The organism is Algiphilus aromaticivorans DG1253 (genome assembly GCF_000733765.1).
GTDB classification, from domain to species: domain Bacteria; phylum Pseudomonadota; class Gammaproteobacteria; order Nevskiales; family Nevskiaceae; genus Algiphilus; species Algiphilus aromaticivorans.
Map to the genome: position 1 here is coordinate 1,362,607 of NZ_JPOG01000001.1, position 111,709 is coordinate 1,474,315.

The window sequence follows — 111,709 nt, forward strand, 5'->3', positions numbered from 1 at the left end:
GCGGGAAGCGGCAGCCCAGGCGCTGGCGGAAGGCCTGCGCGAAAAGGGATTTCAGGGCGCGCGTGTCTTTCGTGAAACGGGGCCTTGAGGCGATGAGCGGCAGGGTTGCGCGTGACGGCGGTGTTACAATCGCGCCGTCATCAGCCGGCGGTCCTAATGAACTGGGTTGACTACTGCGTTCTCGGCATCCTCGCGGTGTCGATGCTCGTCGGCGTTCTTCGCGGCTTCATCCGCGAGGCGCTGAATCTTTCAAGCTGGATCCTCGCCGTGATTGCCGCGCTCGTGCTGGCGCCGCCACTGGAGCGCTGGCTTGCGGGGCTGATCGCGCTGGATCCCGCGCGGCTCATCATCGCCTATCTGTCGGTCTTCATCCTGGCGCTGATCGTCGGTTCCGTGGTCACGCATTTCGTGGCCAATGCCATCCGGCGGACTCCCTTTTCCGGCGTCGACCGGGTTCTGGGCGGAGGTTTCGGCACCGCCCGCGGCGTGCTGGTAATCGTGCTACTGATGGCGGCTGCCGGCCTCACCGTTCTGGATCGCGAACCCTGGTGGCAGGAAGCGCGTCTTCTGCCCTGGTTCGAGCCCATGGCCGAGTGGGTGCAAGAGCAGTTGCCGGAAGGCTGGATCGAGGACATCAAACCCCAGAGCGAGCCGGAAGCGGCTCGAGTCGTGGAGTAGGCCCATGTGCGGCATTGCAGGCATTGTCTCGGCCAACGGGCCGGTCAACCAGGATCTCTTCGACGCGCTGACGGTGCTGCAGCACCGCGGACAGGACGCCGCCGGGATCCTGACCAACGACGGCAGCAAGCTCTATCTGCACAAGGATCTCGGCCTGGTGCGCGACGTCTTCCAGCGCGACGAGCAGATGGCCGCGCTGCCCGGCCGCATGGGCATCGCGCACGTGCGCTACCCGACGGCCGGCGCGGCAAGCCCTGCCGAGGCGCAGCCGTTGTACACCAACATGCCCTACGGCATCGCCTTTGGGCACAACGGCAATCTCACCAATACGCATGCCCTAAAGGATGAGCTCTTCGCCGAGGATCGCCGGCACATCAACACCGAGTCCGATTCGGAAATCCTGCTCAACGTCTTCGCGCACGAGCTGATGGAGCAGGCCAAGGGCCCGCTGCGTGCCGAGCACGTCTTCGCCGCCGTGGCGCGCCTGCATCTGCGCGCCCGCGGTGCCTACGCCTGTGTGGCGATGATCACCGGCTTCGGCATGGTGGCTTTCCGCGATCCCTTCGGTATTCGTCCGGCCATTCTCGGCAAGCGCGAGGGGCCCGACGGCACCGACTACATGGTCGCCTCGGAGTCGGTGGCGCTGGATGCGCTGCAGTTCGAAATCATCGGAGACATTGCGCCGGGCGAGGCGGTGGTCGTCACGGCCGATGGTCGCCTGCTGCGCCATCAGTGCGCGCTGCGGCCGCAGCTTTCGCCCTGCCTCTTCGAGTACGTCTACCTGGCGCGTCCCGACTCGGTGCTTGACGGTGTCTACGTCTACAAGGCGCGGCTGCGCATGGGCGAGAAGCTGGGAGACAAGCTGTTGCGCGAGTGGCCCGATCACGACATCGACGTAGTGATTCCCGTACCCGAATCCTCACGTACGGCCGCAGCCGAGATGGCCGGTCGGCTGGGCGTGAAGTATCGCGAAGGCTTCATCAAGAACCGTTACATCGGGCGCACCTTCATCATGCCGGGGCAGGCCAAACGCAAGAAGAGCGTGCGCCAGAAGCTGAACCCCATCGACCTCGAGTTCTACGACAAGAACGTGCTGCTGGTCGACGACTCCATCGTTCGCGGTACGACTTCGCGCGAGATCATCCAGATGGCCCGCGACGCCGGGGCGAAGAAGGTTTATTTCGCCTCTGCCGCGCCGCCGGTGCGCTTCCCGAACGTTTACGGCATCGACATGCCGACGGCCTCAGAGCTGGTGGCCAACGGCCTCAGCGAGGCGGAGATAGAAGAGGCGCTGGGTGCCGATCGTCTCGTCTTCCAGGATCTGCAGGATCTGATGGATTCGGTGCGCGAGGGCAATGCCAAGCTGGAGCATTTCGACTGCTCTGTCTTCAACGGCGAGTACGTCACCAAGGACGTCTCGCGCGACTATCTCGACCAGCTGGAACTCTTCCGTTCCGATGCGGCCAAAAACGGCCATTCGGAGAAGCCCGGCATGCCGATCGAGCTGCACAACTCTGCCCATGGTGCCGCCCATGGCTGACGACCCCGACCAGCCTCGCGCTTACGGCGCGGGCACGCTCGGCGTGCGCGCGGAGACGCTGCGCACACCCTGGCGCGAGCACTCGCCGGCGATCTTCGCAACCTCCAGCTTCGTCTTTGATTCGGCCGCGCAGGCCGCCGAAATCTTCGCTGAGCGTGAGGCCGGCTACATCTATTCGCGCTTCACGAACCCGACGGTCGACGCCTTCGAGAAGCGGCTGGCAGCCATGGAAGGCGCCGAGGCGGGCATCGGCACGGCCTCCGGCATGAGCGCGATCATGACGCTGTGTCTGGCGCTGTTGTCGGAAGGCGATCACGTCGTCGCTTCGCGCACGCTCTTCGGCTCTACGATCTCGCTCTTCGACAACATCCTGTCGCGCTTCGGCCTGCATTTCAGCTACGTCGATCCCTGCGATCTCGACGCTTGGCGCGATGCCTGCACGCCGGCTACACGCATGCTCTTCGTCGAGACGCCGACCAACCCGCTCTGCGAGATCGTCGACATCGCCGGATTGGCGGCGATCGCGCGCGAGAAGCAGGCGCGGCTGGTGGTGGACAACTGCTTCCTGACGCCGGCGCTGCAGAAGCCACTGGCGCTGGGCGCGGATCTGGTCATGCATTCAGCCACCAAGTATCTGGACGGGCAGGGGCGCTGCGTGGGCGGCGCCATCGTCGGCGACGCCGAGACCGTTGCCGGCACGCTCTTCCGCTTCATGCGCACGGCCGGGCCCTGCATGAGCCCCTTTAATGCCTGGACCTTTCTGAAGGGCCTGGAGACGCTGAAGGTGCGCATGGAGGCGCACGAAACTCGGGCCCAAGCGGTAGCCGAGGCGCTGCTGGCGCAGAACGCGGTGCAGCACGTCTACTATCCGGGGCTTCCGGAGCATCCGCAGCACGCGCTGGCCGCACGCCAGCAACGCGGCTTCGGCGGCATCGTCAGCTTCGATCTCTCCGATCAGGGCGCGGCCTGGCGCTTCATCGACCGCCTGCAGCTCGCCTCCATCACGGCCAATCTCGGTGATACGAGGACTACCGTGACGCATCCGGCGTCGACCACGCATATGCGCATCGGCCCGGAAGCACGCGCGCGCGCCGGCATCGGTGACGGCCTGGTGCGCATCGCGGTGGGTCTGGAGGATGCCGAGGACCTGGTCGCAGATATTCGCGGCGCGCTGGCCTGAGATGTCAGCCGCGGCCGCGCGCCCGCAGTACGAGGCCGCGTGCACCGCGCTGCTGAGCGCCGACCCCGCCGACAAGTGCGCGCGCGTCGCAGCCCTCGATGCCGAGGCCGTGCCAGTACTCTCCGACGATCCGGCCTCGGCCCTGGCTGAAGCGCCCGGACGGCCCGAGCGCCCGGTTCTGCTGCACCCGCGCGAGGTTCCTCAGCGCGGACTGGGCAGCGAGGTGGGACGCATCGCGCTGCTGCACGCCGTGGCACACATCGAATTCAACGCCATCAATCTGGCACTGGATGCGACGCTGCGCTTTCCCGACATGCCCGACGACTACTACCGCGACTGGCTGTCCGTGGCAGTCGATGAGGCTCGGCATTTCTGCATGCTGCGCGAGCGCTTGCGCGAGCATGGTGTCGACTACGGCGATCTCCCGGCGCACAACGGTCTGTGGGAAATGGCCGAGAAAACGGCCCACGACGTCCTGCACCGAATGGCGCTGGTGCCGCGCGTACTGGAAGCGCGCGGCCTCGACGTCACGCCCGGCATGATCGCGCGCCTGAAGCAGGCCGGCGACACACGCAGCGCCGGCATCCTGGAAGTGATCCTCGAAGAAGAGGTCCGGCACGTGGCCATTGGAACGCGCTGGTTCCGCTTCAGCTGCGATCTTCGCGGTCTCGAGGCCGGTCCCACTTTCGAGGCACTTCTGCTGCGTTACGACACTGGCGTGCGCGCCCCACTCAATCTCGAGGCACGTCAGCGCGCAGGTTTTTCCGCGGATGAACTCAGGCGGCTCGACCCCGAAGGCGCCAACCGCATCGGGTTTGCCTAGTTGTCCTGCTGCTCGGGTACGCGTGTATCCACAAGGCGCGGATGCCCGATGCTGACTGTATCCATGGTGACCTCTGCCGTTCCGGTCTGAACACCCAGCGCCAACAACAGCGGGTCGATCAGCGTGGCGACCAGCCCGTTGACGACGTCGAGCAGGCCATCGATGAGATTCGTAACAGCGGTGGTCAGGGCTGCTAATAGATCACCAACCAGACCTACAAGGCCGCTGCCGTCGACTTTCTCGACATCTACGCCCATGGCGATGTTTATGTTGGTGGCCGCGCCGACCTGCTGCGGATTGTCCGGGCTGGGGGGCGCATCGGGCGCACCCTCGGCACGCCATACGGGCGGATGCCAATCCGGAATGGGGTTCCCAGCGTCGTCGGTCTCTACGCGCTGGAAGTCGCGGATTTCGTTCAGCGCAATCGGGTTCACGGCACCGCCGACACTGATGGTGGTCAGGTCCAGTGCGATATCAATGGTCGCGGAGCCTGCGCTGACGCCCGGAAGACAGAGCAGCCCTAACAAGGCTGGGCAGCTACCATCAATTTCAACTTGCGCCAACTGGATGCGTTTCTCGCTGCCGCTGTCGTCCAGCGGCGCGCCGTCGAAGGCGCCACCCGTAAAGCTGCCCACGCGCACTTCAGCCGTGCTCGGCTCTGCGCTCAGCGCTGCCACTGGCAAACCATCGTTGATGCCTTGCCGCGGGCAATCGAGCCGGTCCAGCCAGGCGCGCGCCTTGCCAGCTTCGACATCGATACCGATATTTAGAGGCGGAGACAAGGTATCGATGTCAATTGTGATGCCGGTCAGGACACCGATCAGTCCGAATATGATGTCGTTGAGAATGTCGTCGAGAACGCCGCTCAGTCCGGTGAGCAGCGCACCACCGGCGATGCGCACACCCAGTGTTAGCTGAGCCGTTTCGGCCATGGCCTGACCGGGTCTGCCCATGCCACTGAATTGCGGGCCTTCTAGTACCTTCAGGAAAACGCCAATGTCGGCTATTCCGGGGACGCTTAGGTTGATTGGCAGCTGTATCGGTGTGGTGCCGCTGGCGTCCGCCTTGGCGCTTTGGCCAAGTGCAAGGAGCAGATCAAAGAGATTGATCAGTGGAGCATTTGGCGTGTCCGCGCTGATGTCGTCGAAGAGCTCACCCATGGGCACGGCGCTGCCTTCCGCGGCGCCAGCAAGACTATCCAGCAGAGCCACAACCGTTCCGCTGGCGGTAGCACTCAGCGCGCCCGAAAGATCTGAGAGCACGTCGGGCAGCAACGGGTTCATGAGCGATAGGGCCACCGGATCGGAGAGATCTGCCACTCGCACGCCCAGCGCAGTGGCAAGTTGAGCGACCGTGACGCTGGTTTCCAGCAGACCTGAGGAAGCGCTGGCGACATCCAGAGCGATCACTGAGTTCTGGCAGGCGGTGTCGCCGGTCGGGCAGATCAGGCCTCCGATCACTGCATTGAGCAGGCCGTCGTCCACGGAGGCAAGGGTCGATCCCAAATAGAAGCTGCCTGCCGCAGGTTGCATGGCCGTTGCGGAAGCTCGCATCCGCTGCGAGCCAGCGGATGCGCCCCGCGGAAAAAGTGAGGCCGGCAGGTCCCGCGCCACCGTCACGCGTACGGCTGAAGCGGTCTCCATAGGCTCTGCTATCAGCTCACGGAAGCTGCTTTCTTCATCGCTGATGATGCGCCCGGCCGTGACCGTCAGATTCTCGGCGTCGATGTCTTCCAGCCCGTTGCGGGCGAGGCTCTGGCTAGCCGCGGCTTCAAGCTCGCCCTGTGTCGGCACCTCCGTCGCCGAGCAAGACGACACACGTCGGACGCTGTCGAGGGCCGCGATATCGGCCTGCTTCTGCAACTGCTGTTGGGCCAGATAGAGCCGGCCGATATCAATGACCAGCGTGGTGGCGGCCAGCATGGCGACCAAGGCGATGCCGGCGAATACAGCGGCCGCACCACGTTGCTGCGAACGCTTCTGGAGCGAGCCGATGGCTTCCCTGCGCATGACCGCCTCCGCTAATGAGAATCTGCGCCCAGAGTCGCATTGCATGAGTCAGGCATCGCCTTCCTGGCGACGGGCGGTTCAGTTCAGCTGATATTCGGCCAGACCGCCCCTGGTGGCCAGCAGATAGCGGTGCTCACCCGGGCGCCAGTCCGGCAGGACGATGCGCTCGCCGCCCGCGTGGCGGTGTCTCGCCGGACGATGGGTGTGGCCGTGAATGATGCGGGTGGCGCCATGGACGCGAAAGGCCTGTTCTACGGCATCTGTCTGCACATCGAGCAGGTCTTCGGGCATCCGGCGCTGACCCTGGCTGCTGCGCGTGCGCAGGCGTCGCGCGATCCGCCGACGCAGCGCCGCAGGCAGGTGCAGGAAGCCCTTCTGTGCAATCGGGTTGTGCGCGAAGCGCCGCCAACGCTGGTAGGCCGCGTCCTGCGTGCACCACTGGTCGCCGTGTGACAGCAGCGCCGGGCCATCGGGAAGCTGCACGGTAACCGGATCGGGCAAGGCGATGACGCCGTGTCGTGCCTGCGTGGTGGGGTCGAGCAGCAGATCGCGATTGCCGGCGATGAAGTAGATACGCGTGCCGGCGGCGGCGCGAGCGGCCAGCGCCGCCAGCACGGGGCGATGATCGGGGCCCGATACATCCTCGCCCAGCCAGTACTCGAAGATGTCGCCGAGCAGATAGATCGCGTCCACCGCGCGGCCGGGGCCTTCGAGCATCGCCAGGAATGCGTTGCGGTACTCGGAGGCGCCGGCCGGCAGATGAATATCGGAGACCAACAGCGCTGTGTTGTGGCGAGTAGCCGTCATTCCTTCCCGGCCAGGATCTCCACGCGCTCGATGACGACGGCTTCCAGGGGAACATCAGCGTGGCCGCTGCGGCGACCCGTGGGTACGGCAGCAATGCGGTCGACGACATCCATGCCATCGGTGACGCGGCCGAAGACGGCGTAGCCGTGCGGATCAACGCCGCCTGGATTGAGGAAGTCGTTGTCCTTGAGATTGATGAAGAACTGGCTCGTCGCCGAGTTCGGCGCACTGGTACGTGCCATGGCGAGGCTGCCGCGCTCGTTGTCGAGCTTGTTGCCAGCCTCGTTGGCGATGGGCGAGCGCGTCGGTCGTTGCTGCATGTCGGGGTCCATGCCACCACCCTGGATCATGAAGTCCGGGATGACGCGGTGAAAGACGGTGCCGTCGTAATGGCCGTCGCGGGCGTACTGCAGGAAGTTCTCGACGCTGGCGGGCGCCTCGTCGGGCGCCAGGGCGACGGTGATGGCGCCTTCGCTGGTATGCAGCACGACAGAGGGTGCGGCCCCGGCACCGGCTGCGGCGGTGCCCATGGAAGCGGCGGCGAGGATGTGACGGATCTTCATGCGGGGAGGGTCTCGGTGATGGGCGCCGATGGCGCGGAAAGGGGGTGTGGCACATCGCGCATGAGCGCAATGGCCTCGTCGATGAGGGCTGTGCCGTCGTCGCGACGGGTGGCTTCGCCGAGCAGGCGCCGAAAGGCGCGGCCGCGTGGCTGCCCGCGGTAAAGCCCGAGCATGTGGCGGGTTATGGCATGCACGCGCGTGCCGGCGGCCTGCTCGCGGGCGATATAGTCGCGCATGCGCAGCAGCACGGCCTCGCGGGTGGCTGTGGGCGGTGTGCTGGCGTAGAGGCATTCGTCGACGTCGTGCAGCAGCCAGGGGTCGTCGATGGCGGTGCGGCCGAGCATGACGCCGTCGAGCGCCCCCAGCTGTGTGCAGGCGGTATCCAGCGTATCGAGCCCGCCGTTGATGACCACGCGCAGGTCCGGCCGCGCCGCGGCGAGCGCGTGTACGCGCTCGTAGACCAGGGGTGGAATCTCGCGATTCTGCTTCGGTGACAGACCCTTCAGCCAGGCCTTGCGCGCGTGCACGATGAGCAGCTCGCAGCCGGCGGCAGCGACGGCATCCGCGAAGTCAGTGAGGAAGGCGGGTTCGTCCTGTTCGTCGACGCCGATGCGGCATTTCACGGTGACGGGCAGGCGCGTCGCGGCGCGCATGGCGGCCACGCAATCGGCGACCAGCGCGGGTTCGCGCATCAGGCAGGCGCCGAAGCCGCCACCTTGAACCCGGTCGGAGGGGCAGCCACAGTTGAGATTGACCTCGTCGTAGCCCCAGTCCTCGGCCATCGCGGCGCAGTGCGCCAGCGCGGCCGGGTCGCTGCCGCCGAGCTGCAGCGCCACCGGGTGCTCGGCCGCGTCGAAAGCGAGATGTCGATGCGCGTCGCCGTGCAACAACGCGCCGGTGGTGACCATTTCGGTATACAGCCGCGCGCGCGCGCTGATCTGCCGCAGGAAGTAGCGGCAGTGGCGATCCGTGTGCTCCATCATGGGTGCGACACAGAATCGATGAGAGAGGGCGCTGGCGCTCATGTCGCTATTGTAGCGGGCGGTGGCGCCGGGGCCTTCAATCTCCCGGTATCGACCAACCTCATAGGAGCAGATCATGGGCAGGCTCGTTGACGGCGTTTGGTACGACGAGTGGTACGACACCGAGAGCACCGGCGGTGCCTTCCGACGCGAGGATGCGGGCTTCCGCCATTGGGTGACCGCCGATGGCAGCCCGGGACCGAGCGGCGAGGGCGGCTTCGCCGCCGAATCCGGTCGCTATCACCTCTATGTCTCGATGGCCTGCCCGTGGGCGCACCGCACGCTGATCTTCCGCAAGATCAAGGCGCTGGAGCCGCACATCGGTGTCACGGTGGTGCATCCGCACATGCTGAGCAACGGCTGGGAGTATCGGCCGGAGCCCGAGCCGCTGCACGGCTATCACTTTCATTACCAGCTCTATACACACGTCAAGCCGGACTACAGCGGACGCGTGACCGTGCCGGTGCTGTGGGACAAGCAGCGCGACACCATCGTCTCGAACGAGTCGGCCGAGATCATCCGGATGTTTAACAGCGCCTTCGACGACATCACCGGTAATCGCGACGACTATTATCCCGAGGCGCTGCGCGGCGACATCGATTCGATCAATGGCCTCGTCTACGACAGCGTCAACAATGGCGTTTATCGCTGCGGCTTCGCGACAACCCAGGAAGCCTACGAGAAGCCCTTCCACGAACTCTTCGGCGCGCTCGACGAGCTGGAGGCGCGGCTGCAGGCGCAGCGCTGGCTATGCGGCGAGCATCTGACCGAGGCGGACTGGCGGCTGTTCACCACGCTGATGCGCTTCGACGCCGTCTACTATGGCCACTTCAAGTGCAACAAGCGGCGCATCCGTGACTACCCGGCGCTGTATCGCTATCTGCACGCGCTGCTGGCTGTGCCGGGTGTCTCCGAAACGGTGGATCTGGAGCAGTGCAAACAGCATTACTACTACAGCCACGCGACGATCAATCCAACGCGCGTGGTGCCGCTGGGCCCGGATCCTCTCGTCTAAGACTCTCAGAAGATGCGTGAGATCATCCGGCCGGTGCGCTCATCGCGGTAGCGCACGGTGGTTTTCTTGAAATTGAGGTCGACGAAGAGCAGGGCCTTCGCGTCGCCGTTCTTCCACTGCATGCTGACGCTGGTGTCATTCGAATAGACCAACTCGAACGTGCCGCGAAAGGCCGGATGCGAGCAGCGGAATTCCAGAAGCTGGATCAGTCGACGCACTACCGGCTTCTCGGTGGCCTCGGCCACCGCTTCCAGGTCGAAATAGGTGCGATTGATGTCGCGCAGCTCGCCGGTGTGCTCCATCAATTCCTCGTCATTGGTGCCCGCGAGCAGACCGACGTAGTAGATCTGCGGAATGCCTGGCGCGAAGAGCTGGATGGCGCGCGCGGCAATATAGGCGTCGTCGTTCTGCTTGAGGGCGTCGTAGAAGGTGCAGGTAAGCTGATAGATCGCCCCCACGCTGTGCACATTTGCCGCTGATCGCCGCAGGATCGGATCGGCGCTGCGCTGCGAGACATTGTCGATGACGGCCTGGATCTTGTCGGCAGGCAGGATGCCCTCGACGTCCGGAATGCAGATGCCGTCGTGGGTGTCCAGCACCGTGATCTGGTTGCGCGGGCAGACGCGCAGCCAGTTCTTCAGATGCACGCTGTTGGCATCGAGCAGGGAGTAGAGCAACAGCGGCGGCAGCGCAAAGCCGTAGGGCCGCATCCCGCGCATGCCGATGGCGAACTGGTAGCTGGAATGGTCGTGCACCTCGGGCAGCACTTCGGCGCCCATGCGGTTGGCGGTGCGGTGAAACCAACCCAGGATGTCGTAGACATCGGGCTCGACCAGGAAGCAGCTCGTGCCGATCTTCTTGGTGGTGTAGCCGAAGGCATCGAGCCGGAACAGCTTGACGCCATGACCGGTCATGACGCGGAGGTTTTCCTCCATGAAATCGTAGGTCGCCTCGGCGTCGTAATTCAGGTCGACCTGCTTCTCGGTGAAGGTGCACCAGACGCGCTTCTTCTCGCCATTGGCCAGGGTAACCTCGCGGAAGGGCTCCTTCTCCTTGCGAATGTGGATCTTCGCGAGGTCGTCGGATGTGATCTCGCCGAGGGCGTCAACGTCGACGAAGAGCTCGGCGTAGCGGCTGTCGCGGCCGTTGGCCAGGAAATCCTTGAACTCTGGCGATTCGTCGGCGATGTGATTCAGCACCAGATCCAGGCAGAGGTCGTACTCGGCAGCCAGTGCCTCGACTTCCTCCCAGCTGCCGTAGCGCGGGTCGATCTCGCGATGCGTCAATGGCGAAAACCCACCGTCGGCATTGGAGGGAAAGGGCGGCAGCAGGTGCACGCCGCCGAAGCAGCGCGGGAAATGCTCGCGCATCACCTTGTGCAGGTCGCTGATGCTGCTGCCCATCCGGTCCGGATAGGCGATGAGGTGAGGCAGGTTGCGCAGGATCATGGGCGAGGAATGTGGGATGGAATGGGGGTCAGCTCAGGTAGCCGCCGTCGACGGTCAAGGAGGTGCCGGTAACATAGCTGGATGCGTCCGAGGCCAGGTAGAGCACGGCCGGCGCGATCTCTTCGGGTTGGGCCGTGCGCTTCATCGGGATGTATCGCAGGAATCGTTCCAGTTGCTCCTCGTCACGGGTCAGCGCGCTGGCGAACTTCGTCTCGGTCAGCCCTGGCAACACGCAGTTGCAACGAATGCCCCAGTCGGCGCACTCCTTGGCGAAGGCCTGCGTCATATTGATGACGGCAGCCTTGGTGATGGAGTAGATGCCTTGATCGACCGCCGGGCGCACACCGTTGATGCTGGCGATATTCACGATGGCGCCACCGCCGTGCTCGCGCATTCGGTGCGCGACGCGGGACGACAGGTCGAAATAGCCGCGGATGTTCACCTGCAGCGTCTTGTCGACCATATTGAGGTCGGTATCCGCGATGTGCCCGAAGTAGGGGTTGGTCGCCGCGTTGTTGACGAGGATGCGGATCGGCCCGGCCTCGCTTTCAGCGCGCGCGACAAGGTCCTCCAGCGCCTCTGGGGTGCCTTGGTGCGCGGCGATGGCCGTCGCCTTGCCACCGGCGGAACGGATCGATTCGGCGACGGCGTCACAGGCTTCCTGCTTGCGGCTGGAGATGATGACGTGAGCGCCGTGCTCGGCGAGCAGGCGGGCGGTGGCTTCGCCGATGCCTCTGGAGGCGCCGGTGACGAGGGCAACCCGGTCGCTGAGGTCGAAAAGTTTATGCATGGCGTCTCCCTGGGCGTTGGCCCCGGTTGTTTGAGGTGGAAGCGGTCAGGTCGCGACGGGTAGAGGTGGCAGGCGCCGACGGCCGATCACGATCAGGACGGTACCAAAGCCGAACATCAGCACTCCGTAGACCGCCGACGGCACCGACATCGCCGGTGATTCCAGCAGCGTCAGAGTGATGAGCAGGCCCAGGGTGCCGTTCTTGATGCCCAGCTCCATGGCGCAGGTCAGCGCATCGCGCGGGCTGAGTCCGACGAAGGCGCCGCCGAACAGCCCCATAACGATTCCCGCGATATTGAGCAGCGCCACGGCAATGCCGGCGTCGCGGAACATTGGTATGGCGTCGGCGCCGAGCTGGGCAACGATCAGCACGATGAGCACGGCCAGTACGATGAGACCGAAGGCACCGACGACGCGCTCGGCACGTGCCGCCAACGCCGGCTTCCAGCCGCGCAGCGCCATACCAATGGCTACAGGCAGGATGACGATAGCGCCGAGGGTGCCGACGGTGCGCAGGAAGGGCAGGCGCAGCTCGGCCGCAGCCTCGGCGAGATCGGGCCGCAGCGGGAAGAGCTGAAGCGCCAGGTTGATGATCAGCGGCAGGCTCAGCACCGTGATCAGGCTGGCGGTGACGGTCAGCGTGATGGATAGCGCCACATTGCCGCGCGCGAAGAAGGTGAAGATGTTGGAGGTCGTCCCGCCCGGGCAAGCGGCGATGACGACCAGGCCCACCGCCAGCGCCGGGTCCATGGGTAGCACCCACGCCAGCGCCAGCGCGATGAGTGGCATGAGCACTACCTGCGCCGCCGTCCCGAAGCTCGTCGCGCGCGGGTAGACCACGATTTCACGGAAATCACGCGGGCGCAGCGTCAGCCCGATGCCGGTCATGATGACGAAGAGCGCCAGCGGTAGGCCGATATCGATCAGCAGCGAGCTTTCCAAGCGAGGCTCCGGAAGAGGGGCGGGAGAGTTGGGGTCTAGATGCCGGCGACGTGCGCGGCGCGCTTGACCAGCAGATGCACCATCGGGCCGAAGTCGCGATAGCGGGGGTTGCTCGTCTGGCCGGCCGCGTAGCGGTAGTAGATCTGCTGCGCGATCACGCCCAGGCGAAACAGGCCGAAGGCGATGAGAAAGGCGGGATCTTCCACCTTCTGCCCGGTCTGCTTCTCATAGAAGGCGATCACCTCGTCGCGCGTCATCATTCCCGGCAGATGCGAGGGCTGCATGCGCAACGCGGCGAGCTCATCGTCATCCCCGGCTTCGATCCAGTAGGCCAGCGCGCAGCCGAGATCGAGCTGCGGATCGCCCACTGTGCACATCTCCCAGTCCAGCACACCGATGATGCGCAGCTGCTCGTCGGGTGAAAGCACGACGTTGTCGAAGCGGTAATCGTTGTGGATCAGGCTGGCGCGGCCGTTCTCTGGTCGCTGATTCTCGTCGAGCCAGCGCATGATGGCGCTCGCTTCCGGGGCATCCTCGGTGGTCGCCCGCTCGTAGCGCTCGTTCCAGCCGCGCACCTGGCGCCCGACATAGCCTTCCGGCCGGCCGAGGTCGGTGAGGCCTACCTGCGCCGGATCCAACTGGTGCAGATCAATGAGCGTCTGCCAGAAGGCCTGGCACAGGCGGCTGGCGGCCGGTGCGTCCAGCGTCATGCCCTCGGGCAGGTCGCGCCGGAGGATGATTCCCTCCAGCTTTTCCATGACGTAGAAAGGGGCGCCGATGACGGATTCATCCTCGCACTCAGCCAGCGGCTCGGGTACCGGGAAATGGCCGTGCAGCCCGGACATGACGCGGTACTCGCGCCCCATGTCGTGACCGGACTTGGGCCGCGTGCCGAAGGGCGGGCGGCGCAGAATCAGTGTGCGTCTGCCGAAGTCCAGGGCGTAGGTGATGTTGCTGGCCCCGCCGGGGTATTGCGCGGTTTCCGGCTCGCCTTCGGGAAGGTCGGGGATGTGCTCGTGCAACCAGGGGAGAAGGCGCTCCAGATCAAGAGCATCCTCGCTGCGGACGGCTTCGGGGCGGTCGACGAAGCGGTTGCTCACGTGGCGCTCCTATTGAACGAAGACGGGGCCATGCATGTTCGCGCCCAGAGCGCGGCCGCGAACATCGGCGAGCTGGCCATCAACGATCAGCGTGTAGCGACCACTCTCCGGCACTGGCAGGGTTGCGATGCGGCTGTTGTTCTCCGGTACCTGCCACTGCGCATCCAGGGTATTGCCGGTGGCGTCGCGGACCGTGACGTGATCGGCGAGGTCGTCGGCGTGCACCGCACCGTGGAAAAGAATGGCAATCGCCTGCTCGCCACTCAGCGGACCGACGTGACGAATGCCGAAGCCGCTCTGCGCGGGTTCGGCTGGCCACCAGCGGCGCACGGCGGTGGCGGGGGGATGCTCGCCCGCAGCGACCGCCAGTAGCGAGCCGTGTGCCGGCCCGGTCTGCGCGATACCCACAGGATTGCGGTAGGGGTCGGAAAGTGCGGCGTCCTCCGAGGCCTCTGCCGATTCACCGGGCGGTACGCCCGCTTCCTCGAAAATGCGATCCAGCTGCTCCGCGCGCGTCGGGCCGGTCCGCGTTGAGCCCTCGTCGGCGAAGACGGTCTGCAGCCCCGTGAATACAACAAATGCGACGGCGGCAATGCAGGCTAGAACTAAGAATGAACGGACGATCGTATTCGCCATGGGTCTCCCTCCTGTTGTGTTGCGAAGCCGAACGAGTACGCCGATTGCCAGCACGCACCCGAGCACGCAGCGATAATAACGCGCATTGCCGCGCGCGCTTGGCGCGCGAGCCAGAAAACGGAGACCCTCTTGAGCGAGCACAAGGCTGGAGAATCACCGGCGCCGCCCCCGCGCCAGGCGCAAGCGCGCTCCCGGCTGCCCACCCCCTTCGCCACCTTCGATCTTTCGGTCTACGCCGATGACGAGGGCAAGGAACACCTTGCCATCACGCTGGGTGATATCCACGGCAGCGGCGAAGAGGCCCCCCTGCTGCGCATTCATTCCGAATGCTTGACCGGCGACGCGCTCTTCTCGCTGCGCTGCGACTGTGGTTTCCAGCTGGAGCACGCGCTGCAGCGGATCGCCGTGGAAGGCCGTGGTGTGCTGCTCTATTTGCGCCAGGAAGGGCGAGGCATCGGCCTGGCCAACAAGATTCGGGCCTACGCGCTGCAGGACCAGGGACATGACACCGTGGAAGCCAACGTGCGGCTGGGCTTTCCGCCCGACGCCCGCGACTACGGCATCGCGCTGGAGATCCTCGCCGACCTGGGTGTACGCGCGGCGCGGCTTATGACCAACAACCCGCGCAAGATCGCGGCGCTGGAGGAAGCCGGCATTGAGATCGTCCAGCGCGTCCCGATCGAGTGTGGGCGCAATCCGCACAATGAGAACTATCTGACGACCAAGGCCGGCCGCCTCGGGCACCTGATGCAGAGCGAGTGAAACTGCCGTGACGCGCGAAGTCCAGAAAGCTCGGCGCGGCGTGCTCGGTGAGCTGGGCGCGCTGACGGTGCAGACCTACCGTCTGTCGCGCGCCTTCTCGCCGCTGCTTCACTTGCTCGCGCACGAGCACGATGTCACGCGGGACGAGCTGTCGCAGGCGGTGGATACCGTCTTTGAGGGGCTCTACGCGCATCCGGCCACGCGCTCGCTGGAGCGCATCACTGACCACCTGCGTACGCGGCGCCTGATCCCGGACGAGCAGTCCACCGAGGACCTGATCCGCTTCGTCGTCGATCAGCTGCTGCAACGCAGCCCCGTCCCCGTACCGCAGGCACTGATCGACGAGTTCTGGCTTTTCTTCGAGGAGCTGTTCTCCAGCGAAGAGATCAAGGGCCTCGGCGAAATGTCGCTGGACATGGTGCGGCTGGTGATCAGCACCTATGAGCCGCTGCTGACAGAGGTCGTGAACATCCTCAAGGCGGGGCGCCGCTTCAATCAGTGGCAGTTGCAGGAGTTGCTGCGCCGCGCCGCGACCGTGCGCGAGGACATCGTCATTGTCCGGCGCCAGCTGCGCGCCCTGCGCTGGGTGCGTCCCTTCTTCCAGGCCGACCCCAAGGACTTCCAGGCTCAGGCGCAGATCGTCGCCAGCATGGTGCGTGAATTCGGGCCCTTCTTCATCAAGATGGCGCAGGTTGCTGCCGCCAATAGCGATTTCCTTCCTGAGGAGATCGCGCGCGAGCTGGCAGTCTTCCACGAGGATGTCGCGCCGATGAGCCCGGAGGAGGTCGAGCAGGCCTTCCAGGAGAGCTTCGGCAAGTCGCCGCACGATCTCTATATGGGCTTCGACGCCGAGAAGCCGCTGCGCTCGGGTTCCATCGGCTCGGTCTATCTGGCCAAGAAGCCTTTCGTCGAGAACGGCATGGAGGTGCTGCGGCCCATCGTCGTCAAGGTCGGGCGGCACCATATCGACCGCGAGTTCGCCATCGGTAAACTGGTGATCGGCCTGGCCATTCTGTCCAGTCAGTACTGGGCGCCTCATTCCAAGCTCGCCCCCTTCCTGCGCGCGCTGCAGGAGCAGGTCGACGAGTTCGTTGCCGGCTTCCTGCAGGAGCTCGATTTCGAGGACGAAGCGGCCAATCAGGTGCGTTTCCACGCCCGTGCCCAGAACACCGGTGTATGGCGCGTGCCGGCGCTATACGGCAGCTCGCGGCGCATCCTGGAGATGGAGTTCCTCGCGGACGGCGAGAGCCTGGTGCGCGCGCTGCGCCGGCAGACGCCCGCAGCACGCAAGCGCTTTCGTGCGCAGGTTGCCGAACGCCTGCTGTACACGATCCTGCATCACGCGCTGGTGTATCGCGAGATGCATGGCGACCTGCATCCCGGCAACATCATGATCGGTTCGGATAACGCGCTCTATCTCATCGACTGGGGCAACACCGTGCCGCTGGACGGCAAGTGGGACGCAGTCTGGGATTACGTCTCGGGCGCCTGCCTGGCCGACGTCGACCTGCTCACCGATGCACTGATCCGCATGAGCACTTCGCCGCAGGCCAACGCCGGGCGCCGCGCCGAGATCCGCGCCCTGCTCGCCGAAACGCTGGCCAAGCGCGATATCCGGCCGCTGAAGGCGCGCAACCTGCTGCAGGAGCTGCATCGTGGCGGTGTCGAGGGCTTGCGCCAGCGCGGGCAGGCGATTCTTCACCTCATCTCGAACACACAGCATCTCGGCCTGGTGGTGAAGGGGGACTACACGCACCTGTCGCGCGCGTTGATGGCGGCTGCCGGCAGCTTTGGGGCGCTCTACGAGGGTGAGCCGCGTCGGCGGTTACTGCGCGATCTCATTGGTGGCGTGCTGCGCCTGCCGTTTCTGTACTCGCGCGACCGCGTGCGAATGGAGCTGCGTGCGCTGCGCGGCCGGCTGGCACTGCAGCCCGCCGCACGACCGGCGGCGTTGCCGGCACCGAGTCAGCCGGGACCACCCACCGAAGGACGCTATCGCCATGGCTGATGCCTTCTTCACCGCACTGCGTCCGCTCGTCTTCCGGCTGGATGCCGAGCGGGCGCACTGGCTGACGGTGCGCGCGCTCGCTGCCGCTCCGGCCGCGGCTGGCTGGATAGGAGAGCCGGTCGTGGACCCTGTCGAGTGCTTGGGCCTGCGCTTTCGCAACCGCGTCGGACTCGCCGCTGGCATGGACAAGGATGCACGCGCAGTTCGCGCCTTCGCGCGGCTGGGCTTCGGCTTCGTCGAAGTCGGAACGCTGACGCCACGTCCGCAGCCCGGCAATCCGAAACCGCGGTTGTTCCGCGACGTCGCCGCAAGGGCGGTGATCAATCGGCTGGGCTTCAACAACGCCGGTATCGACGCGGCCGTTCGCCGGCTGGAAAGCGAGCCGCGGGAATGCGTGGTGGGTGTCAATATCGGCAAGAACCGCGATACGCCGGTCGAGCGCGCCGCCGAGGACTACGTCTACTGCCTTCGGCGCGCCCACGCCACAGCGGATTACATCACCGTCAATGTCTCCTCGCCGAACACGCCAGGGCTGCGCGATCTGCAGGACGAGCAGGCGCTGATCGTGCTGCTCGACACTATTGCGCAGGAGCGCGAACGGCTGGCCGACGCCCAGGGCGCACGCACGCCGGTGCTGCTCAAGGTTGCGCCGGATCTGGCCGATGCCGCTCAGCACCGTATCGCGCTGGCCGCCCGCGAGCGTGGAATGGATGGGCTGATCGCCACCAATACCACCATCGAGCGCCCTCCGGGGCTGTCAGCGAAAGTGGCGAAGGAGGCGGGCGGCTTATCCGGGGTGCCGCTGGCTCCGCTGGCAGCGACGGCACTGAAGAGCTTGCGGGCGGCCTGCGGCGCGGACTTCCCGATCATCGGTGTTGGTGGCATCGACAGCCCGGCGGCCGCGCACCAGCGCATCGCCGACGGCGCCGACCTGATCCAGCTCTACACGGGCATCGTCTACGAAGGGCCCGGGCTGCCGGCACGGCTGGCGCGAGCGCTTCGCGACAAGGTCTCGTAACGCTGGCAATGCCTGCTCACAGCCGGCACAATGATTTGATAACGACAGGGAGAAACCTTCATGCAACTCAACAAAGTTCTTGCTGCAGCCGTGCTGGTCGCGGCTACCGGGACGGCACAAGCTGTCAACACGCCCGATAACGAGATTCCTTACGCCGCCGGCTTCGGCAGCTATACCATCGTCGACAGCGAGCGCAACTGGGACGACGATTTCGGCTACCAGCTGACCTTCGGCCTGCCGCTGGCATGGGAGGACACGGCGTTGGAACTGTCCTTCTTCAACGGTGGTTTCGAGCGCGATATCGACGGCGAGGATGACTACCACGCCGGCATTACGGTGGATTTGGTACGTGATTTCGGCGGCATCAGCTTCCTGTCGCGCAACGACGTGACGCCCTATGCCCTGGCAGGTATTGGCGCTGTTCGCGACGATGTGCAGGGTGATACAGAAATTCGGCCGATGGCGAATGTCGGCGGTGGCGCGCTCATGGGGCTTCCGCTATGGGGCATGGGCCTGCGCACCGAGTTCCGCCTCGTTGGCCAGCACCAGTCGCTGTCCGCACCGGGCTCGAATCTCCTGCTCGACTATCGCTTCCTGGTCGGCCTGCAGGTTCCGCTGACGCCCTTCTTCGGTGAGAGCGAGCCGGACGAGCCGCTCCCCGAGGAAGAGGAATGCGAAGTCGCCGTGGTCGATCCCGTCACTGGCCGTACCGATTGCCGCAGCGATTCGGACGATGACGGTGTCGACGATACGCGCGACCAGTGCCCCGGCACGCAGGCAGGCGTCGAGGTCGACGACAGCGGCTGCCCGGTTCAGCAGGCGCAGAGCGATGCCGATGGTGACGGCGTGGCCGATGTCGATGACGCCTGCCCGGATACCTACGAAGGTGTGACGGTCAACACGGCTGGTTGTGCCGAGCCGCAGCCGCTGGTTATTCCGCGCCTGACCTTCGATCTGGACACCGCCCGCCTGACCCCGGATGCGCGAGAAGTCCTCGGCGACGTGGCGGCGATGCTGGAAGGGCAGCAGGATCTCACCGTCGAGATCATCGGCCACACCGATAGTCAGGGCGCCGATGACTACAACCAGACGCTCTCCGATCAGCGCGCGGCCTCCGTCAAGACGTATCTGACCTCGATGGGGGTCGACGGTAGCCGTATGGATACGACCGGTCGCGGCGAGAGCCAACCGGTTGCGAGCAATGAAACCGAAGAGGGACGGCAGGAGAATCGCCGTGTGACCTTCTGGCTCTATCTCGACTGAGCCCCATCGCAAGGATGGACGACGGGGCGGCCTCAGGGCCGCCCTTTCTATTGCAAGCCCCGGAGATTCCGCCGATGTCGCGACAATCCACCGCAAGTACGCCAGTCAGCTCGCCGTGCACGGGCGTGTGCACGCTCGATGCGGCCGGCCAACTGTGCGTTGGTTGTCTGCGCAGCGGTACCGAGATCGCCGAATGGCCGCATGCCGACGAAGGGCGCCGGCGGGAGATTCTTGCGTCGGTACGCGCTCGGCGCGGGCACGCGCCGCTTGCAGCCAATCAGACGGAGCAGGGCGATGAATAAGTTACAACAGCCACCGCACCGCGTCAGCGTGCCCGTGCGCTGGGGCGATATGGATTGCCTCGGGCACGTCAACAATGCCCGCTTCTTCACCTATGACGAGGATGTGCGCTTGGGCTTCTTCAACCAGCTGATGGCCGACGATCCGCGCTTTTGGAAGGACTACGGCCTGATCCTGGCGCACATCGGCTGCGATTTCCTCGCCCAGCTGCATGCCCCCAACGATCTGGACGTGCACTACGGCATCAGCCGCATCGGCGGCAAGAGCTTCGAGACGCAGGCCCTGATGCACGCGGGCGGAGAGCCGGTGGCGCGCACCCGCGCCATCGTCGTCTGGTTCGATTATCGCGAGCAGGCCACGCTGCCGATCCCCGACGGCGTCCGCGCCAAGCTTCAGACCTATCTGCTGCCGGATGCCGCGAAGTAGCGGGTAGCTGTAAGGGCCAACTCTTCGCCAACCGGATCACGTTGGCATCCTTGTAGGCCGGACTGAAGCCCGACCTACCAGGCTCGGGACGACCCGGCCCTTCGTATCTGCGAGATCCGACGCTTTCGCGCTCAGATATCCCGCGCCTGGTCCGCGGCGTTGCCGAGGTAGGTGTCGGGTGTCAGCGCCAGCAGGCGCTCGCGGTCGGCCTCGGGAATATCCAGCTCGCGGATGAAGTCGCGCAGCGCGTCGCGCTCGATGCGGCGGCCTCGCGTCAGGCGCTTGAGCTGCTCGTAGGGTTCGGGCAGACCGTAACGACGCATGACGGTCTGCACGGCTTCGCCGAGAACCTCCCAGTTGTCGTTGAGATCGCGCCCGAGCCGCCAGGCGTCCGCTTCCAGCTTGCCGGCGCCCTTGGCGATGGATTCATAGGCCAGCACGCCGTGCGCGATGCCGACACCCAGATTGCGCAGCGTGGTGGAATCGGTCAGGTCGCGTTGCCAGCGCGAGATGGGGAGTTTGCTCGCCAGATGGTTGAGGATGGCGTTGGCGATGCCGAGATTGCCCTCCGCGTTTTCGAAGTCGATGGGGTTGACCTTGTGCGGCATGGTCGAGCTGCCGACCTCGCCATCGACCATGCGCTGGCGGAAGTATCCCAGCGAAATGTAGCCCCAGAGATCGCGACAGAAATCGATGAGAACCGTGTTGGCGCGCGCCAGCGCGTCGAAGTACTCGGCGATGAAGTCGTGCGGCTCGATCTGCGTCGTTGCCGGGGTCTGGGAGAGGCCGAGGCCGTCAATGAAGGTGGCCGAGAAGGCTGGCCAGTCGACTTCCGGATAGGCCGCGATATGGGCGTTCCAGTTGCCTGTTGCGCCATTGATCTTGCCCATGATCTGGACATCGGCGAGCTGTTGGCGCTGGCGGGCGAGGCGATGCACGAAGACTGCCAGTTCCTTGCCCAGCGTCGTGGGTGAGGCCGGTTGGCCGTGCGTGCGCGAGAGCATGGGCTGCTCGGCGTACATGCGCGCGAGTTCGGCGAGCTTCGCCGTCATCTTCTCCAGCGCCGGCAGCAGCACGCGCTCGCGGCACTCGCGCAGCATCAACGCGTAGGCGAGGTTATTGATGTCCTCGGAGGTACAGGCGAAGTGGATGAATTCCTTGACCTTCGACAACTCCTCGTGTTGCCCGATTCGCTCCTTAAGGTAGTACTCGACGGCCTTGACGTCGTGATTCGTCGTCTGCTCGATCTGCTTGACGCGCTGGGCTTCGTCGACGTCGAAGTTGGCCGCGATCTGCTCCAGACGCTCCTGCGCGGATTCGGACAGCGGCACGACCTCCGGAATCTCGGGGCTGGCGGCGAGCGCCTCCAGCCAGCGGATCTCCACTAGCACGCGGAAGCGGATCAGGCCGTATTCGGAGCAAATCTCGCGCAGCTCCCAGGTCTTGTCGGCGTAGCGCCCGTCAATGGGGGAGAGGGCAGTCAGGGAAGTCAGTTGCATCGCGGCATCCGGAAGAGGGCGGTCCGGACAACACCGGGTGGCGCTGTCAGGGGCGGGCATTTTAAGGCAGGCTGGCTTTTCTGCCGACGCCGCTGGCGCATGACCAAGACAAGGATCACCGGATGACACAGCAAGCGACTCGCATCGAGAAGGACTCCATGGGTGATGTCGCCGTGCCACGCGATGCCTTATGGGGTGCACAGACACAGCGCGCGCTCGACAACTTCGCCATCTCGGGGCATCGCTTTCCGCGCGCCTTCCTGCGCGCCCTGGGTCTGGTCAAGGCCGCAGCCGCCGAGGCCAACCGCGAGCACGGCGTGCTTGAGGCCGCGACGGCCGAGGCCGTCGCGGCAGCAGCGCAGCGGGTAGCCGACGGAGCGGTGGACGACGCCTTCCCGCTGGATGTCTTCCAGACCGGCTCCGGCACTTCCACGAACATGAATGCCAACGAAGTGATCGCGCGCATAGCCTCGCGCAACAGCGGCGCGACGATCCACCCCAACGACCACGTCAACGCCAGCCAGTCCTCCAACGACGTCATTCCGACCACCATCCACGTCGCCGCAACGCTCGCTCTTGAGGAGGATCTGTTGCCCGCCCTAGACGGGCTCGCGGCCGGCATTCGCGAGCGAGCCACCACGCTGGCCGGCTTCGTCAAGACAGGCCGCACCCACCTGATGGATGCCATGCCGGTGCGCCTCGATCAGGAGGCGGGTGCCTGGGCGACGCAGATGGAGCTGGCGGCCGAACGGCTGCGCGCCAGCCTGCCCCGGTTGCGCGAGCTGGCGCAGGGCGGCACCGCGGTGGGCACCGGGGTCAATGCGCCGGACGGCTTCGCGCAGACCTTCTGCCGGGTCTTGTCGGCGCGCACAGGCTGGACGTTCCAGCCTGCGCGCGACCCTCTCTGCGCGCTGGCCAGTCAGGACACCGCCGTCGAGGTGTCCGGACAGCTCAAGGCGCTGGCCACCGCGCAGATGAAGCTCGCCAACGATCTGCGCTGGATGAACTCGGGGCCGCTGGCCGGGCTAGGCGAGATCTCGCTGCCAGCGCTGCAGCCGGGTTCCTCGATCATGCCCGGCAAGGTGAATCCGGTGATTCCCGAGGCCGTCGCCATGGCCGCCGCCCAGGTCATGGGCAACGACGTCACGGTTGGCATTGCGGGCCAGTCGGGCAACTTCCAGCTCAACGTCATGCTGCCGGTGATCGCACACAATCTGCTGGAGTCGATCCGCTTGATGGCCACGAGCTGCCGTGCGCTGGTCCCGGTGATCCGCGACTTCGAGGTGCGCGCCGAGACGCTGACGCGCGCACTGGAGCGCAATCCGATTCTGGTTACCGCGCTGAATCGCGAGATCGGCTATGACCGCGGCGCGGCCATCGCCAAGCGCGCCTACGCCGAGGGGCGTAGTGTCATGGAGGTGGCACTGGAAGACAGTGGCCTGGACGAGGCACGGCTGCGCGAGTTGCTGGATCCGCGCCGCTTGACCGGCTGAGGCTCGACGCCCGTGATCGGCTAGCATGTCGCACTGCTACCGACCCCTTTTCAGCGAGCAGCGAGCCCGTTCCGCATGACTACGATCCGCCAGGACGACTTCGTCACCTCCATCGCCGACGCCTTCCAGTACATCAGCTACTACCACCCGCAGGACTACATCCAGGCGCTGGGTGCGGCCTATGAGCGCGAGGAATCGCCAGCAGCGCGCGACGCCATCGCGCAGATCCTGACCAACTCGCGCATGTGCGCCGAGGGCCGTCGCCCGATCTGCCAGGACACCGGCATCGCGCTGGTCTTCCTGAAGGTCGGCATGAATGTGCAGTGGGATTCGACCCTGTCGGTACAGGAAATGGTCGACGAGGGCGTGCGCCGCGCCTACGGCAATCCGGACAACGTCCTGCGTGCCTCGGTGCTGCGCGACCCGGCCGGCGCGCGCCAGAACACGCGTGACAACACGCCGGCAGTGGTGCACTACGAGATCGTGCCGGGCGATGACGTTGAGGTCATCTGCGCGGCCAAGGGTGGCGGCTCGGAGGCCAAGAGCAAGCTGGCCATGCTCAATCCTTCCGATTCCATCGTCGACTGGGTGCTCAAGACCGTGCCGACGATGGGCGCCGGTTGGTGCCCACCGGGCATTCTCGGCATCGGCATCGGCGGCACGCCCGAGAAGGCGGCGCTGCTGGCCAAGGAATCGATCATGGCGCCGGTGGACATCCAGGATCTGATCGCGCGCGGCCCCAGCAACCGCGTCGAGGAACTGCGCCTGGAACTCTACGAGAAGGTCAACGCGCTGGGCATCGGTGCGCAGGGTCTGGGCGGACTGACCACTGTGCTCGACGTCAAGATTCTCGACTACCCGACCCACGCCGCCAATCTGCCGGTGGCGATGATCCCGAACTGCGCCGCCACGCGGCACGTCCACTTCCATCTGGACGGCAGCGGGCCGGCCGCGCTGGCGCCGCCGAAGCTGGAGGACTGGCCCGACGTCACCTGGCAGGCGAACACCGAGGTCGCCACCCGCGTCGATCTCGATACGCTGACGCCGGAACAGGTCGCCAGCTGGAAGCCGGGCCAGACCCTGCTGCTCAACGGCAAGATGCTCACCGGCCGCGATGCCGCGCACAAGCGCATCGCCGACATGCTCGCCCGTGGCGAGGAACTGCCGGTGGATTTCACCAATCGCGTGATCTACTACGTCGGCCCGGTGGATCCGGTGCGCGACGAGGCCGTCGGCCCAGCGGGTCCGACCACGGCCACGCGCATGGACAAGTTCACCGAAACCATGCTGTCGCAGACCGGCCTCATCGCCATGGTGGGCAAGGCGGAGCGCGGGCCCGAGGCCATCGCGGCTATCCGCGCTCACGGCTCGGCCTATCTCATGGCTGTCGGTGGCGCGGCTTACCTGGTTTCCAAGGCCATCCGCTCGGCGAAGGTGGTTGGTTTCGAAGACCTCGGCATGGAGGCGATCTACGAGTTCGAGGTCGCGGATATGCCCGTGACCGTGGCCGTGGACGCCCAGGGCGAGTCAGTGCATCAGACAGGCCCGCGCGAGTGGCAGGCGCGCATCGGCAAGATTCCGGTCGTCACCGCCTGAATCATTCAACCGCAGATTTCGCAGATCGGCGCAGATCCTTCTAGAGATTAATCCCTTGAATCTCCGCATTCTGGAGTTATTCGCTGAACCACCTCTCGGGGTCACATGAACTTTCGCTTATTCAGTTTGCTGGGATTCTTGGCTACCGTCGGCGCGATGGGTTTCGCGCTGTGGCTGGAGCATGTGCAGGGCCTGGAGCCGTGTCCGCTCTGCATCTTCCAGCGCGTGGCGATGATCGCCACCGGCCTGGTCTTTCTGCTCGCGGCGTTGCACGGGCCGAGGGGCACCGGTCGCTGGGTCTACGCGCTGCTGGTCTGGTTGAGCGCCGGGGCCGGGATGGCGATCGCGGGCCGCCACGTCTGGCTGCAGAGCCTGCCCGAGGATCAGGTACCGGCTTGCGGCCCGACCCTCGACTTTCTGACGGACAGCCTGCCGCTCTGGGATGTCGTCGCCACGGTACTGCGCGGCGACGGCAACTGCGCGGTCATCGATGCGGCCTGGCTTGGCATATCTCTGCCGGCGTGGACGCTGATCGGTTTCGTCGGGCTCGTGCTCTGGGCCGGTGTCGCGCTGCTGGCCACACGCCCCGACAATCGCTGAGCCCCTTTCACCCCATTACCACGCATATCCGGGAGTCCCCGCAATGTCCTACGCCACGACTGATCTATCCGACGCCCATCCCGAAGCCGCCGTTCTGGAGCCCATGTTCGGGGACTTCGGCGGCAACATCGATTTCCACGGGCCGGCGCATACCCTCAAGATTCACGAGGACAACTCGCTGGTGCGCGCCGCGCTGGAGCAACCGGGCGAGGGCAAGGTGCTGGTGGTCGACGGCGGCGGCAGCATGCGCTGCGCGCTACTGGGCGACCAGCTCGCCGAATTGGGCGTGAAGAACGGCTGGGCCGGCGTCGTTGTGTACGGCTGCATCCGCGATTCGGCGGTCATCGAGGGTATGGCCATCGGCGTCAAGGCGCTGGACACACACCCGCGCAAGTCCGAGAAGCGCGGTGCCGGCATCGAGAACAAGGCGGTGCACTTCGCCGGTGCCACGATTCGTCCCGGCGACTACGTCTATTGCGATGCCGACGGCATCCTCGTATCGCCGGAGGCGCTGCCGGAAGCATGAGTCGTGATGCCGGGCAGGCGGCGGTAGATCGGCCCGCGCCCGCACGCTACCGGATGGCCGAGCTGGAGCGCCTCTCCGGCGTCGGTCGCGAGGCCATCCGCTTCTACATCCGCAAAGGGCTGTTGCCCGAACCGGAGCGCCCGTCGCGCACCATGGCCTGGTACTCGGAGGAACACCTCCGCCTGCTGCGCACCATTCGGCGACTTCGCGAGGAAGAACTGCTGCCGCTGGCGGCAATTCGCGCAGTCCTGCATGACGTTGCCTCACATCCCTTCAGTCAACGGCAGCAGCGCATGCTGCGCCGCATGCGGCAGCGCGTGCATCGCGAAGGTGGGGTGGCCCGCTCCAGCCGTGGGCGCGCGGAGCTCGCCGAGGCACTTGGTCTGGATCGCGAGGCGCTTCGTCAGGCCGAGGAAGCGGGGCTGATCCGCGAAGGTGCTGATGATCTCAGCGGAGAAGAAGAGGAGCTGCTAGCCCTGTGGGCGGAAGTTCGCGATGCCGGCCTCAGTCGCGAGCGCGGGCTGGGCCCGCGCGATATGGCGATGGTGGCGCAAGCGGTGGATAAAGTCTTCGGCGCGGAGCTGGATATCTTCAGCGAGCGGCTCGGCGATCTTTCCGACGCCGAGACCGATGCCTTGCTGGAGGTCGTAATCCCGAATATCAACCGGATGTTCGCGCTGCTCCACGGTCGGCGCGTGCGCAGCTTCGTGGAATCGGCCAATGCAGCCGGCGACACGCCGGCCGACGACGATTAGGCGGCGTCGCTACCCAGCCGCTCGAAGTCCGGCTTCTCTCGCACCGCGCAGTCCGGACAGGCCCAGTTTTCCGGAACCTGATCCCAGGATGTTCCCGGAGGAAAACCTTCCTCCGGGCAGCCGGCAGCTTCGTCGTAGATGAAGCCGCAGCCGGGGCAGCGATAGCGCTCTGCGCTCATTGCGCCACTTCCTCTGCCGGGCGGTGCAGGCGGGCGAAGATCTCGTCACGCCGCTCCGGGAGCACATTGGCCAGCCGCATATCGTGTCCGTACAGCTCGGCGACCCGCTCGTCCATGATGCGCCGCCACAGCGGCGGGACCAGCGCGGCCATGAACATGCCCGGATAGCCGCTGGGCAACTGCGGGAGTCCCTCGAAGTTGCGCAGAGCCTGATAGCGACGGGTCGGATTCGCGTGATGGTCCGAGTGCCGCTGCAGCTGGAAGAGCACCAGATTCGACACCAGATGGTTGGTATTCCAGGAATGCTCGGGCCGAGGGCGTTCGTAGCGCCCGTCCTTGCCGCGCTGGCGGCAGAGCCCGTAGTGCTCAATGTAGTTGGCCTGGCTCAGCAGCATATAGCCCAGGAATGCCTGCATGAACAGGAAGGGGAGGGCCAGCCAGCCGAAGAACACGGTAACGCCGATGTAGAGCACCACGGTCATCAGGCCGGCCTGAACTATTTCGTTCTCCAGGCTCAGCGTGGGCTTGCCAATGCGACTAAGTCGCTCGCGCTCGATGTTCCAGGCGCGGCGCATGGTCAGCGGAATCTCGCGCGTGAAGGCGAAGCGATAGAAATTCTCACCCAACCGCGAACTGGCGGGATCCTCCGGCGTGGCGACATCACGGTGATGCCCCTTGTTGTGCTCGATAAAGAAGTGGCCGTAGCCAGGCATGGCAAGCACGATCTTGGCCATCCAGCGCTCAAGCTTGGTTTTCTTGTGGCCAAGCTCATGGCCGGTGTTGATGGCCAGACCGCTGATGATGCCCACCGTCCATACCAGGCCCACGAGTGACCAGATCGGGAAGGCGCCACTGGTGAATGCCCAGGCACCGAGTAGCAGCGTCACGAAGTGCCCCGGCACCGCCACGAAAACGACCCAGCGGTAGTAGGGGTCCTCGTGCATGGCCTCGACGACGTCCTCGGGCGGATTGCTGAGATCCTCACCGAAGAGATGATCGAGCAGAAAGATGCCGACGTAGAAGAGCACCGGAGTTGCCCAGAACAGCCACGGCCAGTTGCCAACGATGCCGAGCACGATCAGCAGTGCCGGAGCCAGGGGATACGCCGAACTGAGGAGCCAGAGCGCCCGCTTGCGGTCGCGATAGTGCACGCCGCTAGCAGCATCCGAAAAAGTCTTGCTAAGAAGCATCTCCTCTCCTTTACGTAGTAGTAGTACGCAACACTATTGCGCCTCTACACGGCTACTGTCAATAGACCCATAGCCGAACGGTAGCTTGCGCAGGAACGGCCGGTGCTTCGCTGCGGGCCGAAGGCCCACCAAGCTGCAATACCAGCGCTTTTCAGGCCCTCCCGGCGCTTTCGCCCGCTGCAGCTGCCGGCATTCAGGTGGGCGCGCCTTGCGGTGGACGATCGGGCCCGGCATGCCTGCACGGGGGCTTGCAAGCCGGAATCCCTGCCTTCTGCGCCGAAATTGCTGCAGTGCGATTGCAGCAATTGGGGACGTCGGGTATATTCGCGCCCCTTTTTGAAGGAGCCTCGGCGGCGCTGGTCGCGGTGGGGGCCCCTTCGAGAAGAGGCGGATCGGGGGCAAGCCCTGTAGGGCACGCAGGTGCCTTCTCTGCGAGTTCGCAGGATTGCCGCTCGCTACCGTCCACGCCTACCTCAACTGAAGGACGACTAAACCCTATGAGCATGTCCCGCGAAGAGCAGATCAAGCAACTCGAGAACGATTGGGCGACCAATCCCCGGTGGAAGGGTGTGAAGCGCCCCTACAGCGCCACTGACGTCGTACGTCTGCGCGGCTCGGTGCAGCCCGAGTACACCCTCGCCCGTCAGGGCGCCGAGAAGCTCTGGAATCTCGTCAACGGCGGTGCCAAGAAGGGTTACGTCAACAGCTTCGGCGCCATCTCCGCGGGGCAGGCCATGCAGCAGGCCAAGGCCGGTCTCGAAGCCGTCTACCTGTCGGGCTGGCAGGTCGCTGCCGACGGCAACACTTCCGAGACCATGTACCCCGACCAGTCGCTCTACGCCTACGACTCGGTGCCGGCGATGGTCCGTCGCATCAACAACACCTTCCAGCGCGCCGACGAGATCCAGTGGAAGAAGCTCTGCGACGGCGAGATGAGCGAGAAGGATGCCATCGACTACTTCCTGCCCATCGTCGCGGACGCCGAGGCCGGTTTCGGTGGCGTGCTGAACGGCTTCGAGCTGATGAAGAACATGATCCGCAATGGTGCCGCTGGTGCGCACTACGAGGATCAGCTGGCGGCCGTCAAGAAGTGCGGCCACATGGGCGGCAAGGTGCTCGTGCCGACCAAGGAAGCCATCGAGAAGCTGGTCGCCGCACGGCTGGCCGCGGACGTTCTGAACGTTCCGACGCTGGTCTTCGCCCGCACCGACGCCGAGGCGGCGAACCTGATCACTTCCGATCACGACGCCAACGACGCGCCCTTCCTCACCGGTGATCGCACCGCCGAGGGCTTCTACCGCGTCAAGAACGGCCTTGAGCAGGCTATCTCGCGCGGCGTTGCTTACGCGCCCTTCGCCGATATGGTGTGGTGCGAGACCGGCACGCCGGACCTCGGCTTCGCCAAGGAGTTCGCCGACGCCGTTCGCAAGGAGAACCCGGGGCAGCTGCTGGCCTACAACTGCTCGCCTTCCTTCAACTGGAAGAAGAACCTGGACGACAAGACCATCGCCAAGTTCCAGGAAGAACTCTCCAGCTACGGATACAAGTACCAGTTCATCACGCTGGCCGGTATCCACATCAACTGGTACAACACCTTCGAATTCGCGCACAAGTACGCGCAGGGCGAGGGCATGAAGCACTACACCGAGATGGTCCAGCAGCCGGAGTTCGAGGCGCGCGAGAAGGGCTACACCTTCGTGTCGCACCAGCAGGAGGTCGGCGCCGGCTACTTCGACGACGTCACCACCGTCATCCAGGGCGGCGCCTCCTCGGTGACCGCGCTGACCGGCTCGACCGAGGAAGAGCAGTTCCAGTAAGGACTGTCTGCCTCTGAAGGCTGATCCTGAAAGGCCCGGTCATCGACCGGGCCTTTCTTGTTTTGGGGCGTAAAAGCCTTGTGCGGGATACCATGAGACAGGCAAAGGAGAGCCAATCATGATCACCATCATTCTCGTCGACGATCATCGTCTCGTAAGGGCGGGGCTGCGCCGGGTCGTTTCCGAACAGCCGGACATGGAAGTGCTGGCCGAGGCCGCGTCGGGCGAGGAAGCCATCGAGCTCGTACGCGTGCAGGAGCCGGACATCATGCTGCTCGACGTCAATATGCCCGGTCTGGGAGGGCTGGAGGCCACGCGCCGTATCCATCAGCGCTTTGCCGACGTCAAGATCATCGGCGTCTCCATGCATATCGACGAACCCTATCCGTCGCGGCTGCTTGCCGCCGGCGCGGTGGGCTACATCGGCAAGGACTCTGCGGCCGACGAAGTCGTGACGGCCATCCGGCGCGTGCACGCGGGCGGTCATTACGTCGCCTCGGCGGTGGCCGGCAATCTGGCTGCGCATCTGTCGCGTGGCAGCAACGCTTCACCCTTCGATGCGCTATCGCAACGCGAGCTGCAGGTCATGTACATGCTGACCCAGGGTCTGGGCACGCAGGCCATCTCCGACCGGCTCTGCCTGAGCCCGAAGACCGTGAGCACCTACCGCTATCGCCTGTTCGAGAAGCTCGGGGTGCACAACGATGTCGAGCTGACGCGACTGGCCATGCGCTACGACATGCTGGATGACGCCAAGGGGCAGAACAACGCGTCATGAGCGCGGACTTCGATAGCCGCTCCTATCTCGCTCAGCTCACGACTTCTCCCGGCGTCTACCGCATGTACGACGCCAAGGAGGCGCTGCTTTACGTGGGCAAGGCGCGCAATCTGCGCAAGCGGGTAGGGAGCTACTTCCTGCGCGCCTCGGGCAATCCCCGCATCGAGGCCATGGTCGACCAGATCGCGCGCATCGAGGTTACCGTCACGCACAGCGAGGACGAGGCGCTGCTGCTCGAGGCCACGCTCATCAAGGAGCAGCGGCCGCGTTACAACATCCTCTACCGCGACGACAAGAGCTACCCCTATGTGCGCATCAGCGCCGATCGCTATCCGCGCATCAGCTTCTATCGGGGGCGAAAGAACCGGCAGGACCACTTCATCGGGCCTTTTCCCTCGGCGGCCTCGGTGAAGGAGACGCTGGACTCGCTACAGCGTCTCTTCCAGCTCCGACCCTGCCGCGACAGCTATTTCAACAATCGCACGCGGCCCTGCCTTCAGCATCAGATCAAGCGTTGCTCGGCGCCCTGCGTCGGCCGCATCAGCGAGGCGGACTATGCCCGCGATGTGCAGCGCGCCATGCAGCTGCTCAACGGTCGTGCCGACGCGCTGATGCGTGAGCTGGAGAAGGAGATGGAGCGCGCCGCCGAGGAACTGGCCTTCGAGCGCGCGGCGCGATTGCGCGACCAGATTGCGGCCCTCAAGCGCATCCAGCAGCACCGCGGTGTCTCGGGTGGCACGCGCAATACCGATGTCGTCGCGCTCGCCCCGCACGCGGGTAGCAGCACGGTTGTCGTGATGTCGGTGCGCGACGGGCTCAACCTGGGGCATCGCAGCTTCTATCCGCAGCACCCGGGGGATACCGAGCCGGAGGAACTGATGGAGGCCTTCCTGTCACAGCATTACGCCGAGCATCCGCCGCCGGCCGAGATCCTGATCAGTCATCCGCTGACCGCCGACACCGGGCTCACCCAGGCGCTGAGCGCGCGTGCCGGTCGCGAGGTGCACGTACGCATGCCACAGCGCGGTTTCAAGAAGAAGCTGCTGGAGATGGCTGCCAATACCGCCAACCAGGCCTTGTCGAGCCATCTGACCGAAGCCGCAAGCATGCAGGAGCGCTTGATGGCCATCGCCGAGCACCTGGAGCTGCCGGCGGCGCCACAGCGCATCGAATGCTTCGACATTTCGCACACGGGCGGCGAGGGCACCGTGGCGTCCTGTGTCGTCTTCAACGAGGAGGGCGCTGCGCGCAGCGCCTATCGCCGTTACAACATCAGCGACATCACGCCGGGCGACGACTACGCGGCGCTGGCACAGGCGGTGCGCCGCCGCTTCCGGACCGGCAAGAGCGAGGGGGCCGTGCTGCCGGATCTCTTGCTCATCGACGGCGGCCGCGGGCAGGTACAGATCGTGGCCGGGGTGCTCGCCGAGCTCGGGCTGGAGGAAATGCCGCTCTACGGCATTGCCAAGGGGGTGACGCGCAAGCCGGGTCTGGAGGTCTTCATTCGGCCAGACAGCCGTCAGGAGCTGCGTCTGCCAGCAGATTCGCCGGCGCTTCACCTGCTGCAACAGGTGCGCGACGAGGCGCATCGCTTCGCCATCGGTGGGCATCGTGCGCGCCGCGGCAAGGCGCGCACGCAGTCCCAGCTGGAGGGCATCGACGGCTTGGGGCCGACGCGGCGGCGCGCGCTGCTACAGCACTTCGGGGGCATCACGCAGGTGCGAGCCGCCAGCATCGATGCGCTAACCGCGGTGCCCGGCATCAGCCGCCGAATGGCCGAGCGGATTCACACGCAGCTACGTTGAGCATGTTGTCGGCGCGATACGCCCACAGCGCATAAACTTGCGCTCCCTGTGACTCGCGGGCGCATCTCCTTGCAATTGACGCTGCCACTGCTGCTCACCATCGGCCGGGTCGGTGCGATTCCGGTGGTCATGCTGCTCTTCTACCTGCCGGTGCCCTACGCGCGCCAGGCGGCGATGATTCTCTTCGTGCTCGCCAGCGTTACCGATTGGCTGGACGGTTGGCTGGCGCGTCGCTGGCAGCAGGAGAGCCGTTTCGGCGCCTTCCTGGATCCGGTGGCCGACAAGCTCTTGGTGGTCGCGGCGCTGATTCTGCTGCTCTACGATCGCCCCGGTATCGTGCTTGCGCTGTTGGCGACGGTGATCATCGGCCGCGAGATCGCAATATCCGCCCTTCGCGAGTGGATGGCGGAGCTGGGCGCGCGCAAGAGTGTTGCGGTGAGCTGGCTCGGCAAGCTCAAGACCGGCTTCCAGATGACGGCAATTGCCTTGATGCTGTGGGAGCAGCCCCTCGGCGAATTGCCGGTCTATCAAGTGGGATACGCGTTATTGATCGTGTCGGCGGTGCTGACGCTGCAGTCGATGTTCGCCTACCTCCGGGCTGCCTGGCCGCAGATGCAGGGCGACAGCGATGCCGATCACTCTTGACTTCACGCGGCAGGCCTCTAGAATACGCCTCCGTTGCGCGGGAATAGCTCAGTTGGTAGAGCGCAACCTTGCCAAGGTTGAGGTCGCCGGTTCGAGCCCGGTTTCCCGCTCCAGATCGGCAAACCCCGGCGCAGCCGGGGTTTTTGCTTTTGGCCCTGCGAATCGGCTCGGTGGCAGAGTGGTGATGCAGCGGACTGCAAATCCGCGTACGTCGGTTCAATTCCGGCCCGAGCCTCCAGTTTCCCGCTACATGCGCAAGACGCCATACTGGGCCATCGCCCGCCCGAGTGGCGAAATTGGTAGACGCACGGGACTTAAAATCCTGTGGCCGCAAGGCCGTGCCGGTTCGACTCCGGCCTCGGGCACCAACGTCTCCGCGCCATAGTGAACGCCCCGTCAATCTCGCCCGAACCGGTCCCCGCGACCACGGAGCTGCTGCGTCTTGAAGCCCTGACGATTGGCCGCGGCCTACGTGTGCTGCAGCGCGATCTCGCACTGAGCCTGTCGCCCGGCGAGGTCGTTCACCTGGCCGGCCCCAACGGTTGCGGCAAGACAACGCTGCTGGAAACCATCGCCGGTCTGCATCTCGCCGAGAGCGGCAGCGTGCAGGCGCCGGACACTGCGGACAGTCTCTGGATCGGTCATCGTCACGGCTTCGCTCTGGAGCTGGACGGTCGTCGCAATCTCGCGCTGTGGTGCCAGCTGCAGGAGGGCGAGGCCGGGCGCATCGACGAGGCGCTGGACTACTGGCGCATCCGTCGCGCAGCGCGTCGCGCGGTAGGCGTGCTCAGCGCCGGGCAGCAACAGCGCCTGGCGCTGGCCACGCTGCGCCTGAAGCCGGGCGTGCAACTCTGGCTGCTCGATGAGCCGCTGGCTGCGCTCGACCGTCAGGCCGTGCCGCTGCTCGCCGAGGAGATCAGCCGCTTCACGGCCAGCGGCGGTGCGGTACTGATGACCACGCACCAGCCACTGCCGGGCGTAACGGCTCGCGAATACGAGCTCTCGGCATGACCGGCGCAGCACTGGCAATCCTGCAGCGAGAGTGGCTGCTCACGCGGCAACGCGGGGCGGCGTGGATGCAGCCACTGGTCTTCTTCGCGGTGGTGATTACCGCCTTCGTGCTCGGCACCGAGCCGGGCGCGCCCTGGCTGAGTGCGGCCGCACCGGCGCTGATCTGGGTAGCGCTGTTGCTGGCGCTCATCATCGGCAGCGAGCGTGCCTTCCGGGACGACGCGCGCAGCGGCTTCCTGCAGCAGATGATGCGCAGCCCGGCGCCGCTGCCGCTGCTCATGCTCGCCAAGCTCGCGGCGCAGTGGCTGCTGGTTGCCGTTCCATTGCTGTTGGCAGCGCCGCTCGGCATGGCCGCGCTGGATATGTCGGCGCGCGCGATGCTGAGTTGCTGGCTGGCGCTGCTGCTCGGCTCGCCGGCACTGTCGGCCATCGCCGGGCTCGGTGCGGCACTCACCGCGAGCCTTCCACGCGCAGGCATCCTGCTTCCGCTCTGCGTTCTGCCGCTGTGCCTGCCCGTCATCATCTTCGGCAGTGGCGTTGCGCGCACCGCAGATGCCGGCCTGGACAGCGCCGGCGCCTTATACTTCGTCGCGAGCATTTCATTGCTCTGCCTCTGCGGGCTTCCATTCGCCTGCAGCGCTGCCGCCAAACTGCAAGGACCATGAACTGGAGCTGGTTCCACAAGCTGGGCTCGCCGCCGTATTTCGACCAGCGAGCGCGCACCTGGGCGCCCTGGCTGGAGCTGATCGCGCTGGCGCTTGTGGCTTATGGGCTCCTGGGTGGCCTGTGGCTGGCGCCGCCCGATTACCAGCAGGGCGAGGTCTACCGCATCATCTATGTTCACGTGCCGGCCGCATGGCTGTCGCTGGCGCTGTACACCGCGATGGCCGTCGCTAGTGTGGTCGTGGTGGTCTGGCGCATGAAGCTCGCCGAGAGCGCTCTGGTCTGCCTGGCACCTGTTGGCGCGAGCTTTACCGCGCTCGCGCTTGCCACCGGCATGATCTGGGGCAAGCCGACCTGGGGCGCATATTGGGTCTGGGACGCGCGGCTGACCTCGGAGCTGGTACTGCTCTTCCTTTATCTGGGTGTCATCGCGCTCAACAACGCCATGCCCGATGCCCGGCGTGGTGCACGCGCGGCGGCGCTGCTCGCCATCGTCGGCTGGGTGAATGTGCCCATCGTTCACTACTCCGTGGAGTGGTGGAACAGCCTGCACCAGACGGCGAGCATCATGCGTATGGGCAGGCCGGCTCTGGATGCGAGCATGCTCTGGCCACTGTTGGCAATGGCCCTGGGCTTGAGCTTCTTCAGCGCTGGCAATGTGCTGCGCCGCATGCGTGCAGAGAACCTGCGTCGCAATGCGCGACAGCGCTGGACGCGTGAACAAGTGGAGGGCGCCGGTGTCTGAATGGCTGGCAATGGGGGGGCATGCGGCCTACGTGTGGTCGAGCTTTGCCTTGACGGCAAGCGTGGTTGCGTGGAATGTGCTCGCCGCGCGGCTGCAGCTGAGCCGCGCCCGGCAGGAAGTCATGGAGATCTTGGATGAAGATGACGGCGCGTAGACAGCGGCTGGCATGGGTTGGCGTGCTGCTGATCGCGGTGGCGGTGGCGGTGGCGCTGGGCTCTATGGCTTTTCGCGAGAACCTTATGTATTTCCACACGCCCAGCGATATCGCTGCCGGCGAAGTGCCCAGCAGCAGCAGCTTCCGGCTGGGCGGTCTGGTCGCCAGGGACAGCGTCGAGCGTGACTCGGATTCGCTGAAGGTGGCGTTCCGGATCGCGGACTGCAACAACGAGGTTCAGGTCGAGTACTCGGGCATCCTCCCCGACCTTTTCCGAGAGGGGCAAGGCATCGTGACGACGGGCTATCTGGACGATCAGCAGCGCTTCATCGCATCGCAGGTTCTTGCCAAGCACGACGAGAATTACATGCCTCCGGCACTGGCCGAAGCGCTGGATGACGGAACCGGCCACAGCTGCGATCCCTTCAAGCCCGTACGCGCGGCGAACGCCTCCTGATGCTGGCAGCAACCGGAGAAATCGCGCTGGCGGCAGCGGTCTGCATCTGCGTGCTGCAGATGCTCTTTGCTGCACGAGTCGCCACCAGCGGCCAGCCCGAACGCGATCTGCCGCTGGTGCGCGGCATGATCAGCGCACAGCTGCTGCTGCTGATCGTGGCCTATGTAGTGATGTCGGCGCTCTTCGTGCGCGATGACTTTGCCGTGGCCTTTGTTGCCGGTAACAGCCACGCGAATCTGCCGGTGATTTACAAGCTCACCGCGGTCTGGGGCGGCCACGAAGGCAGCCTGCTGCTCTGGATGTTGATGCTCGCCGGCTGGAGCTGGATGGTGAGCCTGCGCAGCAGCAGCCTGCCGCCGGTGACCGCCGGCGTCGTCATGGGCGTGCTGGGTTTCGTGTCGCTGGGCTTTCTCAGCTTCACGCTGTGGACCTCGAACCCCTTCGATCTGCAGTTCCCGGTACCGAGCGAGGGCAGGGATCTGAATCCACTGTTGCAGGACCCCGGCATGATCATCCATCCGCCGCTGCTCTACATGGGCTACGTCGGATTCGCGGTGGCCTTCGCTTTCGCAGTGGCAGCACTCATAGAAGGACGGCTCGACAGCCAGTGGGCGCGCTGGACACGGCCCTGGACAACCTCGGCCTGGGCCTTCCTCACCGCCGGCATCGCGCTGGGCTCCTGGTGGGCCTACCACGAGCTTGGCTGGGGCGGCTGGTGGTTCTGGGATCCGGTGGAGAACGCCTCCTTCATGCCCTGGCTGATCGGTACCGCGCTGATCCATTCGCTGGCCGTCACGGACAAGCGCGGCGTGCTCAAATCCTGGACCGTGCTGCTGGCCATCATCGCCTTCGCTCTGTCGCTGCTCGGAACCTTCCTGGTGCGCTCGGGCGTGCTGGTGTCGGTGCATTCCTTCGCCAGCGATCCGGAACGCGGCCTCTTCATCCTGGCCTTCCTGGCCATTGTCGTCGGCGGCGCGCTCGGACTCTATGCCTGGCGGGCCAGCCAGCTGCAAGCCGAAGCACAAGTGGTGGCTGTGTCGCGCGAAGGTCTGATGTTGCTGAACAATGTCTTCCTGACGGTTCTGGCCGGTGTCGTTTTCATCGGCACGCTCTATCCGCTGCTGATCGATAGCCTCGGTCTGGGCAGCATCTCGGTTGGCCCGCCTTTCTTCGAGGCACTGTTCGCGCCGCTCGGCTTGCCGCTGGTTCTGCTGGTCGGCTTCGCTGGTGTGATCGGCTGGAAGCGCGCGCGCGCCGGTGAGGCTCTACGCGCAATGGCACTGCCCGCGGCGATCGCCGTCGTCGCCGGAGTCGCGCTCTGGCTGGGCGTCTATCACGCCGCCAGCGGCATGGCGCTGGCAGGCATCATTCTGGGCTTCTGGGCGATCGTTGCCTCACTGCGCGACCTCTGGCTGCGCGCGCGCGGCGGTCGTGGTATCGGCAGCATTCCGAGTTCGCTATGGGGCATGAGCCTGGCGCACATCGGTCTCGGCATCTTCGTGCTGGGCGTGACGGTAGTCTCCAGCTTCGATGTAGAGCGCGACGTGCGGCTGGGCCCAGGAGATTCCGCCGAAGTTGCAGGCTACGATTTCCAGTTCCAGGGCACGCGTGTTGTGGATGGCCCCAACTGGCGGGCAGATCGCGCCAGTGTGCTCGTGCGCCGCGGCGATCACGTGATCCGCGAGCTGCAGCCCGAGAAGCGCCACTATCCGGTACGCGGCGACGTCATGACGCAGTCGGCGGTGACCTATACGCCGATGCGAGACATCTATGTCTCGCTGGGTGAGCCGCTCGGCAGCGGCAACTGGTCGCTGCGCGTGCAGTACAAGCCGATGATGCGCATGGTCTGGATCGGCGCGGCGCTCATGATGCTCGGCGGCTTCATTGCCGCCACCGACCCGCGCTACCGTCGGCGCGAGGCACGTCCGGCCGATGGCGCCGTGGCATCGGAGACCGCATGATGCGCCGCGTGCTGCTCTACGGCATCCCGCTGGTCACGCTTGTCGGCCTTGTCGCTTTGCTCTTCGCCGGCATGCAGGATCGCGACCACAGTCTGCCGTCGCCGCTGATCGGCAAGCAGCCGCCGGCGCTTCCGGAACCGCCGGTCGGCGGCGCGGAAGCACTCGCCAGCGCGCGCGAGCAGCTGCATCTGGTCAACTTCTGGGCCAGCTGGTGCCAGCCCTGCCTGGTGGAACACCCGCGACTGATGGCGCTGTCGCGCGAAGGCGTATCCATCATCGGGGTCAACTACAAGGATCGCCCCCGGGCCGCCGAGCGCTGGCTGCAGCAGCACGGTGATCCTTTCAGCATCGTGCTGCGCGACGAGGCCGGTGGTCACGCCATCGACTGGGGGGTTTACGGCGTGCCGGAGACCTATGTCATCGGCGCAGACGGGCGAGTGCTGCGCAAGCACGTCGGCGAGATCGACGCCGAGTTCGAGCGCGAGGTCCTGCAGGCGATACGCGACCAACAGGAGACTTCCTGATGCGTCGCGGGCTGCAGTGGCTGCTGGTGGTATTCGTCGTGATCGGCAGCTTCGGCGCGCCGCTGCAGGCGCAGGAGCATGAGAGAATCCCGCTGACGGCCGAGCAGGAGCAGCGCTTTCACCGCCTCGCCAACGAATTGCGCTGTCTGGTCTGTCAGAACCAGAGCATTGCCGAGTCGAACGCGCCGCTGGCGCAGGATCTCAAGGAGCGCGTGCGCCGGCAGATCAGCGAGGGACGCAGCGACGAAGAGATCAAGAACTACATGCGTGATCGTTACGGCGATTTCGTTCTCTACAAGCCGCCTTTCAATGCGGTCACCGCGGTGCTCTGGATCAGCCCACTGATTCTGCTCGGCGTGGGCGCGATCTGGCTGGCTCTGCGCATGCGGCGCGCGCGCGCCGACGATCTTCCCGACGACGAGCCGGAGCACCTCGAGCGATGACGACTACGCTGCTCTTGCCGGTGCTGATCATCGCCGGCGCTGTCGCCCTCGGGCTGATCCCCATCCTGTTGCGTCGCCGGGCAGCGCCGGCACGGGTGGCAGGCGTATCCGCCGCGATTGCGTTGATTGCCGCGGGCTTTGGCGGACTGGCCTATCTGGCAAGCGACAACCGCGATACCGCCAAGCGCGTCGCGCTCTACGAGTCGAACCCGCACGCCGCCATGCGCAGTTTCGCCGGCGACCTGCGCGAACGCATTCGCAGTCAGGGCGAATCTGCGCAGGCGGAACTCCATTTTCGCCTTGGCCGCGCGCTGTCGGCAGCCGGCGACCGCCAGGACGCCATCGCGGCGTACGCTGAGGCCAACCGTCGCTCGAAGGACGACGACCCCGGCTTCCTGGTGGCGGAGGCGGAGGCGCGACTCAACGACTCGCAGCGCAGCGTGGATTCGCACCGCATCGCCGAACGTCGTATCGAACAGGCGCTGACTGTCGCGCCTCGCCATCCGGCGGCGAATTTCTATGCTGGAGCACTAGCTCTCGGAGAAGGAAATGAGGTCGAGGCCCTGCCGCATCTGCGTATCGTGCTGGACTCCGGTCTGCTGGAAGGCGGCGCGCGCGAACGGCTGGCGCAGCGCATTGAATCCATCGCCGCGAGCCGGGACGAGAGCGCGAGCGACACCGACGAGGACGCGCCCAGTCTGCGCGTGACAGTCCACCCGCCCGAGGACGGTGCGCCACCCGAGGGTGGGACGCTTTTCGTGTTCCTGCGACGGCCTGACGGCCCGCCTATGCCGCTGGCGGCCCGGCGTCTGAATGCGCCGCAGTGGCCGGTGACCGTGCAGCTGCGCGACAGCGATCGCCTGTCCGGCGGGCCATCCTTGTTCAGCTACGAGGCCCTCGTGGTGGCTGCGCGCTGGTCGGCAAGTGGCGACGCATTGAGTGGACGCGACGGTCCGCAGGCGCAGCAGAATATCGATCCGGGAAGCGATCGTGCGCTCGAACTACGGCTAGGCGGAAGGGCGCCGGACTAGGTCTTTCAGCCCCCGGCAATCGGGCGCGTTACACTCGGCAACAACATCGAAGAAGACATCAAGGTTCGAGTCATGCGCATCCGCAAAGCCGTTTTCCCCGTCGCCGGCCTCGGCACGCGATTCCTGCCGGCTACCAAGGCCAGCGCCAAGGAAATGTTGCCGGTCGTGGATAAGCCGCTGATCCAGTACGCCGTGGCCGAAGCCGTCAGTGCCGGCGCCGAAGAGCTTGTCTTCATCACCGGCCGCTCGAAGAACTCCATCATGGACCACTTCGACAAGGCCTATGAGCTGGAGAACGAGCTGCAAGAGCGTGGCAAGACCAAGCTTCTGGAGGTCGTTCAGGAGATCCTTCCGCCCGGCATCACCTGCATTTTCATCCGTCAGGCGGAAGCCCTCGGCCTAGGCCACGCTGTGCTCTGCGCCTGGCCGGCGGTGGGCGACGAGGATTTCTACGTGATCCTCGCCGACGACCTCATCGACGGCCAGCTACGCCCTTGCCTGGCACAGATGCACCGCGTGTATCAGGAATATGGCACCAGCGTGCTTGCCTGCGAACAGGTCCCGCACGATGAGATCGGCAGCTATGGCGTGGTTGACGTCAAGCCGGTCGGACCGGGCCTCGGCGAAATCAAGAAGATCGTCGAGAAGCCGAAGCCGGACGAAGCGCCATCGAATCTCGCAGTCGTCGGGCGCTACATCCTGACGCCACGCATCTTCAAGATCCTGCAGCGCACACAGGCCGGCTCCGGCGGCGAGATCCAGCTGACCGATGCCATCAGTCAGATGATGCAGGAACAGACCGTGCTCGCGTACGAATTCGACGGCAAGCGCTACGACTGCGGCTCCAAGCTCGGCTACCTGAAGGCGAATGTCGAGTACGCCCTGAAGCACCCGGAAGTCGGCGAAGACTTCCGCAATTACCTGCATGAGCTGTCCATCGAAGAGCACTTCGAGGAAGGCAAGAAGGACCACGCTGCGGGCTGACCCCACCCAAGCTAACGCCATGACCAGCAAGTACGAGAACCTCCGCCAGACGACCTCCATCCACGGCGCGAATGCGGCGTGGCTCGAGTCCTACTACGAGCAATACCTCGAGGATCCCGAGTCGGTTGACGCCAATTGGCGCGCCTTCTTCCGCGGCGTGCAGGGCGGAGAGATCGTCACCGAAGTGCCGCACAGCCCCATCGTCGCGCGCTTTGAGCGGCTCGGGCGCGAGCGTCGCGCGAGCGCCCCCGCTGGCGCCGAGGCGCAGCTGCAGCAGGCCGAGAAGCAGGAAGCGGTGCTGCGCCTGATCAACTACCACCGCGTGCGCGGCCATCAGGTTGCCAACCTCGATCCGCTCGGCTTGTCTCCGCGCATGCAGGTTCCGGATCTGGACCCGGGCTTCCACGGCCTCTCCGACGCCGATATGGATACCGAGTTCTCGACCGGCACGCTGGCCGTCGATGACCGCATGACGCTGCGCGACATCCTGCGCGTGTTGCGCTCGGTCTATACGGAGACCATCGGTGCCGAGTACATGTACCTCACGGAGACGGCCGAGAAGCGCTGGATCCAGCAGCGTCTCGAAGGGGACGCCTTCGCGCCCAAGATCAGCGTCGATCGCAAGAAGGAGGTCTTCCAGCAGCTGGTTGCAGCCGAAGGCCTGGAGCGTTATCTGCACAACAAGTACGTCGGCCAGAAACGCTTCTCGCTGGAAGGCGGCGATGCGCTGATTCCGCTGATGGACGAAGTAATGCGCGGCTGCACCGAGTCCGGCGTCGAGGAACTCGTTATTGGCATGGCGCACCGGGGACGCCTCAATGTGCTGGTCAACATTCTCGGCAAGTCTCCGGCCGATCTCTTCGCCGAGTTCGAAGGCAAGTTCCGCGAGGAGGACCTGCAGCGCGCCGGCGACGTGAAGTACCACATGGGCTTTTCCACCGATGTCGAGATCGGCGGGCGCCGCCTGCATCTGGTACTGGCCTTCAACCCCTCGCATCTGGAGATCGTCAATCCCGTCGTCGAAGGCTCGGTACGCGCGCGACAGACGCGGCGCAACGACGAGAAGGGCACGCAGATCGTGCCGGTACTGATGCATGGCGACGCCGCCTTCGCCGGCCAGGGTGTGGTGATGGAGACGCTGCAGCTGTCGCAGGCCAAGGGCTATGCGACCGGCGGCACGGTGCACATCCTCATCAATAACCAGATCGGCTTCACGATGCCGAACCCGATCTCGGCCGAGCCGGGCACCGAGACGCGCACCTCGCGCTACGCCACCGATATCGCCAAGATGCTCGACGCGCCGGTCTTTCACGTCAACGGGGACGACCCCGAGGCCGTGGTCTTCGTCACGCGGCTGGCAGTGGACTATCGCAACCGCTTCCACAAGGACGTCATCATCGATCTGTGCTGCTACCGCCGGCTCGGGCACAACGAGGCCGACGAGCCCTCGGTGACCTCGCCGCAGATGTACCGCACGATCAAGGAGCACCCGACGCCGATGCGCGTCTATAGCCAGCGGTTGCAGGAAGAGGGCACGCTGAGCTCTGACGAAGCCGATGGCTACCAGAAGGCCTACCGTGAAGGGCTCGACAAAGGCGAGAACGTGGCCCGTACCGCGCTCGGCATGGTCGGCAACAAGTACACCATCAATTGGTCGAAGTACGCCGAGGGCCGCTGGGATTCCTCGGCAGAGACGCCCGTCGCGCTCAAGACCCTGCAGAACCTCTGGTCGCGCCTGGAAAAGCTGCCCGAGGGCTTCGAGCTGAATCCGCGCGTGTCGCGTGTCTGGGAGGATCGAGCCAAGATGGCTGCCGGCGAGATGCCGATCGACTGGGGCTTCGCGGAGACGATGGCCTACGCCACGCTTGTCTCCGAGGGATTCTCGGTGCGCTTGACCGGCCAGGACTCTCGGCGTGGCACCTTCTTCCACCGCCATGCCTCTCTCTACGACGCCAGTACCGGCGAGCGTTTCACGCCGCTGCGGCATCTAAGCCAGGAACGCAACGCCTTCCTGGCCAGTGACACTTTGCTGTCAGAGGTGGGCGTTCTCGGCTTCGAGTACGGCTACAGCACGACCGACCCGGACTGCATGGTGATCTGGGAGGCGCAGTTCGGTGACTTCGCCAACGGCGCACAGGTACTCATCGACCAGTTCATCAGCTCGGGCTACGCCAAATGGGGACGGCTCTGTGGTCTGGCGATGTTCCTGCCGCACGGTTACGAAGGGCAGGGACCCGAGCACAGCTCGGCGCGGCTGGAGCGCTACCTCCAACTCTGCGCTAACGAGAACATGCAGGTCTGCGTACCGTCGACGCCGTCCCAGTTCTTCCACATGATCCGTCGCCAGATGAAGCGCTCGCTGCGTCTGCCGTTGATCGTCATGACCCCCAAGAGCCTGCTGCGGCACAAGCTTTCGGTATCGAGTCTGGAAGACCTCTCGGATCGCGGCTTCCTGCCCTTGATAGGCGAGACCGGCGACATCGACGCCAAGAAGGTCAAGCGCGTCGTCTTCTGCAGCGGCAAGGTCTATTACGACCTGGTTCAGAAGCGCGACGAGGACGGCATCAAGGATGTCGCCATCGTGCGCCTTGAGCAACTCTACCCCTTCCCCGCGGACGCCTACGCCGAAACCATCGCCGGCTATCCCGCGGCCAAGGAGATCGTCTGGTGCCAGGAGGAACCCGAGAACCAGGGGGCCTGGTACCAGATCAAGCATCGTCTCGAGCAGCCGCTGGGTCAATCGCACAAGCTGCTCTACGCTACCCGTCCCGGCTCCGCCACGACCGCGTCCGGCTTTCCACAGGTCCACAAGCGCGAGCAGGCTGCTGTGGTCGAGGCTGGTCTGCGCGGCGGCGCTTCGCAGCGCAACGGCGACTGAACCGGGCAACCGGTCGGCACATCATTCAACGTTCACAGGTTAGATCATGAGTATCGAAGTCAAGGTTCCCGCGCTGCCCGAATCCGTATCCGAAGCCACCGTGGCAACTTGGCACAAGGCAGCCGGGGACGCTGTGAAGCGGGACGAGACCCTCGTCGAGTTGGAAACCGACAAGGTGATGCTGGAAGTGCCGGCACCGGCCGACGGCACCCTCGGCGAGATCAAGCATGCCGAAGGCGCCTCGGTGACCGCTGACACAGTTCTGGCGCTGATCGAGGAGGGTGGGGCCGCTGCCGCGCCCGAGCCCGCGCCGGCCGCCGGCAAGAAGGAAGCCGCCAAGGAAGCCGCGCCCGCCGCCGAGCCCGAACCAGCCGAAGCGGACGCACCGCAGAGCCCTGCCGTGCGCAAGCTGCTGTCCGAGCACAACCTCAACGCAGCCGATATCAAGGGCAGCGGCAAGGGCGGCCGGCTTACCAAGGCCGACGTCGAGGCGCATCTCGAAGGCGGCGGCGAGCCAGCAGCCGCGCCCGAGCCGGCACCGGCGGCGAAGACCGAAGCTGCGCCGCAGGCTGCTGCCGGCGCACGCGAAGAGCAGCGCGTGCCGATGACGCGCATCCGGACCCGCATTGCCGAGCGGCTTGTGGAGGCACAGAGCACGGCGGCCATGCTGACGACCTTCAACGAGGTCGACCTGCAGGCCGTGGGCGATTTACGCAAGCGCTACAAGGAAACCTTCGAGAAGGAGCACGGCGTCAAGCTCGGCTATATGAGCTTCTTCGTGAAGGCAGCTTGTGAGGCGCTGAAGCGCTTCCCGGTCGTCAATGCCTCCATCGACGGCAACGATATTGTCTACCACGCCTACTACGACGTCGGCATCGCCGTCTCGGCACCGCGCGGGCTGGTGGTCCCGATCCTGCGTGATGCCGACACCCTCGGCTTCGGCGAAGTCGAGAAGCGCATCGGCGAATTCGGTCAGCGCGCGCGCGACAACAAGCTGACCATGGATGAGCTGACCGGGGGGACATTCTCGATCACCAATGGCGGTGTCTTCGGGTCGCTGGTGTCCACACCGATTCTGAATCCTCCGCAGAGCGCGATTCTCGGCATGCACGGCATCAACGAGCGGCCGGTGGTTGTCGATGGCGAGATCACCATCCGTCCCATGATGTGGCTGGCGCTGACCTACGACCACCGCATCATCGACGGCCGCGACGCAGTGCTCTTCCTGCGTGCCATCAAGGACTTCCTCGAAGACCCTGCGAAGCTGCTCTTGGACATCTAAAGACCCTGTCACATATGGCGCGCTAATATCCCGTCCGCGAGCCAGCTTGGCTCGCGTTACACACAACTATTAGGCACGGGAGAAGTAAATGAAGCGAAGCATCGCAGCCAGCTGTGCGCTGGGTCTGCTGTCGGCGCCTGCCGCAGCGTTAGAGACCTCCGTCGACCTCGACGGGCACGTCGGCTTTTCAGGGAGCTATTTCGATAGCGACGCCGGTGACAACACCAATCTGCATAACAACGCCTCGCGCATCGGTCTGACCGCCAAGGTCGCCGAAGGGGGCGTTACCGGTTTCGCGCGCTACGAGCGCGGCATGGACATCTACAACCCGGATTCCGATTTCACGGGCGGCCTCAACGGCTCCGGCTCGCTGGGCGAGGATTTCGTGCGTGAGTTCTACGCCGGCATCGAATCCGACTATGGTCGCATCACGCTGGGTCGTTTCCGTGCCGCGTATGCACGCGCCGGTCAGCGTGTCGATCCCTTCTACGACACCTCCGTCGCCGGCTTCTCCGGCACGGCTGCCACCGTGGCTGGCCAGGGCGCCAACTACGGTCTGTCGAATCTGAGCAACGGCTTCTCCGACCGCGTCGTCGAGCTGCAATCGGGCAACTACGATGGCTTCAAGGTCAACGCCAACCTCTACCCGGACGGCAGCACGGAGAATGACCACGACTATGGTGCGGGCGTGAGCTATGCCAGCGAGCTGGCGCGCGATATGCCCTTCGAGGTCAGCCTGCAGTACCTCGAGATCCGCAACGAGGCCATCTCCGGCGTGCCCTTCAACAGCGACGCCTCCGTGGGTGGTTCGCCGGGCGAGAGCACCAACTTCCGCGCCTCCGGCATCATCGATCTGGACGGGATCTCGATCGGCGCCAACTACGAGTACGTCGACGTCGACGCTGAATCGCGCGAGCGCCACTACTCCACGGTGACCGCCACCATGCCGCTCGATGCGCGCCTCAGCCTGGCGGCTGCCGTCAGCTACCTCGACTTTGCGGATGACGCGCCGGCACCGGCCATCAGCGGTCTCGGCGGCTCGATCGGCGCCTTCTACGAGGTGCTGCCCGGTCTCAACACCTACGCCGCGCTGCGCTATATCGACTTCGACGACGATCGCAATCCCAGCGACGATTCGCTGGCCGTCGCCATCGGCGCGGGCTACAGCTTCGATATGTCGCTGCGCTGATCGACAGCCTGCTTCCGAAGCACGAGAAAGGCCGGTTCCGACCGGCCTTTTTCTTTGTGGGGCCTATAATGCGTGCGCGCTGACAAATACGTTTTCCGGAGGTTGGGCGAGATGAGCGATTCCTACGATGTCGTGGTCATTGGCGGCGGGCCCGCGGGCTACCCCTGCGCGATCCGCGCGGCCCAGCTCGGCCTGTCGGTGGCATGCATCGACAACTGGCTGAACCGGGACGGCGGCCATGCCTTCGGCGGCACCTGTCTCAACGCCGGCTGCATCCCCTCCAAGGCCTTGCTGGAGTCCAGTGAGCTCTATCACCGGGCCCAGCACGAGTTCGCCACCCACGGCATCAACATCAGCAAGGCGAGCCTCGACCTGGCCGCCATGCAGAAGCGCAAGAACGATATCTCGGGCCAGCTCACCGGCGGCATCCGCACGCTCTTCAAGGCCAATGGCGTGGAAGGACTGCCCGGCACCGGCAGCCTCGCCGGCAAGGGCAAGGTGCGTTACGAGCCCATGGAAGGCGAGGCGCGCGAGCTTTCTGCCAAGCACATCGTCATCGCCACCGGATCGAAGCCCGTCGAGCTGAAGAAGATCGCGCCCTTCGACGGCGACCGCGTCGTAGATTCCTGGGGTGCGCTGGATTTCGAGTCCGTCCCCAAGCGCCTGGGCGTCATCGGTGCCGGCGTCATCGGCGTCGAGCTGGGCAGTGTCTGGAGCCGTTTGGGCGCCGAAGTGACCATTCTGGAGGCCATGCCCGATTTCCTGCCGATGGTGGATCAGGCCGTATCCAAGGATTCACTCCGCCAGTTCGGCAAGCAGGGCATGGACATCAAACTCGGCGCCAAGGTGACCGGCGCCAAGGTCATGAAGTCCAAGGTCAGTCTCAGCTACGAGCTGAAAGGCGAGGAGCAGTCACTGGATGTCGACAAGCTCATCGTCGCCGTCGGCCGTGCCCCCAACACCGATAATCTCGGTGCCGAGGAAGCAGGCGTCGAGCGCGACGATCGCGGCTTCGTAGTCGTCGACGAGAACTATCGCTCCAGTGCCGAAGGTGTCTACGCGGTCGGCGACGTCATCGGCGGTCAGATGCTGGCGCACAAGGCCATCGAAGAGGGCGTGGTGCTCGCCGAGCAGCTCGCCGGCCACAAGGGTGTGGCCGTCAATTACAACGCCGTGCCCTGCGTCATCTACACCAGTCCCGAGATCGCCTGGGTGGGCATGTCCGAAAAGCAGGCCACCGAGGCCGGCTTCGAGGTCAAGACCGGCCAGGCGCCCTTCGCCGCCAACGGCCGCGCCAAGGCGCTGGAAATGACCGCCGGCATGGTGCGCGTGATATCCGACGTCAAGACCGACCGCATTCTTGGCGTGCACATGAGCGGGCCCTACGTCTCGGAGCTACTCGCCGAGGCCGTGCTCGCGCTGGAGTATGGCGCCACCACCGAGGACGTCGCGCTGACCATGCACAGTCACCCGACGCTGTCGGAAACCTTGCACGAAGCCGTGTTGTCTGTGGATGGGCTTGCCATCCACGCGGTCAACAAGAAGCGCGGCAAGTAACCGTCATTCATTCCTGCTCTAAGGAGTAGTCCTTGCTGAAGAAAGCTCTTTCCGCGGCAGCGCTCCTGCTGCTATCCACCACCGCCGGCGCCGAGACGCTCGATCTGAATGTCTCCAGTGATGCGGTTCGTGCGGCGCTGTCCGGGCCGCTGTCCTTTGGCCAGCGCGACAACGCGCGCTACGACCTCGGTTACCTCTACAGCGATAAGCGCGATGCGCGTCTCAACATCGGCCACGCGGCGCTGATGGTTAGCGGTGACGCCGGCGCGCGTAACGCCGACGTCCAGGTGGGTCTCGGACTGCGTGCAGCCGGCATCGACCAGCGCGGTGGCTCCGGTGGCGCGGTCGCCGTCGGCGGCGACTTCGACCTGCGGCTCCCGGATTTCAACCGTATCGGCCTCGTCGGCTACGCCTTCTACGCACCGAGCGTGCTCTCCTTTGGGGACATCGAGCGCTACATCGACGCCGCCATCACGCTGGACTACGAGATCATCCGCGATGCCTCTGTCTACGCCGGCGTGCGCCAAGTGCGCGTGGAAGTCGAGGATATTCCCGGCAGCGATCTGCGCGACAACAGCGCGATCGTAGGGTTGCGCCTGAACTTCTAGATCGGGGCTGCCCATGGCCGGACATTCCAAGTGGTCCAACATCCAGCATCGCAAGAACGCGCAGGACAAGAAGCGTGGCGCGATCTTCACGAAGCTGGTGCGCGAAATCACCGTTGCCGCCCGCATGGGCGGTGCCGATATCGAGGGCAACCCGCGGCTGCGCCTGGCCGTCGACAAGGCTTTGGCCGTGTCCATGCCCAAGGAGAATATCGAGCGGGCCGTGCGGCGCGGTTCCGGCGAAGCGGGTGGTGATCAGGTCGAGGAGGTCCGCTACGAGGGCTACGCGCCGGGCGGTATCGCGGTAATGGTCGACTGCATGACCGACAACCGCACGCGCACCGTGGCCGATGTCCGTCACGCCTTCTCCAAGCACGGCGGCAATCTCGGCGAGGATGGCTCGGTGGGCTATCTCTTCTCGCGTCAGGGCGTCATCCAGGTGACGCTGCACGAGTCCGGCGCGCTGGACGGCCTTCTGGAAGCCGCGCTCGAAGCCGGCGCCGAGGACCTGGCCGAGGACGAGGAAGGCGTCAGCGCCGAAGTGCTGACAACACCCGAGAATTTCCAGCAGGTGCGCGACACCCTTGCCGAGGCAGGTTTCAGCATCGAGGAAGCGGACGTCACCGAGCGGCCGGCCGTGACCGTGGAGGTCGACACGGACAACGTCGAACGTGTCCTCAAGCTGCTGGAACGCCTCGACGAGCTGGACGATGTGCAGAACGTCTACAGCAACGCCAGCTTCCCGGCCAACGCCTTTTCCGAAGCCTGAGGCAGCCGGACCATGCGCATTCTTGGGGTGGATCCGGGATCGCGCGTGGCCGGCTACGGCATCATCGACGGCGGTTTGCGTGACAGCACCTGTATCGCGGCAGGTGTGCTTCGTGCCGATGGCGCCGACATTGCCGCGCGCCTGGGCAGCATCCAGACGGAACTCGCCGCGCTCATCCGCCAGCATCAACCCGAAGTGCTATCCATCGAGAAGGTCTTCGTCGGCCGCAACATCGCCAGCGCCCTCATGCTGGGCCAGTCGCGTGGCGCACTGCTCGCGTGCAGCGGCCAGGCTGGCCTGGGCCTCGCCGAATACAGCGCCTCGCAGATCAAGAAGGCCGTCGTCGGCAGCGGGCGGGCCAGCAAGGAGCAGGTACGGCACATGGTCGGCATACTGCTGAAGATGGACGCCAGCCAACAGGAGCTCGACTGCACGGATGCGCTCGCGGTGGCGCTGTGCCACGCGCACAGCGCGCCGCTCGCCGCACGCACCGGCATGCCCGCTGGCGCGCGCTGGACGCGGCGCTCGCAGCGTTCGAAGCGATGATCGGCCGTATCCGGGGCACGCTTGCCGCCAAGCAGCCGCCGTGGCTGCTGGTTGACGTCGCGGGCGTCGGCTACGAAATCGAGGCGCCGCTGTCGACGATCTTCCAGCTCGGCGAAACCGGCAGCGAAGTGACGCTGCTCACGCATATGGTCGTCCGCGAGGACGCGCAGTTGCTCTACGGCTTCGCCAGCGAGGCTGAGCGCCGGCTGTTCCGGAATCTCATCCGCACCACCGGCGTCGGTCCCAAGCTGGCGCTGACCATTCTCTCCGGCATGGGCGCGGAAGCCTTCTGGCAGGCCGTGCGCGATGACGACACCGCGCTGCTCGTCAAGCTGCCCGGCGTCGGGCGCAAGACGGCCGAGCGGCTGCTCGTGGAAATGCGCGACCGCGCTGAGGCCGAGGGCACGCCGGTAACGCCGGCGACTGTCGGCGCGGTCGGCGACGCCGCTGATCCGCGTGACGAGGCGCGCGCCGCACTGCTGTCTCTCGGCTACAAGCCCGCCGAGGCCGAACGCATGATCGGCAAGGTCTGGGAGGACGGCATGGGCGCCGACAATCTGCTGCGCGCGGCACTGCGGAGCGCGGTGCGATGAACGGTGGCGACGACGAGCGACTGGTCGGCCCGGCGGCGGGCGAGGAGGAGCGTCGCATCGACGCGCGCATCCGCCCGCGTTGCTTCGCCGATTACGTTGGCCAACCGGTCGTGCGCGAACAGATGAGTCTCTTCGTCGAAGCTGCGCGCGCCCGCGGTGAGGCGCTGGATCACGTACTGATCTTCGGCCCGCCCGGCCTGGGCAAGACCACGCTGGCGCACATCCTCGCCGAGGAGATGGGCGTGCAACTACGCCAGACATCCGGCCCGGTGCTTGAGCGGCCCGGCGATCTGGCGGCCCTGCTGACCAATCTCGAAGCCAACGACGTGCTCTTCGTCGACGAGATCCATCGCCTCAGCCCCATCGTCGAAGAGGTTCTGTATCCGGCGATGGAGGATTGCCAACTCGACATCATGATCGGCGAGGGGCCCGCCGCGCGCTCCATCCGCCTGGATCTGCCCGCCTTCACGCTGGTCGGCGCCACAACGCGCGCCGGCAGCCTGACCAGCCCACTGCGCGACCGATTCGGTATCGTCCAGCGTCTGGAGTTCTACACCGCCGAAGAGCTGGCCGGTATCGTTACCCGCGCCGCCGGCATTCTCGACGCCGCCATCACCGCGGAAGGTGCGGCCGAGATCGCCATGCGCTCGCGCGGTACGCCGCGCATCGCCAACCGCCTGCTGCGCCGCGTGCGCGACTATGCGCAGGTGCGGGCAGCTGGGAAAATCGACGCCGAGACCGCACGCGCCGCGCTGGATATGCTGGATGTCGACGCCAGCGGCCTGGATCTGCTCGATCGCCGCCTGCTGCGCACGCTGATCGAGCGCTACGAAGGCGGCCCCGCCGGCATCGACGCACTGGCCGCGGCCATCGGCGAGTCGCGCGACACGCTGGAGGACGTCATCGAGCCTTTCCTGGTGCAGCAGGGTTACCTGCTGCGCACGCCGCGCGGCCGCGTCGCCGGTGCGCCGGCCTGGCGCCAGCTCGGGCTGGAGCCACCGCCGACACCGCGCGGCGCCTCGCTCTTCGATCAGAATGACTGACATGGCTCTCACCGATCCCGAAGCCGCGCTGAGCGTACGTGTCTACTACGAAGACACCGATGCCAGCGGCGTCGCGTACCACACCAGCTACCTGCGCTGGATGGAACGCGCGCGCACCGAATGGATGCGCGCCCGCGGCGGCGATCACCGCGCATTCATGAGCGCGCAAGGCGTCGCCTTTACCCTTAGCCGCGTCGACGTAAACTTTGTCGCGCCGGCCCGCCTGGACGATCTGGTGGAAGTGCACACGCAAGTCACGCGCTTGCGGCGCGCGAGCATCGATTTCACGCAGACCGTCCAGATCGGCACCCGGACGCTGGCTTCCGCTAACGTGCGGGTAGCCTGCGTCGACGCCGCCAGTTTCCGTCCTGCAGCGCTTCCTTCACCCATCGCCCCGCAAAGGAACTCCCGCGCATGAGCGACAACATGTCCATTGCCAGCCTCGTCGGCCAGGCCAGCCTTCTCGTCCAGATCGTGATGGCGATCCTGCTCATCGCCTCCGTGATCTCCTGGGCACTGATCCTCGCCAAGCGGAATCACATCCGCAACAGCACCCAGGCCTCCGATCGCTTCGAGGACCGCTTCTGGTCCGGCGGCAAGCTCTCGGAGCTGCACGAGCAGATCGGGCGCGACAAGCAGCCGCAGGGTCTGGCCGCACTCTTCCAGCACGGTTACGAGGCGTTCCAGCGCGCCCGCGACACACCGGATGCGGACGTCGAGGATGTCGTCAACGCCACGCATCGCGGGCTGCGCGTCAGTCACGCACGCGAGTCGGAGCGACTGGATTCCGGCCTCGCCATGCTTGCCACCATCGGCTCGGTGAGCCCCTATATCGGCCTCTTCGGCACGGTCTGGGGAATCATGAACGCCTTCATTGCCATCGGGCAGGTGAAGCAGGCCACGGTGGCAATGGTCGCCCCCGGTATCGCCGAGGCGCTGATCGCTACCGCCATGGGCCTGTTCGCGGCGATCCCCGCGGTCATCGCCTACAACCTCTTCACCAGCCGCATCGGCCAGCTTGACGCGCGCTATCGCACTTTCGCGGATGAGTTTGCCGGCATCCTGGAGCGGGGGCTCCGTCACGGAGGCGAACGATGAGCGCGGCCCCCATTCCAGCACCCTCGGCGCGGCGCAAGCTCGCGCACGAGATGAACGTCGTGCCCTACATCGACGTCATGCTCGTGCTGCTGGTCATCTTCATGGTGACGGCGCCGCTGATGCAGCCCGGTATCGAGGTCAACCTTCCCGAAGTCGGCGGCGAGACCATGTCCGGTGAGGACAACGAGCCGGTCACGCTCTATGTCGACGCCGAGGGCCGCTATTTCCTCGACATCGGGGAAAACCAGGATCAGGCCCTAAGCCCCGACGAGATCGAGGGCCGCCTGGGGGCGGTGCTGCGCAACCAGCCGGAGCGCATGATTCTCGTGCGCGCCGATGCCTCCGTGGCCTATGAAGCCGTGGCTCGCGGTGGCGTGCTGCTGCAATCCGCCGGTGCCAAGCGCATCGGCTTCGTCACCGACCCGGATTCGCGTCGCTGATGCCGGAGCGGCGCTACGTTATTGCGGCCGTGCTGCTGCATCTGGCCGTGGCGCTGGGGGTGTTGCTGTCCAACGCCCTCGCGCCGCGACATGTGCAGAAGCCGCCGGTGATCGAGGCCGTCATGCTCGATCCCACCTTCAAGCAGCAACAGCAGCAGGCTGCCGAGGTCGAGCGGCAGCGCGAGGCCGAAGCCCAGCAGCAGGAGCGCGAGGCCGAGCAGCGCCGCCAGAAAGAGGCCGAGGCTGAAGCCCGCCGTCGCGCCGAAGCCGACCGCCGCCAACGCGAAGAGGAACAGCGGCAGCGCGAGCAGGAAAAGCAGGAGCGCCAGGAAGAGCAGCGCCGACAGGAGCAGGCCGAACGCGAGCGCCGCCAAGCCGAAGAGCGCGAGCGTCAGGCCGAGGCCGAACGGAAGCGCAAGGCGGAGGAACAGCGCAAAGCCGAGGAAGAACGCGAGCGCAAAGCTGCGGAACAGCGTCGCAAGGAAGAAGAAGCGCGCAAGCAGCGCGAGGCCGAGGAACGCCGTAAGGCCGAAGAGGAGCGCAAACGCAAGGAAGCCGAAGAACGTCGCAAGGCCGAGGAAGAGCGCAAGCGCAAGGAGGCCGAGGAGCGTCGCAAGCGCGAGGAAGCCGAGCGCAAGCGTCAAGAGGAGGAAGAGCGGCGCCGGCAGGAAGCGGCCGAGCGCCGACGCGCCATGGAAGAGCAGATGCGCGCAGAAGAGCGGCAGCGTACGCTGAACCGTTGGGGTTCCGGGCTGCCGTCGCACATCGAGCGCTACTGGCGGCGCCCGCCGGGCCTCTCCAGCGACGGCTCGCTGGAAGCCAAATTGCGGCTGATCGTGCTGCCCAACGGGGAGGTGGCATCGGTGCAAGTCATCGAGAGTTCAGGCAATGCGTTGTTTGATCGTTCGGCGGAACGCGCCGTCGATGCCGCTTCGCCGCTACCGTTGCCGGAAGGCGAAACGCCCCCACGCGAAATGTCGATTTATTTCCAGGAACCGCGATGACCGCTGTAGACCGCATGACCGACCGGCTTTCCTTCCGCGAGTGGCGCCTTGCCGGCCCGCTGCTGCTGGGCCTTCTCCTGCTTCTTGCCACTGCCAGCGCGCGCGCCGAGTTCGAGATCACCGTGCGCGGCGGCGAGGAGCGAGCCATCCCCATCGCCATCGTGCCATTCGCCGGTAACCAGGGCGGCCAGGTCGATATCGCCCGCGTCATTGCCGACAACTTCAATCGCAGCGGCCTCTTCGAGGCGCTGCCGCGCGGCGACATGCTGGAAAAGCCCAGCAAGCCCGACGATGTCAGCCTGCGCAACTGGCGCACGCTGGGTGTGGAGTACGTGGTCATCGGCGAGCTGCGCGCCAACAACGTCACGCGCTTTCATCTCATCGACGTCTTCAAGGGCGAGCGCATCATGGCCTACGACATGCCTGCGCCGCGTCAGGAAGAGCGCCTGCGCTATACCGCGCACGACATCTCCGATCTTGTCTTCGAGGGCATCACGGGCAATGCCGGCGTCTTCAACACCCGCATCGCCTACATCACCTCAATCGGGGCAGGCGACGACCAGCGCTTCAGTCTCATGGTCTCGGACGCCGACGGCTACAACCCGCGCACCCTCGTGAAATCCGACGAGCCGATCATGTCCCCGGCCTGGTCGCCGGATGCGCGCAAGCTGGCCTATGTGGCCTATCGCGCCGGACGCTCCTCGGTGCGCACGATCGACGTCGCTAGCGGAAACGAGCGCGAGGTCGCGCGCGAAAAGGGCATCAACGGCTCGCCGGCCTGGTCGCCGGACGGCAAGAAACTGGCCGTGACACTGTCCTACGAGGACAATCCGGATATCTACGTCATCGACCTGAACTCCGGCAACAAGAACCGGCTGACCACGCACTGGGGCATCGACACCGAGGCCTCCTGGTCGCCCGACGGCAAGCAGATCGTCTTCACCTCGGATCGCGGTGGCTCACCACATATCTACCGCATGCGGTCAGACGGCCAGGGCGACCCCGAACGCCTGACTTTCGAAGGGCGCCAGAACCTGGCAGCCAGATACTCGCCCAAGGGCGAAGAACTGGTATTGGTACACGCGCCCGAAAATGGCGGCTATCAGATTGCGCTCTTCGACCTGAAGCGCGAATCGCTGCTGCCGCTGACCAATGGGCGCCTGGATGAAAGCCCCTCCTTCGCTCCCAATGGCCAGATGGTGATCTACGCCACGCGCGGTGCGGGCGGCGCCGAGCTGGCCACGGTGACAACCGACGCGCGCGTCCGGCAGAATCTTAGACAGACGGCGAACGTGCGCGAACCGGCCTGGTCACCTTTTCTCGACCCGCGCTAGACATTTGCCGGGTCCCAACCGCCTAGCCGCCGTACCCATACCTTCTCAACAACACACAGGGAACCGTCATGAAAATCCGTTATTTGATGCTTTCGGCTTGCGCCGCCCTCCTGCTTTCGGCTTGCGCCAGCACCGGTGAGCGTTCGACCAGCGACGCCAGCAGCGCCGATACCTCCCAGACCAGCGAGCGCGATACCAGCGGCATGGGCGACGAGCGCCGTGGTTCGGCCGAGCCGCTGCCGATGTCCGAAGAAGAGAAGATGGCGCAGAAGAAGGCCGAGCTGGAACGCGAGAACACCGTCTACTTCGAGTTCGACAGCTCCGACCTCTCGCGTGAAGGGCGCAGCACCGTCGAGAAGCACGCCGATTTCCTGACCCGTAACCCGGATGTCCGCGTGCGCCTGGAAGGCCACACCGACGAGCGCGGAACGCGCGAGTACAACATCGGCCTCGGCGAGCGTCGTGCGCAGGCGGTTGCCCGCGTGCTGACCGCCCGCGGTGTGTCGAGCGATCAGTTCAGCGTGGTTAGCTATGGCGAAGAGCGCCCGGCGGTTTCCGGTTCCAATGAGGAAGCCTGGGCCAAGAACCGCCGCGTGGAGATCGTCTACCGATGAGTCTCCGCCGCGATATCGCAGCCCTGCGACATCGGACGTGGGCGCCCGCTGCCGCAACGGCACTGGCGCTCGCGCTTTCCGGTTGCGCCGGCTTTGGCGGCCCGATCAATGAAGGCGATGAGATCAGCCCCGAGGAACGCCGGCTGCGCGACATCGAGTCGCAGCTGGAGCAGAACACGCGTCGCATCGACAACATCGGCGACGCGCAGCTCTCCGGCGGTCCGATGGCGCTGGCCGACGAGATGCGTGCCCTGCGCGGCGAAGTCGAGCGGTTGAGCAATACCGTCGAGCGCCTGCGTCAACGCAGTACGAGCCGGCTGGATGACATGGAGCGCCGTATTGCCGGGCTGGAAGGCGGCGAACGGCCGTCCGCCCGCAGCGGGGGTGATACACCTGATGTCACCACCGGCTCGCTGGGTGGCGGCAGCAGCCAGCCCGCCGAGCGCGACCCCAAGGAGGAGCAGGCCTACCTGAAAGCCTTCGATCTGCTCAAGCAGGGCAACTACTCCGACGCCATCCTCGGCTTCGAGAACGTTGTCAGCAACTGGCCCGACGGCCGTTATGCGGACACCGCACTCTATTGGGCCGGTGAGTCGCACTACGTGCAGCGCAACTACGAGAAGGCGCTCGACAAGTTCGATCGTCTGCTTGAGGATCATCCGGGTTCTTCCCGTAAGCCGGATGCACTGCTGAAGGCGGGCTTTGCCCTGGAAGAGCTCGAACGCCCCGAGGATGCACGGAAGCGCTTCCAGGCGATCGTCGACAATCACGGCGACTCCAGCGCGGCGAACCTCGCGAAGCAGCGACTGCAACGCCTGTCCCAACGTTGAGTGGCCTGCCGGACACCGAGGCGCTCGGTGCTGTGGGCGCGGCACCTGCCCGCAGTGGGCAGGCGCTTCTTCGCATCACGGAGATCTTCCGCTCGCTGCAGGGGGAAGGCCGACACACCGGCCTTCCCACCTGTTTCGTTCGCCTGACCGGCTGCCCGCTGCGTTGCAGCTACTGCGATACCGAGTACGCCTTCCACGGCGGTGAGCGCATGGCCATGGACGACGTGCTGCAGCACGTTGCCGACACCGGCGTTCGTCATGTCTGCGTTACCGGCGGCGAGCCGCTGGCGCAGAAGGAATGCAAGAAGCTGCTCGCGGCGCTGTGCGACGCCGGCTACCAGGTCTCCATCGAGACCAGCGGGGCCATCGATTTCCGTGACCTGGACCCGCGCGTGCTGCGCGTGGTGGATATCAAGACGCCGGCTTCCGGCGAGTCCGAGCGTCAGCTCTGGGAGGCTTTGGGCGAGCTGCGCGCCGAGGAGCAGGTGAAGTTCGTCATTGCCTCGCGCGCCGATTACGACTGGGCACTGCAGGTGCTGCGCGAGCGGCTGGATGACTGTGCGGCCGAGGTTCTCTTCTCGCCGGCCGTGCCCGCGCTGAACCCGGCGCAGCTGGCGGACTGGGTGGTGGCCGACGCCCCGCCGGTGCGCTTCCAGGTACAGCTGCACAAGGTCCTGTGGGGCGATGTCGCAGGCCGCTGACGACCGGCCGCGCGCAGTCGTTCTGCTTTCCGGCGGACTGGATTCGGCCACCGTGCTGGCCATGGCCCGCGCCGACGGTTTCGACTGCCACTGCCTCGCCGTGCACTACGGCCAACGCCACAACGCCGAGCTGCGCGCCTCGCGCCAGCTGGCAGAAACGCATGGCGCGGCCAGCCACCGGGAAATCGACGTCTCCGATGTTGGCCGCTTCGGTGGTTCGGCACTCACCGATGCCGCCATCGACGTGCCCGAGGACGGCGGGCAAGGCATCCCGGTCACCTACGTGCCGGCGCGCAACACGCTGTTCCTTTCCATAGCACTGGGCTGGGCCGAGGTGCTGGAAGCCGAGGCCATCTACATCGGCGTCAACGCCGTCGACTTCTCCGGCTACCCGGACTGCCGGCCGGACTTCATCGAAGCCTTCCGCGCGCTCGCCAGGGTGGCAACCAAGGCCGGCGTCGAGGGCCGTCCGACCGATATCCGCGCCCCGCTTATCGACCTGCCCAAGGCCGAAATCATCCGCCGTGGCAGCGCGCTTGGTGTGGATTACAGCCAGACCGTCTCCTGCTACCAGGCCGACGACGACGGCCGCGCCTGTGGCGCCTGCGACGCCTGCCGCCTGCGCCGCGAAGGCTTCGAGGTTGCCGGTGTGCCGGACCCGACGCGCTATCAAGGCCATCCCCAGGCGCACGCCTGAGAGCGCAGTTTCCTCTCCTCAGTCCTCGGAGGAGAAAGGCGTTCAGACCCGCTCTTTGCAATTCATGGATTGAGGGCTTGTCGCGAGAAACCCGGCGTTTCGGCACAGGCTTTGCTACCTGATGTGCTGTCACTGATGCCATCGGCATAATGCAGGGACACAAAGGGAGACACGCATGCAGATCCGCAAGCTGCTGGTAGCCAACCGTTCCGAGATCGCGATCCGCGTCATGCGTGCCGCGGCGGAGCTGGGCATCCGTACCGTCGCCATTTATGCGCGCGAGGACCGCTTCTCGCTGCACCGCTTCAAGGCGGACGAAAGCTACGTGGTGGGCGAGGGCGACAAGCCCATCGCCGCGTACCAGAACATCGACGACATCCTGCGCATCGCGCGCCAATGCGGCGCCGATGCCATCCATCCGGGCTACGGCTTCCTCTCCGAGAGCCCCGAATTCGCCGATGCCTGCGCCGAAGCCGGCATTGCCTTCATCGGCCCCAGCGCCAACGTCATGCGCACGCTGGGCAACAAGATCGCCGCGCGCAACGCCGCAGAGGCAGCCGGTGTACCGGTGATGCCGGCCAGCGCCGCGCTGCCCGATGACATGGCGCAGGTGCGCGAGATCGCCGAGGGCATCGGCTACCCGCTGATGCTCAAGGCCAGCTGGGGCGGCGGCGGCCGCGGCATGCGCATCGTCGAAAGCAGCGACGATCTGGAATCCACCGTGCCGGTGGCCAAGCGCGAGGCGCAATCCGCCTTCGGTAACGGCGAGGTCTACTTCGAGAAGCTCGTCCAGCGCGCGCGCCACATCGAGGTGCAGCTGCTCGGCGACCAGTACGGCAATCTGGTGCATCTCTACGAGCGTGACTGCTCCGTGCAGCGACGCAACCAGAAGGTGGTCGAGCGCGCGCCGGCAGCCTTCCTGACCGAGGACCAGCGCGAGCAGCTTTGCGCGGCCGCGCTCAAGCTGGGCAGGGCGGTGGGCTACACCCATGCCGGCACCGTCGAATTCCTGATGGATGCCGACACCGACGCCTTCTACTTCATCGAGGTCAATCCGCGCGTCCAGGTCGAGCACACCGTGACCGAGGAAATCACGGGCATTGACATCGTCAAGGCGCAGATCCGCATCACCGAGGGCCAGCGCATCGGCGACGGAATCTGTGGCGTGCCGGAACAGGCGCAGATCACTCACGACGGCTTCGCGCTGCAGTGCCGCGTCACCACCGAGGATCCGGAGAACGATTTCCGCCCGGACTACGGGCGGCTGGCCGTCTACCGCAGCGCCTCCGGTTTCGGCGTGCGCTTGGACGGCGGCACGGCCTATTCCGGCGCGGTCATCACGCCCTTCTACGACTCGCTGCTGGTCAAGGTCACCACCTGGGCGCCGACCAACGAAGAGACGGTGCAGCGCATGGACCGCGCGCTGCGCGAGTTCCGCATCCGCGGGCTGGCCTGCAATCTCCAGTTCCTGGAGAACGTCATCAACCACCCGACTTTCCAGAGCGGCGAAGCCACCACACGTTTCATCGATCAGACGCCGGAGCTGTTCCAGTTCACCAAGCGCCGCGATCGCGCCACCAAGCTGCTCGACTTCATCGGTGAGGTCACCGTCAACGGCAACCCGGAGATGAAGGGCAGAGCGCCGCTGGGCGAACGCCCGCCAGCGCCGATCCTGCCGCGCACGGATCTGTCCGTGCCGCCGACGCCCGGTACGCGCGAGCGCCTGCAGCAGCTAGGCCCGGAGGGCTTCGCGAAATGGATGCTGGAGCAGCCACAGGTGCTGCTCACCGACACCACGATGCGCGACGCCCACCAGTCGCTCTTCGCCACGCGCATGCGCAGCCAGGACATGCGCGTCATCGCGCCCTACTACGCGCGCATGTTGCCGCAGATGTTTTCCATGGAGTGCTGGGGCGGGGCGACCTTCGACGTCGCCATGCGCTTCCTGCGCGAAGATCCTTGGCAGCGCCTGCGCGAACTGCGCTGGGCCATGCCGAACGTGCTGCTGCAGATGCTGCTGCGCGCTTCCAACGCGGTCGGCTACACCAACTACCCGGACAACGTGGTCAAGCACTTCGTGCAGCAAGCCGCGGACAATGGCATCGACTTGTTCCGCGTCTTCGACGCGCTCAACAGCGTCGACAACATGCGCGTCGCCATCGACGCCGTGCGCGAGACCGGCATGCTCTGCGAAGCGGCCATCTGCTACACGGGCGATATCTTTGATTCGTCGCGGCCCAAGTACAACCTCGACTACTACCTGCGCCTGGCCAGGGAAATGGGAGCCGCCGGTGCGCACGTGCTGGGCATCAAGGACATGGCCGGCGTCTGCAAGCCCGAGGCCGCGCGCACGCTGGTCAAGGCGCTGAAGGACACCGTCGGTCTGCCCATCCATTTCCACACGCACGACACCAGCGGCATCAGCGCCGCCAGCGTGCTGGCAGCCGTCGAGGCCGGCGCCGACGCCGTCGACGGCGCCATGGACGCCATGAGCGGGCTCACCTCGCAGCCCAACCTCGGCGCCATCGCCGCGGCCCTGCGCGGCGGCCCGCGCGACCCGGGCGTCGACCCCGAGGCCATGCGTGCGATCTCACAGTACTGGGAAGGCGCGCGCCGCTACTACGGCGCCTTCGAGCCGGACATCCGTTCCGGCACCGCCGACGTCTACCGCCACGAGATGCCCGGCGGGCAGTACACCAATCTGCGCGAGCAGGCGCGCGGCCTCGGCCTGGAATCGCGCTGGCCGGAAGTCGCGCAGGCCTATGCCGACGTCAACCAGCTCTTCGGCGACATCGTCAAGGTCACACCCACCTCCAAGGTAGTCGGCGACATGGCGCTGTTCATGATCGCCAACAACCTCACGCCCGAGGACGTGCTGGACCCGGAGCGCGACATCGCCTTCCCGGAATCGGTGGTCTCGCTGATGCGTGGCGAGCTGGGCTTCCCCGCGGACGGCTTCCCGGAAGCCATCCAGAAGAAGGTGCTGGGCGACGAGAAGCCGCTCACCGAACGTCCGGGCGCGGTGCTGCCGCCCACCGACCTCGACGCCGAGCGCAAGAAGCTGGCCGAGCAGCTGGAGCAGGAGGAAGTCGACGAAACCGACCTGGCCTCGCATCTGATGTACCCCAAGGTCTTCGCCGACTACGCCGCCCAGCGCAAGACGTACGGTGACGTCTCCGTGCTGCCCACCACGGTCTTCTTCGAAGGCATGCAGGAGAACGAGGAAACCGCCGTCGACCTGGAGCCCGGCAAGACCCTGGTCATTCGGCTATTGGGCCGGGCCGAGGCGGCCGAGCAGGGCGTGGTCAAGCTCTTCTTCGAGCTCAACGGCCAGCCCCGCACCGCGCGCATCAAGATGGAAGGCGCCGAAGCCGCCGACGAAGCCCGCGTCGCCGAGCCCGGCAACCCGGCGCACGTCGGTGCTCCCATGCCCGGCATGATTGCCTCGGTCAGCGTCGAAGTACGCAAGAAGGTACGCAAGGGCGATTCGCTGCTCTCCATCGAGGCGATGAAGATGGAAACCCAGATCCGTGCCGAACGCGAAGGCACCATCAAGGAAGTCATCGCCCAGTCCGGCCGCACCGTCAACGCCCAGGACCTGCTTCTGGTCTACGAAGACTGAGTCAGCATCGTTTCCCCTGCACCCCACACCCCACTTCCCCTCTCCCGCTAGCGGGAGAGGGGTTAGGGGAGAGGGCCCAGGAGAAGGGAAACCGCCGGGGCAAAAGCACCCGCAGCAGATCCGCACGGCCCCCACGGCCGTACTCACTATGATGTAATACATAGTAGTCGCGCTTCAGGAGCCCAGCCGATGGCAGTAACAACCGTCCGTTTGCGGCCGGAAATCGAAAAAAGCCTGGCGGATACCGCTGTCCAGCTCAAACGAAGCAAGGGCTGGATCATCAACCAAGCGCTCTCCGAGTATCTGGCGCAACATCAGCAGGAGCAGCAGCGCTGGCAAGAGACGCTCGCTGCCGTTGAATCCGCGGCCAATGGCAAGGTGATTGCCGGAGAGAAGGTGCACGACTGGCTGCAAAGCTGGGGCCGCGATGACGAGCTGCCGCCACCAGAAAGCGGGAAGTGAAGCTCAGTTACAGCGCAGAAGCGGTCGCCGATCTTCGTCGGCTTCGCGAGTTCATCGCCGAGCACGACCCTCACGCAGCGGCTCGCGTCGGTGCCGAGCTGTTGGCACGCCTGGAACACATCCGCGACTTTCCGAGAATGGGGCGCCCCGTTTCGCTCGCCCCCGAACCGCGATCCATTCGCGACGTCGTATTCGGCAATTACGTCGTGCGTTATCTGGTGCACAACGATGCAGTCGTGGTTCTTCGCATATGGCACCACTTCGAGGACCGTGGGCTGCCCACGGATTAATGTGGCGCGAAGCGACCCTCACTTGGCCGATACTTGAACGCCACGATCGAGCTTCCGCCCCGCACAGCCAAAGCAACGCTCCCGGCCAATCCATAATTTAGAAATGCGAATAGCTCGCATCAGCATTGACAACTGCCCTGCATTCGTATCAAATGCGAATCATTATTATTCGATGCAGAGCAGATGCCGATGGGGGTCCGATGTGCAGCAGGCGATGGCCGAGCCGGTCAGGCGACCGGCGTCGTGCTATGCGCCGCGCTGCTGGCCAGCGCTACGCCGGCCGCGCTTGCCGCGACCGAGCTTGATGACGTCGTCGTCACCGGCACGCGCGATGAGCGGCCGGTGGTCGAGACCCCCGTGCGCACCGAGCTGGTCCGCCGCGAGGAACTGGAGCGCACCCACGCCCGCACGCTGAAGGAAGGCCTGGAGAACGTCCCCGGCCTGCAGCTGCGCGAGATTCACGGCAAGGCCGGGCACGAGGTTTCGCTGCAGGGATTGTCCGGCGAGCAGGTGCTGGTGCTGGTCGATGGCCTGCCGCTGACCGCGACCACCGGCTCCACCGTCGACGTCAGCCAGCTCGCGCTGATGGACATCGAGCGCATCGAGATCGTCAAGGGCGCGTTGTCGGCGCAGTACGGCAGCGAGGCCATGGGTGGGGTCATCAACGTCATCACGCGCCGCATCGCGCCGGGCCTGTCCGGCGAGCTGCGCGGCGATCTCGGCAGCTTCGGCGACCAGAACCCCTCCGGCGAAGCCGCCGACGCCGGCGACCGCCACGCCGCGCTGCGCCTGGAAGGCGGCAGCGAGCGCTGGCGCCTGCGTCTGACCGGCGACCGCCGCGAGCGCGACGGCATCGACCCGCAGCCGGAGAGCTGGCCGCAGCCGGGCGACGCCGTCGACCGCCAGCAGCTCGACCTGCGCGGCGAATGGCATCCGTCACCGGCCGGCGCCTTCCGCCTGCAGGCCGGCCGCTTCACCGAAGACGCCGAAAGCCGCTACGAGCTAGCGTTGCCTGGCCGCAACGCGCCGCAATCCAAGTACGAGGACGTCACTCGCGACCGCATCCAAGGCGGCGGGCGCTGGCAGTGGTACAACGGCATCGGCGTGGAGGGGCGCTTCCTCGAGGAGCGCCTGGCCATCGACAGCATCAAGCGCGCCGAGGCCCAGCGCTTCGACGACCGCGACGCCGACATCGGCCTCGGCCAGTACAGCCTGCAGACCAACTTGCCGCTGCCGGCCGGCCAGCGCCTGCAGCTGGGCGCCGACCTGCGCCGCGAAAGCCTGCAACAGACCAAGGACGGCGCCACCGAGCTGGACGGTGCACGCGTGCGCCGCGACAGCCGCGAGCTGTGGACGCAGCTGACGCTGACGCCGCCACCGGGGTGGGGCGACCAGCTTCTCGGCGGCGACGCCGTGGAGCTGCTGCTCGGCGTGCGAGCGCAGGAGGATTCCGACTTCGGCGGCCACACGGTCGGCAGCGCCAATCTGCGCCTGCGCCTGTGGCAGGGCGACGCCTCCACCGGCAGCCTGCGTCTCGGCTGGGGGCAGGGCTACCGCGTGCCCAATCTGAAGGAGCGCCACTACCGCTTCGACCACAGCCAGCTCGGTTACGTCGTCATCGGCAACCCGGATCTTCAGCCGGAGGAATCCAACAGCTTCCAGATCGGCTGGACGCAGAGCTGGGGACGCGCCTTCTGGCTGGAGCTGGGCGCCTTCGACAACCAGCTGCGCAATCTCATCCAGGTCGACGCCGACAACGCCGAGGTCGAGGACGGAATTCAGCAGTTCCGCTACGACAACGTCGAGCGCGCCCGCACGCGCGGCATTGAGCTCGGCGCCCAGGCTCGGCTGGCCAGCTGGCTACGCCTGAGCGGCGGCTATACCTATATGCAGACCCGCGACCGCACCAGCGGCGACGAGCTGACGCGCCGACCGCGCCATCAGGGGCGCCTCGGCCTGGACTGGACGCTGTTGAGAGCCACCGAGATCGGCCTGCGCGGCCGTTACCAGAGCGACGAGCTGGTCGACAGCGCCACCGGCGCGCGTTCGCCGGCCTGGACTGTGCTCGATCTGCGCCTGAATCACGACCTCACTTCCGCCGTCGCCGTCTACGGCGGCATCGACAACCTCTTCGATCGCCAGCGCGACTTCGCCGACCCGGATGACTTCGGGCCGGTGAGCGGGCGTTTCGTCTACCTCGGCGCCCGTTACCGCTTCGGCAGCCGATGACCCTTTCCACGATGGAGCCAAGCAACATGAATGACGCAACGATTTTCCGATTCTCCCGCCTGGGCCTGACGGCGCTGACGCTGCTGACCGTCGCCGCCTGCAGCAGTGGCGGCGGCGGTGACGGTGGCGACAACGGCGGCAGCGACGATCCGCCCGATCCCGACCTGCCGGAAGGCGTCGAGCAGCGCCGCGTCGACGCCAGCGACAGCGAGGCCTGGGTCTACATCGACCTCGCCACCGGCGACGTCCTGGACATGGACGCCGCCGACGCGGCCGAATCCACGGCCTGGCATGTCGCCCTGCGCCGTTTCAACATCGCCGTCAACGGCGGGACTTCCGGCCCCGGCAGCGCCGCCGGCGGCCTCATCGCGCCGCAGGAGGACTTCTACGACGACGAAGGCGAGCCCAACGCCAGCGTCTTTCTCAACGCCACGGCCGAGGACTACCTCGATATGCTGATGAACGACGACTTCGAGGAGCCGGAGTTCGTCACCGACAGCATCACCACCGTCTTCGGCGAAGACTGGTACCGCTACAACTTCGCCACCGGCAACATCACGGCCGAACCCGACAACGGCTGGCTGCTGCGCAGCGGCGAGGGCGACAGCTACGCCCGCATGCGCGTCACCGAGATCGACTTCCCGACGCGCGCCGGCCAGGGCGTGCAGGGTTTCGAGATCGCCTTCGACGTGCAGCCGGCGGGTGTTGATCAGTTCACGGGCTCGGCAAGCTTCAGCGGCTCGATCCCCTCGGAAGGTGGCTCGCGCTGCTTCGATTTCGACACAGACGCCACGGTCGCCTGCGAAGGTACGGCCTGGGACCTGCAGATCGGCTTCGAGGGCCGCGACTTCTTCCTGCGCAGCAACGGCGGCCCGAGCGGCGCCGGCGACGCAGCCGGCTTCGGGCCCTTCGCGTGGGAGGAGCTGGCGGACTACGCCTCGGCCACCACCGATCCGTCCGGGGAAAACATTGCCGGCCTCTACCAGCCCGATACCAGCACTGGCATCTTCGCCAGCGAATCCTGGTACGCCTACAACCTGCAGGGCCAGCACCGCCTGTGGCCGAACTACCGCGTCTACCTGGTCGACAGCGATCCGGAGGACGACAGCGCCGCCCGCTTCGCCGTGCAGGTCATCGACTACTACGACGGCACCGGCGCCAGCGGCCAGCCGACCATTCGCTGGCGTCAGCTGGAGGCGGAGTGATCATGGGCGCCCCGATGCAGGAAAGCACCCCGCTGAGCGAGCGCTGGCAGCAGCTGCGCGAAGCGGACCCGAAGCTGCGCATCCGCAACGCCGCCGAGCAGCTCGGCGTCAGCGAGCTGGCGCTGCTGCGTACCGATCCGGAGCGCGTGCGCGCGCTGCGGCCGGATTTCCCGGCCATCTTCGAGGCCCTGCGCGGCGTCGGCCCGGTCATGACGCTGGCGCGCAACAACGAGGTGGTGCACGAAACCACCGGCGAGCTGGAGAACTTCCACCACAACCCGCGTACCGGCATGGCGCTGTCCACCGGCGCGCTGGACCTGCGGCTGTTCTTCAATCGCTGGCGCCATGCCTGCGCGGTGGAGGAGGGCGAGCGCGCCAGCCTGCAGTGCTTCGACGCCGCCGGCAACGCGCTGCACAAGATCTACCGCACCGAAGCCACCAACGACGACGCCTGGCACCGCCTGATCGCCTGTCTCGCCGACCCGATCTCGGCTGACGTGCCGCTGGAAGCCGTGGAGCCGCCCGAACCGCGCCGGCTGTGCACGGACCCGGTAGCGCTACGCCACGACTGGTCGCGCTTGAGGGATCTGCACCACTTCCACAGCCTGCTGCGCCGGCACGAAACCGACCGCCTCAGCGCGCTGGAGGCCGTCGGCGAGGACTGGGCGCGGCCGTTGCCGGTGGATGCCCTGGAGCGCCTGCTGCAGGCAGTCGCCGACGACACGCCGATCATGGCCTTCGTCTACAACCCCGGCACGGTGCAGATCTTCAGCGGCGAAGTGCACAAGCTGGCGCGTACCGGCCCCTGGTACAACGTGCTGGACCCGGCCTTCAACCTGCACGTGCGCACCGAGGCGCTGGCGCAGTGCTGGCGCGTGCGCCGGCCGTCGGCGGACGGCGACGTCAACGCGCTGGACTGCTTCAACCACGAGGGCCGGCTGGTGCTCAGCCTCTTCGGCGCGCGCAAGCCCGGCAAGCCGGAGCTGACCGCCTGGCGCGCGCATCTCGACGCGCTGGAGGCCGCATGCGCCGCCTGATCGCCCGTGCCGCAAGCGGCCTGCTGGCGCTGGGTGCGCTGGCCGCCGCGCCGACGGCCAGCGCCGAAGAGCGCCTGGCGGTCGCCGGCGGCTGCGCCACCGAGATCGTCTTCGCCCTCGGCGCCGGCGACCGCATCGTCGGCGTCGACACCACCAGCAACTGGCCGCCCGAGGCGCGCGAGCTGCCGCGCTTCGGCTATCTGCGCACGCTGCCCGTCGAGGGCATCCTGGCGCTGAAGCCGGATCGCCTGCTGACCACGGCCGAGGCCGGCCCGCCGAGCAGCATCGAGCGCCTGAGCAAGGCGATGCCGGTGGACGTGCTTCCCGCCATGCGCAACCCGCGCGAGCTGCCCGAGCAGGTGCGCCGTGTAGCCCGACAGCTGAGCCTGGAAGAGCGCGGCGAAACCCTGGCCGCCGAGCTGGAAGGCCGCCTCGCCAGCATCCCGACCGAGTTTTCCGACGAGCCGGCACCGGAGGTGCTCCTGCTGCTGGCGCCGGGCGGCGAGCGGCTGATGGCCGGCGGGGCGGACAGCTCAGCGGATGCGCTGCTGCAGTCCCTCGGCCTGCGCAACGCCGCGCGCGGAATGGACAGCTTCAAGCCCCTGAGCCGCGAGGCCCTGCTGCAGAGCGAGGCGGACCTCATCGTCGTCGCCGAAACCGCGCCCGGCGCCTTCCGCGCCGAGGACTGGCCGGCGCTGGCGCGCACACCGGCCGGCCGCGCCGGCCGCGTGCTGGTGCGCGACAGCATGTATCTGCTGGGCTTCGGCCCGCGCGTGGTCGACGCCATGGCCGAGCTCCGCGCCGCAGCAACGAACCCCGAGTTCGCGGCATGGAAGCGGGACTGAGGCGCCTGCCCGCCGGCGCCGGGCTGGGCGCCCTCGGCCTGGCGCTGGTGGTCGTCGCGGCAGCGGGGCTCGCCATCGGCCCCGTCGCCGTCGGCCTGAGCGAGCTGCTGCCGGCGCTATTCGGCAGCGGCGAGGGCCAGGCCGGCTTCGTCGTGCAGGAGCTGCGCCTGCCGCGCATCGCCCTGGGCGCGCTCGTGGGCGCGGCGCTGGCCGTATCCGGTGCCATCCTGCAGGGCCTGTTCCGCAATCCGCTGGCCGACCCGGCGCTGATCGGCATCTCGGCCGGCGCGGCGCTGGGTGCGGTCACCGTCATCGTGCTCGGCGAGCGCGTCATGGCCAGCTTCGGCCTGGGCGTGTCGCCGTTGCTGATGCCGGCCGCGGCCTTCATCGGCGCGCTGGTGGCCACGCTGGCCGTCTGGCGCATCGCCACGCGCGGCGGCAACACCTCCGTGGCGAAGCTGCTGCTGGCCGGCATCGCCATCAACGCCATCGCCAGCGCCGGCACCGGCATTCTCACCTTCCTGGCTGATGACACCCAGCTGCGCACGCTCACCTTCTGGACCATGGGCAGCCTGGCGCATGCGGGCTGGGCGGAAATCCGCCTGCTGGCGCCCTGGATGCTGGCGCTGGCCTGCGCTGCGCCCTGGCTGGCGCGGCCGCTCAACGCCATGCTGCTGGGCGAGGCCGTAGCCGGGCATCTGGGCTACCCCGCGCACCGCATGAAGCAGGCCGCCGTGCTGGTCTGCGCGCTGGCGGTGGGGGCCTCGGTGGCCATGACCGGGCTGATCGGCTTCGTGGGCCTGGTCGCCCCGCACATCGTGCGCCTGATGGGCGGCGTCGATCACCGCTGGCTACTGCCGGCCTCGGCGCTGCTGGGCGCAACGCTGCTCATCGCTGCCGACGCCCTGGCGCGCGTCATCGTCGCCCCGGCTGAGCTGCCCATCGGCCTCGTCACCTCACTGATCGGCGGGCCCTTCTTCCTGATGCTGCTGATGCGTCAGCAATTCGCCGAATGATGGACGGCCTGCCACAAGTCCAGGTTCTGCCACCGCAGGTGGCCAGCGACACCCCCGTGCTGGAAGCCCGCAACCTGCGCGTGGCCGCCGGCGGCGCGACGCTGCTAGACGGCGTCTCCCTGCGCCTGCAGGCCGGCGAGTGCCTGATGCTGCTCGGCCCCAACGGCGCCGGCAAATCCACCCTGCTGCGCGTGCTGGCCGGCGAGCTGAAGCCGGGGCAGGGCAGTGTCGCAGTGCTGGGCCACCCGCTGGACGCCTGGGACGGCCGCGAGCTGGCCCGCGTGCGCGGCGTGCTGCCGCAGCAATGCGCCGTGCAGTTTCCCGTCACCGCCGCCGAAGTCGTCGACCTCGGCCTGCTCACCACGCTGCGCGGCGACGCCAGAGCCCGCGTCCGGGCTGAGCTGCTGGACTGGCTGGAAGTCGCCCATCTGGCCCGCCGCATCTATCCCAGCCTGTCCGGTGGCGAGCAGCAGCGCGTGCAGATCGCACGCGTGCTGGGCCAAGTCTGGAAGACGCCGGGCCCGCGCCTGCTGCTGCTGGACGAATGCACCTCCGCGCTGGACCCCGCGCAGCAGCACGCCGTCATGGCCATGCTGAAAAGCCTGAGCCGCGCCGCCGGCATCGGCGTCATCGTCACCAGCCACGACCTGGGCCTGGCCGCCACCTACGCCGACCGCGTAGCCCTGATGCGCGACGGCCGCATCATCACCGACGCCACCCCGCGCGAGGCCCTGACCACCCACAAACTAGCCGCCGTCTACGACCTGCAAGCCCGCGTCCGCTGGGAGCCACACCCCAGCGTAGAAATCCAGGGCGCCCTCAACACCCGCAACCCAACCCCACCACCCACCCTCGAAACCACCAACACCCCATAAACAAACAATTCCCCTCGCCCCCGAAGGGGGAGAGGGGCCAGGGGAGAGGGGGAGCCGAGCAGCCACAACCTCTCACCCTCGCAAAACGCAGCAATTTCACTACGTGACCGCAGCATTCCCCACAGGTAAGCTGCGACCAATGGACTCGGGGGACTCCACGCTAAAAGCCGCCATCGCGGATCTACGCGAGGCCAAACGCGTGCTGGTCATCACCGGCGCCGGCATCTCCGCAGACTCCGGCCTGCCCACCTACCGCGGTGTCGGCGGCCTCTACGACCGCGACCTCACCGAAGAAGGCATCCCCATCGAGGAAGCCCTGTCCGGCGGCATGTTCCAACGGCGCCCGGACATCACCTGGAAGTACATCCACCAGATCGAATCCACCGCCCGCGGCGCCGGCTACAACGCAGGCCACAAGGCACTGGCGGAAATGGAGCGCCACTTCGAGCGCTTCACCATCCTCACCCAGAACGTCGACGGCTTCCACCGCGACGCCGGCAGCACCGACGTTATCGAAATCCACGGCAACGTCCACGAGCTGTACTGCACCAGCTGCGGCGAAAAGGAATGGGTGGATGACTTCTCCCAGCTCAACGGCATCCCGCCCAGCTGCCCGGCTTGCGGCAGCCTCGTCCGTCCCCGCGTCGTGCTATTCGACGAGTTGCTGCCACAGGACGCCGTCGCCCGCCTGGAAGAGGCTGTGGACAGCGAGCCCGACGTCGTCATCAGCATCGGTACCACCGCCGGCTTCCCGTACATCGCCGCGCCGGTACTGCACGCCGCCCGACGCGCAACGCCAACAATCGAGATCAACCCGGGGAACAGCGAGATATCGGCCTTCGTGCAGCACCGCTTTCAGGCTAGGGGCATTGAGCTGCTGCCCTACATGGCAGGCCAGTTGGGGGAAGGGGAGTAATCCCTCGTGCCGTGCGACCCGCAACGAACTCGTGTAAATGTCGGCTTCCAGCCCATTGCGGGCATGTAGAAATCGTAGCCCGTCCATTTTTTGCTCGCAGTACCACTACTTTTCAACGTCAAAAATCATAGGGGGAGGTATGTTTAATAACTTTGAAACCACTAAGCAGCAGCTTTCTGAACTCGCGGAGGTGGTAAACAAGTTCAAGTCTGAAGCGGTTCAACTGAAGCTTCTGGAGCTATTATTCGATGCGAGCCCCAATAACGATGACGACCAGGGAGCCGCTCAATCTGCGCCCAAGCCCAAGAAAAGAGCCAGAAAGAAGCCTGCGTCCACTAAGAGCGCTGCGAAGCCAGATAAGGGCGCTAAGAGGTCATCCTCATACGGTCCAGCCACAATCCTGACAAAACTCTATAATGAGGGGTTCTTTTCAAAACCTAAGACAATCACTGAAATTTGTGAACACTCAGGAACGAAGCTAGCGAGAAATATTAAACCAAATGAAATATCCGGGAAGCTTGGCCGGATGGTGCGTAGCGGGGAGTTGTCGAGAGAAAAGAACTCCGACAACCAGTATGAATACACGAAACCATGAGTGATCTACTTATTTCCGCCCTGAGCGGTATAGATCAAAACGTCCGCAAGAAGATTGTAGGTTCTTACATCGATCTAAAGCGTAACTTGGCGGAATCGCGGCTCGATGCAGCGGGGCTCAACGCCGGGAAACTTTGCGAGGCGGTCATCCGACACCTGCAAATTACGGCTTTCGGTTCAAACACGCCATTTGGTAGGAAAATCCCGAATTTCGCAGACGAGTGCCGTAAGATAATATGCGCGCCAAGTGGCGCAAACATTACTGAATCCGAAAAGGCAATATTGCCCCGTGCCTTGGTTTTTCTCTACACTATGCGTAACAAACGAGGTATCGGTCATATTGGCGGTGATGTAGATCCAAATGCAATTGATGGGGCGCTGATTGGGCGAGTGTCAGATTGGATCGTTTGCGAACTTATTCGCGTTAATCACAACCTTTCGCTTGAAGAAGCTCAGGACCTAGTTGACGGATTGGCAATCAGACAGTTGCCCGATGTCTGGGAGGTGGCCGGGAAGAAAAGGGTGCTTCGCGATGGCATGTCAGCCAAGGACCAGCTGCTGTTGCTTCTCTATTCTTGTCAGGATCAAACCGTGTTGGTCGAAGACTTGGTGAGCTGGGTGGAATATTCGAATCCGGCTGTTCTGCGTTCTCGAATTATCGGTAATCTTCATAAGGGTCGTTTTGTCGAGTGGGACCGCGACTCCGAATTCATAGTGCTATCGCCCAAGGGGGCGAAGTACGTGGAAGAAAATTTGTTGGGTGCTGAACAAGTCGCTTCACGGGGCGTTTGATCCGCCAAGGGCGGTAGAGCAGTAAAAGGCTCAGAGCCCGATTTCCCTCGAGTTACCCCTATGCGGCAATGGCGAATAAGTGTTCTGCAGGTTATTGATAATAGGTCTCTGGTTATAGCGCCGTTTACAGTAATGACCAATGTTGTTTACCGTGCATCGTTGACGATAATATGCTATTAATTGACGAAGGCCAGCGTGATTGAATTGTGTCGCATGGCGCGGAGTCGCTAATAAGGTTCGTAAAGACAGCCAACGTGAAAGGAGAAATCTGATGGGCGTAAAATTTGGGGAAATTGACTCTAGCCAAATACTTGATAATGAGTTCCGCATATTAGTTCTCGAGCGGGTTGTTGATCACTTACTCACATCTAACCCTACTGGCGCATTAGGGTTGGACATTCAAAATATAAGAAAAGATGTGCTGGAGGTTATGAAGAAGAAATACCCCAACTCGGGAATTGAGTTGAAGGGGTGAAGTCATGTCAGGCTGGTCTCAAGAATCAAGTGCAACGTTATCGTGAAAGTTAGCCATTTCCTGGGCCATGACTTCCTCCGGCGTTTGCCAGTCCAGGGTTTTGCGTGGTCGCCCGTTGAGCAGGCGCGCGACGTCGTTGAGCTGGGTCTGGCTGACCGTCGACAGGTCCGTGCCCTTAGGCAGGAATTGGCGCAGCAACCCGTTGGTGTTCTCGTTGCTGCCGCGCTGCCACGGGGCATACGGGTCGGCGAACCAGATATCGAGCTTCAAGCGCTGGGCGAGCTCCTCATGACGCGCCATCTCGCTGCCCCGGTCGTAAGTGAAGCTCTCGCGCATGAAGGCAGGCACCTTCTTCATCTGGCGCGTGAAGCTTTCGAGCGCCGCGTCGGCGCTGCAGTCCGCCATCTTGCAGAGAATGACGAAGCGCGTTTTGCGCTCAACGACGGTGCCCACGGCCGAGCGGTTGTAGGCGCCCTTTATAAAGTCGCCTTCCCAGTGACCCGGCAGCTTGCGCTGCGTCACATCTTCGGGACGATGAATGATCCTCAGATCCTCGGGCACCACCATGCCACCCTTGCCGGCGGCGGTACGCCGTTTCTGGCCGCGCTGCGGCTTGTGCTGGCGCAGGGCTTCCACCATGGCTTTCTTCAGCGCTCCCTTGGGGTGCGCGTAGATCGCCGCGTAGATGGTCTCGTGGCTGATCTTCCAATCCGGATCGTCGGGAAACATGCGTTCCAGTCTGCAGGCGATCTGCTCTGGCGACCAGGCAAAGTAGATCAGGCGGTCGTGCACGTATTGCCAGAGCATCGAGCCGGACTGAAGCTTGCAACGCCGTCCGCACCGTTGTCGTCGCTGCCGGTAGGCCGCACTCGCTGCCGTAGCGTTGTAGACCTTGCCAGCCATCGCATTACGCCGACGTTCCCGCGAGATCGTCGACGGCGAGCGCCCAAGTCGTCGGCTGATGTCCCTGGTCGTCACGCCTTCATCAGCCAACAACATGATCGCCGCGCGTTCCTCCGCCGAGAGATGGCGGTAGCTTCTTGTCGTCATCGCAACACCGTATCTGCATCAGAATGGGGTGTTGCACTTGGTTCTTGAGTCTAAGGAATGTCTGATCAAAGTCGGATGAGTGACCGCGAAGACATTGCAGGCTGCACACCGGGTGAAATGAAGGCTGTTTCGGGGGCTTCAGCCTCTGCAGAAGCCCGATTTCGTTGTCATTGGACGCACCTATCCTGCCGCCAGCAGCTGTCTTCGGGCCGCCACGAGGTTGGCCATGGCAAACAGGCTGTGCAGGTGCGCGGTGTTCTTGGTCAGGCCGCGATAGCGGACCTTGGTGTAGCCGAACTGGCATTTGACAATCCGAAACGGATGCTCGACCCGGGCTCTCAGAGACGCCAGACGTCGGTTGGCGGCGCGCTGCCATTCCAGCAGCGCCTTGCCGGCACTGCGCACGTAAGGCGTGACGATGCGCGGTCCACTATCGGGCGCCGGGGCATCCAGGCTGCGGCCCGTGCGTCGATAGCCGGCATCGCCCAGCACGATGCGTTCTTCGCCGTGCAGCAGGGCTTCGGTCTGGGTGATGTCGGCGACTTTGGCCGTTGTGCCGATAACGGTGTGCACGAGGCCACTGTGGGCATCGGCGCCGATATGCGCCTTGCAGCCGAAGTACCACTGGTTGCCCTTGCGCGTCTGACTCATGTCGGGATCCCGCGTACCGCTCTGGTTCTTCGTCGAGCTGGGCGCGTGGATCAGCGTGGCGTCCACCAGCGTGCCTTCGCGCAGCATCAGGCCCCGCTCGCGCAGGTGGGCATTGACCTCGGCAAAGATCTGCTCGGCCAGCCCGTGCCGCTCCAACAGCCGCCGGAACTGCAGGATCGTGCTCTCGTCAGGCACCGCCTCATCCGTCAGCGTGATGCCGGCAAAGCGGCGCATGGCATCGGAGTCGTAAAGCGCCTCTTCGGCGCCTGGATCCGACAGCCCGTAGAACTGCTGCAGGCAGTAGATGCGCAGCTTGGTGGCCAGCGACAGCGGCCGGCGCCCCGGCTTGCCCGCCTTGGGCTTCGGGTAGTGCGGCGCAATCAACGCCTCCAGGCGCGACCACGGAATAACCGCATCCATCTCCGCCAGAAACTTCTCGCGGCGCGTCACCTTCTTCTTGTGCGCCTGCTCAAGATCCGCGAACGTCCGCTGCTTCATCGACTGGCTCACCATCGTCTCCGTGCCCCGGCATCATCCCAGATCGGGGCGATTGATCAGAGTTTCCCTAAGCAGGACCGCTTAGCTCAGCCAGAGATTTCATTACAACAAGCGTAGTTCCAAAGACACAGGTATATCACTTGGTCACGGAGGAAACATTAAGCGCCATTAAAGAAAAAAGTTTGGTGGCAGACTTCTTTATGCTCTTGGCGAGCCTGCTATTCGGCGCATTCTTTTCAGCTTTAATATCGCTTCGGGCGTCGACAGGTCTGCCTCAACAGACGATTGCCGCTCTTGAAATTTACAAGTGGGTATTCTTAGGTTTTGGCGTGATTTTCCTTGTTCTCACGCTCATCGCCATCGGAAAGGGGAATGGGATTATAAAGAAAATACAACGATCAGAGGCGATGTTCAGTGAAAGTTCGAGCGAGGGTTAGTAGGTTGTTTTCATCGTGCCTCTGAAAATATCAGTGATCCTGGTACTGAATGACCGCTTCTGGCACATAGCGAAGCCAATACGGTGGTTTGTGCGCTACTATAGAAAGAGGTGCGCTGCGTAAACTTGGGTAATGGGCTTAGGGAGGGTCGAGAGAATAAATGCTGAGGTCACATACTCGTTCCGCGTGTTGCGCGATTTTAGGCTTCTCACTTACTGTAGTTGAACTAGTGTCGAGAGGTGAATGTGGCCAACGTTATTGGTTTTATGTTTGAGCAAGTGGTGTCGAGTCTAGGTGCTTCCGCGATACCGCTTGCGATATACTACGCGTTCGTTAGGCGGAAGAGGTCAATATGGCGGAGCGCTTGGGTGAGGTATGGGGGCGCGGCGTCAATAATTTTCATAGGTAGTATATATTCCTATTCAAGTCACTCAAGCCCCCATTCTGTGGCATACGTTTTATTGTTCGCTGGCTCATGCATACTCACGTCAATAATATATGTGTTATCCACAGCATATTATAAAGTATTACGCAAAGACAGATACAAAATAGCTGGTCCCCCAGTGAATAAAAGCTGATCGTAGCGGTAGTGAGTAATAAGAGGGGGCAAATTACGATTTGATGAGATGACGGCTTCTGGCACGTATCCGCCGCCTAGCGTGCAGGCCGAGCGTCTAACGGCGCTCCATCACGGGGCTGTGCTGGCTGGGTGTTGACCGCGCGGTAAGGCATAATCGCGCCCCTCCCAAGGTCAAGCGAGAACCCACCATGCCTGCCTACAAAGCTCCCTTGAGCGACATGCGCTTTCTGCTGGACGAGGTCTTCGACTTCCCGGCGCACTACGCCGAGCTGTCCAACGGGGGGGACGCCGATCCGGAGACCGTCTCGGCGATTCTCGACGAGTGCGCGCGCTACTGCGAGGAGGTGCTGTCGCCCTTGTACGCCAGCGGTGACGCGGAAGGCTGCACCTACGACAACGGCGAGGTGCGCACGCCGAAGGGGTACAAGGAGGCGTACCAGCAGTTCATTGATGCGGGCTGGCAGGGGCTTTCCTATTCGGAGGAGTACGGCGGCCAGGGCCTGCCGATGAGCCTGGGGCTGCTGAAGTCCGAGATGATGGCGACGGCGAACTGGCCCTTCCTGATGTATCCGGGGCTGTCGATGGGCGCGATGAACACCATCATGCAGTACGGCAACGAGGAGCAGGTCGGCCTCTACATGCCGCCGATGACGGAAGGCCGCTGGACCGGGACGATGTGCCTCACCGAGCCGCAGTGCGGCACGGACCTCGGCCAGATCAAGACGCGCGCGGAGGACAACGGCGACGGCACCTACGCGCTGCACGGCAGCAAGATCTTCATTTCCTCTGGTGAGCACGATCTCGCCGAGAACATCATCCACGTCGTGCTTGCCCGCCTGCCGGATGCGCCGCAGGGAACGCGCGGCATTTCGCTGTTCATCGTGCCCAAGGTGATTCCGAATGCGGACGGCAGCCTGGGCGAGCGCAACGGCGTCACCTGTCCCAGCATCGAGCACAAGATGGGCATCAACGCCTCCGCGACCTGCGTGCTCAACTTCGACGGCGCGAAGGCCTGGCTCATCGGCGAGCCGCACAAGGGGCTGGAGGCGATGTTCACCTTCATGAACACGGCGCGCATCGGTACCGCGATTCAGGGCATCGCCCACGCCGAGCTTTCCTTCCAGGGTGCGCTGGCCTACGCCAAGGAGCGCCGTTCCATGCGCGCCCTGTCCGGCAAGAAGGAGCCGGAGAAGGTGGCGGACAGCCTGATGTACCACGCCGATGTGCGGCGCATGCTGTTCAGCCAGAAGGCTGTGGCCGAAGGCGGACGCGCGATGATCTACTTCGCCGCGCAGTACGCCGACCACATGGTCAACGGCGTCACCGAGAAGGATGACGAGAAATACAAGAAGTACGACGACAAGCTCGGCTTCTTCACGCCCATCCTGAAGGGCTTCCTCACCGAGCTGGGTCTGGAGGCAGCCAATCACGGCATGCAGGTGCTGGGTGGTCACGGCTATATCCGCGAGCACGGCATGGAGCAGATCGCGCGCGATGCGCGCATCGCCACGCTGTACGAAGGCACCACCGGCATCCAGGCGCTGGATCTGCTCGGGCGCAAGGTGCTGCTGATGACGCGCGGCGGCTGCGTGCGCGAGTTCACCGGGCAGATCGCGCGCTTCGCGGCGGAGAATCTGCGCAAGAAGGGCATGCGCCGCTTCGCGGCCACGCTCGGCCGCTATGCCACGCAGTGGAACGTGCTCACGGTGCGGTTGATGCTGATGGCCCGGAAGGACCGCGACGTGGTCTCCGCCGCCAGCCACCACTTCCTGATGTACAGCGGCTTCGTGATGATGGGCTACTTCTGGGCCCTGCAGGCCGCGGTGGCGCAGCAGAAGCTGGCCGATGGCAGTGGTGCGCAGTCGGAGGACTTCTACCGCGCAAAGATTGCCACCGCCGAGTTCTACTTCGACCACATGCTGCCGCGGGCGAAGAGCCACGCCGCCTCCATGACCAAGCCGAGCGCGTCGCTGCTGTCGCTCGACAGCGAGCATTTCAGCTTCTGATCGCGCGGCGGGCGCCCCGGTGAGATCGGTCTTGCTGGGGCGCGCCGCTATGCACGGTACAAGGCGGCAAGCGCCTGCCATGTCGCTGAAGCCCCGCTGGTGCGGGGCTCTGCGCGTGCTTCCAGGCCGTGTCGCTTGTTCGGCTCGCCGTGCGGCGAACAGCGGCTCACCGCTGGAAGCTGCTACAGCCGGTTCGTCGCCGGCGCGCTTCTAACTGCCTGTGTCGTAGACCGCTTTCTCCAGCTCTTCCAGCGCTTCGCCGGTGTAGACGGCGATGCGCTGCATGCTCGGCACGGTGTCGCGGCAGGCGATGAAGCCGAAGCTCAGGGTATCCGAGTAGCCGTGGCAGGTGATGTTCAGCCCCTGGCCGTGCGTGACCAGTGAGACCGGGTAGTTCGCCACCATCTTCGCGCCGCGGAAGTACAGCGTTTCCTGCGGCCCCGGAACATTCGAGATGGTGATGTTGAAGACCGGGCGCGTGCGTCCGCCGAGGCCGCTGAGGAGCTGCGCGATGTAGGGCCCCATCAGCATCATCGTGTAGCTGGTGATGGAGCTGCGTGGCAGGCCTTGGAGGTGCTCTTTCGCGCGCTTGGTGGAGCCGCAGATGCTGTTCAGGCGCTTGATCGGGTCGGCGACATCGGTGCCGAGCGTTGCGATCATGAAGCTGATGGCATTGCCCTGCTCGTCGTCGTCGGCCGGTCGGACGGACACTGGGATTCCAGCTGTCAGTGAGCGTCGCGGCAGCTGATTGTCCTCCTTCAGGAAGCGGCGGAGCGCACCGCCGCAGATGGCGAGCACGATGTCGTTGAGCGTGCAGTCCGCCGCATTGGCGAGCTTCTTGAGCCGGGTGATCGAGTAGAGCTGGGTGGCAAATCGCCGCGAGCCGTGGATGCGCTTGTTGAGAATCGACACCGGCGCCTTGAAGGGGGCGCCGAGGGGGTCGTCGCGGTCCGTGGCGGCGCGCACCAGCGTGCTCGCGGCGCGCGTCAGCTCGGGTACCGAACGGAACTGACGCTTCAGATCCGCGACCAGCCCGGTGACAGCGTCGTTGGTGGTCGGCAGCAGTTTGCTGGGATCGCGCCGCGACGGAGAGATTGCCCAGAACGGCGGGCGGTTGACGTCCTCCGGATCCTTAGCCATGGCCTTGCCGAGAATGCGCATGGCGCTGACGCCGTCGATCAGCGAGTGGTGCATCTTGATGTAGATGGCGAAGCGGTTGTTCTCCAGCCCCTCGATGACGTGGCATTCCCACGGTGGCCGGGAGAAATCCAGCGGATGGCTGTGCAGGCGGGCGATCAGCACGCCCAGCTCGCGCTCGCCGCCGGGCCAGGGCAGGGCGGACAGACGGAAGTGGAAATCGATGTCGATATCCTGGTCGTCGTCCCAGAAATGCGTCAGGCGCTTGAGTCGCGTCGAGCGCAAGCGCCGGTTCCACGGCGGATAGAAGCATTGCTCGGCGCGGAAGTCCGACATCATCTTCTGGAAGAAGTCCGGTGGGGCGCCTTCCGGCAGTTCGAAAATCATCAGACCGCCGACGTGCATCGGGGTGTCTTGCGACTCCACGTAGAGCCACGATGCGTCGAGTGGGCTGAGCTGCTTACTGGTCATGCCGGTCTCCTCCACCGCTATTTTGTAGACCAGCATACTCGCGGAGCCGGCGAGGGCACGGCGAGCACTGGGTGCGGGAGCCAAGAAGCGGAGTGCTCAAGTCACTGTCTGCAACAACGCCCGGCATGCGCCAGCGCGATTTGCTTCGCTTGCATCAAACCTGATCGTCCGGAGCGGCCTCGCAACCGGGTGTGAGGGCACCCAGGCGCGCGGCATCATGAGGGCTGCGGTTTCAACTCAGCCGACGCAACAGGGCCTCGGCGAAGGCTTCCGGTTGCTCCTCCTGCACGAAGTGGCCGGCATCCAGGTCGATGCGTTCGATCTGCCCAAAGCAATCGTGGAGGCCCTCGTAGTAGGCAGGGGTGATGACCTTGTCGTGCTGCCCGTAAATCAGCGTTGCGGGCATTTCGAAGCGGTGCTCGGTCAGTCTCGCCCAGCGGCTGGCGTCGTCGGCCAGGGCACGGTAGAGGTTGGCGGCGCTGCCAGGGGTGCCGGCGATGGCGTGGCAGCGGACGTATTCGTCGACGGCGTCTGCCGGTAGCAGCTCACCGCGGCGATCGCGCAGAAAGACGTTCAGCCACTCGCGCTCGCGGCCCGGCACCAGGGCTTCGGGCAGCGGCGTCATCAGGAAGTACTGGTACCACTGGTGGCGGCTCATGCCGCCGGCCGCCAGCCGCTGGTTGGTGGCGACGTTGTTGATGACGAAGATGTTGGCCAGCGCCAGGTGTGAGACAGCCTCCGGTCGCGCCAGCGCCATCTCCTGCGCGACGATGCCGCCCCAGTCGTGGCCGATCAGTTCACATTGCTCTACGCCCAGTTCGTCGAGGATCGACCAGATGTCTTGGGCCAGCGCGTCCTTGGTATAGGCGGCGCGCTCGGGCGTGCGCTCGCTGTCGCCCAGGCCGCGCAGGTCCGGCGCGATGAGGCGCCAGTCCTCGGGCAGGTATGGCGCCAGCGGCTGCCAGCAGTAGGAGGATTCCGGCCAGCCGTGCAGCAGCACGACGGGCCGGCCCGTCTCCGGGCCGCGGCTGCGCCAGGCGAAGTGCCCGCGCGGCGTGCTGAGTGGTTGGCTCGAAGACAGCTTGGGGTTGCGGTGTGGGTGCATGCGGGCGGCAGGCCAGGGCGTGGCGCGAGCATAGCGTTGCGCTCGCCGCTAAGGTATTCCAAAGCACAGGAAACGAGGGCATGAACGAAGCGCTGAAGGATATCCCCGTCACTTTGGTGACCGGGCTGCTGGGGGCCGGCAAGACCACCCTCATTGATCATCTGCTGGAGCAGCGGCCCGCCGGGCAACGCTGGGCGGTGCTGGTGAATGAGTTCAGCAAGACCGGCGTCGACGGCGCGCGGTTGGCGCGGGAGGGCGTCTATGTACGCGAGCTGGCCGGCGGCTGCATGGGCTGCACGGCCGCCGTGGCGCTGGGCGTGGAGCTCAACCGGCTGCTGCGCGAGGCACGGCCGCATCGCCTGCTGGTCGAGCCCACCGGGCTGGGGCACCCAATGGAGCTGCTGGAGCAGTTCCGGGGCGAGAACTATCGCGAAGTGCTGGCGCCGCGGGCCACGATCTGCCTCGTGGATGCCCGGCGCCTGGCCGAGCCGAAGTTCCGCGATTCGCCGCTGTGGCATCAGCAATGGCAGAGCGCCGACGTGCTGCTCGGCAGCAAGGCGGACCTGTGGTCACCGGACGATCAGGCGGCCTTCGACGCGTTGTGCGCGTCGCGCCCCTTTCTGGCGTGCGGCACGGCGCCGGCTTCCGGCGGCCGCTTCGATCCGGCGTGGCTCGACGCACCGGCGGGCAGAGAGCGAGAGAGCGATAGCGATCACGCTCATCATCACCATCATGATCACGACGGGCAGCTGCAGGTCCACGACCTGGTCTTTGCGGCCGACGCCATCTTCGATGCCGAGGCCTTGCCGGGCGTGCTCCGGGAACTGGGATGCGAGCGCATCAAGGGCAGCCTACAGACGGCCGAAGGCGCGATGCGGATCGATGCCACAGGCAATGAGGTCAACATCGCGCCTGAGCAGGGCGCTGTCGCCAATCGCCTGCAGGTGATCACTCATGCCCAGGCCGAAAAGCAAGACCTGGAAGCGCGCATTCTGGCTGTGGCCGGTCGGACATAATCCGCCGCGCGATCGGCTCGTGCCGTGTTCCGGGCACCGCTCACCGTGAACCCTGAAAGCGCGGGCTTTCCATCCGGCTGACCCAAGCCTGCTGCGTGCAGGCCGTAAACGGCCTCGCCACAATAAGGGTCTTCCGACTTGCTGGTGCGCCCGGTGAATACACTGCGATTTCTGCCCCGCGATCCGTCCGAGGCACACCGCGGCGTCACGCCGCTGGAGCTGTTGTTCGACCTTGCGGCAGTGGTTGCGATCGGTGCGGCCGCTTAGGGACTGGCCGTTTTCATTGTCGACGGGCGCCCGGTGGCCGGCCTTGCCGCCTTCGTTCCCAGCTTTTTCATGGTGTGGTGGGCGTGGATGAATTTCACCTGGTTCGCCTCCGCCTACGACGACGGGTCCAGCGCGTTTCGCGCCCTGAGCATGACGGTCATGTTCGGTGCGTTGATGATGGCCGCCGGGGTGGGGGCGGTATTCGCCGGCGAAGCGATCTGGATGGCGCTGCTGGGCTTCATCGTGATGCGCCTTGGCATGGTGGGGCTGTGGCTGGGCGCCTGGCCAGCGGCGCACTGCGCCATTCCCTGATGTGGGGCTACGGACATGTGGTGGTCTTTGCCACCGGGGCGGCGGTAGGTGCCGGCATGCAGGCCGTTCTGCAACTACAAGGCGGCGGAATGGCTGGCGGGCAATGGTCCGTGGCCGCGCCCGCGGCACTGTACTGCGCCACACTGTGGCTGATTCGCGACCGCTATGTCCTTGTGGGGCCGAGACGCTGGAGTCTGCTGGTGGCCGCCTTGCTGGTGGCGACATTGGGGGCGGCTCCGGAACTCGGCCTGACATGGACGGCGCTCGTGCTGGCCGGCGCCGCGCTGGTACGGCGCATGCCGCTGCAGGCGGGTGTGGATAACCCCGCATAATGCGCGGCGGCTGACCATGCGGTCGGCCCGGGACATGGAGGCGGGGGGCCGCAACGTGAGCAAGGACGACAAGGGGTAGCACATGGCGATGGACGACTTTCCGATCTGGCAGCGGCCACGCCATTACATGGATGTACCGGACGCCCACGACCACGTTCACTGGGTGGAGCTGTTCTTCGATCTGATCCACGTGGTGACGATCTTCGTGCTCGGCAACTACCTGTCCCATCACCTGGACTGGCCCGGCTTTCTCGTTTTCACCGGCCTGTACCTGGCGATCTTCTACGCCTGGGCGGACAACGCGGTCTACAACTCACTGTACATCTCCACGGATATGGCGCACCGCGCCACGATGGCGGTGCAGATCGTGACCATGATCGTCATCGCTGCATCGATCCCGGACGTGACCGGCAAGGGATGGGTGTACTTCGCACTGGGCTACGCCCTCAACCGCGCGCTGACGGCCCATATGTACTGGCGGGCGCGCGCCCGTGGCGGGGAGACCTGTGGCATGGCACGCGAGCAGGGGCGCAATTTCTTCGTGCTCGCCGCGGTCTTCGCGCTCTCCGCCTTCTTGCCGAAGCCGCTGGCCTTTTGGGTATTCGGGGCGGGCGTGGCGCTCATCCAGTTGCAATACATGCTGCCGCGTGTGGGCACGCTGCGCTATGAACGATTTGTTCCCCGCCTCGGCCATATTTCGGAACGCTTTGGCCTGCTCATGCTGATCATGCTGGGCGAGGGCTTCTTCAAGCTGGTGATCACGCTTGCCGACAAGGGCGTCTACAAGGTCGGTGCCGGCACGCTCTTCAATGTGGTGATGGGCGGGCTGTCGCTGTTCGCGCTGGCCTGGATCTACTTCGACAGCGCCGGCAACGCCAGGCCGAAGAGCCGGGACAACGGCGTGATGATCGCGTACTGGCTGGCGCATATCGCGATCCTGTGGAGCGCGGTGATGGTGGGCGTGGCACTGGGCGGTGAGGTCTACGTCGGCCTGTGGGAACCGTACCCAACCGGGTACGGCGCGGTGGGCACGGTCGGTCTGGCCGTATTTCTGGCTTCGCTATGGGTCCTGCAGCGCTTGGTGGCCGAGCGCGACACGAGCTGCCACTACCACAGCAGTGGCGTGCTGCTCTTCGGTATTGCGCTGGCGCTGCTGGTACTGGTCATCCACCCATTTGTGCCGTCCATCGTCGGCAACGGATTGTGGGGGCTGGCGCTGTTCTCGCAGCTCGCCGTGCCGCTGTACCGCGGCCTGCGGGACATGCGCGGGGCTGATGCATCGGAAGCCGGGTCCTGAGCGCGCCGCCGGTCACCGGCGCAACGCGCGTGTGGCCGCAACGCCCATCAGGCTCACGGCGATGATCGTGAAGGGAATCGTGCTCCCACCGATGATGTAACCGATGGCGCCGAGCACGTCGGGCTCCCCGAGCCTGGTGGCGCCTGCGGAGAGTCCGCGGTTGCTGGACAGGTTGGCGCAGTGGAAGAAGATCGTGTTGCCCCAGCCGGTATAGACCATCCCCCAGACGATCCAGGCTTGTGCGCGGGGTGTGGGCACCGTGCTGGTCAGGGCGAGGCCGATAAGAATCATCAGCATGCCGTTCATGACACCGGCGACATGGGCCACGCGCCAGCCGCGCTCGCTGCCGGGAATGTCGCCGTCAAAGGGAATGGTCACGGGCCAGACGTGAATGGCATCGAGGATGGCGAACACCATGCCGAAGCCGGACAGCAGTCCGATCACGGCAATGATCGCGCCCTGCTGGATGAGCCGCAGGCGGCCGCGTTGTGCGGCCAGGCCCTGTTCGCTTGTGGCGGCCATGGGTGCTACTCGGACGAGGCCTCGTCGTCGTGCTTGCCCAGCAGCGCCTTGTAGGCGATGGCCGCCATCAGAACCATGACGGCCACCACGCCGATGTAGAACAGACCGAAGGCGATGTTGTTGGTCAGGGAGTCACTGACGGCGAGGCCACGGCTGTCCGGGAACAGCGGGTCCAGCGCGGAGGCGATGACGATGGTCCAGGCGATGACCAGCATGGTGTACACCGTGCGCCGCACGCCGACGGTAGTGAACGGTAGGTGCTGCAGTACCGCCGCGCCGATCCACAGGATGGCACCGTTGACGATGGCCTCCATGTGCGCCATGCGCCAAGCGTCGTAGGTACCAGGGAGCTGGTAGTCGATCCTGCCGGGAATCGGCCAGAGGCGGATATCGCCGATCAGGAAGAACAGGAAGCCGAAGCCAATGACGCCACCAACAAAGATCATCAGAGCGCCATGACCGATCAGCAGCCTGCGTAAGGGCTTGAGTGTATCGACCGTCTTCATGCGCTTGCTCCGGTGGTGTGTGCGGTGTGCTCAAAGGGCACCGGCATCGTGGCGCTGCTCGTGTCGAGCAGCGGGATATAGCCTTCGGGTGCGTGCTGGTATTGCTCGATCCAGTCTTGCGCCCATTGCGGTTCCTGCTCTCGGCGCGGGGTGTGGCCGGGCAGGGCGGCGCGCAGCAGGTAGGGCGCAACGGTCCCGACGAAGCTGCCCAGCCGTCGTGCCAGCCGCAGCCGCGAACGCAACTGCCACCACCGGCCGTCCTTCTTCAGGATGATCCTGTAGCCGCGCATGGAATTGAACATGACATCCAGCGCGCCATGGAATACGCCGACCGCGCGTGCGAAGTACCCACCGAGGGTGCCGCCGAATGCGGCCTGGTAGACATCGAAGGCGACGCACTTGTGCTCGGCTTCCTCGACGAAATGCCAGAGGATGAATGAGGCGACGCGCGTATCGCTGCCGCCGAACAGTTCCACACGGTTGTTGATCAGCCAGCGAGTCACGCCCATGGTCATCGCCTCGAAGCCGGCGGTGTAGGCCATGCGCTTGCGCAGCGATTTCGTGCCGAGCCTGGCGTAGGCGGCTTCCATGCGGTCTTCCAGACCGGCGAGCTCGGGGTAGCCCTTGGCCTTGACCAGCTCGTTGAAGCGGCGATGCGCGCGGTAATGGAACTGCTCCTGCGTATTGAAGGCCTTGGCTTCTTCGCGCACGCGCGGGTCGTCAATATGCTGAACCGTCTCGCGCACGGTCTTGACGAGAAAGGGTTCCAGGTAGGGCATGGTCAGCGAGGCACCGTTGACCATGGCGCAGAACTCGGGGTCGTCGGCCTTCCAGTTCGGATCGAGGTCGTCGGGGAAGGCGAAGTCGATGCGCCGCGGAATGGGCAGGGGCTCGGTGTGCTCAGCCATGGTGGGTCGCCTCTCTGTCGTTCCGGGGGCTTTGCCCGGCAGCGTTGTCGTAATGCTCCATGCCCATGCGCAGGGTGTGGATCAAGGTCGGGGTCAGCGCATTCACGCTGCGGCCCATCTCGAACTGACCGGCAACCTGCAGCGACACCAGCCCGTGCGCGGCCGTCCAGAACAGATGGCTGGCCGTCAGCGGATCCATCGTGGTGGGCATTTCGCCGCGCGCCTGAGCGGCGGCGATGGTGCGCGTGCAGACGTCCAGAGCATCGTGCTTGGCGCCGCGAAGCTCGAGGGAGCGTTGCGTGCCATTGGGGTCATCCACATTGAAGAACATCAGGGCGTAACGTTCAGGGCGTTCGATGCCCGCACGGATGTAGGCGGCGGCCAAGGTCTCGAGCTGCCTTTCGGGACTTTCGATACCTTCGATGGCGCCAAGCATGACCTCTTCAATCCAGCGGTAGGCGCGTGCACGCAGTGCGTTGACCAGCTCTTCCTTGCTGGCGAAATAGCGATAGGGCGCGGAGTAGCTGAGCGACAGCTCGGCGGCGAGCTTGCGCAAGCTCAGCGCTTCCAGCCCGCCTTCCTTCTCGAACACCGTCATCGCGGCGTCGAGGATTTCATCGCGCTTGCGCCGACGGACGCTCTCGGTGTCTTTCTTGCGTGCCATGAATTTAGTTGACACTATTAACTTGACGATGTCAACTGAATGGCGCGGAGCCTTTAGTGCGGGCTTAGGGGGATTTGATGCGCCGGTAACGGATGCCTTAACCCTGCCCATCGTCGAGCACTTCAAAGCGCAGAACCCCTGCAAGGAACTGGACACCAGCCAGGGCCGCGAGAGCGTGTATGCGCAGCTGCGCGAGCAGCTCGGTGCACGGACGCCGCCTTGCTGGAGCACCCGCTGACCGAGCAGGCGGAGATCCTTCTGGGGCTGCGGCCTTATTCGCAGGAGAGCTGAGGGACCGATGCGGAATCGGGCCCGGCGCCAAGAGTAGTTGGGGCTGACCGCGTCTTCCTTGCGTGGCTCGGCACCGGTCGAGCGTTCCGGGCGCGCCTAGTCGCCGGATGGCGGCTGGGTAGCGTCGCGCAGGAAGGATCGATGCACCCAGCCTTCCGAATCGAAGTGCTGGACGCGCATCCATTCGCCCTTGGCTGGTGCGAGCACCGGCACCACGCGGCCACGGTCCAGGATGGTGATCGACTTGTGCTGTGAGCCGGGCCCCTTGCGCAAATGCACGCGGTCCGTCGTTTCCACGTACTCGACGGATGCTTCGTCACCAGCGGGCTCCGCCATCTCGGTGGGTGTCGGGGCCATTTCGTCATCGCTTGATGCAAGCGGTGCGCTCTGCGCCATCTGGCGTGGTGTGGGCGTGGAAGTATGTGCGTCGCGCGGTTGCAGGCCAGTGCCGGTGTCACCCGAGCGCCCCGGTGGGGCGATGCGCTTCTTCGTATCGGTGTCCGCGGAAGATGGCGCGTCGGCGCCAGGTGCGTTCGCAACCATGTCGTCATCAGTAGACGGCGAGGGGAGCAGAACACCCACGAGCAACGCCGCGAGTACCGCCACAAGCACGCTCGAGCTCGCATAGGGCCAGGGCTCCTGCGACCAGCGGATGAAGTGCCAGGAGCGCTTCTCGCAGGCCTTGCAACGGTAGGGGCGCAGCGGGCAGATGTAGGCAAGCGCCTTCTGCAGCGATGTGCGTTGCGAGCGCGACAGCTCGCGCGATCTACAGTGCGGGCAATTCATGCGTATCGGTCAGCTCGTCGAGTAGGTGCGCATGGCGCGAGGGTGGTTCACCCTGGGCCAGAATCTTAGGGGCCCTGGCGGCACAAGTGAAAGGGGCCAAGTTCCAAGGGTCCGGGCTCGGGGGCCGGCGCCCAGGGCCGGGGCAGGGGGTGAACCAATCGCCCACGCGCGCATCAAGCGGCGGTGAAAAGAACGCAACTGACGTCGCCCACTGGGGATGCGATGATGCCGGAGCGCGGCCTGGAGCGAAGCTGCCGCCAGGGGACAGTCGCTATGCCGAAACGAGGAAGCAAGCGGGTAATTGATCGTGCGGGCGCGCTGCACGCAACATGCGCGCCGGACCTTGTCGAGCAGACGCGGCTCGCGCCCGTCGATGTGCATCGCTTGCGGGTTTCGGTCAAGGAGCTGCGCGCGCTCTGGCAGGTGTTGAAGCCTTTTCTTCCTGGCGGGCAGGCCGACGCAGCGAGTCGCGATATCGCTCGCGCGGCGAAGCTGCTGGCGGGGGCTCGGGATCAGTTTGTTCGGGTCAAGACTCTGGACAAGCTGATGCGCAAGGCCGGGGAGGCAGACCGGCAGAGCCTGGGTCACGCGCGTAAGCAGTTGGTCGCGCTGCAGCCGGAGTCAGCGGAAGAGGCGCTGGTGACGGCGGAAATCGTGTCGCTGTTCGCGCAGGACCGGGAACGCTGGCGGCGGCTGGACGTGGCCTGCGGCCGGCGCGAGCTGATCGATTACGGCTACGGGCGGCTCTATCGCAGGGGACGCAAGCGCTTCCAGCGAGCCGTCGAGAGCGGCGAGGACGAGGATTGGCATCGCCTGCGGCGCTGGACGAAATATCTCGCCTTGGCACTGCCGCTGGTCGCCGACAAGGGCGGCACTCAGAAGGCAGCGAAGCGATTCGCCAGGCTGGCCGAGAAGCTGGGCGATCTGCATGATCTGGATGAGCTGAGATACAGCCTGCAGGCCTTGCCCGAGCCGGAGGCGGCTTCGAACCGTCCGGCCATAGCGATAGTGACGGAGCGGGCGGATGCGCTGCGGGGCGAGTGCCACAAGCGGTCGAAACGCTTGTTCCGTGCGCGCCCCAAGGATGCGGCCAAGCGTGAGTTCGCCGGCGTCTGACGCTCTGAATGCCGCAGGGCGGCGGAAGAGCTGTCAGGAATACGGATTGATCGCCTTGCCTTCCCGGTGGCGAAGCGACCCCTGCCATCGGAAGCGCAGGCTTGCGGCAAGCATGGCGATTCCGATTCCGTGTATGACCAGATCGGCCGCCACTGGATAGGCGGCGATCGCGTACAGGCCGAAGAGCGGATGGTCGAGCGTCGTCGCGAGTAGCATTGAGACACTGACGCGCATCTGCTGGCGAGCCATCTTCGCGGACAGCGCCGTCGGCGAAGCACAGGGATAGGATTGGCCTGGGCATAACGCCGGCCTCGCGGCGGCAGCGCTTCCTGTCCACGCCGCCGCCGCGATGTTCCCGTCCAGCATCGCTTAGGCGGTGACAGCACCCGAGAGACTCGGGTGCTCGAATGGCGCAGCGCGCCCCGCCTCCATAGTTCTTGCTGTTCGGCCGTACTACTCCGCGATCATCGAGCGCAGCGAGGGGCGGTCCACGCCATCCGGCGCCATGCCGCCGGCGTAGTCGGCCAGGGCGTTGCCAGGTGTGGCGGTGATGCCCTGATACAGGAAGTCCGAGTACACCCGCGATGCGAAGCCGGCTTCGTCATTGCGGAAGATGCCGCGAAGAAGGTCGAAGACCGGTGCGAGTAGCGCGTTCAGCGTGTTGGAGAGTGCGTCCTGCACGCTGGTCAGTAGCTGCACGAGCGCGCCTTCGCCACCTTCAGGAAGCTTGACGAGCTGCAGCACACCGAGCAGATCCGTCAGCGTGGTAGCCACGGCGTCGCTGGTTGCCTGGCCGTCGAGCTGGCCGGTGGAGCGCAACACGTCGCCGAGATTGCCGAGGAGATGCGCAGGTGCCTTGGTGAGCGCCGAAAGCGTTATCACGCCGTCCAGGACCGCAAGATCCTGTGGCAGGACGTTGGCCAGATCCGACAGCGCATCGGCGACGCCAGCCAGGCGGCCAGTCACCCGCTCCAGCCCTGCAGAGGGGTCGAGCGAACCGTCGAGCACGGCGAGCAGCCCCACCAGTTCGGCGACCAGGGACTCGACTTCCTTCGGCGCGAGCGTCGCGATCGGGCTGAGCGCGTAGGCCTCGTAGAGCGCCTTGGCGCCACACTGCAGAGCTTCAGCGGCGCCTTCCAGACGCAACTGACCTGCTTCCGGGTCGCCTTCGGCTTCGAGAGCCTCGGCCGAGCGCACCAGGGAATCCACCACGTCCAGCAGCGTTGCCACAGCCCCCACGACGGATTCGGCTGAAGCGCCAAGGCCCGGAATATCACCCAGGGCGCCGCCGAGGTTGTCGACCAGCGCGGTTTGCAAGGGGTCCAGCGCACCCTCTACGGGGCCACTCAGATCACATTTCACAGCCGCGAACATTTCGGTGGCGGGCAGCTGAGGGTCCGTGCTGATGCCCGACCCCGAGGATCCGTCCGAGCCGCAGCCGGCCAGTATCGGAACCAGAGCGCTCATCCCCACCAATGCGATCTTCTTGATCTTCAAAGTCTCTCTCCTTATGCGTGTTAGGGGTAGAGCGCACGGTAGGGGTTTCACCGCTTCGGCACGATCGCCCGACAGCTCAATGTTGCGTAGGCGTGACTAGCGGCGCATGTAGTCTTTTTGCCATTACCCGTGATTCGAGAACAGGAGCCTGCCGTGGGGCGTTGCATCACGGCGCACCCGCTCGCGACGCGGTCTCGGAACTGTCGCGTTGCCGTACTCGGGCCACGGTGCGGGGTAGGGTGGGCCGGCCCCCTACGCCATCAAGAGGGACGACAACAGCAAGCGCGGTAGCCGGAACGTCCAGTCCCTAGCACGCCTACTGCTTAGCGGCGAACAGGGCCCGGCGTGCCGCCGGACATCAGGCCTCTGGAGCCACCGGCCGGCGGCTGAAGATGCTGACGATGGGCGTGCCGTGGGCGCGCATGACGGGCTCGATCTCGCGGTGCAGAGCGTGGTAGCGGTAGAAGGGTACGCGCGGGAAGAGGTGGTGGATGGAGTGCAGGTTCTGCCCTAGCCAGAACCATTCCACCGGCTTCATCCAGGTCGGCATGATCAGGCTGTTGGTGTTGCGGTAGCGCGCCGGATCCTTGTAGGGGATATGCGGGCGGTAGGCGAACCAGTAGGCGGTGAAGAAGCCGCCCAGCAGGTAGCCGCCGGCAACCACGATGAAGGCGGCGAGTGTCGGCTCCACCGTCAGCACGAAGGCGACGCGCCAGCCCACCGATACCAGCAGCTCGGCACTATAGACAGCGCGCTCCTTGAAGCTCGCGCTACCCCAGTGATCCTTCACGAAGAAGGTGTTCTGCACCCAGAAGAAGCGGAAGGTCGTCGCGATGGCGCTGAAGAAGCCGTTACCCATGCCGCTGACCATGTAGTCCGGATCCTTGTCCGGCTCGTTGGTGTAGCGGTGATGGGTGAAGTGCTCCAGCCGATGCGAGGCATAGGGCACCATGATGAAGGGCGCCACCAGATAGCCACACAAGTCGTTGAGCCACTGCAGCCGATCATTGCGGCCGTTGATGTTGCCGTGCACCGCCTCGTGCAGCGGCGTGTAGGCGAAGTACGTGAGCCCGGCGAGGATGAGCATGGCCGCCCAGGTCGGCAGTACGCCGGCTGCGAATAGAGTCAGATCAGCACCGACGCCGGCCAGCACAACGGCGACCAACGCGACGGTCGGCCAGGCGACGCCGCCCATGTGCTTCTGTGCGGCGGCAATGGCCTGCTTGTTCTGTGCGGCGAGGTCTGTGGTCATGGTGCGTCTCCGATATAGCTCTTGGTATGGCGAGCACTGTATGACCTGCCCGAAGCGATGCACAGGGCAGCAGTGACCATTCGCCATGCACTTTTGACCAATCGTTCACGCCTTTGCGCTGAACTACACTCGCAGCATGGCGCAATCCGGAAGCACCCTGCATCCCGTGGCGATCAGTCAGGTGATGATCAACTTCGCCGCGCGGCACGGCGTGGACAAGGAAACCTGTCTGCTCGGCACCGGCATTGCCGAGGCTGAACTCTACGACGGCGATGCGCTGATCACGCGCGGGCAGGAAATGCGCCTGATCGAGAATCTGATGCTGGCGTTGCCCGATGTGCCGGCGCTGGGCTTCGAGTTGGGCCTGCAGTACAGCATGTCCACCTTCGGCATCTGGGGCTTCGCGCTGCGCACCAGCCGCAGCCTGCGCGAAGCCGTTGCGCTGGCCATGCGCTATCTGCCGCTCAGCACGGCCTATTGCCGCATCTACCAGTTCGACGAAGCCGGACATTTCGGCATCGGCCTGGACCCGGAGCCGATTCCGCGTCATCTGCGGCCTTTCCTTCTGGAGCGCGATATGGCGACGGCCTTCAACCTGCTGAAGGAGATCGGGCTCGCCGGCATGACGGTGGCGGGCATGGAATGGCAGGACAGCGCCCCGGAACACGCGGAGCGGATCAAAAGCCTGTGCGGACTGCAACCGCGTTATGGCAGCGCCCGCAATACCCTGATGGTGCGGACCGAGGATGCCGATCGACCGCTGCCGATGTTCGACGCGCACTTGGTGCGCATGCTCGATGACCAGTGTCGGGCGCAGCTAGAGCGCCGGCAGATGGGCGGACTCGCCGGCCGGGTGCGCCAGGAACTGCTCGGGCCGCTGGGGCTGATCGCCTCACTGGAGGACGTGGCGCACGCGCTCTCGATGTCGCCGCGCAGCCTGCGCCGCAAGCTGGAGGGCGAGGGCACCAGCTTCCGCGCGCTGATCGAGGAAGAGCGCCGCCAGCTCGCTCTGCAGCTGCTGGAGGGCAGCACGATGAAGCTGGATGAGCTGGCGCTGCACCTTGGCTACACCGATACAGCCAGTTTTACGCGCGCGGTGCGGCGCTGGACTGGGCAGTCGCCGGGCCAGTACAGACGGGCGCGACAGCCTTTGCATTAGAGCCGGCTACAGGCTGGTTTCCGGGTCGAGTGGTATCGGCTTTGCGCGCATTCACGGCGCATTCCGGGGGCCGAGAAGAGGGCAACCTCGGGACTTGGAAGGCGTGCAGCACGACCTAGATCTCGGCTCTCACACCAAGAATTAGCTTCACGAATAATCGCCAAGCTATTGATTACTGGTGGGTCGTGTTGGATTCGAACCAACGACCTACTGGTTAAAAGCCAGCTGCTCTGCCAACTGAGCTAACGACCCCTGCGTGGGTATTTTAAGCCTTGCGCGGGCGTGCATGCCCACGCGGTACCGCGACGCGTCTCAGCGGTCGCGGTACTGCGCTTCGATTTGCTCGTTGTGGCCCTTGATGTCCACACAGACGGTGGCGGTCGGACGGGCGAGAAGACGCGGAATGCCGATGGGCTCTCCGGTTTCCTCGCAGTAGCCGTACTCACCATCAACGATGCGACGCAAAGCCTCATCCACCTTGCGCAGCAGCAGCGACTCGCGCTCGCGCAGGCGCAGGTCGAGCCAGTGCTCTTCCTCGGCGCTGGCGCGATCGGCCGGGTCGGCGTAGCTCTCGCGCGCATTCAGACGCGCCTTGACGTCCATTTCGCGGGCGAGAACTTCCTCGCGCATTTTCAGCAGACGCGTGCGAAAGAACTCGAGCTGCTCGGAGTTCATGTAGTCGTCTTCCGACATGGCGCGGACATCTTCCTCGGTCATCTGCGCGGCCGGCTTCTTCTTGGCCGTCTTACTCGCAGCGGAACTCTTGCCCGTCGTCTTCTTTGCAGCTGTCTTTGTCATCGTTTCCTGCATAGAGGTGGCGGGAGAAGTTCGGCCTCCCGAAACCGATCGCGCGTTATACACCGGCGTCAGGGGAGGGTCAATGCGTTCGCTGATGGCAGCAGCGCGTTACGACCACGAACGGTCGTTGTTCCGCGCACACCATGCCGATCCATCCATTACTTTACATAATATATATTATGCGCACTCGGCGTAGCGGACCGAAGAAGCTGATAGTTAAGCTGCGCGCATGGATGATCGCCCTGGGTTTATTGAATGGTTCGTCGCCGGACTTGGGTTCGGCATCGGCGTGAGTGTTGCTGGTGCTGCGCTGAGCGCTGCCGCTTGGTTGCTGTTCATGCAGCAGGCCGAAGAGTTGATAGAGGAAATGCAGCCTACGCAGTACCGAACGATCCAGCGCGAGATTGCGCCGATGAGCAAAGAGAAATGCTTAGAGCGTTCGCGTTCGGGAGGCGTCGCGAACGAGCGCTACAAGCGCTGTCGGACGGGCTACAGCTACAGGGAACGCATCCCGGTGAATTGACCGCCGAACTCCCCTAGAAAGGCCGAGTAACGCGTGCCGCACGGACGTGAGCGAGTCAACCGCCGTCCGTCACCGCTGGAAAGCGCGCTGACGGTCTCCGCTTCGCTACGACCCTTCGGGACTGCAGTTGACTAGCTCCCGACCGCGCTGCGTTTGTGTCTCCGACAGGAAGGCGGCCCCACCTTGGCCGCTGTTGCGGCCCAGGCGGGCCACCTACCTGACGGAGATAGCGCGATGCTTGAGGGTCGGCAGGGATTCGTGTAAAAACGGGCCGAAAGTGAGCTAACTGCCTGTCGCAGCTGGCTTTCTTGGCCGCTCCAGAAAATCGAGGGTTGGGCAGCACTCTCCCGCCGGCACTTGGGCGCACCGCGCTATTTTCTGTTCGAGATCCCTCTCCAGCTGTCGCAGCTCGCGGATTCGTAGACGGACATCGACGAGCTTTCGCTCGGTCAGCTGACGGGTCTGCTCGCAAGAACGTTCGCCTGTGATCTCTAGCAGGCCAGCGATCTCGTCGAGGCTGAATCCCATCATCTGAGCGCGCCGGATGAACTGAAGCCGATTGACATCGTTTTCGTCGTAACGACGCACGCCTCCTATGGGTCGCTCGGGTTGACGCAGCAGCCTACGTCGCTGGTAGTAGCGCACGGTTTCGACGTGCACATCGGCAGCCGCTGCCAGCCGGCTGATCGTAAACGTGTTCGGACGCACGGCTTGACTCCGTACCTAGGTACAGAGGCTAGTATGCTCTGATGCAAACAACCCCGACCAAATCGTCTGTTCCAGCCATCGTTGGCGCGAGCATCGCCGCCATTGGCGCATCGGTCTGCTGCGTCGTGCCGCTGGTGCTGGTACTGCTGGGCATCAGTGGCGCCTGGATCAGCACCCTGACAGCTCTCGATCCCTTGAGGCCCTGGTTCAGCGCCGCCGCCCTACTGTTCTTGGCCGTGGCGTTTTGGATGCTGTATCGACCGGCGGCACGGTGCGGTGTGGATGGCAGTTGCATCGCCCCGGACGCTCTGCGACGCAGGCGACGTTGGCTCTGGTTGGCGACAGGCCTCATCGTCCTGTTGCTGCTGTTTCCCTATTACATCATCTGGATTTTGTAGGAGGCACGATGCACAAGTGGATACTGGCCCTGGTGGCTGCTCTGTCGGTCGGTGCCGCTCTTGCGACGCCCGCAACCGTAGTAATGCTCGATGCTGAGAACATGACCTGTCCCGCCTGCGGCATCACCATCAGGAAGGCGCTGGAGAAGGTGCCGGGCGTGGCCGATGTGAAGGTGGACACCCGGGCTGAAACAGTCACGGTGACGTTCGAATCGAGTCAGACGGATGCAGCCGGAATCGCGCGTGCAGTCACGGAGGCAGGCTTCCCGGCCAAGGTGCGGACTGGCGGTGAGTGACATCAAGCTGGAAAGCATCTTGACCTGCCCGGAGTGCGGCCATCGGGCGACCGAGACAATGCCCATCACAGCGTGTCAATTCTTCTATGAGTGCACGGGCTGTGGAGCGGTTTTGCGTCCGCATCAAGGCGACTGCTGTGTGTTCTGCTCGTTCGGAACAGTGCCATGTCCACCGATCCAACAGAACAATCCCTGTTGTGGTTGAACCGCGGACTCCGGTAATAGTTGGACAGACAGGCTGCGAGATCGACTGTGCCACCCTGGAAAGCGCGCCGCTCAACCAGCGGTGTGCATGCGAAGTGATCGACATCCTCCGTCTGCACGAGTCGATCCGGGGGTGCCTTTCCGGAGTTCGCGACTGATCCCGCCGTGCACGCGCACCTCTTTTCACCCTATGCCCGTTTGTTGACCGGGCTGCGTTGGACGCCATGGGGCGTGTCGCAGCGGCGGGCGGTCTTCGTAGTTTGCAGGAAACCCGCGATATCGCCATTACATCCTGTAATGGGCTCTCGACATCGCAACCCATGATCCGGGCTCGACGGGCGGCGTCCTGGGTTAGGACTTTCACTTGACCGTCGACGGCCCGCGGTTGATCGAGGTCAACATCAATCCCGGCGGGCTGCTCCTCAATGCCGTGATGCTCGATGCCGTGCGCTCCTGCGCGCCGGCTGCGTGGAGCAGCTGGACCACGGCGGCGAAGGCCCGCAACGCGGCTGTCGCCGCCTGGCTCGACGATGCCCGGCAGCAGTCCGGCCGCACGCCTGCGAGTCTGGCCATCGTGGACAGCGTCCCGCGGGAGCAGTTCCTTTATCCAGAGTTCGAGCTGTACGCGGCCGTCGTCGGTCCCGCCGGGACCGACGCGGACTTCGCCAGGCGAAGGGCATTGGCCACCACCGATACCGAGCTCAGGCTCATGGCGAGCGCCGCAACCATCGGGCTCAGCAGAATCCCGAACGCGGGGTAGAGCACCCCGGCCGCGATTGGAACCCCCAGCGCGTTGTAGACGAAGGCGAAGGTGAGGTTCTGCTTCATGTTGGCCACGGTGGCCTGAGAGATCTTCCGGGCGCGCAGGATGCCGCGCAGGTCGCCCTTGACCAGGGTGATCTGCGCGCTCGACATCGCGACGTCGGTGCCCGTGCCCATGGCAATGCCGACGTCGGCCGCGGCCAGCGCGGGCGCATCGTTGATGCCGTCGCCCGCCATCGCCACCCGCCGGCCCTCGCGCTTGAGGCGCTGCACCAGCTCGGCCTTGTCCTCGGGGCGGACCTCGCCATGCACTTCGTCCAGGCCCAGTTCGGTGGCCACGGCCCGTGCGGTGGTGAGCCCGTCGCCGGTGGCCATGATGATGCGCAGCCCGGCGGCGTGCAGCTCATTGATGGCGGTCGCGGCCGACGCCTTGATCGGGTCTGCGACCGCGATCAGACCCGCCAAGCGACCGTCCACGGCGAGGAACATGGCGCTAGCACCCTCGCGGCGCAGACGCTCGGCGACGTCGAGATGCGCACCGGGATCGGCGCCCATATCATCCATGAGTGCGGTATTGCCCAACGCAAGCGCGTGACCCGCTACGGTTCCGCGCACACCCATGCCGGTCACCGAGTCGAAGTCCTCCACGCGGTCGAACTCGAAGTTCCGGCGTCGGGCCTCGGCCACGATGGCATCGGCCAGCGGATGCTCGCTGCCCTGGTCCAGGCTGGCCGCCAGGTGCAGCACCTGGTCGGCGTCGAAGCCCTCGAAGGCCACGACTTCCTTGAAGGCCGGGCGCCCTTCGGTGAGCGTGCCGGTCTTGTCGACGATCAGGGTGTCGATGCGGCGCATATGCTCGATGGCTTCGGCATCGCGGAACAGCACGCCCACCTGTGCCGCCTTGCCCGTGGCAACCATGATCGACATCGGCGTCGCCAGGCCCAGTGCGCAGGGGCAGGCGATGATCAGCACCGAAACCGCGTTCAGCACGGCGTAGGTCCAAGCGGGCTCCGGGCCGAAGATGCCCCAGATGAAGAAGGTGGCCACCGCGATCGCCAGCACCGCGAGCACGAACCAGTAGGCGACGGTGTCGGCCATACGCTGCATCGGCGCGCGGGAACGCTGCGCCTGCGCGACCAGCTGCACGATCTGCGAGAGCACGGTGTCGGAACCCACCTTGGCGGCGCGGATCACCAGCGCACCGGTGCCGTTCTGGGTCGCGCCGATGACCTGGTCGCCGGCGGTCTTCTCGACCGGAATCGGTTCGCCCGTGAGCATCGACTCGTCGACGCTGGAGCGGCCTTCCACCACTTCGCCATCCACCGGCACCTTTTCGCCGGGTCGCACGCGCAGGTGGTCGCCGACATGCACGTGGGTCAGCGGGATGTCTTCCTCGGTGCCGTCGGCATTGACCCGCCGGGCTTCCTTGGGCGCCAGACCAAGCAGGCCCTTGATCGCCGCGGACGTTTTCGAACGCGCCCGCAGTTCCAGCATCTGGCCGAGCAGCGTCAGCGACACAATCACTGCAGCCGCCTCGTAATACACGCCGACGCGCCCATGCTCGGTAAACGACGGCGGGAACAAGCCGGGTGCCAGCGTGGCGACCAGGCTGTAGCCAAAGGCGGCCGCAACGCCAATCCCGATGAGGGTGAACATGTTCGGGCTGCGGTTGCGGATCGACTGCACGCAGCGCTCGAAGAACGGCCAGCCGGCCCACAGCACGACCGGTGTGGTCAGGACCAGCTCGACCCAGGTTTGCAGGTCGATCGACAGCGGCAGGATCTGCACGCCGCCCAGCACGATACGCGGGAGGTACTGGCCGAACATGGCCAGCACGAGCGTCACCACCGTCAGCGGAAGCGTCCACCAGAACCGGCGCGAGAAGTCGCGAAGTTCCGGATTGTCGTCGTCCTCCAGGCTGGGCATTTCCGGCTCCAGCGCCATGCCGCAGAAGGGACAGTTGCCTGGACCCTGTTGCCGAACTTCCGGGTGCATCGGGCAGGTGTAGATGGCGCCGGGCCGTGCCACCTCGGGTTCGTCCCGGGACGTCAGGAAGCGCTCGGGATCAGCCACGAACTTCGCGCGGCATCGCTCCGAGCAGAAGTGAAAATGGGCGCCGGCGTGGTCCGCATGATGCGGCGTGGTGGCGGGATCTACCTGCATGCCACAGACCGGGTCGGTTACCCGTCCATCTGCAGTCTCGACAGGGACAGCGCCTGCGGAGTGATGGTCATGGGACGACGGTGAGTTCATGCCGATGCTCGCTTTTGTGGGGATGGACTGCCAAGGCAGTGTGCCATTGGGGGTTACACAGCTATTCGGGGCTGAGCGTCCCGAGCACTGAAACAACAACCAGGATCAAGATGGCCAGCGCGGCCTCAGCCGTAACACTCTGCCGCAAAGCCCGCACCTCCTGCGCGGGATCTCCGCTGGTCAGCGCCCGTCCCAGGCGCGGCACCAGCGTCCATCGGTGCAGCGCTCCCAAACCCAGCATTCCAGCGAACAGGGCCAGTTTGAACAGCAGCAACTTCCCGTAGGTGCTCTGAAACAGGGCCGACAACGACCACGCAGTGAGATCCCCGTAGTGCGCGATGCCGGACACGACGAGCGCAGCAACGAAAATCGTTCCCAGCGTCGAAAATCCATGCAGAAAGTCATGCGTTGATCGCAGACGCCCGCTGCCGGAGGCCTCCTTGCCGCGCAGGAGCATCCCCAGGAACATCAGGACCGCTGCGATCCAGCCGCCTGCCGCAAGAAGATGGACAAGGCCCGCAGCAAGCCGGACCGCGCCTGCCACGCCCTCACCAGCGGCCGCGTGGCCGTTCCATGCCAGAGAAGCGAGTGCGCCGCCCGCCAGCGTCGCCGCCAGCGGGAAGGCGGTCTCCACCTTCCCGCGGCGACGATGCCATCCGAGCACGAACATCAGGGCGACCAGCAGCGCGCCTCTCGCCATGGCTGCCCGGCCCGCGGACGTCTCGAGCAGATACCAGCCAAGCGATGCGCGATCAACGTCGGCAACCGGCATTCCCATGATGCCCGCGGTTTTGAAAACGATATCGGCCCCGGTGAGCACAGTACCGACGGCGGCACTCACCAATAGAACGCCCATGAGTGGCCACCCGGCCAAGGCGTCGGCGAGTGTCGATCGACGCGAACCGTACCAACCGAACAGTGGAACCCCGAAAAGCACCATGAGAACAAGGTATTCCAGGAATCTCAGTGCATAAGCCGACAGGTCGAACATTTGTGGCTCCTCAGCGCACCGTGAAGCTGAAATTGCCCGTCATGGGGTGGTTGTCGCCTCCCACGGCGCGGTATTCCACGGTATAGACGCCCGGAGCCAGCGGCCGGGGCAACTTGGCACGCAGGGTCTTGCCGTTGTTGACGATCTCGGTCGTGAAATTCTCGATCGGCATGGTGGAACTGCCGTGCTTCATGAGCAACTCGAGACGCGACGCCCGCGGCAGCAAGGTTTCGTTGAAGACGAGATCGATCTGGGCTGGCGAGGCCACCACCGCATTTGCCGCCGGTGTGGACTGCTGCAGCGCGGCGTGGGCGTGCGCGATCTGCAGCGAAAACTGCCCCGCCGCAATGGCGAGGACGAGCGCGAAGGAGCGAATGACGTTTGACGATTTCATACGGATGTTCCTCATTGCAAATGTGATGCAACGCCCCGTTTGTGGGCGTTGCCGTGACAGTCAGTGCTGCGCGAACGGTTCGGTGGTTCCGTCGTGATGGACCAACTCGACGGTGTACGGCGGCTGGCGTCCATCCGGGACCTCCATGCCCGGCGAACCAAGCGGCATTCCCGGCAGGACCAGGCCGCGTGCGTCCGGCTTTTTTTCGAGGAGGCGCTTGACGTCCGCGGCCGGCACATGGCCTTCGATGAGGTATCCGCCGACCTCGGCCGTGTGGCAGGAGCCCTTTGCGTACGGAACACCCAAGCGCTCCTTGACCGGACCCAGGTCATCCATGTCGTGCACATCCACCGCGAACCCGACGTCGCGCACGTGGTCAATCCACGCACTGCAGCACCCGCAGGTCGGGGTCTTGTGGACGGTCATGCGGGGTAGGGCTGCTGGAGTCGCGTCGGCGGTTCCCGGGGCGACCTGTGCGGCGGGCGCTATGGTGGGTTGCGCGGGTGTAGCGGCCTGGGTGCAAGCACCCAGACCGGCCACGGCAAGAGCCACCCACGTCAGCCGGTTCAATCTGTAAGTGGTCATTTCGAGTTCTCCGCTCAGCGCTTGGTCCGCGAGGACCAGTGGATGTGGACGATCCGCCAGCCGTCCGTGGTCTGCTTCAGCACCATCGTCTCGGTGCTCTGGACGGTCAGTGGCTTGCCGTCCTTCTGGGTGTGCAGCTCGCTTTCGGTTCCGACCCATGCGAACTCGCCAGCGGCTCGTGCGCGCTGACGTAGCAGCTGGCGATGGGCGCCCTTGAGGAACGCCGCATCGCTGACTGCGTGATGGCCCAGATATTCCTCGCGGCTGCGTTCGGCGCCTCCGGACTCCAGAATGAGGACGTCGGCAGCGAGCAGAGCTTCGACCTTGGACAGGTCGCCGCTGGACAGGGCGCTGTTAAAGCGCTCCGCTACGGCGACCGCGGCCTCTGCGGCGGCTGGGACGTCCACGTCCGCGGATGCCGCGGTGGCGTGATGTGCATGCGACTGTGTTGCCTGTGCCATCGCGGGCGACGCGACGGCCAGTGCAAAGGCGAGGGTGAAGGAGGTTGCTGTTGCTTTCATGCATGGACTCCAGGAAATCAGTGATGGTGTGCTTGATCCGCGGAAGCGCCGATCAGTCAGGCGCGCTTCGGGTGTGTCGGGTTTCAATGTCATGGTGGCTGTCAGAACCAGATTCGAACGCCGGCGACGATCCGGGTGTCGTCGATGTCACCGGACTGCGCGCGACGTTGGTCCGCCGTGCCCCCGTAGGCACGCTCCCACACCACCCCGACATAGGGAGCGAATTGACGATGGAACTCGTAGCGCAGGCGGAACCCGGCCTCGACCGTGCTCAGCCCACTGCCAATTCCGACCTCGGGATCGTCCTTGCTCCAGGCATCACCTTCGACCAGCCACTGGCCGATCAGTCGATTGGTGAACAACATTTCGTACTCGGCTTCCGCCCCGATCCCGACCTGACCGGACTCGCCCAGGTACGCCGTGGCTGAGACTTCGAACATGTACGGTGCCAGACCGATCACGCCGAGCGCCGCATAGGTGCGGGACGGGCCGCCACCAAAGCCAAAGTCATGGCGGACACCGGCGACCGCATCCCACCAGCGGGCGATGGCGCGGCCGTACAGGACCTCCACGTCGGCGGACTCGGTGGATCCACCAACGCGCTCGCCCTCGCTGCGCAGCCAGAGCCGGTTCAAGTCGGAGCCGACCCAGCCCATCGCTTCCCAAGCCACACCGGTGCCGTCTTCATCCGCGTCCCACACCTCAAGCCGATCAAGCGCCCAATAGGAGTGGATCGACTCGCCGTGCATCAGGTGCTCGTCGAGGTCCTGGAACGCCGCGACGCGATCAGCCGGCGTGACGACAGGAATAGGCTCGTGTGGTTCTGCCGTGGCCGGGAGATCCTGGCTGGCACCTGCCTGGTGGCCCATGGAAGCGTGGTCCATGCCCGAGTGGTCCATGTTCGATCCATCCATTCCGGAGTGGTCCATTCCGGAATGGTCCATCGTGGAGTGATCGCTGCCGGCAGGCTCCGCCGCCCCCTGTTTCATGGCGCCGTGGTCCATGTTTCCGTGGTCCATGGATCCGTGATCCTGCGTTCCATGTTCCATCGGTGCCACCGGCGGCTGTGACGGGGTTGCGTGATGCGCATGGTCGCTGGGGCGTGGGTCAATCGGCTTGGCCGGCGACTGTGCGGCAGTCGGCTTCGCTGCCGGATGGTGCGAGGCGTGATCTGTCTCCTGGCCCCGCGCCGGCGCGAGACCAGCAGTGAGGAGTAGTGCGGTGGCCAAGCCGAGGGTGAGCGGGTGGCGGCGGGATAGGGTCATGGCGTTCATTCCTCCACCCGCACTTCGCGGAACATGCCGGCTTCCATGTGGTAGAGCAGGTGGCAGTGGTAGGCCCAGCGGCCGAGCGCATCGGCGCGCACCCGGTAGCTGCGCTTGGTGCCTGGCGGCATGTCGATGGTGTGCTTGCGCACCATGAAGTTGCCGGACTCGTCCTCGAGGTCGCTCCACAGGCCGTGGAGGTGGATCGGGTGCGACATCATCGTGTCATTGACCAGCACGATCCGCATGCGCTCCCCATAGTTCAGCCGCAGGGGCTCTGCGTCGGCGAACTTCAGTCCGTCGAACGACCAGGCGAAGCGCTCCATGTGGCCGGTCAGGTGCAGCTCGACCGTGCGGCCGGGTTCGCGGCCGTCCGGGTCGCGGAACGTGCTGCGCAGATCGGCGTAGGTCAGCACGCGTCGGCCGTTGTCGCGCAGGCCAATGCCCGGATCGTCCAGCTTGGGCGCGGGTGTCATCGTCTGCATGTCGACGAGGGGGTTGCCGGTTTCGGTGGCCGGGTGCTGCTGCATTCCGCCGGCGCCGTGATCCATGCCCGCCATGCTTCCGCCGGCCATTGCGCTTCCGGCCATCGACGACATGTCGTGGCCGCTATGGTCCATCCCAGCCATTGAGCTAGACATCGAGGACATGTCGTGACCGCCGCCGCCCATTCCGCCGTGGCCCATGTCGTCCATGGTAAGGAGCGGCTTGGGACCGACGTCGGGCACAGGCGCACGCAAACCGTCTCGGACAGCGAGGGTGCCGCTGATGTAGCCGGTGCGCCCCAGGTCCTGCGCGAAGATGGTGAACGCATCCTGCCCGGTGGGTTCGACGATGACGTCGAACGTCTCGGCCGTGGCGATGCGGAACTCATCGACCGTGACCGGATGCACGTACTGGCCGTCGGCCGCGACCACCGTCATCTTCAGACCCGGGATGCGCACGTCGAAGTGCGTCATCGCGGAGCCGTTGATGAAGCGAAGGCGGACCTTCTCACCAGACCGGAAGAGGCCGGTCCAGTTGCCGAGCGAGGTCGTGCCGTTCATGAGGAAGGTGTAGGTGTTGCCATTGACGTCCGACAGGTCGGTCGGCGTCATCCGCATCGCGCCCGCCCACATCTTGCGGTCTTCGACCGTGGGGGTCCAGCCGCGCTGCTTCACGTCGTCGAAGAAGTCGCCGACCGTCTGCTTGGCGTAGTTGTCGAAATCCGACCGCTTCTTGAGCCTGGCGAACAGGTGGCGCGGATCGAGATCGGTCCAGTCCGACAGCATGACCACGTAGTCGCGGTCATAGGCGAAGGGTTCGGGCTCGAGCGGCTCGATCACCAGCGGCCCATACAGGCCGGCCTGCTCCTGGAATCCGGAGTGGCTGTGGTACCAGTAGGTTCCGCCCTGCACGACGTTGAAGCGGTACTGGTAGGTGTCGCCGCGGTTGATGCCGTCGAAGCTCAGCCCGGGCACGCCGTCCATGTTGGCCGGCAGCAGGATGCCGTGCCAGTGGATCGATGTCTGGTTGCCATGGATCGAGCCGGGGGGCAGGGCATTGCGGACCCGCAGGTTGACGGTGGTGCCTTCGCGCCAGCGCAGCAGCGGCGCCGGAATCGAGCCGTTGACCGTGATCGCCGGGCGCGTGGCACCGGTGAAGTTCATCGGGGTCTCGCCGATGGTCAGGTCGAAGTCGGTGCCCGAGAGCACGTTGGGTACGCCTTCGGCCTTGACGGCCCAGCTGGAGCGGGGCCATAGGCCGAGGGCTGCAACGGCGCCTCCGGCGGCAAGGCCTTGGACAAAGTGGCGGCGCGACGGGGCGGACAGCCCCTCGGCGCGGCCGAAAAGATCGGATGACATGGGAACTCCGGGAAAGGTCGAGGGCTCGCAAGGCGAGCGTTACCCCGTCTGTGCGGAGCTGCAGACAGGGTCCATCAGCGCCTTAGAAGGCGCATAGCGACACTTAGCCGATCGGAGGTCGGAAGAGGTTGGTCAGGACCGTGGAGGCGCGCACCGACAGGAACGGTTCGGCAGTTTGCCGGTATCGGACGGTGAAGTCGGCGAGTGTCGACCCGGCGATGGCTGCGGAACAATGGTGCATGCACGCACAGCAGTTGCCGGTCTCACAACAATCGTCCAATGGCGGTGCTGTCCCGGTCTGGTCAGCAGCCTGTGGGTGATGATGGTCGGCGGTCACCGGAGCGATTACTGCGACACCATGGCAGGCGGCCATAGCCTCCTCCACTGTCTGCGACGCCGTCACATGGGCGGCGTCCGCCGCGCCGCGCAGGTGCTCCATGTGCATGGATGCACCAGCGATTCCCGGACCGTTGGCCAACAAGGCAACGATCAGGAACAACCGCATGAGGAGTGCGCGGAAAGACATAGGCCCAATTATATATACAGGCACATGCAAACGGCAAATGAATACACACGGCAACGCGTGGGTATAGATAGCGGGTCGGCAGTATTCGTGGGATGCCGCGTTCGATAACTAAACCGCTGGCGACGACATTTATTTCGCCGTCGTGCGCGGCGGCTTGCGGCGCTGGGGCTCGGCCGCCGGGCTGAAGCGCTCGAGCAACTCTTGCGTGGCTTCCAAGTGGGCGCTGACTCGCGCGGCCTCGGCCTGGGCCTGCTGCCGATGGGTGCGTTCCTGCTCCAATGCGTCGTGTGCAACGGTTAATTCGTCCCGCAGCGTGTCCAGACGCTGCGTGTCATCGGCCCAGCGGGTCTGCAGCCCGGTGTGTTCGGCGGCCAGCAGCTTCAGGCCGTCCAGCGCTTGCTGCTGCCCTGCGGCGTCTTCGCGGGCTTGGCGCAGGTCCTGTTCCAGCCGTCCATTGAGCTCGAGCAGGCGCCCGGCGTCGCGGTTGAGCTGCAGCAGTTCGTGGTTCTTGGCGGTCAGCGTCTCGTTGGCCTGGCGCAGCGCGACCTGCAACTCCTGCACCTGCTGCTCGTGCCGACGCTGCTCCTGCTCGCGCTGCTCCCGCACCGAGGTGCGGTAGTGCTCCAGCGCCTCACGTGCGTGCTGGTGCTTCTCCTCCAGCGAGCGGGCGTGCGCCTCGTGCTCGGCCACCCGGGTGGTCAGCCCGGCGACGCGTTCCTCCAACTGCCGCACCGTGGTGTTCGCCTCGGCGAGGGTCTCCCGTGCCTGCGCGTGCGCCTCGGTCTCGGCCTGCAACGCAGTTTCGGTGCGTTGCAATTGCGTGCTCAACGCGACCGCCTCCTGCCGCGAGGCTTCCAAGGCGGTCTCGCGCTCCTGTAGCTGCGCCTGGAAGCGTTCCTGGGCGGCGGCGATGGCGGCTTCGGCCTCCTCGTGCAGGCGCGCCGCAAGCCGGCCGACCAGATCCTGCAGCGCCTCGCTGACCGCGACCTTGGCGCCCACGCCTTGGCCGTCCTCTTCCTCTAGCTCCTTGAGGTATCGGTGAATCGTGGTCTTGGAGCCGGTGTTGCCCAGCGCCACCCGCACTGCATCGACGGAGGGGTGCTTGCCCTGCGCAACCAAGGCATCACGGGCCCGCTGCACATCGGATTTGTAGAGCCCACTTCGCGCCATGATCGTCTCCCGGTTATTTCGTAATGTATTACATACCATGTAATTACATACTATTTTGTACTCGGCGACAAGGGTCAACAAGCGCGCTTCTAAGGCGGGATAATGTGGAATTATCCCGCCTTAGCCCCGAAACTGGGGTACAGTCGGGAGCAGGCGGTACGAAATGGCGCTTTCGAGCGATTTCAAACGACAGCGCCAAGCAAGCTGTCAGCGCGAATCCGACTGGGGAACCCATGCGATGAGCACGGTCGAGCAGTACCTGGACGCGGCCACCCGCGCCAACACCGAGCGCGCGTACGCCGGCGCGACCCGTCACTTCGAGGTCGACTGGGGCGGTCATCTGCCCGCGACCGCCGATCAGGTGGCCCGCTACTTGGCCGCCTACGCCGGGCAACTCGCACTCAACACGCTCAAGCACCGGCTCGCAGCCTTGGCCCAGTGGCACCACGCAAACGGCTTTGCCGACCCGACGCGGGCCCCGGTCGTGCGCAAGGTGCTCAAGGGCATCCAGACCTTGCACCCGAGCCAGGAGAAGCGCGCCACACCGCTGCAGCTCACGCAACTGGGTCAGGCGGTGGATTGGCTCGACGGCGCCGCGGCCGCGGCCGGCACGCGCGGCGATCCGGCCGGCCGGCTCCGGCACCTGCGCGATCGCGCCCTGGTGCTGCTGGGCTTCTGGCGCGGCTTCCGCGGCGACGAACTGGTTCGCCTGCAGGTGCAGGACCTGCGCCTGGTACCCGGCGAAGGCATGACCTGCTTCCTGCCGCACAGCAAGGGCGACCGCCAGCACACCGGGCGCACCTACAAGGTGCCGGCGCTGTCGCGCTGGTGCCCGGTGGCGGCGACCTCGGCGTGGGTGGACGCGGCCGACCTGCACGAAGGGCCGCTGTTCCGCGCGGTCGACCAGTGGGCCGGAATCGCCACCACGCCGCTGCACCCCAACAGCCTGGTACGCCTGCTGCGGCGGATCTTCCGCGAGGCCGGCCTGGCCTCGCCGGACGACTACAGCAGCCACTCGCTGCGCCGGGGTTTCGCCGGCTGGGCCAACGCCAACGGCTGGGACGTGAAGGCGCTGATGGAGTACGTCGGCTGGCGCGACGTCAATTCGGTGATGCGCTACCTCGACGGCGCCGATCCGTTCGCCCGTCAGCGCATCGAAGCCAGTCTGCCGCCGATCGCGCCCCTGCGCCTGGCGCTGCCGGCGCCGACAGTCGCGCCGGTGCCGACCACGACGGTGGAGGCGACCATTACGCTGACCCGCTTCACGCCGCGCGTGCGCGGCCTGACCAAGGCCCATCGGTTGATCGAGCAGATTTGCCTGCACGCCCACCAGGCGCAGCGGCTCGACGCCGATGGCACCCGCTACCACCTGGCGATCGCCGCACCTGACGACGCGGCGCTGAACGAAACCATCGCGATGCTGCTCGACGAGATGCACCGGATCGCCGACAACCACCAGTGCTTCCTCGCCGTCGCCTTGCGCGACGAAGCGGGCGGCCGCCATTGGGACTGAGCTGCGCATGACGACGCTGCACGAAACCGCCTACCCGCGCCTCAAACCCGATCCCACCGCCAAAGAACTGCAGGACATCTACACGCCTACCGAGGCGGAGTTGCAGTGCGTCCGGGGCATCACCACCGGCCCGGCCACGCGGTTGGCGCTGCTGCTGCACCTGAAGCTGTTCCAGCGCCTGGGGTACTTCACGTCGTTGGCCGAGGTGCCCGAACGCATCGTGCAGCACGTTGCCAAAGCGGTGGGAATGCGCCGCGTGTCGGCCGACAAGTTGGCGAGCTATGACGACTCCGGTAGCCAGCGCAAGCACTTGGCCCAGCTGCGCACGTTCCTCAATGTCCGGCCGCTTGATGCCGGCGGGCGCGACTGGCTCACTACCGTGGCCGAAACGGCGGCGCAGACCAAGCACATCGTGCCCGACATCGTGAACGTGATGCTCGAAGAGCTGGTGCACCACCGCTACGAGTTGCCGGCATTCAGCACGCTCGAACGCCTCGCGATCGCCGCCCGCGAGCAGGTTCACGACACGCACTATCGCCAGATCACGAGCGCGCTGACGCCGGCGATGCGGGCGCTGATCGACGACCTGCTGCTGACGCCGCCGGGCAGCCACCACAGCGGCTGGCATGCGCTCAAGCGCGAGCCCAAGCGGCCGACCAACAAGGAAGTGCGCCATTACCTGCAGCACATCCAGCGGCTGCGCACCTTGGCCGAGCAATTGCCGCCGATCGATGTCTCGGTGCCAAAACTCAAGCAGTTTCGGGCGATGGCTCGCGCGCTCGATGCCAGCGAATTGGCCGAACTGATCCCGGTCAAGCGCTATGCGCTGGCCGCGATCTTCATCCGTTCGCAGTACCGTAAGACGCTCGACGATGCCGCCGACCTGTTCATCCGCCTGATCCAGAACCTGGAGAACACCGCGCAGCAGAGGCTGATCGTCTACCAGCTCGAACACAGCAAGCGGGCCGACGCGCTGATCGGCCAGCTTCGGGAGATCCTGCAGGCCTACCAGGTCGAGGGCACCGACACCCAGCGCGTGGACGCGATCGAGGGCGTGCTGGTCGCCGACATCGGCTTGCTGATGGCCGAGTGCGATGAACACATGGCTTACGCCGGTCGCAACTACCTGCCGTTCCTGCTGGCACCGTACGGGACATTGCGCCCGCTGCTGTTCAATTGCCTGGAAATCATGGGCCTGCGGGCCGCCAGCCAGGACCCGAGAATGGAGCGCATGATCGGCGCCGTACTCGCGCTGCGCAGCCAGCGTCGCGAGGCGGTCGACGCGGCTGGGCTGGGGTTGGACGTGACCACCGACCTGACCTGGCTGTCGGCCGCCTGGCGCAAGCACGTGTTGCCCAAGGCGTTGGTTGCGGGCAGCCCCGGCTGGATCCACCGCAAGTACTTCGAGCTGGCGGTGCTGGCGCAGGTCAAGGACGAACTCAAATCCGGCGACCTGTACATTCCGCACGGCGAGCGCTACGACGACTACCGCGAGCAGTTGGTCGACGAGGCGACGTTCGCGCAGGAACTGGAAGCCTACGGCGAGATATCGGGCATCGCCACCGACGCGTCCGACTTTGTGCAGGGTTTGCGCACGGAGCTGACGACATTGGCCGATGCCGTCGATGCCCGGTTCCCGGACAACCTGCACGCCAGCGTGGTCGACGGGCGGTTGGTGCTCAGGCGCCTGCAGGGCGCCCAGGTGACGCAGGCGATCGCCGCGGTGGACAGCGCGATCACCGAACGGCTGCCGCCGACCAGCATCGTCGATGTCCTGGTTGACACCACCCGCTGGCTGGACCTGCACGTGCATTTCCGGCCGATCGCCGGCACCGACGCCCGCGTGGATGACCTGCTGCGGCGGGTGATCACCACGCTGTTTTGCTACGGCTGCAACCTGGGGCCCACCCAGACCGCGCGCTCGGTCAAGGGTTTCAGCCGGCGTCAGATCTCCTGGTTGAACCTGAAGTACGTCACCGACGAGACGCTCGACAAGGCGATCGTCGAGGTGATCAACCTGTACAACAAGTTCGAGTTGCCCGGCTACTGGGGCAGCGGCAAGAGCGCCTCGGCCGACGGCACCAAGTGGAGCGTCTACGAACAGAACCTGTTGTCGGAGTACCACATCCGCTACGGCGGCTATGGCGGCATCGGCTACTACCACGTGTCGGACAAGTACATCGCGTTGTTCAGCCACTTCATCCCGTGCGGCGTGCACGAGGCGGTCTACATCCTCGACGGGCTGCTGGCCAACCGGTCCGACATCCAGCCCGATACCGTGCACGGCGACACCCAGGCGCAGAGCTTCCCGGTGTTCGGTCTGGCGCACCTGCTGGGCATCAACCTCATGCCGCGCATCCGCAACATCAAGGACCTGGTGTTCTCCCGGCCCGAGCCGGGGCGGACGTACGAGAACATCCAGGCGCTGTTCGGCGACAGCATCGACTGGAAGCTGATCGAGACCCACCTGCACGACATGCTGCGGGTCGCGATTTCCATCAAAGTGGGCAAAATCACCGCCTCGACGATCCTGCGCCGGCTCGGCACCTACAGCCGCAAGAACAAGCTGTACTGGGCATTCCGCGAGCTGGGCAAGGCCGTGCGCACGTTGTTCCTGCTGCGCTACATCGACGATGTCGAAGTGCGCAAAACCATCCACGCCGCCACCAACAAGAGCGAGGAGTTCAACGGCTTCGTCAAGTGGGCGTTCTTCGGCGGCGAAGGCATCATCGCCGAGAATGTCCAGCACGAGCAGCGCAAGATCGTGCGTTACAACCAACTGGTGGCCAACCTGGTCATCTTGCACAACGTGGAGCAGATGACCCGGGTGCTGGCGGAGCTGCGGCAAGATGGCGCCAACATCAGCCCGGAAGTGCTGGCCGGGTTGTCGCCGTACCGGACCAGCCACATCAACCGGTTCGGCGACTACACGCTGGACCTCAAGCGCGAGGTCGCGCCGATCGACTTCTCTCGGCGGATTCTGGAGCGCTTGGCCAGTTAGGAGAGTCAACAGATGGAAGAGTCGCGCTGTGTGAACTGCGATGCGGCCTTATACGAGCCGATAGGCGAGCCGCGTAAGGGCACGCGCCGGCGCTTTGATGTCGTCCTGCGGGACACCATCGCGTTCCATGAGCACAGTGGCCGAGCCGCTGACCGATCACGTCGGGCATGGCAGCGACCGTCACCGGGAGCCCAAGCCCGCGGTCGGCACCACCGAAGACTGACTGCATCCGATTCCATCCGCCCGAGGGGAGGCGCACCATGCCAATGCATTCCAAGCACACCATCCAGAAGCTGCAAAACACCCTGCAGACACGGCTCGACCGTCTGCTGGAGGCTATCCAGGGCACCGACGTAACCAGTGAGGAAGAGCGCATGCATGGGTTGCATGGACCGCACGCCAGGGTCCGCTCCGACGACGTGCGGATCGCGGTCGATGACTTCCAGACCATCCTCAAAGAGATCAAGGCGACGCTGGGCAAACGCTGAGCCAGCGCACATTCAAGGACTCCCATGCTCTCGTATCAACTGCTCAAGAACCACGCCGGCCTGCTGCTGGTGGGGGATTACACGTCGCTGAGGTGGCTCCATGAGGTTGTCCACGATGTCAATGAACGTTCGCCGCTGATCAAGGACGACGAAAGTCCATTTCTGGGCTTGGCTTACGACGCGCGTAAGGCCTACCAGTCGGAGCGGGAAATCCTGCCTGCACCTCAAGGCTACGAGGAGATGGGGACGCGATACGGCGTGCAGATCCTGTGGCCGGTGCTGCTGGTACAGCACCGCATGCTGCGAGTGTCGCTTGGATACCTCGACCACGCCAAGCGGCACCAGGCGATCACCTATGCGCTGGAGGCCGTCATCGAGGAGGGATTACGGGAGGACTTCGGCTCCCAAGGGCAGTCCGTAATCGAACTGTGGCAGCGGTTGGATCCCGTCGATCCGGCAACGTTCGACCGGCTGGACAGTCGCACGGCGATCTTCTGCTCGTGGAGCAAGGCTGAGCGCCGGCGCCGGTTCGCGCCATTGCTGGCCAGCTTCGATCGCATGTACGAGTCCATCTATGCATTCCGAGCCGGCCGCGGGGAGCACGGGCTGCTCAGCCCAGAGGAACTGGCGCAGTGGGAGAACAAGGAGTGGCCGGATCCCCGCTGGTAGCCTCGACGTCCAGCCCAGTCCCGCATCTCGTTTTAAAACATCAACTTAGGTAGGATTCGGCCCGTTTTTACACGAATCCCTGCCGACCCTCGATGGCGACCTATCTGCGCTACCTGCCCGACCGCCAAGTCGAATCACCCGTCCATCTAATCCGGCTGCCAGAGAGGAGCGTGCAGACGGCCATGGAAACCGGAAAGCCGATTTACCAGGCGCGTT

General features: G+C 65.3%; 114 protein-coding genes, 4 tRNA genes and 1 pseudogene (2 of these 119 running past the window's edge). 82 read left to right on the forward strand and 37 right to left on the reverse strand.

The window, feature by feature from the left end:
• From U743_RS06235 to U743_RS06255, 5 genes are all read left to right on the forward strand, one after another.
• Window positions 1-88, forward strand: the 3' portion of a protein-coding gene (locus U743_RS06235) for an SPOR domain-containing protein (RefSeq protein WP_043766476.1). The gene continues 560 nt to the left of window position 1, outside the view; 88 of the gene's 648 nt are visible here — the last part of the coding sequence; the start codon falls outside the window, past its left edge; the stop codon is at window positions 86-88.
• A 68-nt stretch (window positions 89-156) separates the two neighbouring features.
• Window positions 157-678, forward strand: coding sequence for a CvpA family protein (locus tag U743_RS06240; protein WP_052367599.1), 522 nt, complete (start codon window positions 157-159; stop codon window positions 676-678).
• A 4-nt stretch (window positions 679-682) separates the two neighbouring features.
• A complete protein-coding gene (purF, locus tag U743_RS06245; protein WP_043766478.1) occupies window positions 683-2,218 on the forward strand; it encodes an amidophosphoribosyltransferase in 1,536 nt (511 codons plus the stop codon).
• Window positions 2,211-3,398 carry an O-succinylhomoserine sulfhydrylase gene (locus U743_RS06250; protein ID WP_043771386.1) on the forward strand — a complete coding sequence of 396 codons (1,188 nt, stop codon included), beginning with the start codon at window positions 2,211-2,213 and terminating at the stop codon, window positions 3,396-3,398. The genes purF and U743_RS06250 overlap by 8 nt, the downstream gene beginning before the upstream one ends.
• A gap of 1 nt (window position 3,399) precedes the next feature.
• Window positions 3,400-4,221, forward strand: coding sequence for a ferritin-like domain-containing protein (locus tag U743_RS06255; RefSeq protein ID WP_043766481.1), 822 nt, complete (start codon window positions 3,400-3,402; stop codon window positions 4,219-4,221).
• On the opposite strand, the gene U743_RS06260 is transcribed toward U743_RS06255, so the two are convergent.
• The 4 genes from U743_RS06260 to dusA form a co-directional block, all read right to left on the reverse strand.
• Window positions 4,218-6,230 (reverse strand): pilus assembly protein TadG-related protein, encoded by a 2,013-nt coding sequence (locus U743_RS06260; RefSeq protein ID WP_043766485.1) that lies wholly within the window; start codon window positions 6,228-6,230, stop codon window positions 4,218-4,220. The genes U743_RS06255 and U743_RS06260 overlap by 4 nt on opposite strands.
• A 78-nt stretch (window positions 6,231-6,308) precedes the next feature.
• A complete protein-coding gene (locus U743_RS06265) occupies window positions 6,309-7,037 on the reverse strand; it encodes a UDP-2,3-diacylglucosamine diphosphatase (protein ID WP_052367600.1) in 729 nt (242 codons plus the stop codon).
• A complete protein-coding gene (locus U743_RS06270) occupies window positions 7,034-7,600 on the reverse strand; it encodes a peptidylprolyl isomerase (RefSeq protein WP_043766487.1) in 567 nt (188 codons plus the stop codon). Before U743_RS06270 ends, U743_RS06265 begins: the two co-directional genes overlap by 4 nt.
• A complete protein-coding gene (gene dusA / locus U743_RS06275; RefSeq protein ID WP_052368395.1) occupies window positions 7,597-8,625 on the reverse strand; it encodes a tRNA dihydrouridine(20/20a) synthase DusA in 1,029 nt (342 codons plus the stop codon). The genes U743_RS06270 and dusA overlap by 4 nt, the downstream gene beginning before the upstream one ends.
• Window positions 8,626-8,698: 73 nt before the next feature.
• Here dusA and U743_RS06280 point away from each other — a divergent pair, with 73 nt between their 5' ends.
• Window positions 8,699-9,637, forward strand: coding sequence for a glutathione S-transferase family protein (locus U743_RS06280; RefSeq protein WP_043766490.1), 939 nt, complete (start codon window positions 8,699-8,701; stop codon window positions 9,635-9,637).
• A 5-nt stretch (window positions 9,638-9,642) separates the two neighbouring features.
• Here the strand turns inward: U743_RS06280 and gtfA are convergent, their stop codons facing one another.
• From gtfA to U743_RS06305, 5 genes are read right to left on the reverse strand one after another with little or no spacing between them, the layout of a single operon-like run.
• Window positions 9,643-11,085, reverse strand: a complete 1,443-nt coding sequence (gtfA, locus tag U743_RS06285; RefSeq protein ID WP_043766493.1) for a sucrose phosphorylase — start codon at window positions 11,083-11,085, stop codon at window positions 9,643-9,645.
• Between the two features lie 28 nt (window positions 11,086-11,113).
• The gene (locus U743_RS06290) at window positions 11,114-11,875 is read right to left on the reverse strand and encodes an SDR family oxidoreductase (protein WP_043766495.1); all 762 of its coding nucleotides are present in this window, start codon (window positions 11,873-11,875) and stop codon (window positions 11,114-11,116) included.
• Window positions 11,876-11,920: 45 nt separating this feature from the next.
• A complete protein-coding gene (locus U743_RS06295; RefSeq protein ID WP_043766497.1) occupies window positions 11,921-12,817 on the reverse strand; it encodes a bile acid:sodium symporter family protein in 897 nt (298 codons plus the stop codon).
• A gap of 35 nt (window positions 12,818-12,852) precedes the next feature.
• Window positions 12,853-13,917, reverse strand: coding sequence for a phosphotransferase family protein (locus tag U743_RS06300; RefSeq protein WP_043766499.1), 1,065 nt, complete (start codon window positions 13,915-13,917; stop codon window positions 12,853-12,855).
• 9 nt (window positions 13,918-13,926) lie between these two features.
• A complete protein-coding gene (locus U743_RS06305) occupies window positions 13,927-14,553 on the reverse strand; it encodes a hypothetical protein (RefSeq protein ID WP_043766501.1) in 627 nt (208 codons plus the stop codon).
• A gap of 129 nt (window positions 14,554-14,682) precedes the next feature.
• On the opposite strand from U743_RS06305, the gene ribA reads away from it, so the two are divergent.
• The 6 genes from ribA to U743_RS06330 all read left to right on the forward strand — a co-directional run bounded on the left by ribA (window position 14,683) and on the right by U743_RS06330 (window position 20,330).
• Entirely contained in the window at window positions 14,683-15,315 is a 633-nt protein-coding gene (ribA, locus tag U743_RS06310) for a GTP cyclohydrolase II (protein WP_084191397.1), read from the forward strand.
• 7 nt (window positions 15,316-15,322) lie between these two features.
• Window positions 15,323-17,323 carry an AarF/UbiB family protein gene (locus U743_RS06315; RefSeq protein WP_052367601.1) on the forward strand — a complete coding sequence of 667 codons (2,001 nt, stop codon included), beginning with the start codon at window positions 15,323-15,325 and terminating at the stop codon, window positions 17,321-17,323.
• Window positions 17,316-18,341 carry a quinone-dependent dihydroorotate dehydrogenase gene (locus tag U743_RS06320; protein ID WP_043766504.1) on the forward strand — a complete coding sequence of 342 codons (1,026 nt, stop codon included), beginning with the start codon at window positions 17,316-17,318 and terminating at the stop codon, window positions 18,339-18,341. Before U743_RS06315 ends, U743_RS06320 begins: the two co-directional genes overlap by 8 nt.
• Before the next feature lie 60 nt (window positions 18,342-18,401).
• Entirely contained in the window at window positions 18,402-19,604 is a 1,203-nt protein-coding gene (locus tag U743_RS17975) for an OmpA family protein (RefSeq protein ID WP_052367602.1), read from the forward strand.
• Between the two features lie 74 nt (window positions 19,605-19,678).
• On the forward strand, window positions 19,679-19,906 hold the full coding sequence (locus U743_RS18685) for a DUF1289 domain-containing protein (protein ID WP_084191398.1): 228 nt from the start codon (window positions 19,679-19,681) through the stop codon (window positions 19,904-19,906).
• Window positions 19,899-20,330 (forward strand): acyl-CoA thioesterase, encoded by a 432-nt coding sequence (locus U743_RS06330; protein WP_043766506.1) that lies wholly within the window; start codon window positions 19,899-19,901, stop codon window positions 20,328-20,330. Before U743_RS18685 ends, U743_RS06330 begins: the two co-directional genes overlap by 8 nt.
• Before the next feature lie 131 nt (window positions 20,331-20,461).
• Here U743_RS06330 and purB read toward each other — a convergent pair whose 3' ends face one another.
• A complete protein-coding gene (gene purB, locus U743_RS06335; RefSeq protein WP_043766508.1) occupies window positions 20,462-21,829 on the reverse strand; it encodes an adenylosuccinate lyase in 1,368 nt (455 codons plus the stop codon).
• A gap of 122 nt (window positions 21,830-21,951) precedes the next feature.
• Between purB and U743_RS06340 the strand changes: the two genes are divergently transcribed.
• The 5 genes from U743_RS06340 to U743_RS17980 all read left to right on the forward strand — a co-directional run bounded on the left by U743_RS06340 (window position 21,952) and on the right by U743_RS17980 (window position 26,799).
• Window positions 21,952-23,322, forward strand: a complete 1,371-nt coding sequence (locus U743_RS06340) for a class II fumarate hydratase (protein ID WP_043766511.1) — start codon at window positions 21,952-21,954, stop codon at window positions 23,320-23,322.
• Window positions 23,323-23,397: 75 nt separating this feature from the next.
• Complete coding sequence (locus U743_RS06345) at window positions 23,398-24,918, forward strand: fumarate hydratase (RefSeq protein ID WP_043766514.1); 1,521 nt, start codon at window positions 23,398-23,400, stop codon at window positions 24,916-24,918.
• Window positions 24,919-25,023: 105 nt separating this feature from the next.
• Entirely contained in the window at window positions 25,024-25,518 is a 495-nt protein-coding gene (locus U743_RS06350) for a disulfide bond formation protein B (protein WP_043766517.1), read from the forward strand.
• 43 nt (window positions 25,519-25,561) lie between these two features.
• On the forward strand, window positions 25,562-26,044 hold the full coding sequence (gene rraA / locus U743_RS06355; protein ID WP_043766519.1) for a ribonuclease E activity regulator RraA: 483 nt from the start codon (window positions 25,562-25,564) through the stop codon (window positions 26,042-26,044).
• Window positions 26,041-26,799: a MerR family transcriptional regulator gene (locus tag U743_RS17980; protein ID WP_084191400.1), complete on the forward strand. Its 759-nt coding sequence runs from the start codon at window positions 26,041-26,043 to the stop codon at window positions 26,797-26,799. Before rraA ends, U743_RS17980 begins: the two co-directional genes overlap by 4 nt.
• Here the strand turns inward: U743_RS17980 and U743_RS06365 are convergent.
• Both U743_RS06365 and U743_RS06370 read right to left on the reverse strand, forming a co-directional pair.
• Window positions 26,796-26,978, reverse strand: a complete 183-nt coding sequence (locus tag U743_RS06365; RefSeq protein ID WP_043766520.1) for a rubredoxin — start codon at window positions 26,976-26,978, stop codon at window positions 26,796-26,798. The two genes, U743_RS17980 and U743_RS06365, sit on opposite strands and share 4 nt — an antisense overlap.
• Complete coding sequence (locus U743_RS06370) at window positions 26,975-28,168, reverse strand: alkane 1-monooxygenase (protein ID WP_052367604.1); 1,194 nt, start codon at window positions 28,166-28,168, stop codon at window positions 26,975-26,977. Before U743_RS06370 ends, U743_RS06365 begins: the two co-directional genes overlap by 4 nt.
• Before the next feature lie 503 nt (window positions 28,169-28,671).
• Between U743_RS06370 and aceA the strand changes: the two genes are divergently transcribed.
• The 48 genes and pseudogenes from aceA to U743_RS06600 all read left to right on the forward strand — a co-directional run bounded on the left by aceA (window position 28,672) and on the right by U743_RS06600 (window position 72,724).
• Window positions 28,672-29,985 (forward strand): isocitrate lyase, encoded by a 1,314-nt coding sequence (aceA, locus tag U743_RS06375; RefSeq protein WP_043771407.1) that lies wholly within the window; start codon window positions 28,672-28,674, stop codon window positions 29,983-29,985.
• A 118-nt stretch (window positions 29,986-30,103) separates the two neighbouring features.
• Window positions 30,104-30,763, forward strand: coding sequence for a response regulator (locus U743_RS06380; RefSeq protein WP_043766521.1), 660 nt, complete (start codon window positions 30,104-30,106; stop codon window positions 30,761-30,763).
• The gene (uvrC, locus tag U743_RS06385; protein ID WP_043766523.1) at window positions 30,760-32,568 is read left to right on the forward strand and encodes an excinuclease ABC subunit UvrC; all 1,809 of its coding nucleotides are present in this window, start codon (window positions 30,760-30,762) and stop codon (window positions 32,566-32,568) included. The genes U743_RS06380 and uvrC overlap by 4 nt, the downstream gene beginning before the upstream one ends.
• 69 nt (window positions 32,569-32,637) lie before the next feature.
• The gene (gene pgsA / locus U743_RS06390) at window positions 32,638-33,213 is read left to right on the forward strand and encodes a CDP-diacylglycerol--glycerol-3-phosphate 3-phosphatidyltransferase (protein WP_043771410.1); all 576 of its coding nucleotides are present in this window, start codon (window positions 32,638-32,640) and stop codon (window positions 33,211-33,213) included.
• A gap of 37 nt (window positions 33,214-33,250) precedes the next feature.
• Window positions 33,251-33,326, forward strand: a tRNA-Gly gene (locus U743_RS06395).
• A gap of 51 nt (window positions 33,327-33,377) precedes the next feature.
• Window positions 33,378-33,451 (forward strand) — tRNA-Cys (locus tag U743_RS06400).
• 43 nt (window positions 33,452-33,494) lie between these two features.
• Window positions 33,495-33,581, forward strand: a tRNA-Leu gene (locus U743_RS06405).
• Between the two features lie 16 nt (window positions 33,582-33,597).
• On the forward strand, window positions 33,598-34,224 hold the full coding sequence (gene ccmA, locus U743_RS06410; protein ID WP_052367605.1) for a heme ABC exporter ATP-binding protein CcmA: 627 nt from the start codon (window positions 33,598-33,600) through the stop codon (window positions 34,222-34,224).
• Window positions 34,221-34,889 (forward strand): heme exporter protein CcmB, encoded by a 669-nt coding sequence (locus tag U743_RS06415; protein ID WP_043766525.1) that lies wholly within the window; start codon window positions 34,221-34,223, stop codon window positions 34,887-34,889. The genes ccmA and U743_RS06415 overlap by 4 nt, the downstream gene beginning before the upstream one ends.
• On the forward strand, window positions 34,886-35,632 hold the full coding sequence (gene ccmC, locus U743_RS06420) for a heme ABC transporter permease CcmC (protein ID WP_043766527.1): 747 nt from the start codon (window positions 34,886-34,888) through the stop codon (window positions 35,630-35,632). Before U743_RS06415 ends, ccmC begins: the two co-directional genes overlap by 4 nt.
• Entirely contained in the window at window positions 35,625-35,786 is a 162-nt protein-coding gene (gene ccmD, locus U743_RS18690; RefSeq protein ID WP_156966352.1) for a heme exporter protein CcmD, read from the forward strand. Before ccmC ends, ccmD begins: the two co-directional genes overlap by 8 nt.
• Window positions 35,773-36,243, forward strand: a complete 471-nt coding sequence (gene ccmE / locus U743_RS06425; RefSeq protein WP_043771418.1) for a cytochrome c maturation protein CcmE — start codon at window positions 35,773-35,775, stop codon at window positions 36,241-36,243. Before ccmD ends, ccmE begins: the two co-directional genes overlap by 14 nt.
• Window positions 36,243-38,204, forward strand: coding sequence for a heme lyase CcmF/NrfE family subunit (locus tag U743_RS06430; protein WP_043766528.1), 1,962 nt, complete (start codon window positions 36,243-36,245; stop codon window positions 38,202-38,204). The genes ccmE and U743_RS06430 overlap by 1 nt, the downstream gene beginning before the upstream one ends.
• Window positions 38,201-38,728 carry a DsbE family thiol:disulfide interchange protein gene (locus U743_RS06435; protein WP_043766530.1) on the forward strand — a complete coding sequence of 176 codons (528 nt, stop codon included), beginning with the start codon at window positions 38,201-38,203 and terminating at the stop codon, window positions 38,726-38,728. Before U743_RS06430 ends, U743_RS06435 begins: the two co-directional genes overlap by 4 nt.
• Window positions 38,728-39,171 carry a cytochrome c-type biogenesis protein gene (locus tag U743_RS06440; protein ID WP_043766532.1) on the forward strand — a complete coding sequence of 148 codons (444 nt, stop codon included), beginning with the start codon at window positions 38,728-38,730 and terminating at the stop codon, window positions 39,169-39,171. The genes U743_RS06435 and U743_RS06440 overlap by 1 nt, the downstream gene beginning before the upstream one ends.
• On the forward strand, window positions 39,168-40,202 hold the full coding sequence (locus U743_RS06445; RefSeq protein ID WP_043766533.1) for a tetratricopeptide repeat protein: 1,035 nt from the start codon (window positions 39,168-39,170) through the stop codon (window positions 40,200-40,202). The genes U743_RS06440 and U743_RS06445 overlap by 4 nt, the downstream gene beginning before the upstream one ends.
• Window positions 40,203-40,274: 72 nt before the next feature.
• Complete coding sequence (gene galU / locus U743_RS06450) at window positions 40,275-41,186, forward strand: UTP--glucose-1-phosphate uridylyltransferase GalU (RefSeq protein ID WP_043766536.1); 912 nt, start codon at window positions 40,275-40,277, stop codon at window positions 41,184-41,186.
• A 19-nt stretch (window positions 41,187-41,205) separates the two neighbouring features.
• A complete protein-coding gene (locus U743_RS06455) occupies window positions 41,206-44,064 on the forward strand; it encodes a 2-oxoglutarate dehydrogenase E1 component (protein ID WP_043766538.1) in 2,859 nt (952 codons plus the stop codon).
• Window positions 44,065-44,110: 46 nt separating this feature from the next.
• A complete protein-coding gene (odhB, locus tag U743_RS06460) occupies window positions 44,111-45,346 on the forward strand; it encodes a 2-oxoglutarate dehydrogenase complex dihydrolipoyllysine-residue succinyltransferase (protein ID WP_043766541.1) in 1,236 nt (411 codons plus the stop codon).
• A gap of 88 nt (window positions 45,347-45,434) precedes the next feature.
• The gene (locus U743_RS06465; RefSeq protein WP_043766543.1) at window positions 45,435-46,535 is read left to right on the forward strand and encodes a porin; all 1,101 of its coding nucleotides are present in this window, start codon (window positions 45,435-45,437) and stop codon (window positions 46,533-46,535) included.
• 111 nt (window positions 46,536-46,646) lie between these two features.
• Window positions 46,647-48,092 (forward strand): dihydrolipoyl dehydrogenase, encoded by a 1,446-nt coding sequence (gene lpdA / locus U743_RS06470; RefSeq protein WP_043766546.1) that lies wholly within the window; start codon window positions 46,647-46,649, stop codon window positions 48,090-48,092.
• A 32-nt stretch (window positions 48,093-48,124) separates the two neighbouring features.
• Window positions 48,125-48,700, forward strand: a complete 576-nt coding sequence (locus U743_RS06475) for a YfaZ family outer membrane protein (protein ID WP_043766549.1) — start codon at window positions 48,125-48,127, stop codon at window positions 48,698-48,700.
• A 13-nt stretch (window positions 48,701-48,713) separates the two neighbouring features.
• A complete protein-coding gene (locus U743_RS06480; RefSeq protein ID WP_043766551.1) occupies window positions 48,714-49,466 on the forward strand; it encodes a YebC/PmpR family DNA-binding transcriptional regulator in 753 nt (250 codons plus the stop codon).
• A 12-nt stretch (window positions 49,467-49,478) separates the two neighbouring features.
• On the forward strand, window positions 49,479-50,012 hold the full coding sequence (ruvC, locus tag U743_RS06485; RefSeq protein ID WP_043766555.1) for a crossover junction endodeoxyribonuclease RuvC: 534 nt from the start codon (window positions 49,479-49,481) through the stop codon (window positions 50,010-50,012).
• Window positions 50,009-50,605 carry a Holliday junction branch migration protein RuvA gene (gene ruvA, locus U743_RS06490; RefSeq protein ID WP_043766559.1) on the forward strand — a complete coding sequence of 199 codons (597 nt, stop codon included), beginning with the start codon at window positions 50,009-50,011 and terminating at the stop codon, window positions 50,603-50,605. Before ruvC ends, ruvA begins: the two co-directional genes overlap by 4 nt.
• Window positions 50,602-51,648 carry a Holliday junction branch migration DNA helicase RuvB gene (ruvB, locus tag U743_RS06495; RefSeq protein WP_043766562.1) on the forward strand — a complete coding sequence of 349 codons (1,047 nt, stop codon included), beginning with the start codon at window positions 50,602-50,604 and terminating at the stop codon, window positions 51,646-51,648. The genes ruvA and ruvB overlap by 4 nt, the downstream gene beginning before the upstream one ends.
• 1 nt (window position 51,649) lies before the next feature.
• Complete coding sequence (gene ybgC / locus U743_RS06500) at window positions 51,650-52,066, forward strand: tol-pal system-associated acyl-CoA thioesterase (RefSeq protein WP_198021956.1); 417 nt, start codon at window positions 51,650-51,652, stop codon at window positions 52,064-52,066.
• On the forward strand, window positions 52,063-52,746 hold the full coding sequence (gene tolQ, locus U743_RS06505; protein WP_043766568.1) for a protein TolQ: 684 nt from the start codon (window positions 52,063-52,065) through the stop codon (window positions 52,744-52,746). Before ybgC ends, tolQ begins: the two co-directional genes overlap by 4 nt.
• On the forward strand, window positions 52,743-53,186 hold the full coding sequence (locus tag U743_RS06510; RefSeq protein WP_043766571.1) for an ExbD/TolR family protein: 444 nt from the start codon (window positions 52,743-52,745) through the stop codon (window positions 53,184-53,186). Before tolQ ends, U743_RS06510 begins: the two co-directional genes overlap by 4 nt.
• Entirely contained in the window at window positions 53,186-54,190 is a 1,005-nt protein-coding gene (gene tolA, locus U743_RS06515) for a cell envelope integrity protein TolA (protein ID WP_052367606.1), read from the forward strand. The genes U743_RS06510 and tolA overlap by 1 nt, the downstream gene beginning before the upstream one ends.
• The gene (tolB, locus tag U743_RS06520) at window positions 54,187-55,524 is read left to right on the forward strand and encodes a Tol-Pal system beta propeller repeat protein TolB (RefSeq protein WP_232226735.1); all 1,338 of its coding nucleotides are present in this window, start codon (window positions 54,187-54,189) and stop codon (window positions 55,522-55,524) included. Before tolA ends, tolB begins: the two co-directional genes overlap by 4 nt.
• A gap of 68 nt (window positions 55,525-55,592) precedes the next feature.
• Window positions 55,593-56,138, forward strand: a complete 546-nt coding sequence (gene pal / locus U743_RS19690) for a peptidoglycan-associated lipoprotein Pal (protein WP_052367607.1) — start codon at window positions 55,593-55,595, stop codon at window positions 56,136-56,138.
• Entirely contained in the window at window positions 56,135-56,968 is an 834-nt protein-coding gene (gene ybgF, locus U743_RS17985) for a tol-pal system protein YbgF (protein ID WP_052367608.1), read from the forward strand. The genes pal and ybgF overlap by 4 nt, the downstream gene beginning before the upstream one ends.
• A 32-nt stretch (window positions 56,969-57,000) precedes the next feature.
• On the forward strand, window positions 57,001-57,669 hold the full coding sequence (gene queE / locus U743_RS06535) for a 7-carboxy-7-deazaguanine synthase QueE (RefSeq protein ID WP_043771433.1): 669 nt from the start codon (window positions 57,001-57,003) through the stop codon (window positions 57,667-57,669).
• Window positions 57,653-58,366: a 7-cyano-7-deazaguanine synthase QueC gene (gene queC / locus U743_RS06540; protein ID WP_043766573.1), complete on the forward strand. Its 714-nt coding sequence runs from the start codon at window positions 57,653-57,655 to the stop codon at window positions 58,364-58,366. The genes queE and queC overlap by 17 nt, the downstream gene beginning before the upstream one ends.
• A 175-nt stretch (window positions 58,367-58,541) precedes the next feature.
• Window positions 58,542-61,988, forward strand: coding sequence for a pyruvate carboxylase (locus U743_RS06545; protein WP_043766576.1), 3,447 nt, complete (start codon window positions 58,542-58,544; stop codon window positions 61,986-61,988).
• 189 nt (window positions 61,989-62,177) lie between these two features.
• Window positions 62,178-62,450 (forward strand): CopG family ribbon-helix-helix protein, encoded by a 273-nt coding sequence (locus tag U743_RS06550; protein WP_043766578.1) that lies wholly within the window; start codon window positions 62,178-62,180, stop codon window positions 62,448-62,450.
• The gene (locus tag U743_RS06555) at window positions 62,447-62,740 is read left to right on the forward strand and encodes a type II toxin-antitoxin system RelE/ParE family toxin (protein WP_043766580.1); all 294 of its coding nucleotides are present in this window, start codon (window positions 62,447-62,449) and stop codon (window positions 62,738-62,740) included. The genes U743_RS06550 and U743_RS06555 overlap by 4 nt, the downstream gene beginning before the upstream one ends.
• Before the next feature lie 189 nt (window positions 62,741-62,929).
• Window positions 62,930-64,969 (forward strand): TonB-dependent receptor plug domain-containing protein, encoded by a 2,040-nt coding sequence (locus U743_RS06560; protein WP_084191402.1) that lies wholly within the window; start codon window positions 62,930-62,932, stop codon window positions 64,967-64,969.
• A gap of 26 nt (window positions 64,970-64,995) precedes the next feature.
• On the forward strand, window positions 64,996-66,174 hold the full coding sequence (locus U743_RS06565) for an HmuY family protein (protein WP_084191403.1): 1,179 nt from the start codon (window positions 64,996-64,998) through the stop codon (window positions 66,172-66,174).
• Between the two features lie 2 nt (window positions 66,175-66,176).
• Window positions 66,177-67,211 (forward strand): hemin-degrading factor, encoded by a 1,035-nt coding sequence (locus tag U743_RS06570; RefSeq protein WP_043766582.1) that lies wholly within the window; start codon window positions 66,177-66,179, stop codon window positions 67,209-67,211.
• Complete coding sequence (locus U743_RS06575) at window positions 67,199-68,056, forward strand: heme/hemin ABC transporter substrate-binding protein (RefSeq protein ID WP_043766584.1); 858 nt, start codon at window positions 67,199-67,201, stop codon at window positions 68,054-68,056. Before U743_RS06570 ends, U743_RS06575 begins: the two co-directional genes overlap by 13 nt.
• Entirely contained in the window at window positions 68,041-69,072 is a 1,032-nt protein-coding gene (locus U743_RS06580; protein WP_043766586.1) for a FecCD family ABC transporter permease, read from the forward strand. Before U743_RS06575 ends, U743_RS06580 begins: the two co-directional genes overlap by 16 nt.
• A 56-nt stretch (window positions 69,073-69,128) precedes the next feature.
• Window positions 69,129-69,947 (forward strand): annotated as a pseudogene (locus U743_RS06585) (heme ABC transporter ATP-binding protein); the annotation flags it as partial.
• Window positions 69,948-70,086: 139 nt separating this feature from the next.
• Window positions 70,087-70,863, forward strand: coding sequence for an SIR2 family NAD-dependent protein deacylase (locus U743_RS06590; RefSeq protein ID WP_043766588.1), 777 nt, complete (start codon window positions 70,087-70,089; stop codon window positions 70,861-70,863).
• A 139-nt stretch (window positions 70,864-71,002) separates the two neighbouring features.
• Window positions 71,003-71,458, forward strand: coding sequence for a hypothetical protein (locus U743_RS19045; protein WP_156966354.1), 456 nt, complete (start codon window positions 71,003-71,005; stop codon window positions 71,456-71,458).
• A complete protein-coding gene (locus U743_RS06595) occupies window positions 71,455-72,249 on the forward strand; it encodes a hypothetical protein (protein WP_043766591.1) in 795 nt (264 codons plus the stop codon). The genes U743_RS19045 and U743_RS06595 overlap by 4 nt, the downstream gene beginning before the upstream one ends.
• Window positions 72,250-72,520: 271 nt before the next feature.
• On the forward strand, window positions 72,521-72,724 hold the full coding sequence (locus tag U743_RS06600; RefSeq protein WP_043766593.1) for a hypothetical protein: 204 nt from the start codon (window positions 72,521-72,523) through the stop codon (window positions 72,722-72,724).
• 18 nt (window positions 72,725-72,742) lie between these two features.
• Here U743_RS06600 and U743_RS06605 read toward each other — a convergent pair whose 3' ends face one another.
• Together U743_RS06605 and U743_RS06610 are read right to left on the reverse strand one after the other, a co-directional pair.
• Entirely contained in the window at window positions 72,743-73,774 is a 1,032-nt protein-coding gene (locus U743_RS06605; protein WP_043766595.1) for an IS30 family transposase, read from the reverse strand.
• 180 nt (window positions 73,775-73,954) lie between these two features.
• The gene (locus U743_RS06610) at window positions 73,955-74,923 is read right to left on the reverse strand and encodes an IS5 family transposase (RefSeq protein ID WP_043770774.1); all 969 of its coding nucleotides are present in this window, start codon (window positions 74,921-74,923) and stop codon (window positions 73,955-73,957) included.
• 140 nt (window positions 74,924-75,063) lie between these two features.
• Here U743_RS06610 and U743_RS06615 point away from each other — a divergent pair, with 140 nt between their 5' ends.
• Entirely contained in the window at window positions 75,064-75,360 is a 297-nt protein-coding gene (locus U743_RS06615; protein ID WP_156966355.1) for a hypothetical protein, read from the forward strand.
• A gap of 768 nt (window positions 75,361-76,128) precedes the next feature.
• Window positions 76,129-77,946 carry an acyl-CoA dehydrogenase C-terminal domain-containing protein gene (locus U743_RS06620; RefSeq protein ID WP_043766600.1) on the forward strand — a complete coding sequence of 606 codons (1,818 nt, stop codon included), beginning with the start codon at window positions 76,129-76,131 and terminating at the stop codon, window positions 77,944-77,946.
• Window positions 77,947-78,156: 210 nt separating this feature from the next.
• On the opposite strand, the gene U743_RS06625 is transcribed toward U743_RS06620, so the two are convergent.
• Together U743_RS06625 and U743_RS06630 are read right to left on the reverse strand one after the other, a co-directional pair.
• On the reverse strand, window positions 78,157-79,554 hold the full coding sequence (locus U743_RS06625; protein WP_043771450.1) for a WS/DGAT/MGAT family O-acyltransferase: 1,398 nt from the start codon (window positions 79,552-79,554) through the stop codon (window positions 78,157-78,159).
• 232 nt (window positions 79,555-79,786) lie between these two features.
• Complete coding sequence (locus U743_RS06630; RefSeq protein ID WP_043766603.1) at window positions 79,787-80,659, reverse strand: alpha/beta fold hydrolase; 873 nt, start codon at window positions 80,657-80,659, stop codon at window positions 79,787-79,789.
• Between the two features lie 80 nt (window positions 80,660-80,739).
• Here U743_RS06630 and U743_RS06635 point away from each other — a divergent pair, with 80 nt between their 5' ends.
• From U743_RS06635 to U743_RS06650, 4 genes are all read left to right on the forward strand, one after another.
• A complete protein-coding gene (locus U743_RS06635) occupies window positions 80,740-81,675 on the forward strand; it encodes a CobW family GTP-binding protein (protein WP_052367610.1) in 936 nt (311 codons plus the stop codon).
• Between the two features lie 300 nt (window positions 81,676-81,975).
• The gene (locus U743_RS06640; protein WP_043766604.1) at window positions 81,976-82,254 is read left to right on the forward strand and encodes a low temperature requirement protein A; all 279 of its coding nucleotides are present in this window, start codon (window positions 81,976-81,978) and stop codon (window positions 82,252-82,254) included.
• The gene (locus U743_RS06645; protein WP_156966356.1) at window positions 82,212-82,586 is read left to right on the forward strand and encodes a low temperature requirement protein A; all 375 of its coding nucleotides are present in this window, start codon (window positions 82,212-82,214) and stop codon (window positions 82,584-82,586) included. Before U743_RS06640 ends, U743_RS06645 begins: the two co-directional genes overlap by 43 nt.
• Window positions 82,587-82,668: 82 nt before the next feature.
• Complete coding sequence (locus U743_RS06650) at window positions 82,669-83,883, forward strand: low temperature requirement protein A (protein ID WP_043766609.1); 1,215 nt, start codon at window positions 82,669-82,671, stop codon at window positions 83,881-83,883.
• A gap of 12 nt (window positions 83,884-83,895) precedes the next feature.
• Here U743_RS06650 and U743_RS17990 read toward each other — a convergent pair whose 3' ends face one another.
• From U743_RS17990 to U743_RS06675, 5 genes are all read right to left on the reverse strand, one after another.
• On the reverse strand, window positions 83,896-84,405 hold the full coding sequence (locus tag U743_RS17990; RefSeq protein WP_052367611.1) for a hypothetical protein: 510 nt from the start codon (window positions 84,403-84,405) through the stop codon (window positions 83,896-83,898).
• Window positions 84,406-84,410: 5 nt separating this feature from the next.
• A complete protein-coding gene (locus tag U743_RS17995; protein ID WP_052367613.1) occupies window positions 84,411-84,911 on the reverse strand; it encodes a hypothetical protein in 501 nt (166 codons plus the stop codon).
• Window positions 84,908-85,819 (reverse strand): metal-dependent hydrolase, encoded by a 912-nt coding sequence (locus U743_RS06665; RefSeq protein ID WP_052367616.1) that lies wholly within the window; start codon window positions 85,817-85,819, stop codon window positions 84,908-84,910. Before U743_RS06665 ends, U743_RS17995 begins: the two co-directional genes overlap by 4 nt.
• A complete protein-coding gene (locus U743_RS06670) occupies window positions 85,812-86,594 on the reverse strand; it encodes a TetR/AcrR family transcriptional regulator (protein WP_084191405.1) in 783 nt (260 codons plus the stop codon). Before U743_RS06670 ends, U743_RS06665 begins: the two co-directional genes overlap by 8 nt.
• Before the next feature lie 276 nt (window positions 86,595-86,870).
• Window positions 86,871-87,560, reverse strand: a complete 690-nt coding sequence (locus U743_RS06675; RefSeq protein WP_043766615.1) for an SH3 domain-containing protein — start codon at window positions 87,558-87,560, stop codon at window positions 86,871-86,873.
• A 273-nt stretch (window positions 87,561-87,833) separates the two neighbouring features.
• Between U743_RS06675 and U743_RS06680 the strand changes: the two genes are divergently transcribed.
• Window positions 87,834-88,676 (forward strand): CHAD domain-containing protein, encoded by an 843-nt coding sequence (locus U743_RS06680; protein WP_043766618.1) that lies wholly within the window; start codon window positions 87,834-87,836, stop codon window positions 88,674-88,676.
• A 33-nt stretch (window positions 88,677-88,709) separates the two neighbouring features.
• On the opposite strand, the gene U743_RS19280 is transcribed toward U743_RS06680, so the two are convergent.
• From U743_RS19280 to U743_RS06695, 3 genes are all read right to left on the reverse strand, one after another.
• Window positions 88,710-89,042 carry a hypothetical protein gene (locus U743_RS19280; protein WP_198021957.1) on the reverse strand — a complete coding sequence of 111 codons (333 nt, stop codon included), beginning with the start codon at window positions 89,040-89,042 and terminating at the stop codon, window positions 88,710-88,712.
• 87 nt (window positions 89,043-89,129) lie between these two features.
• The gene (locus tag U743_RS06690) at window positions 89,130-90,173 is read right to left on the reverse strand and encodes a hypothetical protein (protein ID WP_043766623.1); all 1,044 of its coding nucleotides are present in this window, start codon (window positions 90,171-90,173) and stop codon (window positions 89,130-89,132) included.
• Between the two features lie 358 nt (window positions 90,174-90,531).
• Window positions 90,532-91,425, reverse strand: a complete 894-nt coding sequence (locus tag U743_RS06695) for a fatty acid desaturase family protein (RefSeq protein ID WP_043766626.1) — start codon at window positions 91,423-91,425, stop codon at window positions 90,532-90,534.
• 136 nt (window positions 91,426-91,561) lie between these two features.
• Here U743_RS06695 and U743_RS06700 point away from each other — a divergent pair, with 136 nt between their 5' ends.
• A complete protein-coding gene (locus U743_RS06700; protein ID WP_043766629.1) occupies window positions 91,562-92,584 on the forward strand; it encodes an AraC family transcriptional regulator in 1,023 nt (340 codons plus the stop codon).
• A gap of 176 nt (window positions 92,585-92,760) precedes the next feature.
• Here U743_RS06700 and U743_RS06705 read toward each other — a convergent pair.
• Together U743_RS06705 and dksA are read right to left on the reverse strand one after the other, a co-directional pair.
• A tRNA-Lys gene (locus U743_RS06705) sits at window positions 92,761-92,836 on the reverse strand.
• A 60-nt stretch (window positions 92,837-92,896) separates the two neighbouring features.
• Window positions 92,897-93,382, reverse strand: coding sequence for an RNA polymerase-binding protein DksA (gene dksA / locus U743_RS06710; protein WP_043771461.1), 486 nt, complete (start codon window positions 93,380-93,382; stop codon window positions 92,897-92,899).
• Between the two features lie 229 nt (window positions 93,383-93,611).
• Here dksA and U743_RS06715 point away from each other — a divergent pair, with 229 nt between their 5' ends.
• Window positions 93,612-93,905: a hypothetical protein gene (locus U743_RS06715; RefSeq protein ID WP_043766633.1), complete on the forward strand. Its 294-nt coding sequence runs from the start codon at window positions 93,612-93,614 to the stop codon at window positions 93,903-93,905.
• A 282-nt stretch (window positions 93,906-94,187) separates the two neighbouring features.
• Here the strand turns inward: U743_RS06715 and U743_RS06720 are convergent, their stop codons facing one another.
• Window positions 94,188-94,613 (reverse strand): MerR family transcriptional regulator, encoded by a 426-nt coding sequence (locus U743_RS06720; RefSeq protein ID WP_043766636.1) that lies wholly within the window; start codon window positions 94,611-94,613, stop codon window positions 94,188-94,190.
• 41 nt (window positions 94,614-94,654) lie between these two features.
• On the opposite strand from U743_RS06720, the gene U743_RS06725 reads away from it, so the two are divergent.
• Genes U743_RS06725 through U743_RS19645 form a run of 3 tightly spaced genes read left to right on the forward strand, consistent with a single transcriptional unit; the run spans window position 94,655 to window position 95,512 of the window.
• On the forward strand, window positions 94,655-95,011 hold the full coding sequence (locus tag U743_RS06725; protein WP_043766639.1) for a mercuric transporter MerT family protein: 357 nt from the start codon (window positions 94,655-94,657) through the stop codon (window positions 95,009-95,011).
• Window positions 95,012-95,019: 8 nt separating this feature from the next.
• Window positions 95,020-95,307: a heavy-metal-associated domain-containing protein gene (locus tag U743_RS06730; protein WP_017355169.1), complete on the forward strand. Its 288-nt coding sequence runs from the start codon at window positions 95,020-95,022 to the stop codon at window positions 95,305-95,307.
• Window positions 95,294-95,512 (forward strand): GDCCVxC domain-containing (seleno)protein, encoded by a 219-nt coding sequence (locus U743_RS19645; protein ID WP_408607395.1) that lies wholly within the window; start codon window positions 95,294-95,296, stop codon window positions 95,510-95,512. The genes U743_RS06730 and U743_RS19645 overlap by 14 nt, the downstream gene beginning before the upstream one ends.
• Window positions 95,513-95,871: 359 nt before the next feature.
• Here the strand turns inward: U743_RS19645 and U743_RS06735 are convergent, their stop codons facing one another.
• The 10 genes from U743_RS06735 to U743_RS06780 form a co-directional block, all read right to left on the reverse strand.
• On the reverse strand, window positions 95,872-96,084 hold the full coding sequence (locus U743_RS06735; RefSeq protein WP_043766647.1) for a hypothetical protein: 213 nt from the start codon (window positions 96,082-96,084) through the stop codon (window positions 95,872-95,874).
• A gap of 30 nt (window positions 96,085-96,114) precedes the next feature.
• Window positions 96,115-98,526 carry a heavy metal translocating P-type ATPase gene (locus tag U743_RS06740; RefSeq protein WP_084191408.1) on the reverse strand — a complete coding sequence of 804 codons (2,412 nt, stop codon included), beginning with the start codon at window positions 98,524-98,526 and terminating at the stop codon, window positions 96,115-96,117.
• Between the two features lie 61 nt (window positions 98,527-98,587).
• The gene (gene copD / locus U743_RS06745; RefSeq protein ID WP_043766650.1) at window positions 98,588-99,517 is read right to left on the reverse strand and encodes a copper homeostasis membrane protein CopD; all 930 of its coding nucleotides are present in this window, start codon (window positions 99,515-99,517) and stop codon (window positions 98,588-98,590) included.
• 10 nt (window positions 99,518-99,527) lie between these two features.
• The gene (gene copC, locus U743_RS06750) at window positions 99,528-99,911 is read right to left on the reverse strand and encodes a copper homeostasis periplasmic binding protein CopC (RefSeq protein ID WP_043766652.1); all 384 of its coding nucleotides are present in this window, start codon (window positions 99,909-99,911) and stop codon (window positions 99,528-99,530) included.
• A gap of 60 nt (window positions 99,912-99,971) precedes the next feature.
• Entirely contained in the window at window positions 99,972-100,496 is a 525-nt protein-coding gene (locus U743_RS06755) for a DUF411 domain-containing protein (protein WP_343262971.1), read from the reverse strand.
• 14 nt (window positions 100,497-100,510) lie between these two features.
• A complete protein-coding gene (locus tag U743_RS06760; RefSeq protein ID WP_043766657.1) occupies window positions 100,511-101,017 on the reverse strand; it encodes a YybH family protein in 507 nt (168 codons plus the stop codon).
• A 101-nt stretch (window positions 101,018-101,118) separates the two neighbouring features.
• Entirely contained in the window at window positions 101,119-102,036 is a 918-nt protein-coding gene (locus U743_RS06765; RefSeq protein ID WP_198021959.1) for a copper resistance protein B, read from the reverse strand.
• 251 nt (window positions 102,037-102,287) lie between these two features.
• Window positions 102,288-104,126 (reverse strand): copper resistance system multicopper oxidase, encoded by a 1,839-nt coding sequence (locus U743_RS06770; RefSeq protein ID WP_043766662.1) that lies wholly within the window; start codon window positions 104,124-104,126, stop codon window positions 102,288-102,290.
• 103 nt (window positions 104,127-104,229) lie between these two features.
• Window positions 104,230-104,652, reverse strand: a complete 423-nt coding sequence (locus tag U743_RS06775) for a CopL family metal-binding regulatory protein (protein ID WP_043766666.1) — start codon at window positions 104,650-104,652, stop codon at window positions 104,230-104,232.
• A 129-nt stretch (window positions 104,653-104,781) separates the two neighbouring features.
• Window positions 104,782-105,822, reverse strand: coding sequence for a DNA-binding protein (locus U743_RS06780; protein WP_043766670.1), 1,041 nt, complete (start codon window positions 105,820-105,822; stop codon window positions 104,782-104,784).
• A gap of 238 nt (window positions 105,823-106,060) precedes the next feature.
• On the opposite strand from U743_RS06780, the gene U743_RS06785 reads away from it, so the two are divergent.
• From U743_RS06785 to U743_RS06805, 5 genes are all read left to right on the forward strand, one after another.
• Complete coding sequence (locus U743_RS06785) at window positions 106,061-107,335, forward strand: site-specific integrase (protein WP_084191409.1); 1,275 nt, start codon at window positions 106,061-106,063, stop codon at window positions 107,333-107,335.
• Between the two features lie 7 nt (window positions 107,336-107,342).
• Window positions 107,343-110,336: a Tn3 family transposase gene (locus U743_RS06790; protein ID WP_043766674.1), complete on the forward strand. Its 2,994-nt coding sequence runs from the start codon at window positions 107,343-107,345 to the stop codon at window positions 110,334-110,336.
• Window positions 110,337-110,596: 260 nt separating this feature from the next.
• A complete protein-coding gene (locus tag U743_RS06795) occupies window positions 110,597-110,824 on the forward strand; it encodes a hypothetical protein (protein WP_043766677.1) in 228 nt (75 codons plus the stop codon).
• Between the two features lie 24 nt (window positions 110,825-110,848).
• Window positions 110,849-111,493 carry a DUF6904 family protein gene (locus U743_RS18000; protein ID WP_052367617.1) on the forward strand — a complete coding sequence of 215 codons (645 nt, stop codon included), beginning with the start codon at window positions 110,849-110,851 and terminating at the stop codon, window positions 111,491-111,493.
• A 182-nt stretch (window positions 111,494-111,675) separates the two neighbouring features.
• Window positions 111,676-111,709, forward strand: partial view of a c-type cytochrome gene (locus tag U743_RS06805; RefSeq protein WP_198021960.1) — the 5' end (the start) only. Its footprint extends 269 nt past the window's final position; the window shows 34 of its 303 coding nt (coding positions 1-34); its start codon is at window positions 111,676-111,678; its stop codon lies beyond the right edge, outside the window.

Excerpts from the sequence above, each read along its gene's own strand:
- U743_RS06240 (WP_052367599.1), top strand. The coding sequence starts at position 157 with ATGAACTGGGTTGACTACTGCGTTCTCGGCATCCTCGCGGTGTCGATG.
- purF (WP_043766478.1), top strand. The coding sequence starts at position 683 with ATGTGCGGCATTGCAGGCATTGTCTCGGCCAACGGGCCGGTCAACCAG.
- U743_RS06250 (WP_043771386.1), top strand. The coding sequence starts at position 2,211 with ATGGCTGACGACCCCGACCAGCCTCGCGCTTACGGCGCGGGCACGCTC.
- U743_RS06255 (WP_043766481.1), top strand. The coding sequence starts at position 3,400 with ATGTCAGCCGCGGCCGCGCGCCCGCAGTACGAGGCCGCGTGCACCGCG.
- U743_RS06260 (WP_043766485.1), bottom strand. The coding sequence starts at position 6,230 with ATGCGCAGGGAAGCCATCGGCTCGCTCCAGAAGCGTTCGCAGCAACGT.
- U743_RS06265 (WP_052367600.1), bottom strand. The coding sequence starts at position 7,037 with ATGACGGCTACTCGCCACAACACAGCGCTGTTGGTCTCCGATATTCAT.
- U743_RS06270 (WP_043766487.1), bottom strand. The coding sequence starts at position 7,600 with ATGAAGATCCGTCACATCCTCGCCGCCGCTTCCATGGGCACCGCCGCA.
- dusA (WP_052368395.1), bottom strand. The coding sequence starts at position 8,625 with ATGAGCGCCAGCGCCCTCTCTCATCGATTCTGTGTCGCACCCATGATG.
- U743_RS06280 (WP_043766490.1), top strand. The coding sequence starts at position 8,699 with ATGGGCAGGCTCGTTGACGGCGTTTGGTACGACGAGTGGTACGACACC.
- gtfA (WP_043766493.1), bottom strand. The coding sequence starts at position 11,085 with ATGATCCTGCGCAACCTGCCTCACCTCATCGCCTATCCGGACCGGATG.
- U743_RS06290 (WP_043766495.1), bottom strand. The coding sequence starts at position 11,875 with ATGCATAAACTTTTCGACCTCAGCGACCGGGTTGCCCTCGTCACCGGC.
- U743_RS06305 (WP_043766501.1), bottom strand. The coding sequence starts at position 14,553 with ATGGCGAATACGATCGTCCGTTCATTCTTAGTTCTAGCCTGCATTGCC.
- U743_RS06320 (WP_043766504.1), top strand. The coding sequence starts at position 17,316 with ATGGCTGATGCCTTCTTCACCGCACTGCGTCCGCTCGTCTTCCGGCTG.
- U743_RS17975 (WP_052367602.1), top strand. The coding sequence starts at position 18,402 with ATGCAACTCAACAAAGTTCTTGCTGCAGCCGTGCTGGTCGCGGCTACC.
- U743_RS18685 (WP_084191398.1), top strand. The coding sequence starts at position 19,679 with ATGTCGCGACAATCCACCGCAAGTACGCCAGTCAGCTCGCCGTGCACG.
- U743_RS06330 (WP_043766506.1), top strand. The coding sequence starts at position 19,899 with ATGAATAAGTTACAACAGCCACCGCACCGCGTCAGCGTGCCCGTGCGC.
- purB (WP_043766508.1), bottom strand. The coding sequence starts at position 21,829 with ATGCAACTGACTTCCCTGACTGCCCTCTCCCCCATTGACGGGCGCTAC.
- U743_RS06340 (WP_043766511.1), top strand. The coding sequence starts at position 21,952 with ATGACACAGCAAGCGACTCGCATCGAGAAGGACTCCATGGGTGATGTC.
- U743_RS06345 (WP_043766514.1), top strand. The coding sequence starts at position 23,398 with ATGACTACGATCCGCCAGGACGACTTCGTCACCTCCATCGCCGACGCC.
- U743_RS06350 (WP_043766517.1), top strand. The coding sequence starts at position 25,024 with ATGAACTTTCGCTTATTCAGTTTGCTGGGATTCTTGGCTACCGTCGGC.
- rraA (WP_043766519.1), top strand. The coding sequence starts at position 25,562 with ATGTCCTACGCCACGACTGATCTATCCGACGCCCATCCCGAAGCCGCC.
- U743_RS17980 (WP_084191400.1), top strand. The coding sequence starts at position 26,041 with ATGAGTCGTGATGCCGGGCAGGCGGCGGTAGATCGGCCCGCGCCCGCA.
- U743_RS06365 (WP_043766520.1), bottom strand. The coding sequence starts at position 26,978 with ATGAGCGCAGAGCGCTATCGCTGCCCCGGCTGCGGCTTCATCTACGAC.
- U743_RS06370 (WP_052367604.1), bottom strand. The coding sequence starts at position 28,168 with ATGCTTCTTAGCAAGACTTTTTCGGATGCTGCTAGCGGCGTGCACTAT.
- aceA (WP_043771407.1), top strand. The coding sequence starts at position 28,672 with ATGTCCCGCGAAGAGCAGATCAAGCAACTCGAGAACGATTGGGCGACC.
- U743_RS06380 (WP_043766521.1), top strand. The coding sequence starts at position 30,104 with ATGATCACCATCATTCTCGTCGACGATCATCGTCTCGTAAGGGCGGGG.
- uvrC (WP_043766523.1), top strand. The coding sequence starts at position 30,760 with ATGAGCGCGGACTTCGATAGCCGCTCCTATCTCGCTCAGCTCACGACT.
- U743_RS06415 (WP_043766525.1), top strand. The coding sequence starts at position 34,221 with ATGACCGGCGCAGCACTGGCAATCCTGCAGCGAGAGTGGCTGCTCACG.
- ccmC (WP_043766527.1), top strand. The coding sequence starts at position 34,886 with ATGAACTGGAGCTGGTTCCACAAGCTGGGCTCGCCGCCGTATTTCGAC.
- ccmE (WP_043771418.1), top strand. The coding sequence starts at position 35,773 with ATGACGGCGCGTAGACAGCGGCTGGCATGGGTTGGCGTGCTGCTGATC.
- U743_RS06430 (WP_043766528.1), top strand. The coding sequence starts at position 36,243 with ATGCTGGCAGCAACCGGAGAAATCGCGCTGGCGGCAGCGGTCTGCATC.
- U743_RS06435 (WP_043766530.1), top strand. The coding sequence starts at position 38,201 with ATGATGCGCCGCGTGCTGCTCTACGGCATCCCGCTGGTCACGCTTGTC.
- U743_RS06440 (WP_043766532.1), top strand. The coding sequence starts at position 38,728 with ATGCGTCGCGGGCTGCAGTGGCTGCTGGTGGTATTCGTCGTGATCGGC.
- U743_RS06445 (WP_043766533.1), top strand. The coding sequence starts at position 39,168 with ATGACGACTACGCTGCTCTTGCCGGTGCTGATCATCGCCGGCGCTGTC.
- galU (WP_043766536.1), top strand. The coding sequence starts at position 40,275 with ATGCGCATCCGCAAAGCCGTTTTCCCCGTCGCCGGCCTCGGCACGCGA.
- U743_RS06455 (WP_043766538.1), top strand. The coding sequence starts at position 41,206 with ATGACCAGCAAGTACGAGAACCTCCGCCAGACGACCTCCATCCACGGC.
- odhB (WP_043766541.1), top strand. The coding sequence starts at position 44,111 with ATGAGTATCGAAGTCAAGGTTCCCGCGCTGCCCGAATCCGTATCCGAA.
- U743_RS06465 (WP_043766543.1), top strand. The coding sequence starts at position 45,435 with ATGAAGCGAAGCATCGCAGCCAGCTGTGCGCTGGGTCTGCTGTCGGCG.
- lpdA (WP_043766546.1), top strand. The coding sequence starts at position 46,647 with ATGAGCGATTCCTACGATGTCGTGGTCATTGGCGGCGGGCCCGCGGGC.
- U743_RS06480 (WP_043766551.1), top strand. The coding sequence starts at position 48,714 with ATGGCCGGACATTCCAAGTGGTCCAACATCCAGCATCGCAAGAACGCG.
- ruvC (WP_043766555.1), top strand. The coding sequence starts at position 49,479 with ATGCGCATTCTTGGGGTGGATCCGGGATCGCGCGTGGCCGGCTACGGC.
- ruvA (WP_043766559.1), top strand. The coding sequence starts at position 50,009 with ATGATCGGCCGTATCCGGGGCACGCTTGCCGCCAAGCAGCCGCCGTGG.
- ruvB (WP_043766562.1), top strand. The coding sequence starts at position 50,602 with ATGAACGGTGGCGACGACGAGCGACTGGTCGGCCCGGCGGCGGGCGAG.
- ybgC (WP_198021956.1), top strand. The coding sequence starts at position 51,650 with ATGGCTCTCACCGATCCCGAAGCCGCGCTGAGCGTACGTGTCTACTAC.
- tolQ (WP_043766568.1), top strand. The coding sequence starts at position 52,063 with ATGAGCGACAACATGTCCATTGCCAGCCTCGTCGGCCAGGCCAGCCTT.
- U743_RS06510 (WP_043766571.1), top strand. The coding sequence starts at position 52,743 with ATGAGCGCGGCCCCCATTCCAGCACCCTCGGCGCGGCGCAAGCTCGCG.
- tolA (WP_052367606.1), top strand. The coding sequence starts at position 53,186 with ATGCCGGAGCGGCGCTACGTTATTGCGGCCGTGCTGCTGCATCTGGCC.
- tolB (WP_232226735.1), top strand. The coding sequence starts at position 54,187 with ATGACCGCTGTAGACCGCATGACCGACCGGCTTTCCTTCCGCGAGTGG.
- pal (WP_052367607.1), top strand. The coding sequence starts at position 55,593 with ATGAAAATCCGTTATTTGATGCTTTCGGCTTGCGCCGCCCTCCTGCTT.
- ybgF (WP_052367608.1), top strand. The coding sequence starts at position 56,135 with ATGAGTCTCCGCCGCGATATCGCAGCCCTGCGACATCGGACGTGGGCG.
- queC (WP_043766573.1), top strand. The coding sequence starts at position 57,653 with ATGTCGCAGGCCGCTGACGACCGGCCGCGCGCAGTCGTTCTGCTTTCC.
- U743_RS06545 (WP_043766576.1), top strand. The coding sequence starts at position 58,542 with ATGCAGATCCGCAAGCTGCTGGTAGCCAACCGTTCCGAGATCGCGATC.
- U743_RS06550 (WP_043766578.1), top strand. The coding sequence starts at position 62,178 with ATGGCAGTAACAACCGTCCGTTTGCGGCCGGAAATCGAAAAAAGCCTG.
- U743_RS06560 (WP_084191402.1), top strand. The coding sequence starts at position 62,930 with ATGGGGGTCCGATGTGCAGCAGGCGATGGCCGAGCCGGTCAGGCGACC.
- U743_RS06565 (WP_084191403.1), top strand. The coding sequence starts at position 64,996 with ATGAATGACGCAACGATTTTCCGATTCTCCCGCCTGGGCCTGACGGCG.
- U743_RS06570 (WP_043766582.1), top strand. The coding sequence starts at position 66,177 with ATGGGCGCCCCGATGCAGGAAAGCACCCCGCTGAGCGAGCGCTGGCAG.
- U743_RS06575 (WP_043766584.1), top strand. The coding sequence starts at position 67,199 with ATGCGCCGCCTGATCGCCCGTGCCGCAAGCGGCCTGCTGGCGCTGGGT.
- U743_RS06580 (WP_043766586.1), top strand. The coding sequence starts at position 68,041 with ATGGAAGCGGGACTGAGGCGCCTGCCCGCCGGCGCCGGGCTGGGCGCC.
- U743_RS06590 (WP_043766588.1), top strand. The coding sequence starts at position 70,087 with ATGGACTCGGGGGACTCCACGCTAAAAGCCGCCATCGCGGATCTACGC.
- U743_RS19045 (WP_156966354.1), top strand. The coding sequence starts at position 71,003 with ATGTTTAATAACTTTGAAACCACTAAGCAGCAGCTTTCTGAACTCGCG.
- U743_RS06595 (WP_043766591.1), top strand. The coding sequence starts at position 71,455 with ATGAGTGATCTACTTATTTCCGCCCTGAGCGGTATAGATCAAAACGTC.
- U743_RS06600 (WP_043766593.1), top strand. The coding sequence starts at position 72,521 with ATGGGCGTAAAATTTGGGGAAATTGACTCTAGCCAAATACTTGATAAT.
- U743_RS06605 (WP_043766595.1), bottom strand. The coding sequence starts at position 73,774 with ATGACGACAAGAAGCTACCGCCATCTCTCGGCGGAGGAACGCGCGGCG.
- U743_RS06610 (WP_043770774.1), bottom strand. The coding sequence starts at position 74,923 with ATGAAGCAGCGGACGTTCGCGGATCTTGAGCAGGCGCACAAGAAGAAG.
- U743_RS06620 (WP_043766600.1), top strand. The coding sequence starts at position 76,129 with ATGCCTGCCTACAAAGCTCCCTTGAGCGACATGCGCTTTCTGCTGGAC.
- U743_RS06625 (WP_043771450.1), bottom strand. The coding sequence starts at position 79,554 with ATGACCAGTAAGCAGCTCAGCCCACTCGACGCATCGTGGCTCTACGTG.
- U743_RS06630 (WP_043766603.1), bottom strand. The coding sequence starts at position 80,659 with ATGCACCCACACCGCAACCCCAAGCTGTCTTCGAGCCAACCACTCAGC.
- U743_RS06635 (WP_052367610.1), top strand. The coding sequence starts at position 80,740 with ATGAACGAAGCGCTGAAGGATATCCCCGTCACTTTGGTGACCGGGCTG.
- U743_RS06650 (WP_043766609.1), top strand. The coding sequence starts at position 82,669 with ATGGCGATGGACGACTTTCCGATCTGGCAGCGGCCACGCCATTACATG.
- U743_RS17990 (WP_052367611.1), bottom strand. The coding sequence starts at position 84,405 with ATGGCCGCCACAAGCGAACAGGGCCTGGCCGCACAACGCGGCCGCCTG.
- U743_RS17995 (WP_052367613.1), bottom strand. The coding sequence starts at position 84,911 with ATGAAGACGGTCGATACACTCAAGCCCTTACGCAGGCTGCTGATCGGT.
- U743_RS06665 (WP_052367616.1), bottom strand. The coding sequence starts at position 85,819 with ATGGCTGAGCACACCGAGCCCCTGCCCATTCCGCGGCGCATCGACTTC.
- U743_RS06670 (WP_084191405.1), bottom strand. The coding sequence starts at position 86,594 with ATGGGCAGGGTTAAGGCATCCGTTACCGGCGCATCAAATCCCCCTAAG.
- U743_RS06675 (WP_043766615.1), bottom strand. The coding sequence starts at position 87,560 with ATGAATTGCCCGCACTGTAGATCGCGCGAGCTGTCGCGCTCGCAACGC.
- U743_RS06680 (WP_043766618.1), top strand. The coding sequence starts at position 87,834 with ATGCCGAAACGAGGAAGCAAGCGGGTAATTGATCGTGCGGGCGCGCTG.
- U743_RS19280 (WP_198021957.1), bottom strand. The coding sequence starts at position 89,042 with ATGCTGGACGGGAACATCGCGGCGGCGGCGTGGACAGGAAGCGCTGCC.
- U743_RS06695 (WP_043766626.1), bottom strand. The coding sequence starts at position 91,425 with ATGACCACAGACCTCGCCGCACAGAACAAGCAGGCCATTGCCGCCGCA.
- U743_RS06700 (WP_043766629.1), top strand. The coding sequence starts at position 91,562 with ATGGCGCAATCCGGAAGCACCCTGCATCCCGTGGCGATCAGTCAGGTG.
- dksA (WP_043771461.1), bottom strand. The coding sequence starts at position 93,382 with ATGACAAAGACAGCTGCAAAGAAGACGACGGGCAAGAGTTCCGCTGCG.
- U743_RS06715 (WP_043766633.1), top strand. The coding sequence starts at position 93,612 with ATGGATGATCGCCCTGGGTTTATTGAATGGTTCGTCGCCGGACTTGGG.
- U743_RS06725 (WP_043766639.1), top strand. The coding sequence starts at position 94,655 with ATGCAAACAACCCCGACCAAATCGTCTGTTCCAGCCATCGTTGGCGCG.
- U743_RS06730 (WP_017355169.1), top strand. The coding sequence starts at position 95,020 with ATGCACAAGTGGATACTGGCCCTGGTGGCTGCTCTGTCGGTCGGTGCC.
- U743_RS06735 (WP_043766647.1), bottom strand. The coding sequence starts at position 96,084 with ATGGCCAGACTCGCAGGCGTGCGGCCGGACTGCTGCCGGGCATCGTCG.
- U743_RS06740 (WP_084191408.1), bottom strand. The coding sequence starts at position 98,526 with ATGAACTCACCGTCGTCCCATGACCATCACTCCGCAGGCGCTGTCCCT.
- copD (WP_043766650.1), bottom strand. The coding sequence starts at position 99,517 with ATGTTCGACCTGTCGGCTTATGCACTGAGATTCCTGGAATACCTTGTT.
- copC (WP_043766652.1), bottom strand. The coding sequence starts at position 99,911 with ATGAAATCGTCAAACGTCATTCGCTCCTTCGCGCTCGTCCTCGCCATT.
- U743_RS06755 (WP_343262971.1), bottom strand. The coding sequence starts at position 100,496 with ATGACCACTTACAGATTGAACCGGCTGACGTGGGTGGCTCTTGCCGTG.
- U743_RS06760 (WP_043766657.1), bottom strand. The coding sequence starts at position 101,017 with ATGAAAGCAACAGCAACCTCCTTCACCCTCGCCTTTGCACTGGCCGTC.
- U743_RS06765 (WP_198021959.1), bottom strand. The coding sequence starts at position 102,036 with ATGGACCACGGAAACATGGACCACGGCGCCATGAAACAGGGGGCGGCG.
- U743_RS06770 (WP_043766662.1), bottom strand. The coding sequence starts at position 104,126 with ATGTCATCCGATCTTTTCGGCCGCGCCGAGGGGCTGTCCGCCCCGTCG.
- U743_RS06775 (WP_043766666.1), bottom strand. The coding sequence starts at position 104,652 with ATGTCTTTCCGCGCACTCCTCATGCGGTTGTTCCTGATCGTTGCCTTG.
- U743_RS06780 (WP_043766670.1), bottom strand. The coding sequence starts at position 105,822 with ATGGCGCGAAGTGGGCTCTACAAATCCGATGTGCAGCGGGCCCGTGAT.
- U743_RS06785 (WP_084191409.1), top strand. The coding sequence starts at position 106,061 with ATGAGCACGGTCGAGCAGTACCTGGACGCGGCCACCCGCGCCAACACC.
- U743_RS06790 (WP_043766674.1), top strand. The coding sequence starts at position 107,343 with ATGACGACGCTGCACGAAACCGCCTACCCGCGCCTCAAACCCGATCCC.
- U743_RS06795 (WP_043766677.1), top strand. The coding sequence starts at position 110,597 with ATGCCAATGCATTCCAAGCACACCATCCAGAAGCTGCAAAACACCCTG.
- U743_RS18000 (WP_052367617.1), top strand. The coding sequence starts at position 110,849 with ATGCTCTCGTATCAACTGCTCAAGAACCACGCCGGCCTGCTGCTGGTG.